Source organism: Aquabacterium fontiphilum, assembly GCF_009909205.1.
Taxonomy (GTDB): Bacteria; Pseudomonadota; Gammaproteobacteria; order Burkholderiales; family Burkholderiaceae_C; genus Aquabacterium; species Aquabacterium fontiphilum.
This window is the reverse complement of record NZ_JAAAPN010000004.1, coordinates 1-113884: the sequence shown is the minus strand read 5'-3', so window position 1 is coordinate 113884 and position 113884 is coordinate 1. Positions and strand designations below refer to the sequence as shown.

Here is a 113884-nt window from a genome sequence, read left to right as displayed (position 1 = left end):
GGCATGGACCCGTTCAGCTTTGCCGACGCGCTGCTGTGCGTGATCGCGCAGCGGCTGGTGCGTCGGCTGTGTACGTCGTGTCGCGTCGAAGAGCCGGCCAGCCCTGAAGCGGTGGAAGACCTGCTGCAGGAGTATCTGCAGGCCTTTCCTAAGGACGGCACTGCCCCGACGCACGACGCGGTGCTGGAAGACTGGGTACGCCGCTTCGGCAAGGAAGGCCAACTCATGCACTACACCAACACCGGCTGCGAACATTGCAGCCACACGGGCTTCAAGGGCCGCGTGGCCATCCATGAGCTGATGGAGGTCGACCGGGAACTGCGCCGCCTGATTCAGACAGGCTCGCGCGCCGACGAGCTGCAAAACGAGGCGATGCGCCATGGCATGCGCACGCTGCGCCAGGACGGCATCGAGAAGGTGCTGGCCGGGTTGACCTGCATGGAAGAGGTGCGCGCGACCAGCAATACCTGACTCAGGCGGAGTGCAGACCGCACGAAACCGGGGTCTGTTGTTCACGTGCCGCACGCAAAGGCCAAAAAAGGTGCAAGATAGTCAACAACGAAGCCGTCAAAGTGGTAGGCGAAAGCGGGTCTAGTCCCGCGATGCCGCAATGACGATTTCCTCGATCTTTGGTGTCAAGGCGATGCAGCAGCGGTCGCGCCGGTTCACCAGGCAGATCCGGCCCCACCCAGCGGCATCCGTGTTCCAGGCGATGGTTCGGAGGTCGGTATGGACGTGATCAGCAACTTCGCAGCCCGTTACGAGCGAACGCGCGAAGAGGAGTACACCCTCGAGGAGTACCTCGAGATCTGCAAACGCGACAAGATGGCCTACGCGACCGCTGCAGAGCGGATGCTGCAGGCCATTGGCGAGCCGCAGATGATCGACACCCGCAATGATCCGCGCCTGTCGCGCATCTTTGCGAACAAGGTCATCAAGATCTACCCGGCCTTCGAAGAGTTCTACGGCATGGAAGACGCCATCGAGCAGGTGGTGAGCTACTTCCGGCATGCCGCACAAGGCCTGGAAGAAAAGAAACAGATTCTGTATCTGCTGGGCCCTGTGGGCGGCGGCAAGTCGTCCATAGCCGAGCGCCTGAAACTGTTGGCCGAGAGGGTGCCGTTCTACGCCATCAAGGGCTCGCCGGTGAACGAGTCTCCGCTGGGCTTGTTCGACCCAGCCGAAGACGGCCCCATCCTCGAGAAGGAATACGGCATTCCCCGCCGTTACCTGCAGCGCATCCTGAGCCCCTGGGCCGTCAAGCGGCTGGAGGAGTTCGGTGGCGACATCCGCCAGTTCAAGGTGGTCAAGCGCTACCCCAGCATCCTCAAGCAGGTGGGCATCGCCAAGACCGAGCCGGGCGACGAGAACAACCAGGACATCAGCTCGCTGGTCGGCAAGGTCGACATCCGCAAGCTCGAAACCTATGCCCAGGACGACCCGGACGCCTACAGCTACTCCGGGGGCCTGTGTCTGGCCAACCAGGGCCTGCTCGAGTTCGTGGAAATGTTCAAGGCGCCCATCAAGGTGCTGCACCCGCTGTTGACGGCCACCCAAGAGGGCAACTTCAAGGGTACCGAGGGTTTCGGTGCCATCCCCTTCGATGGCGTCGTACTGGCCCACTCGAACGAAAGCGAGTGGAAGGCCTTCCGCAACAACAAGAACAATGAGGCCTTCCTCGACCGGATCTACATCGTCAAGGTGCCATACTGCCTGCGCGTCAGCGAAGAGATCAAAATCTACGAAAAGCTGATTCGTACCTCGTCGCTGTCTCAGGCGCCCTGTGCGCCCGGCACGCTCAAGATGATGAGCCAGTTCGCTGTACTGACCCGCTTGAAGGAGCCTGAGAACTCGAGCATCTTCAGCAAGATGCAGGTCTACGATGGCGAGAACCTCAAGGACACCGACCCGAAGGCCAAGTCCATCCAGGAGTACCGCGACTATGCGGGCGTCGACGAGGGCATGAGTGGCATCTCCACGCGCTTTGCGTTCAAGATCATTTCCAAGGTCTTCAACTTCGACAGCACGGAGGTCGCTGCCAACCCGGTGCACCTGATGTATGTGCTGGAGCAACAGATCGAGCGCGAGCAGTTCCCTGCCGAGACCGAGCAAAAGTACATCGCCTACATCAAGGAGATGCTGGCGCCGCGCTATGCCGAGTTCATTGGCAAGGAGATCCAGACCGCGTATCTGGAGAGCTACTCCGAGTACGGCCAGAACATCTTCGACCGTTATGTGACGTACGCCGACTACTGGATCCAGGATCAGGAGTTCCGCGATCCGGATACGGGCGAGATCTTCGACCGCGCGGCGCTGAACGCCGAGCTGGAGAAGATCGAGAAACCGGCCGGCATCGCCAACCCCAAGGACTTCCGCAACGAGATCGTCAATTTCGTGTTGCGGGCCCGGGCCAACAACGGTGGCAAGAACCCGCTGTGGACCAGCTACGAGAAGCTGCGTACGGTGATCGAGAAGAAGATGTTCAGCAACACGGAAGAGCTGTTGCCGGTCATCAGCTTCAACGCCAAGGCCAGCGCGGACGAAGCCAAGAAGCACGAGGATTTCGTCAACCGCATGGTGGAGAAGGGTTACACGCCCAAGCAGGTTCGCCTGCTGTGCGAGTGGTATCTGAGGGTGCGAAAGTCGTCTTGATGGCAGACCCTGCGACGCGACTGACCGGATGAAACGGCGGACAGCAACATGACTCGTCAACACATCATCGACAGACGCCTCGCGGGGAAGAACAAGTCCATCGGCAACCGCGAGCGCTTTCTGCGTCGCTACAAGACGCAGGTGCGCGAGGCCGTGCAGCGCGCGATCAACGGGCGCAGCATCCGCGACATCGAGAAGGGCGAGGACATCGCCATTCCGAAGAAGGACCTGTCGGAACCCACGTTTCGCCACGGCGACGGCGGCACCCGCGAGGTCGTTCACCCCGGCAACACCGAGTACGTGGCGGGCGACCGCATCGAGAAGCCGCAAGGCCAGGGTGGGCAGGGCGGTGGTGGCTCGCAGGCCAGCGACTCTGGCGAGGGTGAAGATGATTTCGTCTTCACATTGAGCAAGGAAGAGTTCATGCAGGTCTTCTTCGAAGACCTCGCTTTGCCCAACCTCGTGCGCACGGCGCTTGCCGAGGTGCCCGAGTGGAAGAGTCACCGGGCAGGCTTCACCAGCGACGGCACGCCCAACAACCTGCACGTGGTGCGCTCGATGCGCGGCGCGCTGGGCCGCCGCATTGCATTGGGGGCCAGCAGCCGCCGTGAAATGCGCGAGCTGGAAGCCCGCCTGGCCGAGCTGCGCACCGCAGAGGACACCGGCGATGCGGCCCTGGTGCGCGAAGGCGCGGCTGAGATCGAGGCCATCGAGGCGCGCCTGCAGCACCTGCGGGGCAAGGTGACCGGCATTCCCTACCTCGATCCGATCGACCTGCGTTATCGCAGCCGCGTCAAGGTGCCGGTGCCGACCACCAAGGCGGTGATGTTCTGCGTGATGGACGTCTCGGGTTCGATGGACGAGCAGCGCAAAGAGCTGTCCAAACGCTTCTTCATCCTGCTCTACCTGTTCCTCACCCGGCATTACGACAAGATCGAGCTGGTCTTCATCCGCCACCACACCCAGGCAGCCGAGGTGACGGAAGACGAGTTCTTCCACGCCACGGAAACGGGCGGCACGGTGGTCTCCAGCGCGCTGGTCTTGCTCGACGAGATCATCCGGGCGCGTTACCCCACCAGCGAGTGGAACCTGTATGTGGCGCAGGCATCCGACGGTGACAACTGGCACCACGATTCGAGCCGTTGCCGCGAGATCCTCGACAACAAGATCCTGCCGCTGGTGCGCTATTTCGCTTACGTGCAGGTGGCGCAGACCGAGCAGAACCTGTGGGACGAGTACATGGCGCTGGCTGACAGCCACAGACACTTCGCGATGCGCAAGGTGCTGGAGGCCTCGCAGATCTATCCGGTGTTCAGGGAGCTGTTCAAGAAGGAAGGAGTGGACGCATGAGTGCGCTGCTTTCACCCACCCACCTGGACAAGCCGCTGCCCGGCCCGTCAGACTGGTCGTTCGAGCTCATCGAGTCCTACCACCATGTGATTCGCACGACGGCCCAGCGCTATGGTCTGGACACCTATCCCAACCAGCTCGAGATCATCACCGCCGAGCAGATGATGGATGCCTACGCCAGCGTGGGCATGCCGGTGAACTACCGGCACTGGTCGTATGGCAAGGAGTTCATCGCCACAGAGAAGAACTACCGCCGCGGCTACATGGGGCTGGCCTACGAGATCGTGATCAACTCCAATCCCTGCATCAGCTACCTGATGGAGGAGAACACCATGGCCATGCAGGCCCTGGTGATCGCGCATGCGGCCTACGGACACAACAGCTTCTTCAAAGGCAATTACCTGTTTCGCATGTGGACGGATGCGGGGTCGATCATCGACTACCTCGTCTACGCCAAGAACTACATCGCGCAGTGCGAAGAGCGCCATGGCATTGACGCGGTCGAGGAGTTTCTCGATTCCTGTCACGCGTTGCAGAACCATGGGGTGGACCGCTATCGACGCCCGGGCAAGCTCTCGCTGAGCAAGGAACTGGCGCGGCGCGAAGAGCGCGAGGCTTATCTGCAGCAGCAGGTCAATGACTTGTGGCGCACGCTGCCGCGGCGGGCGGATCGCCCGGAAGAGGAGGCCGTCAAGCGCTTCCCGGCCGAGCCTCAGGAGAACTTGCTCTACTTCATCGAGAAGAATGCGCCATTGTTGGAGCCCTGGCAGCGCGAGATTGTGCGCATCGTGCGCAAGATCGCCCAGTATTTCTACCCGCAGCGCCAGACGCAGGTGATGAACGAGGGCTGGGCGACCTTCTGGCACTACACACTGCTCAACACGATGTACGACGACGGTTGGTTGACCGACGGCATCATGCTCGAGTGGCTGCAATCGCACACCAATGTGGTCTACCAGCCGCCGGTGGGGCACCGGGCTTACAGCGGGCTCAACCCCTATGCGCTGGGCTTTGCGATGTACACCGACCTCAAGCGCATTTGCGAGGCCCCGACCGACGAAGACCGGGCCTGGTTCCCGGATTTCGCGGGCTCCGCTGTCGGTACGTCAAAAGGGGCGCATGCGTGGCTGAAGACCCTGGATTACGCCATGCGGAATTTCAAAGATGAGAGCTTCATCGGCCAGTTCCTCAGCCCCAAGGTGATGCGCGACTTCCGGCTGTTCGCCATCCGCGACGAAGAAGACGACAGCGAGTACGAGGTCAGTGCCATCCACGACGACAGCGGCTACCGCCGCTTGCGCGAAACGCTGTCCCGTCAGTACGACCTCGGCAGTCGTGAGCCCAATATCCAGGTCTGGAGCGTGAACCTGCGGGGCGACCGCTCGCTGACGCTGCGCCACACCCAGCACAATGGCCGGCCGCTGAACGATGGCACGCGCGAGGTGCTCAAGCACGTGGCGCGACTCTGGGGCTTCCCAGTGCACCTCGAAAGCGTCGATGGCCGCGGCGACGTGCGCCAGCAATGGACGATGGTGCCCGCCTCGATGGAGTGAGGCCTCCGCACCGCTGCACGGTTTCCACCATGCACAACAACGGGGAATAAGCGCCCGCCGGCCCTGCTTATCTCGCTAAAGTCGCGCCCCCAGTGGCGAAGAATGGCAACCAGACCGCCGTTCCTCGCCCACCATGTCCGAAGAAAACAGCCAAGACAAGCAGTTGCCCGCCACCGAGCGGAAACTGCAGAAAGCCCGGGAGGAGGGCAATGTCGTCCGCTCGCGCGATCTCGGCCACTTTCTGGTGGTGCTGGCGGCGACCGGGGTGCTGCTGGGGTTGACGCCCGTCTGGGTGGCCCGGCTCAACGAACAGGTCAGCGCCGGGCTGCGTTTCGACGCCCGCACGGTGGCAGCGCCCGAGATGATGGTCCTGCGCCTGGCCCAGTGGGCGCTCGAAGCGCTGTGGATGGTGGTGCCCTTCGGCCTGCTGATCGCCGTGGCCTCGGTGGCCGCCGGGGTGCTGGCCGGCGGCTGGGTCATGTCCTTCAAATCGCTGGCCCCGAAATTCAGCAAGCTCAACCCCATCAGCGGTATCGGCAATGTCTTTTCGAAGAAGCAGCTGATCGATGCGCTCAAGGGCAGCCTGCTGGCCATCATCCTGGGCAGCGTGGGTGCCCTGGTGCTGTATCAGTCCTGGCCCTCGATGGTGGACCTGCTGGCGCGTCCACTGCCGGCCGCATTCGCCGACCTGGGGCGCACCATCGGCAAGGTGCTGGGCTTGATGCTGCTGGTGATTGCCGCCTTCGCCCTGATCGACTGGCCGCTGCAGAAGTTCCTGTTCGCTCAGCGCATGCGCATGAGTCACCAGGAAGTCAAGGACGAGCTCAAGCAGACCGAAGGCAACATCGAGATGAAGGGCCGCATGAAGCAGAAGATGCGCGAGATGTCGCGCAGGCGAATGCTGGCGGCGGTGCCCAAGGCGGATCTGGTTGTCATGAACCCCACCCATTACGCGGTGGCGTTGCGCTATGACGAGGGCTCGATGGGTGCGCCGCGCGTGGTGGCCAAGGGCGTGGATGTGCTGGCGCTGAAGATCCGCGACGTGGCCAAGGAGCACCGTGTGCCGGTGCTGGAAGCGCCGCCGCTGGCACGTGCGCTCTACGCACACACCGAGCTGGACATGGAGATCCCCGTGGCCCTGTACAGCGCTGTGGCCCAGGTGCTGGCCTACGTGTTCCAGCTGCGCCAGGCCATGACCGGGGCTGCCCCCATGCCCGGCAACATGCCCGACCTGGATGTGCCGGCCGACATGGACCCCCACAACAGCCCGCGCCCCAACGTGACGGAAGAAGGTGACGCATGAACCCCCTGCTGCAACAGCTTCAACGACTGACCGGCGGCAACGTCCGCCAGTTCCAGACTGTGGCCGCCCCGATGGTGGTCATCGTGATCCTGTCGCTGATGGTGCTGCCGCTGCCACCGCTGGTGCTGGACATGTTCTTCACCATCAACATCGCGTTGTCGCTGATGGTGATGATGGTCGCAGCCACCATGCTCAAGCCGCTGGATTTCGCCGCCTTCCCGGCCGTGCTGCTGCTGACCACCTTGCTGCGCCTGTCGCTCAACGTGGCCTCCACCCGTGTGGTGCTGATGGAGGGGCATACCGGCAGCGGCGCGGCCGGCAAGGTGATCGAGGCCTTCGGTCATTTCCTGATCGGCGGCAACTTCGCCGTCGGCCTGATCGTGTTTGCTGTGCTGGTGGTGATCAACTTCGTGGTGATCACCAAGGGTGCAGAGCGGATTGCCGAGGTGAGCGCCCGCTTCACGCTGGACGCCATGCCAGGCAAGCAGATGGCCATCGATGCCGACCTGAGCGCCGGTCTGATCGATGAGAAGGAGGCCAAGCGTCGCCGTCGCGAAGTGGGCGAGGAAGCCGAGTTCCATGGCTCCATGGACGGTGCATCCAAGTTCGTGCGGGGCGATGCCATCGCCGGCATCCTGATCCTGTTCATCAACATCATCGGTGGCATGGTGATTGGCCTGGTGCAGCACAACATGTCGGCTGGCGACGCGGCCGATGCCTATGTGGTGCTGGCCATTGGCGATGCGCTGGTCGCGCAGATTCCGGGCCTGCTGATCTCGGTGGCTGCCGCGGTGGTGGTTTCTCGAGTGGGCAAGGACCAGGACGTCGGTGGCCAGATCAAGGCGCAGATGTTCGAGAACCCCAAGGTCATCGGCACGGTGGCCGGCATCATCGGCTTGCTGGGCGTGATTCCGGGCATGCCGGCGCTGATCTTTCTGCCGGTGGCCGGGGCACTGGGTTATGGCGCCTGGGCGCTGCAGCAAAAGCAGGCGGCCGCCCGCAAGGCGCCCGCGCCGACCGAGCCTCAGGCAGCCGCCCCCAACCCCAATGGCGAAGCCAGCTGGGACGACCTGCAGCCGGTGGACATCCTCGGCCTGGAAGTGGGCTACCGCCTGATCCAGCTCGTCGACAAGGAGCGTGGTGGCGACCTGCTCAACCGCATCAAGGGCGTGCGCCGCAAGTTCGCGCAAGAGGTCGGCTTTCTGCCGCCATCGGTCCACATCAAGGACAACCTGGAGCTGCGCCCCAGCGTCTACCGCATCACGCTGCGTGGCGCCGTGGTGGGCGAGGGCGAGGTGTTCCCCAACATGCTGATGGCCATCAACCCCGGCCATGTGGTCAACCCGATCGCGGGCACGGCCGCGGTCGACCCCGCCTTCGGACTGCCCGCCGTGTGGATCGAAGAACGCCAGCGGGATGCGGCGCAAATGGCGGGCTACACCGTCGTTGATCCCTCGACCGTGGTGGCCACCCATCTTTCACACTTGATGCAACTCCATGCGGCCAAGCTCCTGGGCCGGGTCGAGACCCAGCAACTGGTCGAGCATGTGACGAAACTGGCTCCGAAACTGATCGAAGACGTGATTCCCAAGATGGTCGGCATCGCAACCCTGCAAAAAGTGCTCCAGCTGCTGCTGGAAGAGGGCGTGCACATCCGCGACATGCGCTCGATCATTGAAACCATCGCCGAACAGGCCGCCATCATGCCCAACGTGGTCAACGACCCGGCCGAACTCGGCCGCCGCATCCGCATCGGTCTGGCCCCGGCCATCGTGCAGCAGATCTACGGCCCGGTGCGCGAGCTCGACGTGATTGCCATCGACCCCGACCTGGAGCGCCTGCTGACCCAAGCGCTGACTTCGGCCAACGGCCCCATGCTCGACCCGGGCGTGGCCGACCACCTGACGCGCGAGGCCGCCGAGGCCAGCAACCGTCAGGAGAACCTGGGTCAGCCCGCTTGCCTGCTGGTGCCGGACGTCATCCGGCCGTCGGTGGCCCGCCTGCTCAAGCGCGCCGCGCCGCGTCTGAAGGTGCTGGGCCACAGCGAAATCCCTGAGACCCATTCGATCCGCATCGGTACCCTGATTGGAGGCCACGCATGAACGTCAAACGCTTTACTGGACGGACCAGCCGTGAGGCCATGCAGAAGGTCAAGGCGGCGTTCGGCGACGACGCCGTCGTGCTGTCGACCAAGCCGGCTGCCGAAGGTGGCATCGAGATCCTGGCCATGGCTGGCGACAGTGTCCAGGCCGCCGAGCGCCTGGCCACGGATCACGTCGATGCCGGTCACCACGCAGCGCACGAGGCGACGCCCGCGCGCAAACCTGCTGCCCAGCAGGCGCTGCAAGGCGTCTCCGCCCTCGCGGCGACCGTGCAGGACGATGTCAAGCAACTGGCCATGAGCACGCTGTCCTTTCAGGACTATGTGCGCGAGCGCATGCTGCGTCGCCGTCAGGCCGCGTTGCAGGCCCAGGACCGCACCGAGCCTGCGCTGGCTGCCACGCCGGAGGAGCAACTGCAACAGCGCTTCGCCGCCCCGCAGCCCGCTGCACGGCCGGCCGTGGTGCCTCCCGTGGACCTGGGCGAAGGCCTGGTGCATCCGAATGTGAGCGCCGAGGCGCGCCGTGCGCCGGCCCGTGCTGCGGCCTCGGCCCAGCCTGATCGCGCACAGGCCGAGCGTGTGCAGGCCGAGCGCATGTCGCAGGAGCGTGCATCCCTGGCCGCTTCGGCCCACGCGGATCTGACCTTCGATCAGGTATCGCCCCGTCGCGAGACGCCGCGCGCTGCTGCAGGGCCCGACACCGCCACAGCCGATGCGCTGCGTGCAGCACAGGAAGCCAATGCGGCCATGCTGGGCGAGCTGCGCTCGCTGCGCGCCATGATGAAGGAGCGCTTCGAAACCATGGCTTTCATCGAGAAGCTGGGCCGCACGCCGGCCCAGGCCACGCTCGCGCAGCGTCTGCTCGATGGGGGCTTCTCGGCCGTGCTGATCCGCAAGATGCTCGACGCCATGCCGGCCGAGGTGAGCAGCGGGGCGCACGACGAAGTGAACTGGGCCACCCAGGTGTTGCAGCGCAACCTGAACACGGCCGACCAGGAGCCCGCCATCGAAGACCGCGGCGGTGTCTTTGCCCTGATCGGCTCGACGGGTGTGGGCAAGACCACGACCACGGCCAAGCTGGCAGCCGCCTTTGCGGCCAAGCATGGCGCGGCCAACCTGGGTCTGATCACGCTGGACGCCTACCGGGTGGGCGCGCACGACCAGCTGCGTGCCTATGGTCGCATCCTCGGTGTGCCCGTGCACATGGCCCACGACCGCGCCGCGCTGGAAGACCTGCTCGAGTTGCTGTCGGGCAAGAAGCTGATCCTGATCGACACCGCTGGCATGGCCCAGCGCGACAGCCGCACCAAAGAGCTGCTCGACATGCTGGCTCACCCCAGCATCCGCAAGCTGCTGGTCATCAACTCGGCCACCCAGGGCGATGCGATTGAGGATGTGATGCAGTCCTACCAGGTGTCATCGTGCGCTGGCGTGGTGCTGTCCAAGCTGGACGAGGCCGTGAAGCTGGGGCCGGCGCTGGATGCGTTAATTCGTCACAAATGTAAGGTTTTGGGTGTGGCGAACGGACAGCGGGTGCCGGAAGATTGGCATCGTCTGTCGTCGCATGCACTGGTGCACCGCGCCCTGCGCGCCAGCCTCAACCCGGCCTACCGCCTGGATCTTGATGAGGTGAACCTGGTGTTCTCGATGCCTGCCACGACCGAAGCTGCGCCCGTCCGTCCCGTCTGAGCCGCCCATGACACGCAATACCCGACCTGTCTCAGGCAGTGTCACCGCGCCGCCGGTGGACCAGGCCCATGGCTTGCGGCGGATGTTTGCCAGCCGCGTGCTGCGTTTCGTGCCTGTGGTGGCCAGCGCTGAAGCGCGTTGTGGCGGCCTGGTGCTGGAACGCCTGTGCACGGCTTACGAAACGCTGGGGCTGCACACCTTGGTGGTCGATGCCGGCCCGCAGGCGCGTGCGCCCGGCGAACTGGTCAGCTTCGACGTGGCCGAGGGCATCGAGACCTTGTCCCCTCATGTCAGCTACATGGCCGCACGCGGCCTGCCGCTTCGTTTCGCGGATGCCCGCGGCTCGTGCGGGGCGCTGCTCGATGCGCTGGCCGATGCCTCGCCGCAGAGCGACGTGATCCTGCTGCATGCCTCGGCGAGCGAGCTGGTGCGCCTGTTGGGGCAACGCGGCCGGGGCGCCAACCTGCGCCCCTTGATCTACACGAACGACCTGGCCGAAGGCCTCAAGCAGGCGTACGCGGCCGTGAAGGTGCTGACGCAGCGCGGTGGCTGGTTGGCCTATGACCTGCTGGTGTGTGCGCCCGCAGACAGCCCCCAGGCCGAAGAGGTGGCCGGGCGGCTGGCGCGCTGCGCCGATGATTTTCTGGGCGCGGCCCAGCGCATGGCCTTGCGGCTCGATCCGCGCGAGGCCTCCCGCACCACGCCCGACGACCGTTTCCTGTCTCTGGCCGGCGAGCTGCTGCACGCAGCCCTGCCTCACACCCTGGGTGACTCGGCCTTCGATCACCTGGTATCCCCTGGCGCGGCGCTGCCGTCGCGCGTTGCACCCGTACTCAACTGATGATCACGGAGCCCAGCATGTACACCGCCAAAGGCCGACTCGACATGGATTCGATGCTGCGCCAGTACAGCCCGCTCGTCCGGCGCCTGGCGCATCAGATGATCGCCAAGTTGCCGGCCAACGTCGAGGTGGATGACCTGATCCAGGTCGGCATGATCGGTCTGAGCGACGCGCTCACCCGCTTCGATGCCGGCCAGGGCGTGCAGTTCGAAACCTTTGCCACCCAGCGCATCCGCGGCGCCATGCTCGATGAGCTGCGCGGGGCAGACTGGATGAGCCGCGGCACCCGCAAGCAGCAGCGCGACATCGAAGGCGCCGTCCATCGCCTCGAGCAGCGCCTGGGCCGTGCGCCGCAGGAAAGCGAGATCGCCAAGGAGATGGGCATCAGCCTGACCGAGTATCAGGAGATGCTGGGCAAGGTGCGTGGCACCCAGCTCATCTACCTGGAAGACATGAGTGGCGAAGATGGCGACAATGATTACCTTGATCGTCACGTCACCGATGAGGGCAACGACCCGCTGAGCCTGCTGGAAGACCACCGCATGCGGCATGCGCTGGTGGAGGCGATCAAGAACCTGCCCGAGCGCGAGCAGTACGTCATGAGCATGTACTACGAGCAGGACATGAACCTCAAGGAAATTGCCGCTGTATTGGGCGTGACCGAATCGCGCGTTTGTCAGCTGCACAGCCAGTCCATCGCCCGGCTGCGCGTCAAGCTTCGAGAATGGTGAGCGCGCAAGCGCAAGCCTCCGCGATGGGCACAGCCTTGGAGGCCGTCCATGTGGACATTGTTCAAGCAGCGCAGCGCCGCCCCGGTCGTCGAGGTTGCGCACGCTGAGTCGGTCAGTGACCAGGGCGCGTTTGCCCTGGCGCAAACATTGGCGCGCGATACCAGCGGCCTGGGCAAGGAAGCCGCAGAGCTGCGCGGCACGCTGGAGGACAGCGCCGCGGTGGCAGCCCGACAGGCCGCCACGCTGGGTGAGTTGGTGAATCAGCTCAACGCCATCGTCCAGGCGCAGCAGCAGATTCAGACGGTCACGGTCGGCAGTGTGCACGCCATGCAGGAGGCGCGGCAGACCGTCAACCATGTGGGACAAGAGGTCGGCCAAGTCGTCGATACCCTGCGTCAGGTGGCCGATGCAGCCCAGCAGATCACGCAGGTCGCGCTTCAGACGAGGCTGGTGGCGTTCAATGCCTCGGTCGAGGCCAAGCGCGCAGGGGAAGCGGGCGCGGGTTTCTCGGTTGTGGCTGATGCGGTCAAGGACCTCTCGACCCAGGTCGAGCAGATTTCCAAGACCATCATGAGTACGGTGTCCAGCCTGGATCAACGCGTGCAGTCGCTGGCTGACGAACTGAGCATGTCGCCTTCCGGCTCAGGCGAAGATGGGCGCAAGCGTTTCGCCGAGGCCTTGGTGGGCGTCGAAGAAGGCGTCCAGCGCATCATCGTGGCGGCCGACGAAAGCAGCGCGTTGTCCAATGGCATCAATGCCCAGGTGGCCACCATGGGCGCCGAGACGCAACACACGCGTCAGGCCCTCACCGTGGCCCTGCAACGCAGCGAATCGGTGCTGGGCGTTTCAGAGCGGCTCATGGAAGTGATTGCGACGTCGGGCGTGAAGACGCCGGACACACCCTACATCGAACTGGCTCAAAGCGTGGCCGCCCAACTGGCCCGGGCTCTGGAAGACGCCCTGACACAGCAGCGCATCACCTCTGCGCAGTTGTTCGATGAGCGCTACGTGCCCATCGAGGGTTCAGCGCCGCCTCAACACTCGACGGCCTTCAATGCCCTGACCGACGCCCTGTTTCCCACCATCCAGGAGGCGGCCTTGCAGGCCCTTCCGCAGATCGTGTTCTGCATCGCGGCAGATCGCAATGGCTACATCTCGACGCACAACCGCCAGTACTGTCACCCGCAGCGCCGCGGCGACGTGACTTGGAATACCGCCAATTCGCGCTGGCGGCGCATCTTCAACGACCGCACCGGCCTGGCCTCAGCCCGCAACACGCGTCCATTCCTGCTTCAGACCTACCGGCGCGACATGGGCGGTGGCAACTTCGTGTTGCTGAAAGAGGCCTCAGCGCCGATCGTCGTACAGGGGCGGCACTGGGGCGGGGTGCGGCTGGCGTATCGGTTTTAGGTTCAGGTTTGGAGGGGAGGGCTTTTCGGTCAGGGCGTGACACAGTTCCTCAAGCCGCTGCCTGGGATACCGATAAAGGGGCCATTTGATTCCCTTTGGGGCATGTTGTGATGGCCAAGCCGACCTATCTGTTTGACTTCAACGACCGCATCGTGCTGGCCGGTATCACCGCCTTGTTTGGCGGCGCCCTGGCATATGGTGCGATCTACGACAGCTTTGGCCTGGCCCTGCTGATTGGCGCAGTGATGATCGCGTTGAGCCTGGGGGTGGCGGTGTCATCCAGGGGCGGTACGCTGAGTCAGCTTGGCCTGCCCGTGCTCGGTATGGCGATGACTGCGCTCATGATCCACGTGGCGCGGGGCCATGCAGAGGCGCATTTTGGTGTGTTTGCGTTCCTGGCGATTCTGGTGGTGTATCGGCAGTCGCTGCCCATCCTCACGGGGGCCGCCGCGATTGCGGTGCATCACCTGAGCTTCAACTACTTTCAGGAGTGGGGTTGGGGCCCGATTTGCTTTACCGAGCCCGGCCTGGGGCGCGTCATCGAGCATGCGCTGTATGTGATCGTGGAGGCGGGCATCCTGCTGTTCCTTGCTGCCCGCGCCCGCGCGGAGTTTCTGGCGGGCAAGGAGCTGACCCAGCTGGGTGAGGCCATCACGAGCCAGGAGGGCATGATTGACTTGGCGGCAGCCCATGTGCCGTTGACCAGCAAGGCCGGGCGGAGGTTGGCGGAAGCAGTCCAGCGCATCGAAGCTGCGGTGGAGCAGGTACGTCGGACAGCTGAAAGCGTGCGTCAGGCCAGCGAGGAGATTTCCCGGGACAACCAGGCACTCAACGATCGAACGGTTGATGCATCGGCCAGCATTGCCGAGACAGCCGCGTCAGTCGAACAGATCGCCGCCACCATCCGCACCAGTGCCAGCCACGCACAGCAGGCCAACGAGCTGGCCGGCGCCGCCTCTGGTGTGGCCGAGCAGGGCGGTGCGGCCGTGGGCCGGGTGGTGGACACGATGTCAGGCATCCAGCATTCGAGCCGCAAGATCACCGACATCATCGGCGTCATCGACGGCATCGCCTTCCAGACCAACATCCTCGCGCTGAACGCCGCGGTGGAAGCCGCGCGGGCGGGTGAGCAGGGCAGAGGCTTTGCCGTGGTGGCCAGTGAGGTTCGTTCGTTGGCGCAGCGCAGTGCCGAGGCCGCGAAGGAAATCAAACAGTTGATCACCAGCAGCGTCGAACAGGTCGACGCGGGCAGCGGGTTGGTCGACAGCACCGGCCAGATCATCGGGGACGTCGTCAGCCAGGTGCGCCAGGTGAGTGAACTGATCGAGCAGATCAGCGTGTCCAGCTCGGAGCAGAATCAGGGCATCTCGCAGATCAATGAGGCCATCGCGCGGCTCGATGAAGCCACGCAGCACAACGCGTCGCTGGTGGCTCATACGGCTTCGGCCACAGAGCGCCTGCGTGAGCAGGCCGACGAACTCGTGGCCACGGTGGCGGTGTTCCGCATCGCGTCCGGGCGCTGAGGCGGGAAGGCGATTTTTGGCCTCGCCGAAATAGCTTGCCTGCCCTGCGGGCAGTCGGCTCGGCCTTCAGCCGATCCGACCGAGCAGAAGGTACTCCATGAGTACCTTCTGTACGTGCAAGCGATTCTCCGCCTCGTCCCAGACGACGGATTGGGGGCCGTCGATCACTTCGGCCTCGACCTCTTCGCCGCGGTGGGCGGGCAGGCAGTGCATGAAGAGGGCGTCGGGCTTGGCCACCGCCATCATCTCGCGGTCGACGCACCAGTCGGCAAAGGCCTGGCGGCGGGCTTCGTTCTCGGCTTCGAAGCCCATCGACGTCCAGACGTCGGTGGTCACCAGATCGGCGCCACGGCAGGCGTCCATCGGATCCTTGAAGACCTTGTAGCAGCTGGTGTCGGTGATGCCAGCCACCTGCGGGTCGATCTCGTAGCCACTGGGTGTGCTCACATGCACCGTGAAGCCGAGGATCTCGGCCGCCTGCAGCCAGGTGTTGGCCATGTTGTTGCCATCGCCCACCCACGCCACCACCTTGCCCTGGATCGAGCCACGGTGCTCGATGTAGGTGAAGATGTCGGCCAGGATCTGGCAGGGGTGGTATTCGTTCGTCAGGCCGTTGATGACGGGCACGCGCGAGTTGGCGGCGAACTTGACGATCTTGGCCTGCTCGAAGGTGCGGATCATCACGATGTCGACCATGCGCGAGATCACGCGGGCGCTGTCTTCGATGGGCTCGCTGCGGCCAAGCTGGCTGTCACCCGTGGTCAGGTGCACCACCGAGCCGCCCATCTGGTACATGCCCGCCTCGAAGCTCACGCGTGTGCGCGTGCTGGCCTTCTCGAAGATCATCGCCAGTGTGCGGTCTGACAGCGGCTGGTACTTCTCGTAGTTCTTGAAGCGCTGCTTGATGATGGCCGCGCGCTCGAACAGGTAGGCGTATTCCTGGGCGCGCAGGTCCTTGAACTGCAGGTAATGCTTGATCAGGCTGTTTCCCGGTTTCATGGGCAGGACGCTTTCTGGGGTCACGTGGGACCGGTTCACGCGGGGACGGGCTCGGCCAGGAACTGACGGATCAGCGGCACGAGGATGGCCACCAGCTCGTCGGCCTGGGCCGTCGTGAAGATCAGCGGCGGCAGCAGGCGCACCACCTTGTCGGCCGTCACGCTCAGCAGCAGGCCGGCGTCGAGCGCGCGGTTGAGGATCACGCCGCAGGGGCGATCGAGCTCGATGCCGATCATCAGGCCCTGCCCGCGGATCTCGACCACGCCTGCCTCGCCGGCCAGCTCGCGGCGCAGCGCAGCCATCAGGTGTTCGCCCACGGCGGCGGCGTTGGCCATCAGGCCTTCGGCCTCCATGATCTTCAGCGTTTCAACACCGGCGCGCATGGCCAGCGGGTTGCCGCCGAAGGTGGTGCCATGGTTGCCCGGCTTGAGCACCTCGGCCGCCTTGGGGCCGCAGACCACGGCGCCAATCGGCACGCCCGAGCCCAGCCCCTTGGCCAGCGGCATCACGTCGGGCAGGATGCCCGCCCACTGGTGTGCAAACCACTTGCCCGTGCGGCCGATGCCGCACTGCACTTCGTCGAGCATCAACAGCCAGCCCTGCTCATCGCAGATGCGGCGCACCGCCTGCAGGTATTCAGCCCGAGCCGGGTTGATGCCGCCCTCGCCCTGGATGACCTCAAGGAACACGGCGGTGACGTTGGGCCGGGTGCGAGCGACCTCTTCGATGGCGGCGATGTCATTGAGCGGCACGCGGACAAAGCCCTCGACCAGCGGCTCGAAGCCGGCATGCACTTTGGGGTTGCCGGTGGCTGACAGCGTGGCGATCGAGCGGCCGTGGAAGGCTTTCTCGAACACCACGACCTCGGCCCGGGCAATGCCTTTGTCGTGACCGTACTTGCGCGCGATCTTGAGCGCCGCCTCATTGGCTTCCAGGCCCGAATTGCAGAAAAACACGTTGGTCAGGCCCGAGCGCGCCACCAGCATGCTGGCCAGCTCTTCCTGCAGCGGCACCTGGTAGTAGTTGCAGCAGTGGATCATCTTGCCGACCTGGTCCTGCAAGGCAGCCACGAATGTGGGGTGGGCGTGGCCCAACGTGTTGACGGCGATGCCCGACAGACCGTCCAGGTAACGTCGGCCTTCGGTGTCCCAGACGTGGGCGCCCACACCATGCGACAGGGCGATGGGCAGGCGGCCGTAGGTGGGCATCACATGGGGCATGGTCACGGGGGCAGACATGGCGGGCGTTCCGGGCGCTGAAGGAAAAAGAAAAGGCGCAGCGGGCACTGCGCCATGACACATTCTATGTAAAACCCACGGGCGATTGGCACACGGGTTGCGTCAGAGCCTGAGGTCCGGGACAATCACGCCCTGTCTGCATGGAAACGCCGTCAGTCGACGTGTCCATCACCGGACGCCGCCCCGGGCCACCCGCTCGGGTCGATGTCCGTTCCCCGCGTTCACCGGACACAATCCGGCGTTCGCGCTTGTTCAGCCTGTCAATCGACCCATTGCCAGTCCGTCGGAAGCGCCACCGTGTCGACGTCTCATACCCATGCCCCGTCCAAGCCCCTTTCCGCCTCTCGCGAAATCTTCATTCAGGGCCTGACACGGCAAGGCAGGGTGTTCCGGCCCAGTGACTGGGCTGAGCGGCTGGCCGGCGCGATGTCGTGCTTTCGCCCGGGTGGCGCCGTCGGCGGCCCCGGTGCCCACATCGGTTACTCCCCCTACTGCGTGCCCACCACCATCGACGGCGTCAAATGCGTCGTGGTCAACGAGGCATTGCGCGAGATCGAGCCGCGCGCCTGGGATTTCGTGATGAGCTTTGCCCGCGACAACGAGCTGCAGGTGATCGAGGCTTGTTTGCTGCCGGATGCGCCACGCGCCTGAGCGGCCACCGTGCCGGGCCTGGCCAGGCGGCCCCTGGCGGCTGCAGGCAACAAAAAAGCCCGCTTGAAGCGGGCTTTTTGCTGGGCGTGAGCCGCAAGAATCAGGCCGACAGGGCCTTGATTTTGGCCGACAGGCGGCTCTTGTGGCGGGCAGCCTTGTTCTTGTGGAAGATGCCCTTGTCGGCGATCGAGTCGATCACGCGCTGAGCGGTGCGGAAGGCGTCCGAGGCCTTGGCCTTGTCGCCAGCCTGAACAGCCTTGAGCACGCCCTTGATGGCGGTGCGGAACTTCGAACGCAGTGCCGAGTTGGCGGCGTTGAGCTTGACGTCCTGGCGGGCGCGCTTGCGGCCCGAGGCGATGCGAACAGTCTTCTTGGGTTTGGACGATGCCATGATCTTGTGGGCTCCGCGGATGCCTGGGGCCGCTCGACGTGTCACGCTGACGTGTCACGCTAACGGGACCCAGCTCGCACCGCTACGGCGCCAGTTGGTTGGAAAGCCGAACATTGTAGCCCAAGCGATTCGGCGTGCCAAGGGCCCGTGCGCCGCTTCCTATAATGCGCGCGATGAGTTTGCTGAAATCCGCCTCGGTTGTCTCGCTGCTGACGCTGGCCTCTCGCATCACCGGCCTCGTGCGCGAGCTGCTGGTGGCGGCCGCCTTTGGCGCCAGCGCCACGACCGACGCCTTCCAGGTGGCGTTCCGCATTCCCAATCTGCTGCGCCGGCTCTTTGCCGAAGGCGCCTTCTCGCAAGCGTTTGTTCCGATCCTGGCCGAGACCCGCACGCGCCATGGCGACGCGGCTACCCACAGTCTGGTCAACGCGGTCGGCACGGTATTGGCTGGCGCGCTGCTGGTGGTCTGTGTGCTGGGCGTGGTGGGCGCGCCCGTGCTGGTGTGGGTGATGGCCTCGGGGCTGAAGGACAGCGGTGGATTTGACGCCGCCGTGGTGATGACGCGCTGGATGTTCCCGTACATCGGCTTCATGTCGCTGGTCGCATTGAGCGCGGGCATCCTCAACACCTGGAGCCGCTTTGCCGTGCCGGCAGCCACGCCCGTCCTGCTCAATCTGGCCATGATCGGGGCGGCCGTGCTGCTGGCGCCCTGGCTGGAAGGGCAGGGCATCGAGCCGGTGTATGCGCTCGCGGTCGGCGTGATGGTGGGCGGGATCCTGCAACTGGGTATCCAGGTGCCCGCGCTGCTGAAGATCGGCATGGTGCCCCGCATCGGGCTCACACCCGGCGCGTGGCGCACCGCCTGGCAGCACGACGGCGTTCGCCGGGTGCTGCGCCAGATGGCGCCGGCCGTGCTCGGCGTGTCGGTCGCGCAGCTGTCCATGCTGATCAACACCCAGATTGCCTCGCATCTCGGGGCCGGCTCGGTGTCGTGGCTGACCTATGCCGATCGGCTGATGGAGTTCCCGACCGCGCTGCTCGGCGTGGCGCTCGGCGTGGTGCTGTTGCCGCAGTTGTCGAAGGCGCAGGCCAGCGGCGACGCCCAGCGGTTTTCAGCCTTGCTGGATTGGGGCTTGCGGCTGGTGCTGTTGCTCGCCCTGCCCGCTGCGGTGGCCTTGCTGGTGTTTGCCGAGCCGCTGGTGGCGGTGCTGTATCACTATGGCCGCTTCAGTGCCACCGATGTGCAGCAGACCATGCTGGCCTTGTCGTGCTACGGCGTGGGGCTGATGGGTCTGATCGGCGTGAAGGTGCTGGCGCCCGGCTTTTACGCGGCACAGGACATCCGCACGCCGGTGCGCATCGCGATTGTGGTGCTGGTGCTCACGCAGTGCATGAACGCGGTGTTTGTGCCCTTTCTGCAGCACGCGGCCCTGGCCCTGTCGATCGGACTGGGCTCGCTGATCAACGCCGGTTGGTTGTTGATCGGGCTGCGACGTCGGGGGCAGTACGTGCCGCAGGCCGGCTGGGCCTTGTTCAGTCTGCGCGTCGTGGTGGCCACCGCCGTCCTGGGCGCGGGCCTGTGGGCCGCGACCCACTATCTGGACTGGGTCGCGCTGCGTGAGCAGCCCTGGCTGCGTGTGGGCCTCATGGCCGGCTGCCTGGTGGCGGCCGCGGTGGTGTACTTTGGCACGCTGGCGGCCACCGGCCTGAACCTGCGCCAGGCCATCCGCCGCGCGGGCGTCTGAACCTGCCGTCGGGCGCAGCCCTGGCGCCTCAGGTCTGGCCGCGCACCAGATGCATGGCCTCTTCAACCCGGTCCACCGCGTGGATGGTCAGACCCTCAATGGGCTTTTTGGGCGCGTTGGCCTTGGGGACCACCGCGATGGTGAAGCCCAGCTTGGCGGCTTCCTTGAGTCGGTCCTGGCCCCGCGGGGCGGGGCGCACCTCGCCGGCCAGCCCGACTTCGCCAAAAGCGATGAAGCCCTTGGGCAGCGCCTTGCCGCGCAGGCTGCTCTGGATGGCCAGCAGCACGGCCAGGTCGGCGGCCGGTTCGCTGATGCGCACGCCGCCCACGGCATTGACGAACACATCCTGATCGCCGCACGCCACGCCCGCATGGCGGTGCAGCACCGCCAGCAGCATGGCCAGGCGATCCCGCTCCAGGCCCACGCTCAGGCGGCGCGGGCTGGGCCCACCGGCATCCACCAGCGCCTGGATCTCGACCAGCATGGGGCGCGTGCCTTCCAGCGTTACCAGCACGCACGAACCGGGCACCGGCTCGCTGTGGGTCGACAAGAAGATGGCGCTGGGGTTGCTCACGCCCTTGAGGCCTTTCTCGGTCATGGCGAACACACCGATCTCGTTGACCGCGCCGAAGCGGTTCTTGATGGCGCGGATCAGGCGGAAGCTGCTGTGCGTGTCGCCTTCGAAATACAGCACGGTGTCGACGATGTGCTCGAGCACGCGCGGGCCTGCAATCGCGCCCTCCTTGGTCACATGGCCCACGAGCACCATGGTGCAGCCCGTGGCTTTGGCCACGCGCGTGAGGTGGGCCGCGCATTCGCGCACCTGGGCCACCGAGCCGGGCGCCGAGCTGAGCTGATCCGAAAACAGCGTCTGGATCGAGTCGATCACGCAGAAGGCGGGCTTCTCCGCCTCCAGCGTGGCGATGATGTTCTCGAGTTGGATCTCGGCCTGCACGCGTACCTGCGTGCCCTCCAGCCCCAGCCGGCGTGAGCGCAACGCCACCTGCGCGCCGCTTTCCTCGCCCGTCACGTACAGCACCTTCATCTGGCGTGACAGCGCATCGACCGTCTGCAGCAGCAGCGTGGATTTGCCAATGCCCGGGTCGCCGCCAATCAGCACGACCCCGCCGGCCACGATGCCACCCCCCAGGACCCGGTCCAGCTCTTCCAGCCCGGTGGGCGTGCGGGCGACCTCGGCGGCCTCGATCTCGGACAGCGTGGTCACCGGCTGCGCGGCATTGAGCCCGCGGGCCAGCGCCTGCATGCGGTTCTTTCCGGCGGCGGGGGGTTCGGCCCGCGTTTCTTCCAACGTGTTCCAGGCGCCGCAGTGCGGGCACTTGCCCAGCCATTTCGGGCTGGTGCCGCCGCATTCACTGCAGCTGTAGATCGTCTTGTCCTTGGCCATGCCTGGCATTGTCGGGCATGCCGCGAGGCGCTCAGCCCGAGACTTCGCCGGCCTGGATGGCCTTGAAGCGCCGGTCCAGCTCCTGGCGCAGTTGCCGGCGCAACTTGGCGGCGTTGAAACGGCGGACCTCGTCTGGCGTGGTCGGCGACAGCGCAGGCACCGCCTGCGGCTTGCCCTGATCATCCACCGCCACCATGGTGAAGAAGCAGCTGTTGGCGTGTCGCACGACCTGGGTGCGGATGTTCTCGGCCACCACCTTGATGCCAATCTCCATCGACGAGGTGCCGGTGTAGTTCACCGAGGCCAGGAAGGTGACCAGTTCACCGACATGGATGGGCTGGCGGAAGGTGACCTGGTCGACCGACAGCGTCACCACATAACAGCCCGCATAGCGGCTGGCGCAGGCATAGGCCACCTGGTCGAGCAGCTTGAGGATGGTGCCGCCATGCACATTGCCGGAGAAGTTGGCCATGTCCGGCGTCATCAGCACGGTCATGCGCAGTTGGTGGCGTTGTTCGTCGATGTCCATGGTCTGCAGAATAGGGTGTCAGAAGGGCGCGCCCGAGTGCAGCGCAAGCGCCGTGCCAGCCGCGTCACAGCCCGCCGTCGGCATCGGTCACCGAAAACGGCACGCGAGGCGACACGGCACACATCAGCTCATAACCGATCGTGCCGCTGCGCGTGGCCACTTCCTCGATGAAGAGGTGGCCGCCTCGCCGGCCACGCCCCCACAGAGTGACCTCGCTGCCCACCTCGGCGTCAGGCAGCCCGTCGAGGCTCACGGTAAGCATGTCCATCGACACGCGGCCGGCCAGAGGCGCACGGCGACCGTCGACCAGCACCGGCGTGCCATCGGGCGCATGGCGGGGGTAGCCATCGGCATAACCGCAGGCCACCACGCCGATGCGCATCGCGTGCGGAGCCACGAAGCGGCTGCCGTAGCCCACAGTCTCGCCGGCCTGCACGTGCTGGATGGCAATGAGCCGCGAGCGCAGCGTCATGGCGGGCTTCAGGCCCCAGTGGTCGGCGTCGTGCTGCGGGAAATCAGGCGAGGCACCATACAGCATCACGCCCGGTCGCACCCAGTCGCCTCGCACGGCCGGGTCCTGCGCGTGGCGCAGGGTGGCCGCGCTGTTGCACAGGCTGCGCTCACCTGGCAGGTCGGCGGTGTGCGTCTGGAACACGGCCAGTTGCCGCGCAATGCCAATGTCGCTGTCGGCATCCGAGAAGTGGGTGATCAGCGACACCTCGTCGACCTGGGGGAGGGCGCTGAGCCGCGTCCAGGCCTGACGGAAGGCCGCCGGCGTGAAGCCGAGCCGATTCATGCCGCTGTTCATCTTGAGGAAGACGCGGTGGGGCCACTCGGTCTTGTGGTGGGCGAGCCAGTCGATCTGTGCCTCGCTGTGCACCACGTGCCACAGGTTCAGGCGCGAGCACCATTCCAGGTCGCGGGCGTCGAAGGCCCCTTCCAGCAGGAGGATGGGACCACGCCAGTCGAGCTCCCGCAGCTTGCGGGCTTCCTGTAGATCAAGCAGCGCGAAACCATCGGCGCCGCGCAGTCCGGGGTAAACGCGCTCGACCCCGTGACCGTATGCATTGGCCTTGACCACCGCCCAGATGCGTGCATCGGGCGCCCGCTCGCGCGCGATCTGGAGGTTGTGGCGAAGGGCGTCAAGGTGGACCAGGGCTTCAAGCGGGCGAGGCATGGGCGAGATTGTGCCAGCGCCTCGGGCGCGCCGCCGCCGTGCTATAACCTGCGCCGTTCTCAATCGCCCCGACCAGCGACCGCGCGCCCATGAAAAAAGGCTTTTACACCATCATGTCGGCGCAGTTCTTCAGCTCGCTGGCTGACAACGCGCTGTTCGTGGCCGCTGTGGCCCTGTTGCTCGCACAAGGGGCGCCCGAGTGGCAGCGCGCTGCGCTGGTGCCGATGTTCGCGTTGTTCTACGTGATCCTGGCCCCGTTCGTCGGCGCGTTCGCCGATGCGTTGCCCAAGGGCCGGGTGATGTTCATCTCCAACAGCATCAAGGTGATTGGCTGCCTGCTGATGCTGTTTGGCGGCCACCCGCTGATGGCGTATGCCGTGGTGGGGCTCGGTGCGGCAGCTTACTCGCCAGCCAAGTACGGCATCCTCACCGAGTTGCTGCCGCCGTCACAACTGGTCAAGGCCAACGGGTGGATCGAAGGGCTCACCATTGCGTCGATCATCCTGGGTGTGGTGCTGGGGGGGCAGCTCATGGGGCCGGTCATTGCGCCGCACCTGCAACCCTTGATCGGCACGGTCTGGCCGGAGGGGCTTCCCTCGCCGGCGGAGGCCGCCATCGCGAGCATCATCGTGCTGTATGTGATTGCCGCCGGCTTCAACCTGCGCATCCCGCGCACCGTGGCGCACCACCACGCCATGGTCGTGCATCCGGTGGAGCTGGCCCAGGATTTCGTGCGATGCAATCGCCGCCTGTGGCGCGACAAGCTGGGTCAGATCTCGCTGGCCACCACCACCTTGTTCTGGGGCGTGTCGGGCAACCTGCGCTACATCGTGCTGGCGTGGGCCGCGGTGGCGCTGGGTTATGACACCACCAAGGCCTCGGCCCTGGTGGGGGTGGTGGCCATTGGTACCGCGGTCGGAGCGGTGTGGGCGTCGATGAAGATGCGCCTGGATCGCGCCACCGCCGTCATTCCGCTTGGCGTGGCCATGGGCGTGCTGGTGCTGGGCATGAACCTGTTGCGCGACGTTGCCTATGCGGTGCCTTTCATGATCCTCCTGGGTGGGCTGGGCGGCTTCCTGGTCGTGCCCATGAACGCCTTGCTTCAGCACCGCGGGCACAACCTGATGGGGGCGGGGCGGTCGATCGCAGTACAGAATTTCAACGAACAGGCCTGCATCCTGCTGCTGGGGGCGCTCTACGCTGGCCTGACCACAGCAGGGCTGTCCGCATACGGGGCGATCACGGCTTTCGGTGTGGTCGTGGCGCTGACCATGGTGGCGATCGGTCTGTGGCATCGGCATAACCAGCGTCACCACGCCCAGGAGCTCGACCATCTCCTTGAGATTGCACGCAACGACGCCCACCATGCCGCTTCGTTGCAGTTGCCCGCGACCGCTGCCGATCGAGCAGACGAGCGCTAACACCTCGCAACAGAATCTTTACATCCTGCTGTCGTCGGGCGGCCGTCCAGGGCCGTTGAAGAGGGGAAAGGAGACCGATATGCGAGTCACTTCCCTGATCTCTTCTGCCCGTTCTTCCGCCCGTGTCTGGCTGACTTCTCTTCTGGCGGTGGGCGCCGCGGGCGTGGCCCAGGCATCGGACGTCTACTGGTCGGTCAATGTGGACGTGCCCGTCGAGCGCCATGGCCGCATCGGCACGGTGGTGTCCAACACGCCGGGCGGTGTGCACCGTGGTGGCTATCCGGTGGTGGTCACGCCAGCGCCGGTGATCGTGCATCAGCCGGCGCCTCGCCACGTGCATGCGCCGCGCCACGTGGTGTATGTGCCGGTCGCGGTGCCACCACGCCATGCCCACGGCCGGCCATACTGGGCCGGCAAGCGCCACCACCATGTGCACCACCACCATCATCATTACCGCGATGACGGCTGGCGCCATGACAAGCGCCGCAACGACTGGCGCGACGACCGCGGCGGTCGCCACCACCGTCACTGAGGCGGTCAGCGGCGGCGGGCGCCGCCCAGGATGGAGCCCAGCACGCCGCGAATGATCTCTCGCCCCACCGTCGAGCCGATGGTGCGGGCTGCGGATTTGGCCAATGTTTCCAGCACCGAGTCGCTGCGGCTGGCCGGGGCGCGTGCCGGTTGGGCGCTGCCGCTGCGGCCGCGGCCGCCCAGGGCCTGCTCGGCCTCGTCCAGCATGCTGCCGCCTGGCCGGGCGGGCGCCTGCGTGGTCGCTTGAGCAGCAGCCTGTCGCGACTCGGTGGCTGCCTTCAGGCGTTCGTAGGCCGATTCGCGGTCCAGCGGGGTGTCGTAGACCCCTGCCACGAGGGACTGGCGCAACAGCTTCTGCCGCTGCTCGGCCGTGATCGGCCCGATCTGGCTGCCCGGGGGAAGCACGTACACCCGTTCGGTCACGCCCGGGCGGCCTTTTTCGTCCTGCAGACTGACCAGGGCCTCGCCCACCCCCAGTTCGGTGATGGCCGCGCCCAGATCCAGCGCAGGGTTGGGCCGCATCGTGTCCGCTGCGGCCTTCACGGCTTTCTGATCACGCGGCGAGAAGGCGCGCAGCGCGTGCTGCACCCGGTTGCCCAGCTGGCCCAGCACCGTGTCGGGCACATCCATCGGGTTCTGCGTCACGAAATAGACCCCGACACCCTTGGAACGGACCAGGCGCACGACCAGTTCGATGCGCTCGACCAGTGCCGTTGGGGCGTCCTTGAACAACAGGTGGGCCTCGTCGAAGAAGAACACCAGCTTGGGCTTGTCGAGATCGCCCACCTCGGGCAGCGTCTCGAACAGCTCCGACAGCATCCACAGCAGGAAGGTGGCGTACAGCCGTGGGGCGTTCATCAGCTTGTCGGCGGCCAGGATGTTGATCACCCCTCGGCCATCGACCGTCTGGATGAAGTCCTGGATGTCGAGCATGGGCTCGCCAAAGAACTTGTCGCCGCCTTGCTCTTCGATTTGCAGCAGACCGCGCTGGATGGCGCCCACGCTGGCCGGGCTGATGTTGCCGTACTCGGTGGTGAACGACTTGGCGTTGTCGCCCACATGCTGCAGCATGGCGCGCAGGTCTTTCAGGTCCAGCAGCAGCAGGCCCTGGTCGTCGGCCACACGGAAGACGAGTTGCAACACACCCTGCTGGGTGTCGTTGAGCCCCAGCATGCGCGCCAGCAGCAGCGGGCCCATGTCGGAGACGGTGGCGCGCACCGGGTGGCCCTGTTCGCCGAACACGTCCCACAGCGTCGTGGGGCAGGCCACCGGCTCGGGCGTCGGCAGACCGCGCTCGGCCAGGATGGCGGCCATCTTGCTGCCCACCGTGCCGAGCTGCGAGATGCCGGTCAGGTCGCCCTTGACGTCGGCCATGAACACGGGCACACCCCTTGCCGACAGCTGTTCGGCCAGCGTCTGCAGCGTGATGGTCTTGCCCGTGCCCGTTGCGCCGGTGATCAGGCCGTGCCGATTGGCAAAGCCGGGCAGCAGGTGACACACGGTGTCGCCGTGGCGGGCGAGTGCGATGGGGTCGGCCATGGGGGCGGGCTCCAGTTCGGGGCGCAAGGGTAAAATCGAAGTATCCCTCAGTTTGTCTGGAGCAAGACGCCATGGCCGGTCATTCCAAATGGGCCAACATCCAACACCGTAAAGGCCGCCAGGACGAGAAGCGCGGCAAGATCTGGACGCGGCTCACCCGTGAAATCATCGTGGCTGCCCGTCAGGGCGGCGGCGATGTCGCGATGAACCCGCGCCTGCGCCTGGCCATCGACAAGGCCAAGGCCGCCAACATGCCGGCCGACAACATCAAGCGCAACATCGACAAGGCCACGGGCAACCTTGATGGCGTCACGTACGAGGAAATCCGCTACGAAGGCTACGGCATTGGCGGTGCGGCCATCATCGTCGACTGCATGACGGACAACCGCGTGCGCACGGTGGCCGAGGTGCGCCACGCGTTTTCTAAGCATGGCGGCAACCTGGGCACAGAAGGCTCGGTGGCGTTCCAGTTCAAACACGTGGGCCAGTTTCTGTTTGCGCCCGGCGCCAGCGAGGACAAGGTCATGGAAGTGGCCCTGGAAGCCGGTGCCGAAGACGTGCTGTCGCACGAAGACGGCTCGATCGAAGTGCTCAGTGCACCGGCCGATTTCGAAGCCGTGAAGCACGCGCTGGAAGGCGCTGGCCTGGCGCCCGAGATGGCCGAAGTGACCATGCGTGCCGAGAACACCATCGAACTGACGGGCGACGACGCCGCACGCATGCAGAAGCTGCTGGACGTGCTGGAAGACCTGGACGACGTTCAGGACGTCTTCCACAACGCCGAACTCAACTGATTGTCTTTCCCATGAACATCCTTGTCATCGGTTCGGGCGGCCGCGAGCATGCCCTGGCCTGGAAACTGGCCCAGTCCCCCAAGGCCCAGAAGGTCTATGTGGCGCCGGGCAATGGCGGCACGGCGCGCGATCCGCGCCTGGTCAATGTGCCGATCACCGATGTGAAGGCGCTGGCCGACTTTGCCGAGTCCAACAAGATCGCGCTGACGGTGGTTGGCCCCGAGGCCCCGCTGGCCGCCGGCGTGGTCGATGAGTTCCGCGCTCGCGGTCTGCGCATCTTCGGCCCCACGAAGAAGGCCGCGCAGCTCGAGAGCTCCAAGGCCTTTGCCAAGGACTTCATGAAGCGCCATGGCATTCCCACGGCCTTCTACGAGACCTTCACCGAGGCCGACAAGGCCCACGCCTATGTGGACGCCAAGGGGGCGCCCATCGTGATCAAGGCCGATGGCCTGGCTGCGGGCAAGGGTGTGGTCGTCGCGATGACGCTGCAGGAAGCGCACGAGGCCATCGACTGGATGCTGCTGGACAACAAGCTGGGCGTGCAGCACAACGACGGCGGCGCCCGCATCGTGGTCGAAGAGTTTCTGGCCGGCGAAGAGGCCAGTTTCATTGTGATGTCCGACGGCAAGAACGTGACCGTGCTGGCCACCAGCCAGGATCACAAGCGCCTGCTGGACGCCGATGCCGGCCCCAACACCGGCGGCATGGGCGCTTACTCGCCCGCGCCGGTGGTCACGCCCAATGTGCATGCCAAGGCCATGCAGGAGATCATCCTGCCCACGCTGGATGGCATGGCCAAGGATGGCATCCCCTTCACCGGCTTCCTCTATGCCGGCTTGATGATCGACGCGCAGGGCAATCCCAAGACGCTGGAGTTCAACTGCCGCATGGGCGACCCGGAAACCCAGCCCATCATGATGCGCCTCAAGAGCGACCTGATTGATGTGTTCATGCACGCCACCGATGGCACGCTGGACCAGATCGAGCTGCAATGGGATCGCCGCTTTGCGCTGGGCGTGGTGCTGGCCGCTGGCGGCTACCCGCTCGACCCGAAGAAGGGTGACGTGATCACCGGGCTGCCGGCCGACGCCGAAGACGCCATGGTGTTCCACGCCGGCACCACCATGGGTGACGACGGCCAGGTGCGCACCAGCGGGGGCCGTGTGCTGTGCGTGACGGCACTGGGCGACTCGGCCCGTCTGGCGCAACAGCGCGCCTACGAGTACATGCGCGGCATTGCGTTCGACGGCATGCAGTTCCGCACGGACATCGGCTGGCGCGCCATCAAGGGCCGCTGATACAGGAGCGCAGGATGGACACTCAGGCGGTTCGCAACTACCTGCTCGGTCTTCAAGACCGCATCGTCTCGGCCTTCGAGGCCGAAGACGGCACGCCATTCGTGCGCGACGCGTGGGTGCGCGGGCCGCACGAGCGGCTGCAGGGTGATGGTTGCTCACGCCTGGTGGAGGAGGGCGGCGTGCTGGAGCGTGGCGGCTGCAATTTCTCCCACGTCAAGGGGCCGCAACTGCCCCCGTCGGCCACACAGCATCGGCCCGAGTTGTCGGGCTTGCCGTTTGAGGCCATGGGCGTGTCGCTCGTGTTTCACCCGCGCAACCCGTATGCGCCCACCGTGCACATGAACGTGCGCATGTTGGCCGCGCACAAACCCGACGGCAGCGTGGTGGCCTGGTTCGGCGGCGGCATGGACCTCACGCCCTACTACGGCTTTGAAGAGGATGCTCGGCACTTCCACGCCGCCTGCCGCGATGCGCTCGCGCCCATCGATGCGGCGCTGTACCCACGCTACAAGGCCTGGTGCGACGAGTACTTCTTTCTCAAGCACCGCAACGAGGCCCGCGGTGTGGGGGGCATCTTCTTTGACGATGTGTCCGAGTTGGGTTTCGAAGGGGGCTTCGGCCTGATCCAGTCGGTGGGCGACGCCTTCACCGGCGCCTACCTGCCCATCCTTCAACGCCGTCGCGAGACGCCTTATGGCGACCGCGAGCGCGATTTTCAGGCCTATCGGCGCGGCCGCTACGTCGAGTTCAACCTGGTGTGGGACCGCGGCACGCTCTTCGGCCTGCAATCTGGCGGCCGTACCGAGAGCATCCTGATGTCGATGCCGCCCATCGTGAAGTGGCGCTACGACTGGCATCCCGAGCCCGGCAGCGCCGAGGCCCGCCTGTACTCCGACTTCCTTCCTGCGCGTGACTGGCTCTGACGCCGTGCCGGCTGGCTCCGCTGCGCGGCCGCGCCGCATCGGCATGATGGGGGGCAGCTTCGACCCCGTCCATGTGGCCCATGTGGCGCTGGCCGAGACCGCCTTGCGCCATCTGGCGCTGGACGAAGTGCGCTGGATCCCGGTGGGCCAGGCCTGGCAGAAGGCGCGGCAGCTGGCCCCGGGCGCCGATCGTCTGGCCATGGTACAGGCCGCGATCGCGCACGAGCCACGCTTTGTGCTGGATGACTGCGAGGTGCGCCGTGAGGGGCCGTCTTACACGATCGACACCGTGCGCGCCTTGCAGTCGCGTTGGCCCGAGGCCGAATGGGCCATGATCATCGGGCAGGACCAGTACGCGAACCTGCCCACCTGGCATGGCTGGGAAGAGTTGCTGGACCGTGTGACCCTGGCCGTAGCCTGCCGGGGCGACGCCCAGCCCCAGGCACCGGCCGCCCTCCAGCAGCGCGCCCACCGCGCCGTGCGCCTGCCTTTGCCACCGTATCACGTGTCATCTACCGACATCCGGAGCCGCCTGGCCCAGGGTGTCGCACCCTCCACCCTGGTGCCTGCGCTGGTTCCCGAGCCGGTCGCGCGCTATATTGCCACCCATCAACTCTACGCCGCTGGCGCCCCCCGCTGAATGGACATCCGTAAACTGCAACGTGCCATCGTCGATGGCCTGGAAGACGTCAAGGCCCAGGACATCGCGGTCTTCAACACCGAACACCTGTCGCCGCTCTTCGAGCGCGTGGTCGTGGCAACGGGTAACTCCAACCGGCAGACCAAGGCCCTGGCCGCCAGCGTGCGCGACGCCGTCAAGAAGGCGGGCTTCCAGATCATGCGCACCGAGGGCGAGGACAATGGTGAGTGGATCATCGTCGACTGTGCGGCAGCCGTGGTGCACATCATGCAGCCCGCCATCCGCCAGTACTACCAGCTCGAAGAGATCTGGGGCGAGAAGCCGGTGGCCATCCAGCGCAAGAACACCCGCACCGGTCTGGTGAAGGCCTCCGAGCCGATGGACGAGGCCCCCGAGGCTGAACCCGCGCCCCGCAAGGCGGCTGGCAAGACCACGGCCGCACGCAAGGCAGCGACCACGCAGCCCAAGGCGGCCGCCAAGAAAGTGGCGGCGAAGAAGGCCGTGGCCAAGAAGGCCGCCAGCCGCAACGCTGCTGCAGAGACCCCTGCCAAGCCGGTGGCTGCCAAGAAAGTGGCCGTGAAGAAGGTTGCTGCCAAGAAGGTCGCCGCCAAGAAGGTGGTGGCGAAGACCGCCGGTAGCAAGGCGCCCGCCCGCAAGGTGGCAGCCAAGAAGGCCGTGCAGAAGCTGGTGGTGAACGCGCCGGCCGCCAAGAAGGCGCCGGCACGCAAGGCGGCGCCCAAGCCGGCTGTGAAAACCGCAGCCAAGCCAGCAGCCAAACCCGCCCCAGCGCGTAAGGTGGCGGCAAAGAAGGCCCCGGCTCGCAAGACCGCGCGCTGAGCACAGGCGGGGCGCTGCCTGTGAAGTGCACCGTGCTGACCATCGGCCAGCGCCTGCCAGCCTGGGCGGAAACCGCATGTGAGGACTACCTCAAGCGCTTTCCGCCGGACTGGAAGGTGGAGGTCAAGGCCGTCAAGGCCGAGCCGCGTGAGGGCAAGCCGGTGGCGGCCATCATGCAGGCCGAGGCCGCCCGCATGGAGGCGGCCTTGCCCAAGGGTGTGCGCCGCGTCATCCTGGATGAGCGCGGCAGCCGCCTGACCAGCGTGCAACTCGCCGACCGCACGAGCGCGTGGGAGCACGATGGCCGTGATGTGGCGCTGATCATTGGCGGTGCCGACGGGATCGATCCGGCCTTCAAGCAGACCGCCGACGAGGCCCTCCGCCTGTCGGACATGACGCTGCCCCATGCGCTGGCACGCGTGCTGCTGCTGGAGCAGCTCTACCGGGCCTGGTCGTTGCGGCACAACCATCCCTATCACCGTGCGTGAGGCCTCCTCTTGACCGACCTGCCGCCCTCGCCACGTGAACTGGCCAACCAGACCGGGCAGCCGTGGCTGTACCTGGCCTCTCAAAGCCCGCGTCGCCGCCAGTTGCTGGACCAGCTTGGCGTGCGCCACACCCTGCTGTTGCCCGATGACGGGGAGGACGCCGAGGCCCTGGAGGCCGAGCGTCCGGGCGAATCGCCTGAGGACTACGTTCAGCGCGTGACCATGGCCAAGTGGCATGCCGCGATGAGCCGCCTGCAGCGGCGTCACATGGCCGCCCCTGATGCGTGGCCCATGGGCCCGGTGCTGTGCGCCGACACGACGGTGGCGCTGGACCAGGCCATCCTGGGCAAGCCGCGCGATGCGGCCGAGGCGCAGCAGATGCTGAGCCGATTGTCGGGCCGGGTGCACCGCGTGCTCACGGCGGTGTGCGTGCATGGGCAGCTTCGTTTGAGTCGGTCACAGGTGCACTGGCGCGCGCTGGACGGCGCCGAGATCGCCCGCTACGTCGACAGCGGCGAGCCGTTCGGCAAGGCGGGGGCTTATGCCATCCAGGGCCGCTCCGGTGCCTGGACCGCCCACATCGACGGCAGCTACAGCGGCATCATGGGCCTGCCGCTCTTCGAGACGGCCGAGCTGCTCAAGCCCCTGGGCTGGCAGTTCTGAGCACAGACCGCCGCATGACCATGCCCCGCGATGCCACTGCTTCACCCCTGACGGTCCTGCTGGTGGGCGCATCCGGCCTTGTGGGCCGCCAAGCCTTGCTGCAACTGCTGGCCGATCCGGCCGTGGGCGAGGTGCGGGTGTGGCTGCGACGGCCGCTCACGCCGGCCGGCCTGCTCGGTTCGGCCCAGGTGCCCGGCATGGACAAGCTGCGCATGCTGCAGGTCGACTTCACCCAAATGGCCCAGCACGCCCATACGCTCGAAGGTGTCGATTGGGTGATCTGCACACTGGGCACCACCATCCGGCAGGCGGGTTCGCAAGCTGCGTTCCGGCAGGTCGACCACGATTACCCGCTTGCGCTGGCAAAGCTGGCCCAGTTGGCCGGCGTGCGCGCCTTCGGGCTGGTGAGCGCGGTGGGGGCTGATCCGCGCTCGCGCGTGTTCTACAACCGCGTCAAGGGCGAGCTGGAGACAGCGCTTCGGGGGCTGGGCCTGCCCCACGTCACCGTGGTGCGGCCGTCGCTGCTGGCGGGCGATCGGGCCGAGTTCCGCATGGGCGAGCGCCTGGGGCTGTGTTTCGGCTTTCTGATGCCGCCGGCTTACCGACCCGTTCAGGCCTGGCAGGTGGCAGCTGGGCTCATCCATGGCCTGAAGCAGCACTTGCCTGGCTGGCAGGTGATCGACAACGTGCGCTTGCGAGCCATGCGCTAAATTGCACTCCACCATGCTCCATTCGCAAGACATCCTCATCAACTGGACCCCGCAGGAAACGCGGGTGGCCATCATCGAAAGCGGCGCCGTTCAGGAGCTGCATGTCGAGCGCACGCTCGAGCGCGGGCTCGTGGGCAACATCTACGTGGGCAAGGTGGTGCGCGTGCTGCCGGGCATGCAGTCCGCGTTCATCGACATCGGCCTGGAGCGCGCCGCGTTCCTGCATGTGGCCGACCTGCACCGCGAAGCCATGGGTAGCAAGGGCCATGCTCGCAGCGCCGACACCCAGGTACCCATCGAGAAGCGCGTGCATGAAGGCCTGGCGCTGATGGTGCAGGTCATCAAGGACCCGATCGGCACCAAGGGCGCACGTCTGTCGACGCAGATCAGCGTGGCGGGCCGACAGCTGGTGTTCCTGCCCCAGGATGACCACATCGGCATCTCGCAGAAGATCGGCTCGCCCGAGCTGCGCGACCAGTTGCGCGCGCGCATGATGACCTTGCTGGGCGAGGCCGACAACCGCGAAGGCCGCACCCGCTCGGGCGGCTTCATCCTGCGCACCAATGCCGAAGACGCGACCGATGCCGAACTGGCCGGCGACATCGATTACCTGCGCAAGACCTGGGCGGCCATCCGCGAACAGGGCCTGAAGTCACCCCCTGGCACCTTGCTGTATCAGGAACTGAACCTGGCGCAGCGCGTGTTGCGGGATCTGGTCAACGAACAGGTGCAGACCATCCGCATCGACTCGCTGGCGCAGTACGACACCCTGAAGGCCTTCGGCGAGGTGTACACGCCTTCGGCCGTGGCCCGGCTGGCCCATTACAAGGGCGAGCGCCCCATCTTCGACCTCTACAACGTCGACACCGAGATCCAGCGTGCGCTGGCGCGGCGTGTGGAGCTCAAGTCCGGTGGCTACCTGATCGTGGACCAGACCGAGGCGCTCACCACCATCGACGTCAATACTGGCGGGTATGTGGGTGCGCGCAACTTCGACGACACCATCTACAAGACCAACCTCGAAGCGGCACAGGCCATTGCCCGCCAACTGCGTCTGCGCAACCTGGGCGGCATCATCATCATCGACTTCATCGACATGTTGCGCGAAGACCATCGCGACAACGTGCTGGCCGAGTTGCGCAAGCAGTTGCAGCGCGACCGCACCAAGGTGACGGTCAGCGGCTTCTCCAGCCTCGGCTTGGTCGAGATGACGCGCAAGCGCACGCGCGAGTCGCTGGCGCACATGCTGTGCGAGCCGTGCCCCACTTGCGAAGGCCGCGGTCAGGTGCGCACAGCGCGCACCGTCTGCTACGACATTCTGCGCGAGATCCTGCGCGAGGCCCGCCAGTTCAGCCCGCGCGAGTTCCGGGTGGTGGCCAGCGCCACCGTGGTCGAGATGCTGCTCGATGAAGAAAGCGCCCATCTCGCGGGCTTGAGCGATTTCATTGGCAAGCCCATCTCACTGCAGGCCGAGCCCACCATGTCCCCCGAGCAGTACGACATCGTGCTGCTGTGACGCGACGCTTTACATTGCTTGACCTAATTCCCAAAGGGTTGAGGGCTTCGGGCGGGAACTTCGCGCTTTACAACGGCACAATTCCGACTGTCTGGTTTTGTTTCCAGCCTTTGTCATCCACCATGTCCTTTCGCGTTGATCGTCGCCGTTCCCTGCAACAACTCGGTCTGGGCCTCATGGCCGCAGGCGTGGGTTCGGCCGTGCCGCTCGGTGTGGCGCACGCGCAGTTCCGCGTCGAGATTGCGGGCGTAGGTGCGACGCGCATTCCGGTCGCGGTCGCGCCGTTCCGCGGCGAGGACCGTTCGCCTCAGCCCGTCTCGGCCATCATCCGCGCCAACCTTGAGCGCTCAGGGCTGTTTCGCCTGGTCGATGCCAGCGGCGAGCGTCTGGACGAGGCGGCTCGGCCCGCGCTGGCCGACTGGCGTGCGCGGTCGGTGGATGCGCTGGCTGCCGGGTCGGTGGGCGGCCTGGCCGACGGCCGCTATGACGTGCGCTACCAGTTGTGGGACGTGCTCAAGCAGCAAGGCATGGGCGGGCACAGCCTCGTTGTGCCGGCAGGTGACCTGCGTCTGGCGGCACACCGGATCTCTGACGAGATCTTCGAGAAGCTCACAGGCGAGAAAGGGGTGTTCGCCACGCGCATCGCCTACGTGAGCAAGGTGCGCAATCGCCACACGCTGTTCGTGGCCGATTCGGACGGCGAAGGCGCCCAGGCCGCACTGACCAGCGTGCAGCCCATCATCTCGCCGGCTTGGGCACCGGATGGCCGACAGCTGGCGTACGTCAGTTTCGAGACGGGCAAGGCCAACGTCATCGTGCAGGACGTCTTTTCAGGGCGTCGCCGCGTCGTGGCCGGTTTCCGCGGCACCAACAGCGCGCCGGCGTGGTCGCCGGACGGCCGTCAGCTGGTGGTGACGCTCAGCCGCGACGGCGGCTCTCAGCTCTACCTCATTGGCGCCGACGGCGAAGGCCTGCGCCGGCTCACGCAAAGCAATTCGATCGACACCGAGGCGACGTGGGCCCCGAACGGTGCGAGCATCTACTTCGTCAGCGACCGCGGGGGCGGCCCTCAGATCTACCAGGTGCCCGTGCAGGGCGGCGCGGTGCGGCGCGTGACATTCCAGGGCGGCTACAACATCAGCCCGGCCATCAGCCCGGACGGCCGCTGGATGACGTACATCGGACAGGTTGACGGCGGCGCGTTCCGCGTCCACCTGATGGAGCTGGCCAATGGGCAGGTCAAGGTGCTGACCGATACCCGCGATGACGAGCGCCCCAGCTTCGCACCCAACAGCCGGCTGATCATCTATGCCACGCGAGCCCAGGGCCGCGACGTGCTGATGACCACCACGTTGGACGGCCGCATCAAGGCGCGTCTGGCCACCGCCGCCGCAGATGTGCGAGAGCCCGTATGGGGCCCGTTCATCACCGCGCCGCGTTGATCCTGTTGTTTCCCGTGCCCGGGCGTCGCCCGATTTGTTTTCATTGACCAACCGGAGGCTTACAGCCATGACCATGACCCGTTCGCAATCTGTCCTGTCTTCCCGTTCGCTGGCCCTGGGCGTGCTCGCCGCGGCAGCACTGGCACTGGCCGGCTGCGGATCACGCGTCAAGCTCGACGACAAGGCATCGGGCGCCGCGCCCATCACGTCGGCTGCACCGGGCGAGGGAGCCGGCGCTGGCGGCGTCGCCTCCAGCAATGTGGCCCCCGTGGTGGTCGCCCCGGATGCGAACGACGCCGCGGCCAGCAACATCGCGCGCATTGTCTACTTCGATTTCGACAGCTTCCTGGTGAAGGACGAATTCCGTCCGGTGGTGGAGGCGCATGCCCGTCGCATGAACGCTGCGCGCGACACCCGCATCGTGATCGAAGGCCATACCGACGAGCGTGGCGGGCGCGAATACAACCTGGCGCTCGGCCAACGTCGCGCAGAAGCCGTGCAGCGTTCCCTGACGCTGCTGGGCGTGTCTGCCGAGCGCATCGAAGCGGTCAGCTTCGGGGAAGAGCGCCCCGCCGCGACCGGCAGCGACGAGTCGGCCTGGTCGCAGAACCGTCGCGCCGAGATCAAGGACCGTTGACGCGCTAGAGTGTCACCGTGTCGCTTGCTGGAGCCCTCATGTCCCTGAACCGATCGTTCCCGTCTCGCTGGCCTGTGCTGGCCATTCTCAGCGCTGCGCTGGCGGGCCCGTTGTGCGCCCACGCTGCACTGTTTGGTGACGATGAGGCGCGCCGGGCGATCCTGCAGCTGCGTGAGCAGCGCAGCAAGGACAACGAGGCCCAGCAAGCCCGCATGGAAGAGCTGAGCCGCCAGGTCGACCAGCTCAAGCGCAGCCTGCTCGACATGCACACGCAGATCGAGCAACTGCGGCTGGATCTGGCTCGCCAGCGCGGTCAGGAAGAGGTGCTGCAACGCGAGTTGTCGGAGATGCAGCGCCGCCAGACCGACCTTCAGGGCGCGCTGGATGAGCGTGTGCGCCGGTTGGAGCCACAGCCGGTCACACTTGACGGGCAGACCTTCCAGGTCGAACCCGATGAGAAGCGGGGCTTCGATGAGGCCATCGCGCGCATGCGTGCCAGCGATTTCGCGGCGGCCGCTGTGGCGCTGAACAACCTGCTCAAGCGCTACCCGAACACAGGCTACCGCCACAGCGCCCACTACTGGTTGGGCAACGCTCACTACGGTCTGCGCGACTACAACGCAGCCATTCAGGCGTTCCGACTCGTGGTCGACGGCGCGCCCGAGCACCCGCGGGCGCCGGAAGCATTGCTCTCGGTGGCCAACTGCCAGGTCGAACTGAAGGACACCGCGGGCGCCCGGCGTACGCTGGAGCAGTTGGTCAAGCAGTATCCCCGCAGCGAGGCGGCGCAGGCCGCCCGCGACCGGTTGCTGACGATGGCTGCCCCTGCTGCGCCCGCGAGGGCGGCGGCCAAGGCTCCGGCTCGGCCTGCTGCGGCCAGCAAGGCGCGATGAGCGCCAGCGCCACGGCGCAGGCCGAAGAAGGGCCGGCCCTCTTGGAAGCAGACCGGCAAGCAGACCGCCGTTTCGGCGGTTTGCTGCGTTTGCACGGGCCGCGCGGCTATGCGCGACTGCGCGGGGCACGCGTGGCGGTCGTGGGGGTCGGAGGCGTGGGATCGTGGGCGGTCGAAGCGCTGGCCCGCAGCGGGGTGGCCCGCCTGGTGCTGATCGACCTCGATCAAGTGGCTGAGTCCAACATCAATCGGCAGATCCAGGCACTGGACGCCACCGTGGGCATGGCCAAGGTCGAAGCGCTGCGCCAGCGCATCGCGGGCATCCACCCCGGCTGCGACGTACACCCCATCGAAGACTTTCTCGACGAGGGCAACATCGCCATGCTGCTTCAGGCAGAGTCACTCGATGGCGTGCTCGACTGCTGCGACCAGGTGCGCGCCAAGGCGGCCATGGCTGCCTGGGGGCTGGCCCATGGCCGTCCGGTGGTCAGCGTGGGGGCGGCCGGGGGCAAGCTCTCGCCTCACCATGTGGAGGTGGCTGATCTGGCAGATGTCACGCACGACCCGCTGCTGGCCAGCGTGCGCCAGCGGTGGCGTCAGCGACATGGTGGTGCGCGCAAGGGAGCGATGGGACTGCGTTGCGTCTTTTCACGCGAGCCGGTCAGGGCTTCGCAGGAACAGGCCTGCTCCACCGAAGCGCCACGCCCCGGCATGGCACTGGCGTGCCATGGCTATGGCTCCAGCGTCATGGTGACCGCCACGTTTGGCATGGTGGCTGCTGCGCAACTGACAGACTTGATCCTGGCTTCTTGAAGGCGCTATAATCTAAGGCTTTGCGGCGGGTCGTTAGCTCAGTCGGTAGAGCAGCGGACTTTTAATCCGTTGGTCGCAGGTTCGAATCCTGCACGACCCACCAACAAACGCAAGAAGCGCCAGAAAATGGTGTATGATTGCGGTCTTCGCTGATAGCGAAGCAAACGCAGAAAGCGCAAACAGCGCCGCCTGCACTGAGGGCTCTTAGCTCAGTTGGTAGAGCAGCGGACTCTTAATCCGTTGGTCGTAGGTTCGAATCCTACAGGGCCCACCAAATTTCAAAAGGTCTGCACGCAAGTGCAGGCCTTTTTTGTTTGCCTGAGCGGGCAGCAAATCCCTCATCCCGTGCTTTTGCGCACCGCCGCAGGTCGCTGCAAGCGAACCAGCGTCTCGCGGGTCGGGCTGCGCAGCACGTGTGCCAGCGTGTGCTGGTCCAGTTCGGTGTAGAAGGCCTCGGCGGCCCCGTCCAGCACGCCCTTGAGGCCGCAACTGCCTTGCAAGACACAGGGCGGCTCGCTGCAGTCGATTGGCATGCGCCCTCGCTCGAGCGCCCGCACCACCTGGCCCAAACGGTAGGCGTCTGCCGCCTGGGCCAGCCTCACGCCGCCGCCCTTGCCCCGCACGTTCAGCAGCCAGCCTTGCTGCCCCATGAACTGCACCACCTTGGTCAGATGGTGATGGGCCACGTCAAAGCGGCTGCTGATCTCGGCGATCGTCACCGTGTGGCTCGGCTCGACGGTGCCCAGGTACATCAGCACCCGCAGGCCAAGGTCGGTGAAGCGCGTGAGCTGCATCAGGTGTCAGACGGCGTGAAACACGTTCGCAGGATACGTCAGGCTGTGGCCACGCCACCCGTGCCGAATGCCTCGGCGTGAATGCGCTCGGCCGGGATGCCGCGTGCGCGCAGGGCGCCCATCTGCTCGACCATGAAGGCAGCCGGACCGCAGACATGGCAGTCGGCGTCGTGGGGCAACCAATCCGCGCCGGGTAGCGCCTCTAGGTTCAGCCGACCATACGCATCCGGGACGGGCAGGCCGGCTTGGGGCGCTGCCTGTTCGTGGACGAACCAGGCCTTGGCGTCACGCAGCGCACCCGTGCGCCGGCGCACCTCGTCTGCGAACGCCTGCACGCCCGCGTGGCGGGCCGCATGCAGAAACCGCACGACGCGGTGCGGTGCCGTGGCCTGCAGGTGCGCCAACATGGCCATCATCGGGGTGATGCCCACCCCGGCGCTGATCAGCACCACAGGCGAGGAGCTGGACTCGTCCAGGTAGAAGGCGCCTGCAGGGGGAGAGACCTCCAGACAGTCGCCCTCGTGGAGCCGGTCGTGGAGGTGCTGCGAGACCATGCCTGCCGGGCAGGTCGGGCCCGCTTGCTCGCGCTTGACCGAGATGCGCAGATGGTCCTGCCCGGGCGCGGCAGACAGGCTGTATTGCCGAGGCTGGCGATAGCCAAGCTCCGGCACCACCGCCCGCACGGACACGAACTGGCCGGCTCGGTAAGCAGGCACCGGCCCGCCGTCGGCCGGCACCAGCTCGAACGAGGTGATCTCGCTTCCCTCCGGCTGCTTGTGACGTACGCGGAAGGTGCGCCATCCGGTCCACCCGCCGGGCCGGCTTGCCGCATCGTTGTACAGCGCCTGCTCCATGCCGATGAGCAAGCGGGCCAGTTGGTCGTAGGCGGCGGCCCAGGCCTGCAGCAATGCCGGGGTGGCCGCCTCGCCCATGACCTCACCGATCGACGCCAGCAGATGGCGGCCCACGATGGCGTAGTGCTCCTCGCGGACGCCCAGGCTGACGTGCTTGGACGCGATGTGGCGCAAGGCCGGCGTCAGGGCTTCGGGTGCGTCGATGTGGGTGGCGTAGGCGCCCACTGCCATGGCCAGTGCCTGTTGCTGCGTGCCGCTGCGTTGATGGCCTTGGTTGAATACCTCACGCAACTCGGGGTTGTGGGTGAACATGCGTGCGTAGAAGTGGCGGGTCAGCGCTTCGCCGTGGGTCTGCAGCACCGGGGCGGTGGCCTTGATCTGCGCGCGGGTGGCGGCATCCAGCATGGGGAACTCCTGAGGTGATTTGAAAGATGCATGTTAAATGCATATTTATGGCCTGGTGTGTGCCGGGGCTTTGTGGGGGGCTCTCCGGCCGGTACGTGTCGGGTCAACATCAGGGCGCACCCGCATTGCACGTCGGGCGACTTGGCCGCAAAGCCCGATGGTTGCTGGTTTTTCTTGCGATCGAGATGCGCGACCCGCCTTGAAAACCCTTGCAGCGGATGCACAATAAGGGGCCCGGTTCTGCGGGTGCATCCAGAAATTCATCTTCATGAACAAGACCGACCTCATTCTGCGTTTGGCTGAGCAGCATGAACTGTCCAAGGCCGAAGCCGGCCGCATCCTGGACACGCTGCTGGATACCGTGGTGACCGCGGTGAAGAAGGGCGACGCCGTGACCATTCCCGGTTTCGGCACCTTCAAGCAGCACGCCCGTGCCGCCCGCACCGGCGTGAACCCGTCGACGGGCGAGAAGATCAAGATCGCTGCAGCCAAGCTGCCGAAGTTCTCGCCGGGCGCCACGTTCAAGGCTGCTGTCGACCCCAAAGCTGCAGCCAAGAAGGCCGGTGCCAAGGCTGCGGCCAAGCCCGCCGCCAAGAAGGCTGCCAAGCCCGCTGCCAAGAAGGCCAAGAAGGCCTGATGGCGGCTGTGCAGCGGGGCGTCAGGCCCGCGCTGCCCCGTCGGCATGTCCCGCAAGGGGCATGCCGATTTTTCTTTGGCTCGCTTGTCGACGGCGCTCAGTCACAAGTTTGCCGTGCACGCCCGGTCACGCGGGCGATCGTGGCGACCAGCTCACGGATGTCGAACGGTTTGCTGACGAAGGCGTCCATGCCGGCTTCCGCGCAGCGCTGTTGGTCCTCAGGGCGTGCATTGGCCGTCATGGCGATGACCGGCAGGTTGCGCCATGGCGCGTGCGCGCGGATGCGTCGCACCGCACTCAGACCATCCAGATCCGGCATCTGCAGATCCATCAGCACACAGTCAAACGTCTGAGCGGCCAGCGCGTCCAGCGCGGCCTGGCCCGTGGGCACGATGTGCAGCACGGCGCCCACCTGCTCCAGAACGCTGCGCGCCAGGATCTGGTTGAGTTCGTTGTCTTCGGCAAGCAGCACGCGCAGACCCTGCAGCTGAGCTGCCTCGCCCAGTTGTTCCCATGAGCGTACGTTGGCGCTGGGGGGCTCCACCTCGGCAGGCTTGTCAAAGCAGGCCGTGAACCAGAACGTGCTGCCCTGGCCGGGAGCGCTGTCGACGCCCACTTCGCCGCCCATCAACCCGGCCAGGCGTTTGCAGATGGCCAGGCCCAGCCCGGTGCCGCCGAAGCGCCGCGTGGTGGAGCTGTCGGCCTGCTCGAACGCGTGGAAGAGGCGCCGGCGGGTGTCGTCGTCCATGCCGATGCCGGTGTCCTGTACCCGTACCTCCAGCACCCGCTGGGTGGGCAGGTCTGCCACCATGCGTGCGTGCACCGTGATCTGTCCTTGCTGCGTGAACTTGATGGCGTTGTTGACGTAGTTGAGCAGGATCTGCTCGACGCGCAGCGGATCACCCATCAAAGGGCCCGTGGCATCGGCGTCCAGCAGGAAGCGCAACTCCAGGCCTTTGCCGTGGGCCGCATCGCTGGTCTGCGCCTCCACCGAGCGGCAGACCGCGCCGAGGTCGAACCCCACGCGCTCCAGCTCGAGTTTGCCGGCCTCGATCTTGGACATGTCGAGGATGTCGTTGATCAGGCGTAGCAGCTGTTTGCCGGCCAACTGGATCTTGCCGAGGTAGGCGTCCTGTGCCGGATCGTGGTTGCTCAGCCTTGCCAGCTGGGCGAAGCCGATCACCCCATTGAGCGGTGTGCGGATCTCGTGGCTCATGTTGGCGAGAAATTCGCTCTTGGCCTGGTTGGCTGCCTCGGCGGCAGCCTTGGCACGACTGAGCTCGAAGGTGCGCGCGGCCACCCGTGCTTCCAGTTCGGCCTCGCGCTTGCGGAGCAGCCGCTCGACGACGATCAACCGATCGCGCTCTTCCAGCAGATAGGACTGGCGCACGAAGGCCATGCAGCTGACGATCAGGCTGCCGGCAATGATGCTGACCTGGGCGCTGGCCGGCAGGGCGCTGGAGGTGGTGGCCAGCACGATGCCGCCGGCGGCCAGCAGCACCAGCATCAACGGCAGCAGCCGCAGCAGGCCTTCACAGCGGCGGTCCCAGCGGGCGTCATCCAGCGCGTCGAGCCGATAGTGGCGGATGCCCCAGCCCAGCACGATGGCGGCCACTGAGAAGCCCTGATTGATCCAGCCGCCGATGCGGATGCTGCCATGCAGGAAGTTCAGGTTCCAGGCGCCCCAGCACAGCGTGAGCATCAGGGTGGCGGCGGGCAGCAGCCAGGCCCGCCAGTCGGGCGCGGCCCGCAGCGTGAGGACGAGGATGATGGCCAGACAGGTCGGGGCCATCAGCGCCACGGGGTAGGCGGCCAGCACGGCCATCTGCAGCGGGCTGTGGGTGCCCTGGCTGGGCAGGAAGAGCGCCAGCGAGGCGGCCACAATGGCGCCGACCATGGCCAGCGCATCGAGCCGCGCGGTGCGCCAGGCGGCGGGGCTCAATCGCTGACTGCCCAGCTGCCACAGCCCGACGGCCGCGAGCGGGCCGATGGACACGAAAAAGGCGTCGGCCGGTGAAGGGAAGGGCAGCCAGTCGGTGGCGGCCTGAACGTTCCAGGCCATCTGGCCCATGACCATGCTCAGCATCGCGGCCGCCATCCAGCCCTTGGCGTTGCGCATGCGCGCGTCCGACTCGTCACGCCAGCCCTGCGCAGCCATCAAGGCGCCGGTCAGAAAGCCGAAGGTCCAATGGGCGTTGTCGAACAACAGATCCCACGGTGGCGGGACGAAACGCACCCCTGCCAGGGCCACGGCAGTCAGCAGCAGGCAGGCAACCTGCGCACGGGCAAGGACGGATGACAGCACCCGCCCGTTATACCGCAGCGCGGTCAGTTCTTGGGATTTTCGGACCGGCGTCGTTGCGCCATTTCACGCCCCATGCCTTGAAGGTCCCAGCGGGCGATCCGGGCCTTGGCTTCAGGGTAGATGAGCGATTCTTCAAGTGCGATGTGATCGCGGTAGAGCGCCTGGAAGACGGGAATCGCCTGAGCCATCAGATCGATGTTGAACCAGTTGTAGCCCGCGGCGATGGATTCGAAGTGTGGCGCCAGCTCCAGCCAGTCCTGTTCGATCCATCCGTGATCCTGTTGCAGGCGCAGCATGTGGCGCACCAGTTCGTCGTCGCCGGAGCGGATGATGGCTGGGAAGACATGCTTCTCCTCATCCAGGTGGTGCTCCCTCGCCGGACCCATGAAGAAGTCGAAGATCTCGCGCGCCATCTGCTGGGCCTGTTGATCGTGTCCGGTCTCTTGCAGATGGGCCACGAGATCGTCCATGCGGTGCAGCATGGTCACCACCTGCTGGTGGCATTGATCCAGCACATCGAACGGCTGGAGTGGGCGAGCGGCCAGGGCGGCTTGCGCGGCGGCCGAGGAGGGGGCTTGCTGGGGGAGGACGGCAGACATGGCGGGCTCCTGAATGGGTCGGCATCGTGCGTGATGTCAGACACATTGTGGGAGCCGTCTGCCTGGCGTACTTGCGCCATATCAAGGGATGCCGTTGCGCAGGCGCGCTCAGAGAAAGCGTTCGAGCAGCTTGCGGGATGCCGGGTCGAGAGCCGCCATGTCGGGCACGACGAAGGCCAGTCCATGAGCGCTGGTGACCAGCAGGCGTCCGCCGCCGAGGCGGCGGATGTCGTCTTCACCCTTGAGCACCAGTTCGGTGCGACCCCGGTCGGTGTCTACCGTCCAGGTGCTGGGTGTCGCAAAGGTGGAGACATCCAGTAGCCGAAGGATGAGGGGCATCAGTTCGCGCGCGGTCAGCTCCTCGCTGACGAGGGACCGGTCAGGTTCCGGCAGGTCCGCCAGCCGGCCGAGCCAGGCCAGTTCGTGGCCGTCTGGGCCCACCAGCGAGAGCCCTTCCTCGGGCGCCGACAAGGGGAAGGCGCGCACAGGGGTCACGCCGGCATGGGTCTGGCCATCCGGCGTGGTGAGCACGAGGCGCCCGAAAGCGTCGCGGCTCAGGGACAGCGTGCCGACCTGCGAGGATGGATCGGCTGTGGCCGGAGAGGCGGCGAGGTCAGAGGAGGTCATGCAGCGCATCCTGTTCGGCCTTGCGGGCCTGGGCTTCGTACAGACGCCAGTAGGCGCCCTGGCGGGCCATGAGTTCGTCGTGTGGCCCGACCTCGACGACCTGGCCGCGGTCCATCACGACGAGCCGGTTGGCCTTGCGCAAGGTCGAGAGGCGGTGGGCGATGGCAATCGTGGTGCGGCCCTTGACGAGGTTGTCCAGTGCTTTCTGGATTTCCTTTTCGGTTTCGGTGTCGACGGCCGAGGTGGCTTCGTCGAGGATGAGGATGCGCGGGTTGATCAGCAGCGCCCGCGCGATGCTGATGCGCTGGCGCTCGCCGCCGGACAGGCCCTGGCCGCGTTCGCCGACCAGCGAGTCGTAGCCGTGCGGCAAGCGCAGGATGAACTCGTGTGCATGCGCGGCGCGGGCGGCGGCGATGATCTCGTCTCGGGTGGCATCTGGCTTGCCGTAGGCAATGTTCTCGGCAATCGTGCCAAAGAACAGGAAGGGCTCCTGCAGCACCAGGCCGATGTGGCGTCGGTAGTCGGCCACGCCGATGCGACGGATGTCGACGCCATCGACCTGGATGGCGCCATCGGTGACGTCGTAGAAGCGGCAGATCAGGTTGACCAGCGTGCTCTTGCCCGAGCCAGAGTGGCCGACCAGGCCGATCATCTCGCCGGGCTGGATGTCCAGGCTCAGGTTGCGGATGACGGCGCGGCTGCCGTAGCGAAAGCCGATCTCGTCCATGCGAATGCGGCCCTGCAGCGCGGGCAGCTTCACGGGCTCGGCCGGCTCGGGCACGTTCGAGACGTGATCGAGGATGTCGAACACGCGCTTGGCCCCGGCGGCGGCCTTCTGCGTGACCGAGACGATGCGGCTCATCGAATCGAGCCGGCCGTAGAAGCGCCCGATGTAGGCAATGAAGGCGGTGAGCACCCCCACCGTGATCTCGTTGCCGGCCACCAGCCAGATGCCAAAGGCCCACACCACCAGCAAGCCGATCTCGGTCAGCAAGGACACCGTGGGCGAGAACAGCGACCAGGTCTTGTTGAGGCGGTCGTTGATGGCCAGGTTGACCTGGTTGGCATGACGGAAGCGCCCCGCCTCGCGTCCCTCCTGGGCGAAGGCCTTGACCACGCGGATGCCGGGAATGGTGTCGGCCAGCACATTGGTGACCTCGCCCCAGACGCGGTCGACCTTCTCGAAGCCGGTGCGCAGGCGATCGCGCACCAGGTGGATGAGCCAGGCAATGAAGGGCAGCGGCACCAGCGTGACCAGCGCCAGCCACGGGTTGATCGACACCAGAATGGCGGCCGTCATCGCAATCATCAGCACGTCCGTGGCGAAATCGAGCGCATGCAATGAGAGGAAAACATTGATGCGGTCAGTTTCTGAGCCGATGCGGGTCATCAGGTCGCCGGTGCGCTTGCTGCCGAAGTAGTCCAGCGACAGGCCCATCAGGTGCTCGAACGTGGCGGTGCGCAGGTCGGCGCCGATGCGTTCGGACACCAGCGCCAGCAGGTAGGTGCGCGCCCAGCCCAACGCCCAGGCCACCAGCGCCGAGCCCAGCAGGCCACCGAGCAGCATGGCGACCAAGCCTTTGTCGATGGGCTGGCCGTTCTGGAAGGGGATGAGCACCTCGTCCATCAGCGGCATGGTGAGGTAGGGCGGCACGAGCGTGGCCCCCGTGGCCGCCAGCGTGAGCAGGAAGCCGGCCAACAGCTTGCCCTGATAGGGGCGTGCAAACCGCCACAGGCGCAGCAGCACCCAGGTTGATGGGGGCTTGTCGACCTCGCGGTCGCACACCGGGCAGTCCTCGCTGTCTGGCGGGAGGGCGGCCTTGCACGAGGCGCAGCGCGGGGTGTCGTCGTCCGTCAAGGGCTGGCCGGTGCGCAGGCTGTCGACCTGACGCTCGAAGGCCTCCACCAGGCGCATGACCTCGCTGTGTTGCCGCAGTGTGAAATGCCAGCTTGCCAGACGATGGCTGGCATCAAGCAGGTCGATCCGTCCCACACCGGCGTGGTCGGTGTGGGCCAGACGCAGCTCGGTGTGCAGCGGCCAGCGCTGCCATGCCGCACCTGGATGGGCGCGCGTGCACAAATGCCGGCTGGTCAGCACCAGTTCGGCGCGCGAGAAACAAAGTTGCGGGTCGAGGTCAACCGAAGCGCGGCAGGAAACGTTCTCGTCGGGAGCCAGGGTCGGGTCGGCACTGGCAAGGTCCGTATTGTCCTGATGCCCCGAGGCATCAACGGAGTGGTGATGGTGCATGCAGTGAAGACGTCCGGCGGGTGCTTTTGGTTGACGGCACCGAGCGCGCCGTGCGGCATTGTCCTCCACAGGGGTGTCCACCGGGGCGCATGAGATGAGCAAGAAGAACGACATTGCGCTGTTGCGGGTCAACTACCTGCGCGGCCCCAACATCTGGACGTACCGGCCGGTGCTCGAGGTGTGGCTGGATCTCGGCGAGCTGGAAGACCACCCCTCCAACCTGTTGCCCGGGCTGACCGAACGGCTGACCGCCATGCTGCCCGCCCTGATCGAGCACCACTGCGGCGTGGGCGAGCGGGGCGGCTTCCTCCAGCGACTGCAAGAGGGCACCTGGGCTGGACACATCCTGGAGCACGTGGTCATCGAACTGCTGAACCTCGCGGGCATGCCCACGGGCTTTGGCCAGACCCGCAGCACGACGCGCCGGGGCGTCTACCGCATGGTGTTCCGCGCGCGCGACGAACAGGTGGCGCGTGCGGCCCTGCAGGAAGGCCATGCGCTGCTGATGGCCGCGATCAACGACATGCCATTCGACGTGGCGGCGGCGGTCGAGCGGGTGCGCGAACAGATTGATGACTGCTACCTGGGCCCCTCGACCGCAGCCATCGTGGGCGCGGCGACCGATCGTGGCATCCCGCACATCCGCCTCAACGATGGCAACCTGGTTCAGCTCGGTCATGGCGCGGCGCAACGGCGTATCTGGACGGCCGAGACCGACAAGACCGGCGCCATTGCCGAGAACATCGCCGGCAACAAGGATTTGACCAAAACCTTGTTGAAGGCCTGTGGCGTCCCGGTGCCTGAAGGCGAAGTGGTGAGCAGCCCCGAGGCCGCCTGGGAGGCCGCCCAGGACATTGGCCTGCCGGTGGTGGTCAAGCCGCTGGACGGGAACCACGGACGCGGCGTCTCGCTGGAGTTGACCGAACGCGCCGACATTGAAGCGGCCTACCGCGTGGCTGAGGCCGAAGGCAGTGAGGTCATCGTCGAACGCTTCGTCCCCGGCGACGAACACCGCCTGCTGGTGGTGGGCGGCAAGGTGGTGGCGGCAGCCCGCGGCGAAAGCCTGTGGATTGTGGGCAATGGCCGCGACACCGTTCGCCAGTTGATCAATGACCAGCTCAACAGCGACCCGCGTCGCGGCGAGGCGGAAGAGTTCCCGCTCGAGACCATCGTGCTGGAGCGCGAGCCTGCGATGCGTCTGCTGCTCGAGCGTCAAGGTCTGCACGCCGAGGCCATTCCCGCTGCTCGACAGCGCGTGCTGGTGCAGCGCAATGGCAACGTCGCCATCGACTGCACCGATGACGTCCACCCCGATGTGGCGTACGCGGCCGCGCTGGCCGCCCGTGTCGTCGGTCTGGACATCGCAGGCATCGACCTGGTGGTCGAGGACATTGCCAAGCCGCTGGCGCCGCAGCGTGGCGCGGTGGTCGAGGTCAATGCCGGCCCCGGCCTGCTCATGCACCTCAAGCCGGCTGAAGGCTTGCCTCGCCCGGTGGGCAAGGCCATCGTCGATCACCTGTTCGAGCCGGAAGAAACGGGTCGCGTGCCCATCGTTGGCATCGCGGGATCGGTGGGCACCACCCAGATCGCCCGGCTCGTGGCCTGGCTGTTGCATCTGGAAGGCCGCCACGTGGGCTTGGCCTGTCGCGAGGGGCTGTTTCTCGGCACCCGGCGTGTCGAGTCGGGCAACCGCGCCAACTTCGAGTCCGGGCAGCGGCTGCTGATGAACCGCGATGTCAATGCCCTGGTCATTGAAACGTCGGCGGCCGCCATTCTTGACGACGGCCTTCCGTATGACCGTTGCCAGGTCGGCGTGGTCACTGACCTGCTGGGCGCTGAAGCGCCCGTTGCAGCGGATCTGGCCAGACATGACATCCACGAGCCGCAGCAAATGTTCAAGGTCATGCGCACCCAGGTGGATGTCGTCTTGCCCGAGGGCGTGGCCGTGCTGCACGCCGGGGATCCGCGCCTGCTGGAGATGGCCGAGCTGTCGGATGGCGAAGTGATCCTGTACGAGCAGCAGCATGACCACCCCGCATTGGTGGCGCACCGGGCCAAGGGCGGGCGTACCGTCTCGGTTCAGGGGCATCACGTGCTGCTCACGCACAACGGCTACATGCCGGTGCAATGCGCCGACCTCAATGGGGCGGCGGCGCGGCGCATGACTGCACGGGTGAGCGATCAGCCCCTGCCGGGTGCCAGTGTGCGCGCCCTGCTGGCTGCCGTCTCGGTGGCCTGGGCGCTGGGCGTGTCGCCCGAGCTGATCCAGGCCGGCCTGGAAACCTACGACCCACAGAACAAGGCCTGATCCCCTGAAGGGCACGGGAACCACCATGGACGTATCTCGCATCCGGGCCCTGCGCGGGCCCAACCTCTGGAGCCGTCACACCTCGATCGAGGCGGTCGTGACCTGCGAGCCAGCCGAGTGCCGCATCGACGAGCTTGCGGGCTTCGAGCACCGCGTGCGCGCCCTGCTGCCGGCCATGGGGCCCTTGCATGCCCAGCCGGCTTCAGGCCACCTCAGCGTCGCCCATGTGCTGGAGCGAGTGGCGCTGACCTTGCAGTCTCAGGCGGGCTGCCCTGTCACTTTCAGCCGCACCGCCGCCACGCTGGAGCCCGGTGTGTTCCAGGTCGTGGTCGAGTACACCGAGGAAGCCGTGGGTCGGCGTGCGTTCGAGCATGCACGGGCGCTGGTCGAGGCCGCGCTCAAGGGCGAGACGGTGGATGTGGCGGCCGCGGTGGCGGCCCTGGCCGAGATCGACGAAGACGTGCGCCTGGGCCCCAGCACGGGCTGCATCGTGGATGCGGCCGTCGCGCGCGGCATCCCCGTCCGCCGGCTCACCGACGGCAGCCTGGTGCAGCTGGGCTGGGGCGCCCGCCAGCGTCGCATCTGGGCCGCCGAAGTGGACACCACCAGTGCGGTGTCCGAATCGATCGCGCAGGACAAGGACCTGACCAAACGGCTGCTGGCCGCAGCTGGCGTGCCCGTGCCTTTGGGCCGACCCGTCACCGACCTGGACGACGCGCGCCGAGCCGCCGATGAGATCGGCTGGCCTGTTGTTGTCAAGCCGCGGGATGGCAACCAAGGCAAGGGTGTGACCGTCAACATCACCAGCGACGAGCACCTGACCATCGCGCACCGCGTCGCCGCCGAGTATGGCGAAGTGATGGTCGAGCGCTACCTGCCGGGGCATGACTTCCGGCTGCTCGTGGTGGGCGATCGGCTGGTGGCCGCAGCGCGCCGTGATCCCCCGCATGTGATCGGCGATGGCGTGCACACCGTGCGCGAACTGGTCGACAAGGTCAATGAAGACCCGCGCCGTGGAGAAGGGCACGCCACCTCGCTGACCAAGATCCGCATCGACGAGATCGCGCTGGCGCGGCTGTCGGTCCAGTCGCTCACACCGGACAGCGTGCCCGAAGCCGGGCGCCGCGTCGTGCTGCGCAACAACGCCAACCTGTCGACCGGTGGCACCGCCACCGATGTCACTGACGAGGTGCACCCCGAGGTTGCGGCCCGCGCGGTGGCGGCTGCGCGCACCATCGGGCTGGAGATCTGCGGCGTGGACGTGCTGGCCGAGACCGTGCAGCGCCCGCTGGAAGAGCAAGGCGGCGGCATCGTCGAAGTCAACGCCGCGCCCGGCCTGCGCATGCACCTGTCGCCGTCATACGGCAAGGGTCGCCCGGTGGGCGAGGCGGTGGTGGCCAACCTGTTCAAGCCGGGCGATGACGGGCGCATCCCCGTCATCGCCGTGACCGGCACCAACGGCAAGACCACCACAGCCAGGCTTGCCGCCCACATCCTGGCCACCAGCGGCCTGCGCGTGGGCATGACCAACACCGATGGCGTTTACGTCAATGGCCGCCAGATCGACAGCGGCGATTGCTCCGGGCCGCGCAGCGCGCGCAATGTGCTGATGCATCCGGACGTGGACGCGGCCGTGCTCGAGACGGCCCGCGGCGGCATCCTGCGCGAAGGCCTGGGCTTCGACCGTTGCGGCACCGCGGTGGTCACCAACATCGGCGCGGGCGACCACCTGGGCCTGAACTACATCACCACGGTCGATGACCTGGCGGTGCTCAAGCGCGTCATCGTGATGAACGTGGCGCCTGAAGGGTACGCGGTGCTGAACGCGGCCGACCCGATCGTGGCGGCCATGGCGCCCAAGTGCCCGGGTGGCGTGATCTTCTTTTCGTCTGATCCGCACAACCCGGTTCTGGCGGCGCATCGCGCCCAGGGCAAGCGCAGCATCACGGTGGATGGCGATCACATCGTGGTCAGCGAAGACAGCTGGCGCGAGCGCATCGCCTTGCGTGACGTCCCGTTGACCCGCCGCGGCACGATCGGCTTTCAGGTGGACAACGCCATGGCGGCCATCGGCGCGGCGTGGAGTGCCGGGCTGGACTGGGATGCCATCCGTCGCGGTCTGGCCACCTTCGCCAACGACCAGGACAACGCGCCCGGCCGCTTCAACGTCATGGACTACCGCGGCGCCACCGTGATCGCCGACTACGGCCACAACCCCGACGCCATGCGCGCACTGGTGGCGGCGGTGAACCGCATGCCGGCCCGTCGGCGCAGCGTGGTGATCAGCGGTGCGGGTGACCGCCGTGACGAGGACATCCGCGAGCAGACCGCCGTGCTGGGCGATGCGTTCGACGACTTCATCCTGTATCAGGACGCCTGTCAGCGCGGCCGGGAAGACGGCGAAGTGCTGCGTCTGCTGCGTGAGGGCCTGGCCAAGGCCCAGCGCGCTCAGCATGTCGAAGAGGTCAATGGCGAGTTCAAGGCCATCGACATGGCTCTGGCGCGACTGGAGCCCGGCGACCTCTGCCTGGTGCTGGTGGACCAGGTCGAAGCGGCGCTCGCACACCTGACTGCGCGCTGCCAGCCCGAGGGCTGAAGGGTCAGTAACGCACGCTGTAACGCTGCCCCTGGTAGCGGAACACGGCGGATTTCAGCCGGATCTCTTCAAGCACCAACCCCGGCGCGGGCTGGTCGCCTTCGCGGTAAACGCCGTTGTTGATGATCAGCATGCGGCTGCCCGGGTTGTCCGAGTGCATCGCACCGCCGATGACGAGGGTCGGCAGCGCTCGGCGTTGCGCGTCGCTCAACTGCTCCAGCGGCACGATGGCGTCCTGGCTGGCGGTGCCAGCCGGGTCCACGTGGATGCCTGACCCTGTGGACGCAACGCCTGTGGCCCGGTTGACGGGCGCGGCAGGCGCCGGGGCGGTACTCGCTGCCGGGACAGTGCGTGACAGGGACCCGGGTGCAGGTGCTGGGGCGGGGGCGGGGGGCGGCGGTGGCGCGGCCACTGGCACGTCAGGCGGCATGACCGGTGTGACACGCACGAGCGGCGGGGCAGCAGTCTCGACCTCGGTCTGGGGCGCTGGCGTCGGTGATGGACGGGCCGCGACCGGCGGGGTCACCACGTCAACCGGGGCAGGGGGGGCATTCAGCCACCACAGTGCCAGCGCGACGAGCAGCGCGCCACTGCTGGCGCCGGCCAGCAGCCATGGCAAGCGCGAGCCTGTTTCGCGTGGCGCGGGCGCATCGCTGCCGGTCGGGGCCGGGCCGAGCTGGCTGTGCAGCCCTGGAACGCGCCCCTGTTCGCGCTCGGAATCGGCCTTGCGCAAGGCATCAAGGATGTAGGACATGGCGCTTTCTCATGGGCGTCAAGGGCGGTTGGCTGGCAGCTTGGTCAGCCGCGGCTCGTCGGTGTCGGCCACGCGGTTGAGCATCATCATCGTGCCCGCGCCTGCGACGCCGTCGGGTTGTAGGCCCTGAGACAGCTGGAACGCCTGCACGCGGGCCTGGAGTGCGGCATCAAAGGTCTGACCCGGCGCGGGGGCGGGCTCTTGCGCGTGGCGGGCAAGCTGCGCGGCCAGCCAGTCCACGGCCGGGCCCCGCTGCCCGCGCTCCAGGCGCCCCCGATAGCCCTCGGGCGCCCGCCAGAAGGTGCCGAATTCACCTCGCCACACGGCAGCCAACGTGCCCAGCGTGACGCTGCGCGGCCCGTCGGCCAGCAGCAACTCGGCGCGGTCGGGGCCCAGGCCCAGCAGCACGGCATGCACCGTCTGCCCCTGCGCATTGCGCAGGACCAGCAAGGCAGGGCGGTCGAGCTGCTGCAGCTGTGGCAGGCCGCCGCTGCCCTGGAAACACCACAGCGATTGCGTGCGCACGGCAGTGCAGGGGTCGGCGCCCTCGGCGGTGGCGCCCCACAGGCCGGCCAGGGCGCGCCAGCCATCAGCGGAGCGGGGCCACGCGCCTGTGACCACCTCGGCCGCATCCGCGTTTGGGGGCGCCTTGACTGGCGCAGGCCCGCCGGACGCAGGTGTTGAGGCGGGCGGCGCGGGCGCCCCGGCCGAGGCGGCGCCCGTCACGCCCGTTACCTTGGTCGCGCTTCTTGCAACGCTCTCGCTCTTGGGCGAAGCGGCTGGCCGGTTCATCCACCACCAGCCGGCTACCAGCGCGGCCGAGCCCAGCATCAAGGCGGCGCTGCCGGCCAGCAGCGCACGTGGGGCCCACGCCGGCCAGCGGGGTCCGCTGCCAGACAAGCCGGCGTGCGGCGGCCGCAGATGGGTCTGCCCAGCAAACACCTCATCTGCCGCCTTGTCGACGATGCGGCGGTCGACCGCCGCGCGGCCCTCGGCGTAGGCACCCAACAGTGCCCGGTCGCACAAGAGATTGATGCGGCGTGGCACGCCGTGCGTCCACGCGTGGATGCGGCGCACGGCGTCGTCGGTAAAGAGACGTCCTCGGCGATGTCCGGCCACTGCCAGCCGGTGCTGGATGTACTGTGCCGTCTCGGCTGCGGACAGCGCATCGAGGTGAAAGCGCGCGATCACCCGTTGTGCCACCTGCTCCAGCTCCGGCCGCGCGAGCATGTCGCGCAACTCCGGCTGGCCGATCAGGATGATTTGCAGCAGCTTGCGCTCGCTGGTCTCGAGGTTGGTCAGCAGCCGGAGCTGCTCGATCACCTCGGCTGAGAGGTTCTGCGCCTCGTCGATGATCAGCACATTGTTCTGGCCGACCGCATGCGTGCGCAACAGGTACTCGTTGATGCGGTCAACGAGCGCCTTGATCGAGTGGGCTTCTTCGTCGCTGTCTGGCGGGGGGATGCGGAACTCTTCGCAGACCGTACGCAGCAACTCCAGCGCGCTGAGCTTGGGGTTGAAGATGTAGGCGACATTGCAACGCCGGGGAATCTGCTCCAGAAAGCAGCGGCACACCGTCGTCTTGCCGGCTCCGATGGCGCCTGTGAGCAGCACGAATCCGCCGCCTCCGCCCACGCCATAGAGCAGGTGGGCCAGCGCCTCGCGGTGGCGCTCGCTCATGAACAGGTAGCGCGGATCCGGCGCGATGGAAAACGGCGCCTGCTTCAATCCGAAATGACTCGCGTACATGGCCATCAGGATAACGGCACTCGCAAGCGCTTCAGGGCGAAACGCCGTCGGCGGCGGAGTACATGCGACACCGATCGCGGCCGGCTTCCTTGGCGGCGTACATGGCCAGGTCGGCGTGATGGCACAGCGTGACGTCGTCGCTGCCGTGCTGAGGATAGAGGGCTGCGCCCACACTCACCGTGCATTGAATCGCCCGGTCGGCCAGGCGAACCGGCTCACGCACGCTGCCGCGGATCTTCTCAGCCACGGCCAAGGCCCCCTCGGGGCCGTCGACATTGCGCAGCAGGACGACGAACTCGTCTCCGCCGATGCGGGCCACCGTGTCCGATGCCCGCACACAGCTCACCAGCCGTCCGGCCAGCGTCTGCAGCACGGCGTCGCCCACCGCGTGGCCGTGCACATCGTTGATCGGCTTGAACTGGTCCAGGTCCACGAACATGACGGCGGCGCTATGCCCGTCTCGCGCGGCTGCCCGCAAGGCTTGCTGCAGCCGATCCGAAAACAGCGCGCGGTTGGGCAGCCCTGTGAGTGGGTCATGCTGCGCCATGTGACGCATACGGGCTTCGTTGTCCTGCAGGGCTGCCGTGGCCTCTCGGCTGCGTGCCAGTGCCCGCCGCAGCCGTCGGTTCATCCAGGTGATGTAGGCCACAGTGGCGCCGCCCAGCAGGCTGACCGCAACCAGGCCGAACAGCCAGCTGCGATCGACACGCGGCTGCACGTCATACAGCAGCGGCGCGATTGCCACATCACGAGGCAGCAGCCCCAGGTCCGCATAAGTGTCGGCGATGTGTCGCCAGCGGCCTTCGTTCATGTAGCCCACCTCGACGAGGTCCGGCAGCATCAATGCACGCATCTGCATGACCTGCCGCTGCAGAAAGGCTTCGGGCAAGGCCGGCGCGTACTTCTGGCGGATCCACGCGATCACGTGTTCCGGGTGCGCCATGGCGTAGGCCCACCCCTTGAGCGAGGCTTCGCGGAAGGCCGCGGCGCGCTGCGGATGGGCGCGCAGCTCATCGTCGGTGGTGAAGAGGTTGTCGCCGTAGAAATCGATGCCGGCAGCGCGCGGCGTGTAGGCGTGATAAGGGATGCCCGCGGCCTCCATCAGCAGCGGCTCGTGGGTGGTGTAAGCCGAGATCGCGTCCACTTTGCCGGCCAGCAGCTCCTGATAACTCTGGCTGTGCGGCACCCGCTTGATCCTCGCCGGGGGGATGCCCTCGCGTTGCAGGTAAGCCAGCAACTCGTCCGACAGCGGCTCGAGCATGAGGGTGCGGTCGATCAGATCATGTACCGTGCGCGTCGGTCCGGTCTGGCGCGTGAGGATGACGAGCGGTGAATGCTGGAACACCACAGCCAGGACCACCACGGGCTGGCCGGCTTGCCGGGCCAGCAACAGGCTGCTGGTACCGACACCGTACTGGGCCTGACCGGCCAGCACGCGTTGCACCGGGTCCACGCCCGGGCCGGCTTCCTTGAGCTGCACATCCAGGCCCGCATCCCGGAAGTAGCCCTGCTCCAGGGCGGCGTAATAGCCCGCAAACTGGAACGAATGCGTCCACTTGAGCTGGAGCGTGACCTGATCCAGCCGCGGCCGCGCCCAGCCGGGGGGCATCCACGCCAGCAAGGTCAGCACTGACAGCACCAGCATGACCTGCCGCAGCAGGCCTCGTCGCGCGGGCGTGGGTGGCCTGGGCAGAAGGGGCGGTCGCAGGGGCGGTGAGCGCAAGGCGAGAGGCATTCAGTTCGGAGAGCAGACATCTTACCCAGCGTCATGCCCGCTGTCCGGCACTGTGCAAAAATCGCGCGCGATGGACGCCTTCCTGCCCGAACAGTGCTACGACGTCACCCACATCGTCGACACCAACGTCATTCTCGTGGCCAATGGACGCCACCCCGGCGTGACCTCGGCGTGCGAGGCCGCCTGCCGAGACTGGCTGACACGCATCATGGAAGCGGGACGCATCGCGCTGGATGACGGTTTTGCCCTGTTGGGCGAGTACCAGCACAAGGCCGACGCGCAGCGTGGGCGCGGCGTGGGCGACGCGTTTGTCCGCTGGGCGCTGCGCCATCGCGATGACGATGCGCGCTGCGATCGGATTGCGCTCGCACCGCACCCGGTGCGTGGCTATGCGGCCTTTCCGGAGGACCCCGCCCTGGCGGATTTCGATGTGGCCGATCGCATGTTCGTGGCCTTGGCCCGCAGTCATCCCGAGCGCCCGGACATCCTGCAAGCCGCAGATTCCAAATGGCTGGACTGGGCCCCAGCGCTGGCTCGCCAAGGTGTGCGCGTGCGCTTTCTGTGCGAGGTCGACACACAGCGCTTCCATCAACACAAGTTCGGTCACTGACCGCGCGGCGCCATGCATCCGTTCTTCCGTTTTCCGCACACCCCGCACCTGGCCTGGTTGTCAGCTGGCCAGCCGCGCGACGACAAGGTGCTCTCGCCCGACGAAGCGCAGGCGCTGTTGGCGCATCCGCTCGTGGTGGAAGAAAAGCTGGACGGTGCCAACATGGGCATCTCGTTCTCGGCCGATGCCGTGCTGCACGTGCAGAACCGCGGGCAGTACCTCAACAGACCCTACGGTGGCCAGTTCGCGCGTCTGGACGAGTGGCTGGCCGTGCGCGAGGGCGAGCTGTTCGACGCCTTGGGTGACCAGCTCATCCTGTTTGGGGAGTGGTGTGCCGCGCGACACTCCCTGGATTACGCGAGCCTGCCCGACTGGTTTCTGGCCTTCGATGTGTACGATCGCCAAACGCAGCGCTTCTGGAGCACCCGACGTCGCCACGCGCTGGCGAGCCAGATCGGCTTGCGCGAGGTACCCCGCGTGAGCGACGGCCCGACCAGCCTGCAGACCCTCACGGACTGGGTGGCCGCGCACCGCAGTGCCTACCGCGATGGCCATCTTGAGGGCGTGGTCGTGCGGTGGGAAGACGACGACTGGCTCCTGGGGCGGGCCAAGCTGGTGCGGCCCGATTTTGTTCAAAGCATGGATGACCATTGGCGCAGCCGGGCGATTCAGTGGAACCGTGTCGCCTGGGATGAGCCTTCTGCATGATCCATTGCCATGAGCCGCTCGGACAACATCTGTCTGGACTGTGGCGCGTGTTGCGCCACCTACCGCGTGTCCTTTTACTGGGCCGAGGCCGACGATGCGCCCGGCGGCACCGTGCCGGTCGCGTTGACCCAAGGGTTGACGCCGCTGATGCGGTGCATGCAGGGCACTTCTCAGTCTGCACCCCGTTGTGTGGCGCTGGAGGGTGAGATCGGGCAACGGGTGGGCTGCCGCATTTACGCGCAGCGCCCCAGCCCCTGTCACGCCGTTGAGGCGGGCGACCCGCAGTGCCTCAAGGCACGCGCCCGGCACGGCCTGCCGCCCCTGCCGGCGGGCGTGCGGCCGCAACATGCCGCTTGAGGTGGCTGATTCCTGCGGGGGCGCCGGGGCTCAGGGCTGCGCCAGCCAGGCCCGCGCCAGCCTGACCCACAGTGTGGCGCCCACCGGGATCAGTTGGTCGTTGAAGTCATAGCTGGGGTTGTGCAGCGTGCAGGGGCCCAGACCGTGGCCGCCCTCGCGGTGGGTGCCATCGCCATTGCCGATCACGAAGTAGGCGCCGGGCTTGACCTGCAGGAAGTAGCTGAAATCCTCGGCGCCCATCGTGGCTTCGAAGGCCTGCACGCGGTTGGCGCCCACCGTGTCGACCATGACCTGGCGCGCGAACGCGGTCTCAGCCGGGTGGTTCACCGTCGGTGGGTAATTGCGGTGGAACTCGAAGCTTGCCGTGGCGCCAAACGCCGCTGCGGTGTGCTCGGTCAGCACGCGCATGCGGTGTTCGATCAGGTCCAGCGTGTCGGTCGTGAAGGTGCGCACCGTGCCCTGCATGGTCACCGTGTCGGGGACCACATTGGTCGCCTCGCCCGCCTCGATCATGGTCACCGAGATCACACCCGTCTCGATCGGGCGCATGTTGCGCGTCAGGATGGTCTGGAACGCCTGCACCAGCTGGCAGGCCACGGGCACGGGGTCAACGCCCAGATGCGGCATGGCGCCATGGCAACCCTTGCCCTTGAGCACGATCTTGAACTCGTTGGACGACGCAAAGCACGGGCCGTCCTTGATGGCGAAGGTGCCGGCCGGCATGCCGGGCCAGTTGTGCATGCCGTAGATGGCATCCACGGGGAAGCGCTCGAACAGCCCGTCGCGGATCATCTCGCGCGCGCCGCCACCGCCTTCTTCGGCGGGCTGGAAAACCAGCACCACGCGACCGGCGAAGTCGCGATGGGCGGCCAGATGCTGGGCCGCGGCCAGCAGCATCGCAGTATGGCCATCGTGGCCGCAGGCGTGCATGCGGCCAGGGTGACGGCTGGCGTGTGCGAAGGTGTTGTGCTCGGTCATGGGCAGCGCGTCCATGTCGGCGCGCAGCGCGATCGCCCGGGGGCCGGGGCGCCCTTCGATCACACCCACCACGCCTGTGCGACCCAGGCCGCGATGGACCTCGATGCCCCAGCTGCTCAGCGCCTGCGCCACCAGTTCTGACGTGCGCTCCTCCTGGAAGCACAGCTCCGGATGGGCATGGATGTCGCGGCGCAGCTGGCGGATCGCATCGGCCTGCGCCAGCAGGTCGGGCAAGACGAATTCAGTCGGCAATGCGTCGAGTTGAGCCATGGCCCCATCTTACCCGGCCGGCATGTCCGTGGCACCAGATGGGTTTCGCTGGTACGGCTCTTGCAAAGTCTGCGCCCGCCGGCGCGACGCCGGTTTGAGCAGTACAGGATCGGTTCATGGCAGTGGGTGATGAGGTGATGGCGGCGCTGGGCCTGGTGTGGCTGGTGATGGCGGGCGCCCTGGTGTTCTTCATGCAGGCAGGCTTTGCACTGCTGGAAGCCGGGATGACACGGGCGAAGAACACCGTCAACGTCATCATGAAGAACTACTGCGACATGTGCTTTGGCGCCATCGCCTTCTGGCTGCTGGGCTACGGGCTGATGTTCGGCGCGAACCCGAGCGGCTGGCTGGGCACCTCCGGCTTTGCACTGCACGGGGTGGAGGAGTCGCGCTACGGCAGCCTGTTCTTCCAGATGATGTTTGCCGCCACGGCGGCCACCATCGTGAGCGGTGCGGTGGCCGAGCGGGCGCGCTTTGGCGCCTACATCGTCGGCTCGGTGCTGGTTACGGCATGGATCTACCCGGTCTTTGGTGCCTGGGCCTGGGGCGGGGCGCCCGGTGAAGAGGGTTGGCTGCGCGCCATGGGCTTCATCGACTTTGCTGGCGCCTCGGTGGTCCACGCCGTGGGCGGCTGGACGGCCCTGGCCGCGGTGCTGGTGATCGGGCCGCGCCTGGGGCGCTTTGGGCCTGACGGGCGCAGCCGCCAGATCCTGGGCCACAACCTCACGCTGGTGGCCACCGGCGCCTTTGTGTTGTGGCTGGGCTGGTTCGGCTTCAACGTGGGCAGCGCGCCGGCGGGCTCCACTGGCTTGGGCCGCATAGCGCTGAACACGCACCTTGGTGGTGCGGGGGGCGCCGTGGGCGCCATGCTGGCATTGGCGCTGATGCGCCGCAAGCTGCTGTTGACCAGCACGCTCAATGGCTCGATCGCTGGCTTGGTCAGCGTCACCGCGGGCTGCCACGTGATGGAGCCGGGGCTGGCGCTGCTGGCCGGGCTGATCGGTGGGCTGCTCAGCGTGGCGGCCGCCGCGGCGCTCGAGGCTCGGCGCATCGACGATGTGGTCGGTGCGGTGTCGGTTCACGCCGTAGGGGGCGTCTGGGGCACCCTGGCCGTGGGCTTGTTTCACGCGGGTCGGCCGTTCGATCTTGGGCTGCTGGGCGTGCAGGCGTTGGGTTGCCTGGTCGCGGCGGTGTGGGCGTTCGGGATGGCCTGGGTCGTCTACACCCTGCTCGACCGCGTCATGCCGCTGCGGGCGTCCACGCTGCACGAACAGCGCGGGCTGGATTTCAGCGAGCACCACGAGGTGGGCTACCCCGAGTTCCAGCAAGAGCGCGTGCACCGGGGCAAGCATGATGCGTGAGCACGACCCGATGGTGGTAGCCCTGCGTTGGGCGCTGGCGGCCTACCTGACCCCACAGGATGCCCATGCGGCCGCCTTGCAATGGCAGCCCACGGCCCCGGGTGCGTCGACATTGGCTGGTCTTAGCCGCTACTGTCGTGCGGTGGCGCAGCAGTTCAACCTCCAGGGCCGCGAGGCCGAACTGCATCTGCACATCATTCGCGCCCTGCAGAGCCTGCCGCGGACGGCCCCGGCGCCTGTTCCGCCTGGCTCGTCGCCTGCATCATCGCCCGGCGGGGCGGTCCACGCCGAGTCGCCCCCCGACAGCGTGCCCGGCCGGCCACTGGCGCGCACGGCGTCCGGCCGGCTGGTGCAGGCGGTGGTGGACGCCATGGGCGAGCACGCATGCCTGGCGCTCGGCGCCGAGCTGAGCGCGGCGCAGTGGCGCCAGTCGGTCGCGGCCGGCCTGCGCCAGGCCCGCCTGCGCGGCGACGCGGCCGCCCTGGCCGAGGGCTGGCTGCTGGGGCGCTGGGCTGTGCTGCCCGGCGTGTGGCCGGCGCGCGGCGACGGCACCCGGTTGATCAATGCCGCCTACGTGGCCCTGGCGGGCTGGCTCGGCCCGGTGCAGGCCGACGCCTGCCTCAGCCGCATCGTCAGGGACTGCGAACAGGGGGGTGACACCGAGCTTCGCGCGGTCAGAAGCTATTTATAGTTCGATCCGTTCTCGATCAACGATTCACGATTTCATTTCCCGAGGAGACCGTCATGAGCGACGTGAAGTTCCAGCAATCGCACACCCTCGGCCTGCCCAAGGCCCGCGAACTCGCCAAGCAGTGGGCTGAAGGCCCCGCCCAGAAGATGGGCCTGAGCTGCAAGCACACCGAAGGCGCAGAAGAAGACACCATCAACTTCGAGCGCATGGGCGTCAACGGCACCATGAAGGTCACTGGCACCAGCTTCGACATCAACATCAAGCTGGGCATGATGATGGCGGCCTTCAAGCCCATGATCGAGGCCGAGATCTCGAAGAACTTCGGCCGCATGATCGAAAAGGCATCGGGCCAGGCCTGATGCGTGGCGGCGCAAGCCGCCTGCCTGCGAGGGACATGCCTCCGGTCGTAGAATCGACGCCCTCATGTCCGTCGCCATTTCCTTTCAGCACGTCACCAAGGCCTTCGCCAGCGGTGGCCGCACCGTGCAGGCGCTGCAAGGCGTCACCTTCGACATCCGCGAAGGCGAATTCTTCGGCCTGCTCGGGCCCAACGGCGCGGGCAAGACCACGCTGATCAGCATTCTGGCCGGCCTCAGCCGCGCCAGCAGCGGCACGGTCTCGGTGCTCGGCCACGATGTGGTGGCCGACTACGCCGAGACCAGGCGGCGCTTGGGCGTCGTGCCGCAAGAGCTGGTCTTCGACCCGTTTTTTTCAGTGCGCGAAACGCTGCGCATTCAGAGCGCGTACTTCGGCCTGCGCCGCAACGACGACTGGATCGACGAGTTGCTGGCCCAGCTCGGCCTGAGCGACAAGGCCGACGCCAACATGCGCCAGCTCTCGGGCGGCATGAAGCGCCGCGTGCTGGTGGCACAGGCGCTGGTGCACCGCCCGCCCGTCATCGTGCTGGATGAGCCTACCGCCGGCGTTGACGTGGAGCTGCGCCAGACCTTGTGGCAGTTCATCGCCCGGCTCAACCGGCAAGGCCACACGGTGCTGCTCACGACCCATTACCTGGAAGAGGCCGAGGCGCTGTGCCACCGCATCGGCATGCTCAAGCAGGGCCAACTTGTGGCGCTGGACCGTACCTCGGCGCTGCTGGCGGGCACCGCCTCGACCATGCTGCGCTTCAAGACCGACGATGCCTTGCCACCGGCACTGGCGGCCCAGGCCCGTGTGACCGGGCGCATCGTGCAGTTGCCGGCGCATGACGCCGCCGAGGTCGAGCAGGTGCTGGCCCACCTGCGGCAGGCGGGCTGCCGGGTGGAAGACCTCGAGATGGGCCGCGCCGACCTGGAGGACGTCTTCGTGGCCATCATGCAGGGACGCGCCGTCCAGGCGGCCGACGCCGCGCGCGAGGTGTGCGCATGAGCGTGTTCGCCTCCCTGCAGGGCGCCCGCCCGCTGTTCATGAAAGAGGTGCTGCGTTTCTGGAAGGTGAGCTTTCAGACCGTGGCGGCGCCCGTGCTCACGGCCGTGCTCTATCTGCTGATCTTCGGCCACGTGCTTGAAGACCACGTCGAGGCCTTTCCGGGCGTGAGCTACACGCGCTTTCTCATCCCCGGGCTGGTGATGATGAGCCTGCTGCAGAACGCGTTCGCCAACAGCTCCTCGTCGCTGATCCAGAGCAAGATCACCGGCAACCTGGTCTTCGTGTTGCTGACGCCGCTGTCCCACCGCGCCTGGTATCTGGCCTATGTGGGCGCCTCGCTGCTGCGCGGGCTGGTCGTGGCCCTGGGCGTGTTGCTGGTCACCGTGTGGTTTGCGCCGCCGGGGCTGGCTGAGCCGGGCTGGGCGCTGTGCTTTGCGGTGCTGGGCGGCACATTGTTGGGTTCGCTGGGGCTGATTGCGGGGCTGTGGGCCGACAAGTTCGACCAGATGGCGGCCTTCCAGAACTTCATCATCATGCCCATGACCTTTCTGTCGGGCGTGTTCTACTCGGTGCATTCGCTGCCGGCGTTCTGGCAGGGCCTGTCTCACCTGAACCCGTTCTTCTACCTGATCGATGGTTTCCGCCGAGGCTTCTTCGGCGTCAGCGATGTCAGCCCCTGGTTGAGCCTGGGCGTGGTGGCGCTGGCCACGGTGCTGGTTGCGGCGCTGGCCTTGCATCTGCTGAAATCCGGCTACAAGCTGCGCCACTGATTCCGTTTCTTCTCATCGCTTTGCACACCATGGCCAACCCCACACCTGAGCTCGTCCAGCAGTACATCGCCGCCGGCTTGCCCTGCGCGCACCTGCATGTCGAAGGCGATGGACAGCACTTCTTCGCCACCATCGTGTCGGCCGAGTTCGAAGGTAAGACCCGCATCGCGCGCCACCAGCGCGTCTACCAGGCCCTGGGCGATAGAATGCGCGCTGAGATCCATGCGCTGTCGATGAAGACGCTGACGCCCGCCGAATGGTCGGCCCAGCAAGCCGGCTGACGGCGCCGGATCGCCGCTTTTTCACCCTCTGCCCTTTCAGGAAGGCGCGACCCCGCTGCGGCGGCGGCTTCGCGCCCTTTGTGTTTCATGGACAAACTGCTCATCCGCGGCGGTCGGCGCCTGCAAGGCGAAGTGACCATCTCCGGCGCCAAGAACGCGGCCCTGCCGGACCTGTGCGCCACCCTGCTCAGCCCCGAGCCGGTCACGCTCGCCAACGTGCCCCAGCTCAAGGACGTGGCCACCACGCTCAAGCTGCTGGCCAACATGGGTGTGCAGGCCGAAGCCCACGCGGACGACCCGTCGACCATCACGCTCGATGCCACGCGGGTGCACAACCCCGAGGCGCCGTATGAGCTGGTCAAGACCATGCGCGCCTCCATCCTGGTGCTGGGCCCGCTGCTGGCCCGCTTCGGCCGCGCGCGCGTGTCGCTGCCGGGCGGTTGCGCCATCGGGTCGCGTCCGGTTGACCAGCACATCAAGGGCCTGCAGGCCATGGGCGCGCAGATCACGGTCGAGCACGGCTACATCGAGGCCGTGGTGCCCGGTGGCGCAGATGGCCAACCGGGCCGTCTCAAGGGCGCCCGCATCACCACCGACATGGTCACCGTCACGGGCACCGAAAACCTGATGATGGCCGCCACGCTGGCCGAGGGCGAGACCATTCTGGAGAACGCTGCGCAAGAGCCCGAGATCGTCGATCTGGCCAACTTGCTGATCGCCATGGGCGCACGCATCGAAGGGCAGGGCACCCACCGCATCCGCATCCAGGGCGTGGACCGCCTGCACGGCCTGACACCGGCCCAGGCCCACCAGATCATTCCTGACCGCATCGAAACCGGCACCTTTCTGTGCGCCGTTGGGGCAGCGGGCGGCGAGGTCACCCTGCGTCGCACCGATGCCGACCAGCTTGAAGCCGTCATCGAGAAGCTGCGCGAAGCCGGTGTGCAGATCGAGGTGGGCGAGGGCTGGATTCGTGTCGCCAGCAGCGGTCGTCCCAAAGCCGTGGGTTTTCGCACCAAGGAGCACCCGGGCTTCCCCACCGACATGCAGGCCCAGTTCATGGCGCTCAACGCGATCGCCGAAGGCACAGCGGCCATCCACGAGACCATCTTCGAAAACCGCTTCATGCACGTCAATGAGCTGATCCGCCTGGGCGCGAAGATCGAGGTGGACGGCCACAGCGCCATCGTCACCGGTGTGCCGCGCCTGTCGGGCGCCACCGTGATGGCCACCGACCTGCGGGCTTCGGCCAGCCTGGTGATCGCCGGCTTGGTGGCCGAGGGCGAAACCCTGGTCGACCGCATCTACCACCTCGACCGAGGCTACGACCGCATGGAAGCCAAGCTGCGCGCGATTGGCGCCGACATCGAGCGTGTCAAGGAAGGTGCCTGAGCATGATCACCCTTGCCCTGTCCAAAGGCCGCATTTTTGAAGAGACCCTGCCGCTGCTGGCTGCCGCCGGCATCCAGGTGCTGGAAGACCCCGAGAAGTCGCGCAAGCTGATCCTGCCCACCAACCGCGATGACGTGCGCGTGGTGCTGGTGCGCGCCACCGACGTGCCCACCTATGTGCAGCATGGCGGCGCCGACATCGGCGTGGCCGGCAAGGACATCCTGATCGAGCACGCCGGCAGCCAGGAAGGCAGCGACGGTCTGTATCAGCCGCTTGATCTGAACATTGCCAAGTGCCGCATGAGCGTGGCCGTGCGCGCCGATTTCGACTACCACGGTGCCGTCAAGCAGGGCGCCCGGATCCGCGTGGCCACCAAGTACACCAGCATCGCGCGCGAGCACTTCGCCAACAAGGGTGTGCATGTGGACCTGATCAAGCTGTATGGCTCGATGGAGCTGGCGCCGCTGACCGGCCTGGCCGATGCCATCGTCGACCTGGTGTCCACCGGCAACACGCTCAAGGCCAACAAGCTGGTCGAGGTCGAGGAGATCATGCAGATCAGCTCACGGCTGGTGGTCAACCAGGCGTCGCTCAAGCTCAAGCGCGACGCCATTCGCACGCTGATCCAGGCCTTCGAATCGGCCATCCCGGCCTGACGTCAACCGATCCACGCCGATGCCGCACCGAGACCTATCGGCGTCATCGGCACAACCCATCGCCCGCCTGCCCCGCATCCACGCGATTTCTGCGATCCTTTGGTCATGACCGTCCAGATCCGACACCTCGCCACGACCCAGCCTGACTTCGATGCCGCCTTCCAGCAGGTGCTGCACTGGTCGGCTGAAACCGACACGGCCATCGAAGACCGCGTGGGCGCCATCCTGGCTGACGTGCGCCTGCGGGGCGACGCCGCCGTGCTGGAATACACGGCCCGCTTTGACCACCTGCCGGCCGAGACCATGGCGGCGCTCGAGCTGGGTCAGGCTGAGCTCAAAGCAGCGTTCGACAGCCTGCCGGCGGCCCAGCGCGAGGCGCTCGAATCGGCCGCCCGCCGGGTGCGCAGCTACCACGAGCGCCAGAAGCAGGCCTGCGGCCTGAGCTGGTCATACCGCGACGAAGACGGCACCCTGCTGGGCCAGAAGGTCACGCCGCTGGACCGCGTGGGCATCTATGTGCCCGGGGGCAAGGCCGCCTATCCCTCGTCGGTGTTGATGAACGCCATTCCCGCACATGTGGCTGGTGTGGAAGAGATCATCATGGTGGTGCCCACCCCCAAGGGTGAGAAGAATCCTCTGGTGCTGGCCGCGGCCTACGTCGCGGGCGTCAGCCGTGCCTTCACCATTGGCGGCGCCCAGGCCGTGGCCGCGCTGGCTTATGGCACGGCGACCGTGCCCAAGGTCGACAAGATCACCGGTCCCGGCAATGCCTACGTGGCCAGCGCCAAAAAGCACGTGTTCGGGACAGTGGGCATCGACATGATCGCGGGCCCCAGCGAAATCCTCGTGCTGGCCGACGGCTCCACGCCGCCCGACTGGGTGGCCATGGACCTGTTCAGCCAGGCCGAGCACGACGAACTGGCTCAGAGCATCCTGCTGTGTCCCGACGCCGCCTACATCGCCCAGGTGCAGGCCGAGATCGACCGCCTGCTGCCCACCATGCCGCGCGCCGACATCATCCGCGCCTCGCTCGAAGGGCGGGGCGCCTTGATCCTCACGCGCAGCATGGAAGAGGCCTGCGAGATCAGCAACCGCATCGCGCCCGAGCACCTCGAAGTCAGCAGCCATGAGCCGCATCGCTGGGAGCCGCTGCTCAAGCATGCCGGCGCCATCTTCCTGGGCGCCTACACCAGCGAAAGCCTGGGCGACTACTGCGCCGGACCCAACCACGTGCTGCCGACCTCGGGCACGGCCCGTTTCAGTTCGCCGCTGGGGGTGTACGACTTCCAGAAGCGCTCCAGCCTGATCGAGGTCAGCGAAGCCGGCGCCCAGGTGCTGGGCAAGACCGCAGCCGTGCTGGCCTATGGCGAAGGCCTGCAGGCCCACGCGCAGGCCGCCGAGTTCCGTCTGAAGGACCGCGCCAAGCCATGAGCCTGCATCACACCCCCACAGCGAGCCTGCTCGACGTGTTCCGCGCCGATGTGCGCGCCATGCACGCCTATGTGGTGCAGGACGCGGCCGGCTACATCAAGCTCGACGCGATGGAAAACCCTTTTGCCCTGCCGCCCGAGCTGCAGGCCAAGCTGGGTGAGCGCCTGGGCCGGGTCGCATTGAACCGCTATCCCGGCACCCGCGTCAACGACCTGCATGCCGCGCTGCGCGCCTACGCCCAGGTGCCCGCCGATTTCGGCCTGGTGCTGGGCAATGGCTCTGACGAACTGATCTCGCTGTTGTCAGTCGCCTGCGCCCGGCCGGGCGCGGTGGCCCTGGCGCCGCTGCCGGGTTTCGTCATGTACGAGGCCTTTGCGAAGCAGACGGGCATGGGCTTCGTCGGCGTGCCGCTCACGCCTGACTTCGAGCTGGACGGGCCCGCCATGCTGGCCGCCATCCATGCGCACAAGCCGGCGCTGACCTATCTGGCCTATCCCAACAACCCCACGGCCAACCTGTGGGACGATGCAGTCATCGAGCAGATCATCGAGGCCGTGGCCGACAACGCCCGCGCCGGCCATCCAGGTCTGGTCATCATCGACGAGGCCTATCAGCCCTTTGCCAGCAAGAGCTACCACGACCGCCTCACGCGCCATCCGCACGTGCTGTTGATGCGCACGTTGTCGAAGTTCGGGCTGGCCGGCGTGCGGCTGGGCTACATGATGGGCCGCGCCGAGTTGATCGACCAAGTCGAGAAGGTGCGCCCGCCGTACAACGTCAGCGTGCTCAACATCGAGGCGGCCCTGTTCGCGCTGGAGCACGCCGAGGCCTTCGCCAGCCAGGCCGAGCAGATCAAATCCGAACGCGAGCGGCTGCTGGCTGCGCTGGCGACCATGCCCGGCGCGCGCGCCTACCCCAGCCAGGCCAACATGATCCTGGTGCGCGTGAATGACGCCGCCGCAGTGTTCTCCGCACTCAAAACGGGTGGCATCCTCATCAAAAACGTCTCAGGTTTGCATCAATTGCTGGCAAACTGTGTGCGTTTGACCGTTGGAACGCCCTCGGAGAACGATGCACTCATCGCCGCGTTGACCGATATCCTGCGCGAACCCTTGATTCAACCCGCTTCATGACTGCTCCAGAACAGGCCGCTGCCGCCGGCTGCGCCGACCGCGTGGCCGAGGTCACCCGGCACACCGCCGAAACCCAGATCACCGTGCGCATCAACCTCGATGGCACGGGCCAGGCCAAGCTGCACACCGGCATCGGGTTCTTCGATCACATGCTGGACCAGATCGCCCGCCACGGGCTGATCGACCTCGACATCCATGCCGTGGGTGACCTGCACATCGACGGCCACCACACGGTCGAAGACGTCGGCATCACCCTGGGCCAGGCCTTTGCCAAGGCCGTGGGCGACAAAAAGGGCATCCGCCGCTACGGCCATGCCTACGTGCCGCTGGACGAGGCGCTGTCGCGCGTGGTGGTCGATTTCTCTGGCCGGCCCGGGCTGACCATGCACGTGCCTTTCACGTCGGGCAGCATCGGCGGCTTTGACACACAGCTGACGTTCGAGTTCTTCCAGGGCTTCGTCAACCACGCTGGCGTGACGCTGCACATCGACAACCTGCGCGGTGTGAATGCCCACCACCAGTGCGAAACCGTGTTCAAGGCCTTTGCCCGTGCACTGCGTGCGGCGCTTGAGCGCGATCCGCGCATGGCCGGTGTGATTCCCTCGACCAAGGGTTCGCTGTGAGCCAGGCTGCGACGGTGGCCGTGGTGGACTACGGCATGGGCAACCTGCGCTCGGTGTCGCAGGCGGTCGAGCATGTCGCGCGCGACCTGAACACCCGTGTGGTCGTCACCAACGACCCGGCCCAGGTGCGCGCCGCCAGCCGCGTCGTGTTGCCCGGGCAGGGCGCCATGCGCGATTGCATGCGCGAGCTGCGCGAGGCCCATGGCGGCGAGTTGCTCGGCGCCGTGTTGGAGGCCGCCGCCAACAAACCGCTGATGGGCGTGTGCGTGGGCATGCAGATGCTGCTCGATCACTCTGAAGAGCAGGACACACCCGGTCTGGGCCTCATCCGCGGCAAGGTGATGCGCTTCCGGCTGGATGGCCAGCGTCAGGCCGATGGCAGCCGCTACAAGGTGCCGCAGATGGGCTGGAACACGGTGCGCCAGGCCCGCCACGACGGCGTGTGGGATGGCCAGCCACACCCCGTCTGGGGCGCCATTCCCGATGACAGCTATTTCTACTTCGTTCACAGCTACCATGCGGTTGTGGACAATGCCCAACACAGCGCAGGCGAAACCGAGTACGGTGTCCGCTTTACCTGTGTGGTAGCGAGGGATAACATCTTCGCGACCCAGTTTCACCCCGAGAAAAGCGCCGAACACGGGTTGGCGCTGTACCGGAACTTTCTCTTGTGGCGGCCTTGACGTGTGGCAGCCGCCCAGATCGTTGACCCTTTTCTTTTCTTCACACCCGCACCACAGCCATGCTGCTGATTCCTGCGATTGACCTGAAAGACGGCAAATGCGTGCGCCTCAAGCAGGGCGACATGAACGACTCCACCACCTTTGGTGAAGATCCCGCAGCCATGGCCCGGCGGTGGCTGGATGCCGGCGCCCGCCGCCTGCATCTGGTCGACCTCAACGGCGCCTTTGCCGGCAAGCCGGTGAACGAGGCCGCCATCAAGGCGATCATCAAGGAGGTGGGCGACGAGATTCCCGTCCAGTTGGGCGGCGGCATCCGCGACCTCGACACCATCGAGCGCTACCTGGATGACGGCCTGAGCTACGTGATCATCGGGACGGCGGCCGTGAAGAACCCCGGCTTCCTCAAGGACGCCTGCAGTGCGTTTGGCGGCCACATCATCGTGGGACTGGACGCCAAGGACGGCAAGGTGGCGACCGATGGCTGGAGCAAGCTCTCGGGCCATGAGGTGATCGATCTGGCCAAGAAGTTCGAAGACTACGGCGTCGAAGGCATCATCTACACCGACATTGGCCGCGATGGCATGCTGACCGGTATCAACATTGATGCCACGGTGAAGCTGGCCCAGGCCCTGACGATTCCGGTGATCGCCTCGGGCGGCCTGTCCGACATCAAGAACATCGAAGCTCTGTGCGCGGTGGAAGACGAAGGCGTGGAGGGCGTGATCTGCGGCCGCGCCATCTACACCGGTGACCTCGATTTCGCGGCCGCCCAGAAGCGCGCTGACGAACTCAACGGTCAGGGCTGACCGTGCTGGCCAAACGCATCATTCCCTGCCTGGACGTGACAGGTGGGCGGGTTGTCAAGGGCGTGAACTTCGTCGAGTTGCGCGACGCCGGTGACCCGGTCGAGATCGCCGCACGCTACAACGAGCAGGGCGCCGACGAGCTCACCTTTCTGGACATCACCGCGACCAGCGACGGCCGCGACCTGATCCTGCACATCATTGAGGCTGTGGCCTCGCAGGTCTTCATTCCGCTGACGGTGGGTGGCGGCGTGCGCACGGTCGACGATGTGCGGCGCCTGCTCAACGCGGGGGCGGACAAGGTCAGCTTCAACTCGGCTGCGATTGCCAACCCGCAGGTGATCCGTGACGCATCCGACAAGTACGGCTCGCAATGCATCGTCGTGGCCATCGACGCCAAGAAGCGTCAGGGCGAGGATGTGGCCGCGCGCGGCGAGGGCTGGGACGTCTACAGCCATGGCGGGCGCAAGAACGTCGGCCTGGATGCCGTGGCCTGGGCGAAGCAGATGGCTGAGTTCGGCGCTGGCGAAATCCTGCTGACCAGCATGGACCGCGACGGCACCAAATCGGGCTTCGACCTGGCGCTGACCCGTGCCGTCAGCGACGCCGTGGGCGTGCCCGTGATCGCCTCGGGTGGTGTGGGCAACCTGGATCACCTTGCCGATGGCGTGCAGCAAGGCGGCGCCGACGCGGTGCTGGCAGCCAGCATCTTCCACTACGGCGAGTACACCGTGGGCCAGGCCAAAGCGCTGATGGCCCAGCGCGGCATCCCCGTTCGACGCTGAGCGCGCCGCACGACCCGTCTGCGGCGTTGCGCCTCAGGCGGGGTTGTCAATGTCGATGAACTGGTGCGTGATGCCGAAGTGCGCCGCGAGATGGTCACCGACCGCCTGCACCCCGTAACGCTCGCTCGCATGGTGGCCGCACGCGAGAAAGGCCACGCCTGTCTCTCGGGCGTAGTGGGTCTGAGGCTCCGAGATCTCGCCGGTGAGAAACGCGTCGGCACCCGCGGCGATGGCGGCTTCGAAGTAGCCTTGCGCGCCACCGCTGCACCAGGCCACCTGCCGCAGCGGGCGCCCGTCTCCCGGCACCACCACGGGCGATCGCCCGAGTTCGGCCTGTACCCGATCAGCCAGCAAGGCGACGTCCATGCCATGCGGGGTCGCGCCGATGAAACCCAGGTCCTGGTCGCCGAAGCGCCGCTCGGCCGTCAGGCCCAGGCGCAGCCCCCACTGGGCGTTGTTGCCCAGTTCGGCGTGCGCGTCCAGGGGCAGGTGGTAGGCCAGCAGGTTGACGTCATGGGCCAGCAGACGGGACAGGCGCTGCCGCATCCATCCCGTGACCCGGCCGTCCTGCCCTTTCCAGAACAGGCCATGGTGAACGAGGATGGCGTCGGCTTCTTCTGCCAGAGCGGCCTCGATCAACGACAGGCTGGCCGTGACGCCGGTGACGATCTTGCGGATCGCCGGCTTGCCCTCAACTTGCAGACCATTCGGACCATAATCCCGGAAGCGATCCGCCTCCAGCAGCGACTGCAGGTGGTTCACCAATCCATCCCGATCGATCATGGCAGGCCCTTTCCGGCTTGTGAGGTTCATGCGTTCCACCTGGCTGATTTTCGCTCAGACCGTCACCGTTGCAGTGGCCCTCCTGTTCGTGGTGGCCACCTTCCGGCCCCAATGGATCCAGGCGTGGACACCGCGCAATCTGTTGCCGACGCCCTCGGTGACGGTGGCGCCGTCATTGCCGGCCCCGTCGGCGGTGGCGGGGTCCGGTGCGATGATGAGCTTTCGAGAAGCTGCGCTGCGTGCTTCGCCGGCCGTGGTCAGCATCGTGACCAGCAGCGCCCCTTCGCGCAACCCGCGCTCCGCCGATCCCTGGTTCCGCTACTTCTTTGGCGACCGTGGCAATCAGCCGCAGTCCGGCATGGGCTCGGGTGTCATCGTGTCGCCCGAGGGCTACATCCTGACCAATAACCACGTGGTCGACCGCATGGACGACATCGAGGTCATTCTGACGGACGGGCGCAAGGCCTCGGCCAAGGTCATCGGCACCGACCCGGACACCGACCTGGCGGTGCTCAAGGTCGAACTGCTGCGCTTGCCGGCCATCGTGTTCGGCGACTCCGATACCGTGCAGGTGGGCGATGCGGTCCTGGCCATCGGCAACCCTTTCGGCGTCGGCCAGACAGTCACGTCGGGCATCATCAGCGCCCTGGGCCGCAACCAGCTCGGCATCAACACCTTCGAGAATTTCATCCAGACTGATGCGGCCATCAATCCAGGCAACTCGGGCGGTGCGCTGGTCGATGCCCAGGGCAACCTGATCGGCATCAACACGGCGATCTATTCTCGTTCGGGCGGCAACATGGGCATCGGCTTTGCCATTCCGGTGTCCACCGCCCGTCAGGTGCTGGAAAGCCTGATTCGCGAAGGCACGGTCACCCGGGGGTGGATTGGCGTGGAGCCGCGCGACCTGACGCCCGAGATGGCCGAAACCTTCAACCTGCCTTTGCGCGATGGTGTGCTGATCACGGGTGTGCTGCACAACGGGCCCGCCGCCACGGGGGGCATTCGCCCCGGCGATGTGGTGATTCAGGTGGGCAGCCAACCCGTGGCCAATACCGCGCAGTTGCTCAACGCTGTGGCGGCGCTGAAGCCGGGTGAGCGCGCGCCTGTGCGCATTCTGCGGGGCTCAGAGGAACGTGTCGTGAGCGTCGTCGTCGGCAAGCGGCCCAGACAGCAGGTTCAGGCCCCGCCGGCCCGCGACGAATTCGAAGAAGAGTGAGCGGGCGACCCGCTCACCCGCCAGCCGAAGTCGATTCGGGCTGATCGTCTGGCGCGCGGGTGTGCTTGACAAAGGCCTGTGCCGCCCAGATGCCCACCTCATACAAGAGGCACATCGGGATGGCCAGCGCCAGTTGAGAGACGACGTCCGGCGGCGTGACGATGGCGGCAATCACGAAAGCCACCACGATGAAGTAGCTGCGGAAGGCCTTGAGCTTGTCCACCGTGACCATGCCCATGCGCACGAGGATCACCAGGGCCACTGGCACCTCGAAAGCAGCGCCGAAGGCCAGGAACATGTTGAGCACGAAGCTCAGGTAGGCCTCGATGTCCGGCGCCGCCGTGATGCTCTTGGGCGCGAACTCCTGGATGAAGGTGAACACCTTGCCAAAGACGAAGAAATAGCAGAACGCCACGCCCAGGTAGAACAGCAGCGTGCTGGAGACGATCAACGGGGCCACGAGCCGCTTTTCGTGGCCGTACAGGCCGGGCGCCACGAACGCCCAGATCTGATAGAGCACAGCGGGCAGGGCCAACATGAAGGCCGCCAGCATGGTCACCTTGATGGGCACCATGAAGGGCGAGATGGGGTTGGTGGCGATCAGCGTCGTGCCCTGCGGCAGATGCTGCACAAGCGGCATGGCCAGCAGGTCGTACAGGCCGGAGGGCGAGGGGTAGATGGCCAGCGCGATGAAGGCCACGGCCATGGCCGCAAAGGCCTTGATCAGGCGGTCTCGCAACTCGATGAGGTGCGAGACAAAAGGTTGTTCGCTGCCCTCGAGCTCGTCGGATGGTGATTTGGGGTCGCTCACAGCGTGGTTGGCTTAACGGGGGCCGAGGGTACGCCCAGGCGGGCGGAAGCGGGCCACGCGGGCCGCGCCGGACTGCACATGGCGGCGCACGCCATGACGTTGCTTGTACCAAAGTGGGGTGGCACCGCGCTTGAGCCGCCAGTTCTTGCGCACCGGCGGAGCTGGGTGGTGATACGTATGGGTGAGGTCGTTGTAGAAGCTGCCGTGGTCGTCCGCGCGACTGCCTGCGCCCAGTTCATCGACGCTGGTCTGCAGCGTCTCGCGCGCTTCGTCGAGGCTGCCTTGCACGGAGCGGCCAAAGTTGGTCGCGGCTTCCTCCACCCCCGTCTTCATCTTGCGCAGCTCTTCCAGCTCGATCGAGCGGTTGACCTCGCTCTGGACCTGCGCCACGTAGCGCTGCGCCTTGCCGACCAGCACACCGACGGTGCGGGCGACTTTGGGCAGCCGCTCAGGACCCAGCACGACCAGGGCAACTGCCCCGATCAGCATCAGCTTGTCGAAACCGAAATCAATCATGCAGCAGCCTCACGAGCCGGCAGGGCGCGTGCGCGCATCACGACTTGGTCTTGGTTTCGACGTCGATGGTCTGCGAGTGGCTGTTGCCCGATTGGCCAACCTGCTGCGCTGGCGCATTGTCGGCCGCCGGGGCGCCGTCCTTGACGCCATCCTTGAAGCCCTTGACGGCCGCGCCCAGGTCGGTGCCGATGTTCTTGAGCTTCTTGGTGCCGAAAACCAGCACGACGATGAGCAGCACGATGACCCAGTGCCAAATGCTGAACGTTCCCATGATCACACTCCAGTCAGAGCCGCCAGGCGGCCACACACACAATCTACCGCCACGTTCCTGTCCTGGCGAACACCCCTGTGGCAGGTGGGGGCGCCGCCGCGCAAGTCAAGCCTTAACCGGCCGGACGTCGCGCGAATTCTTCCAGCCCGGACAGGCCTTCACGCCGGGCGAGTTCGCCGACCACGTCCTGCGGCCCGAGGCCCAGATGGGCCATGGCCACCATGCTGTGAAACCACAGATCTGCCAGTTCGCCGACGAGGGCCTGACGAGCGGCATCCGAGGGGGCCATGTCGTACGCCTTGGCCGCCACCACCACCTCGGTGGCTTCCTCGCCCACCTTCTTCAGGATGGTGTCGGTACCCTTGTGAAACAGCTTGGCGACGTAACTCTGCTCGGGGTTGCCGCCTCTGCGCGACGCAATGACCTCGGCCAGGCGCGCTAGCACATCGCTCGTGGCTTGGGGGGTGGGATTCATTTGTAAATCTGCTCGGGGTTTTTCAGAACCGGATCAACCGGCTCCCATGCCCCATTGTGGTACTTGTAGAAGAAACAACTGTGACGGCCCGTGTGGCAGGCGATCCCAGGTTCATGGCCCAACTGGGTCACGCGCAGCAACACCACATCGTTGTCGCAGTCCAGTCGGATCTGATGCACCTTCTGGATGTGGCCGGACTCTTCGCCCTTGTGCCACAGACGCTGGCGCGAGCGACTCCAGTACACGGCTTCGCCGCGTTCGGCCGTGAGGGCGAGCGCCTCACGGTTCATCCAGGCAAACATCAGGACGTCGCCCGTGTGGTCTTCCTGCGCGATCACGGGGACCAGACCATTTTCGTCCCATCGCACCTCATCCAGCCAGTTCATGTCAGACAGTGTAGCAATCGAGGGGCCAAAGTACCGGCGCGGCGTCTGCCAACGCATCCGGGGCGACAATATGCCACCCTTCAATGACAGGTCGCCTCGACGGGCGGCCTTGGCGGTACACATGGCTTCGCCCGTTGCTCCTCTGGTGTTCACCATGGGCGATCCCTGCGGGATCGGTCCTGAAATCATCGCCCGCTGGTGGCAGTACGACGGCCGTGGCGCCGTCGTGTCCGGCTGCCCGGCGGTGATGCAGCGCGCTGTAGCCGAGTTGCCGCAGGGGGGGCGCCCCAATGTGGTGCGAGTGGACGGGTGGGACGCGGTGGATCGCCTGCCACCCGGCTCCCTGCCGGTCTGGTCGCCGCCCGGCCTTCCCGATGACCTGTTGGCCTTGCCTCGGGGTGCGGTGGCGCGTGAGGCGGGCCAGGCCGCAGCGGCCAGCGTGCGCCATGCTGTGACCCTGTGCCGCACAGGGGTTGCCGCCGGCATGGTGACCGCGCCACTGCACAAGGAGGCACTCGCGCTGGCCGGGGAGCCCTATCCCGGTCATACGGAACTGCTCCAGGCCGAAGGGGTGCCGCCCGGGAGCGCGCCGCTGGATGTGCGGATGATGCTGGCCAATGAGCAGCTCAAGACCGTGCTGGTCACGGTTCACCGGTCGCTGCGTTCTGCCATTGAGGCGGTCACGGTGGACGCGGTGCTGTCCACGCTGCGCATCACGCACGCCAGCGCCCCGATGTGGTGCGGGCGTGTCCCTCGCATCGCGGTGGCCGGGCTCAACCCCCATGCCGGCGAGGGCGGGCTGTTTGGTGACGAGGAGATCCGCATCATCGCGCCGGCCATCGCCGCTGCGCGTGGTGAAGGCATCGACGCCCATGGCCCGTTTGCGCCTGACACCGTTTTCATGCGGGCGCGCCATGCGCCGCCGGCCCATCCGGGCGAGTTCGATGTGGTGGTGGCGATGTACCACGACCAGGGCTTGATCCCAGTGAAGTACCTGGGGCTGGACGGCGGGGTCAATGTCACGCTGGGGTTGCCGTTCGTGCGCACAAGCCCTGACCACGGCACGGCGTTCGACCTCGTGGGCACGGGGCGGGCTGATCCGGCCAGCTTTGCGGCGGCTGTGGCCATGGCGCGTCAATTCGTGGCCGTCAGGTCGGTGGCTGTCGGCGCGGCCGACGCAAGCTGACAGCCCGCATCAGGCTGCGCTGCGTGTGCGCGGCCCCGGTTGCAGCGCCGCCAGTTGGCGGCGGGCCCGCACGGTGGCACGCTCGATCAGCTCGGCCTGCTCGAACGCGCGGAAGCGTCCTGTGTCGCACATCTTGGCCAGCGTGCGCGCGGTCAACGAGATGGTTTGCTTGTGCAGGTGGCCGTGCGTGAAGATGAAGAATGTGCGGCCTTCGCTTACCCAGGTGAGCCGAACCTTCTTCCATTGGCCCTGCATCATCATCTGATAAGCCGTGCCCTTCTGAATGTGGTGAACCAGCTGCAGCCCCTGGGACGGCGGCGGCGGGGTATCCAGATCAATGTCGAGCTCGACCAGCGCCGGGTCATGATCCGGGGGCTCGCACAGATTGATGTCCAGCACTGCTTCGTCGGTTACCGCGGCTTCCGGCACAAAGCCGGCTTGGGCCATCTCCTCGCTGGTCAGCGTGGGCACCACCGTCAGGGCGGGCGCCGCGCCGGGATCGTGCATGGCGGCAGGCAGTGGATCGTTGGCAGCCTCCTCGCGCGACGGGATGGCGATCTGTTCAACCTTGGTCAGTTGGTGCTCGAGCAGCCGCTGCGTCAGTTCGTGTGACGGCGTGGCCTTGAGACACTCGGCGTGGGCTGGCAACAGCTGTGAGAAGAAGGCCTGTTTGGCCTCTTCGGGCCACTGAATCAGCGCCAACCCTTCGTTGAGGTCGCGCATCAGTCGGGGCAGCTTGAGCAGAAACTCCTTGCGCAGCTGTGGATGGCCCTTGGGCTGCACGCTCAGGGCCAACTCCCGTCCGGCCTCCTTCATGCGTGACGCCAATGCCGACTGGGCACCATCACGCGACGCAGCCATCACCTGCACCTGGCTCCAGATCTGCGTCAGGAACGCGCGCAGAAACTCGGGCAACTCGACGCCGGAGAGTTCGCGCTGCAGAAGCTGCATGTAGCGCTGGTGCACCCGCAGGTCGGCCTCCTTGCCCCGCAGCAGCGTGGTGACATCGTCGTGCTCCGCACCGTCTTGTCGCTGGAGTTCCTCGATGAACGCTTCGAGTTCGGCCAGCTTCGTTTCATACAGTTCCATGCGGTCGAAGTCGCCTTCGACCACATCGTTGACCAGCAGCGTCACGCGATGGACACACTCCTGGCCGGCGCCGCTATCGAGTTCGTCGAACGCCGCCGACAGCGAGGCGATGCGGTTCACGAAGCGGCGCACCGGGTGGCGGCGCGAACTGAAGAAGCGGGTGTCGCTCAGCGCCACCCGAAGCACCGGCATCTGCAGGCGCGCGATCTGTCGTGCCATTTGTGGCGCGACCTTCGGGTCGGACAGCACCTGGTCGAACAGGGCGGCCACGATGTCGATGATCATCTGATCCAGTGGCGCGCCGCCCCGGGCCTGGATCAGTTCGTCGCGGTGAGCGCGGATCACGTTGGGCGCCATCAAGGGCCCGGCAAAACCGGCCGCCACGGCGTCCGTCCCACTGAGCCCCGTAAGCGTAGCGCCCGCCGAGGCGCCGCCCGCCATGGCTGCGTGAACTTGGACCGGAGGCAGGGCCTGGGCAGCGATGCGTCGCAGCAGATCCTGAAAATCGGCACTGGTGGCGGCGTCGGTCAGTCCGCCCGCAACGGCCGCCGCAGCGTCGCCGCCAGCCGGTGCGGCGTTCCAACTGCCCAGCGCGGGTGCTGGCACGCCGAACATGTCACTGAGCACCCTCGCCGCGCGCTGTCCGGCTTCGCTTGCCGCCAACAGTCCTGCCTGCGCGCTCGTCGTGGCGAAGGCCTGAGGCTGCGTCACGCCCGACAGGCCGCCTGGCGAGGTGGGGGCCGACAAGGTACCGCTTACGGAACTGGTGCTGCTGGCAGAGCGCCGCACGGCAGGCGCAGCCGGGGTCAAACCGAGTCGTCGCCAGTCGGCCACGATATCGGCATAGGCGGTTGCCAGGGCCTCGGGCAGCAGCCTGCTCAGCACACCGAGCAGAGCCTGGAGCGCCTCTTGGTCCACCCCCTCCTGTGCAAACGTGTCCAGCAGGGCCTGCGTCACCGCCTGGGGGCGAATCGGGTGAGGTTGGTGTTCACTGTGGGCGGTCAGCGCTCCGAATTGGGCGTGCAGCACCGACAGGCTGCCCTCACAGGCGGTTGCCACCGATTGCGCCAGGCGGTCGGCCACCACGGTGCGTTCGACTTCTGCGTGGTCGACCAGGCTCAGGCTCGACCAGTCCGGCTGGCTGCTTTCGCTCAAAGGGCCCGCTTCGCTGGCGCGCGCCCATTTGTCGATCTGCTGGCGCAATTGATGAACCGCGCCAGCCTGCAATACCCCTCGCCGGCCCTGCAGAAAGCGCTCTGCATCGATGAGGGCTTGCCGCTGCCCGCTGTTCGTGCTGGCTGCTGCCAGGTTCGGGAGCTGCACCAGCACCCGATCAAGCACATCCGTGAGGCCGCGCTGGAGGTGATCCAGGGCGGCCTGCAAGGCGGCGTCGAGTCGGCGGTCAGTCACAGTCGGCGATCCAGCTCGTTCAAGGCATGAAACAGGCTCCCACAGTGTCGGGCATGGGAGCCCCCTTTGATCGTTGGATATCGGCCGGACTGGCGCCGGCTTTCGTTACTTTTTCAAACTGTCACGAATCTCACGCAGCAACACGATGTCTTCGGGCGTCGCCGCGGGGGCAGGAGCCGGTGCGGGTGCCTCCCGCTTGAGCCGGTTGATCTGGCGGATCATCAGGAAAATGATGAAGGCCAGGATCAGAAAGTTCAATGCCACCGTCAGGAAGTTCCCGTAGGCGAACACGGCGCCCAGCTTCTTGGCCTCGACCAGCGGCAGGGTCGGGTCCTGGCCGGACAGCGCAATGTAGTAGCTGGAAAAATCCAGTCCTCCGACGGCCTTGCCGACCACGGGCATGATCAGGTCGTTGACCACCGAGTCGACGATCTTGCCGAAAGCGCCGCCGATGATCACGCCCACGGCAAGATCCACCACATTGCCTTTGACGGCAAACTCTTTGAATTCACTGAAAAAACCCATGTCTGCCTCCAAGGCTGTCTGATGCCTTGCTCACTTTAGGCGCTGCCCGATCCAGCGGACATCGGGTTGCAGCGAGAGACCCGGGAGCGGGGGAGGGAAGGTGTTGTGAAAATGTCGCAGCCACGCTCCGCCCATCGTCGGCACGGTGCGGCGCAGAATCTGGCGGCAAGGGGGTGAACGTCCGATACAATAGCCGGTTGACCCCATTCAATGTCATCGTCCCTCCAGTCCTTAAGGATTCCCATGAGCAACCAGCCAGTGGACCCAAGCCGTCGGACCTGGGTGACCATGGCCTGCGCCGCCGGTGGCGTGGGCGGCGTGGCCACCGCCATCCCCTTCGTGTCGACCTTCCAACCCTCTGAGCGTGCTCGCGCCGCAGGTGCCCCCGTCGAGGTGGACATCAGCGCCCTGAAGCCCGGCGAGATGGTGACGGTCGAGTGGCGCGGCAAGCCCGTGTGGATCATGCGCCGCACGGAAGAGCAACTCGCCGCGCTGGCCAAGCTTGACGGCCAGTTGGCCGACCCCCAGTCGGAGCTCAAGCCCGAAGAGACGCCAGAGTACGCGCGCAACACGCACCGTTCCATCAAGCCCGAGGTGCTGGTGACGGTCGGCATCTGTACCCACCTGGGTTGCTCGCCGACGGCCAAGTTCCAGTCGGGGCCGCAGCCCTCGCTGCCCGATGACTGGCAAGGCGGCTTCCTGTGCCCCTGCCACGGTTCGACCTTCGATCTCGCTGGCCGCGTCTTCAAGAACAAGCCGGCACCGACCAACCTCGAAGTGCCGCCCCACATGTACCTGTCCGACACCAAGCTGCTGATTGGTGAAGACAAGAAGGCCTGACAGGAGACCCCACGATGGCTGAAATGAAGCAAGCCCCCGCTGGCGCCTCGGCCGGCGAGAAGTTCATGACCTGGGTGGACAACCGGTTTCCGGCCACCAAGCTCTGGAACGAGCACGTCGGCGAGTACTACGCGCCCAAGAACTTCAACTTCTGGTACTTCTTTGGCTCGCTGGCCCTGCTGGTGCTGGTGATCCAGATCGTGACCGGCATCTTCCTGGTCATGCACTACAAGCCGGACGCCAATCTGGCGTTCGCCTCGGTCGAGTACATCATGCGCGATGTGCCCTGGGGCTGGCTGATCCGCTACATGCACTCCACCGGTGCCTCGGCCTTCTTCGTCGTGGTCTACCTGCATATGTTCCGCGGCCTGCTGTACGGTTCGTACCGTACACCGCGTGAACTGGTCTGGATCTTCGGCTGCCTGATCTTCCTGTGCCTGATGGCCGAAGCCTTCATGGGCTACCTGCTGCCCTGGGGTCAGATGTCGTTCTGGGGCGCCCAGGTGATCATCAACCTGTTCGCTGCGATCCCCTTCGTCGGTCCGGATCTGGCCCTGCTGATCCGCGGCGACTTCGTCGTGGGCGACGCCACCCTGAACCGGTTCTTCTCGCTGCACGTGATCGCCGTGCCGCTGGTCCTGCTGGGCCTCGTGGTGGCGCACATCATCGCGTTGCACGAAGTCGGATCGAACAACCCCGACGGCATCGAGATCAAGGCCAAGAAGGACGAGAAGGGCCGCCCGCTGGATGGCATCCCCTTCCATCCGTACTACACCGTGCATGACATCATGGGTGTGGCCGGCTTCCTGATCGTGTTCACGGCTGTGGTGTTCTTCGCGCCCGAGTTCGGTGGCTACTTCCTCGAGTACAACAACTTCATTCCGGCTGACCCGTACAAGACGCCGCCGCACATTGCGCCCGTCTGGTACTTCACGCCGTTCTACTCGATGCTGCGCGCCACGACGGATCAGTTCGTCAATGTCCTGTGTGTGCTGATCGCCCTGGGTGCGGTGTTGAACCTCGTCAAGGGAGCGGGCACTGGCAAGAGCAAGATCACCGGCTTGGTGATCGCAGCAGTGGTCATCGTCCTGCTCAAGACCTTCGAAGCCAAGTTCTGGGGTGTGGCGGTGATGGGCGGTGCCGTGGTGATCCTGGCTGGTCTGCCCTGGTTCGACAAGAGCCCGGTCAAGTCCATCCGTTATCGTCCGAACTGGCACAAGCTCGTCTACGCCGTGTTCGTCGTGAACTTCATCGTTCTCGGCTATCTGGGTGTGCAGCCGCCATCGCCCACGGGTGAGTTGGTGTCCCAAGTCGGCACGCTGGTCTACTTCGGCTTCTTTGTGCTGATGCCCTGGTGGAGCCAGCTGGGTACCTTCAAGCCCGTGCCTGACCGCGTGACCTTCAAGCCCCACTGATCGCAGGAACCGCAGACATGAAAAAAATCATTGCCTCCCTGCTGGCTGCGTTCGCCCTGGTCGCCGGCGCCCATGCCGCTGGCGGCCCTGGCATCGCGCTGGACAAGTTCCCCAAGGACCGCCTCACCGATCTGGCGGCGTTGCAGAACGGCGCCAAGCTGTTCGTCAACTACTGCTTGAACTGTCACTCGGCCGCTTTCATGCGCTACAACCGGCTGCGTGACATCGGTCTGACCGAGCAGCAGATCAAGGACAACCTGCTGTTTGCGACCGATAAGGTGGGTGAGACCATGAAAGTCGCCCTGCATGACCGCGATGCCAAGGAATGGTTCGGCGCCACGCCGCCGGACCTGACTCTGGTGGCGCGCTCGCGCTCCAGCCACAGCGGTACAGGTGCGGACTATCTCTACACCTATCTGCGCACGTTCTACCGCGACGACACCCGTCCGACCGGCTGGAACAACCTGGTCTTTCCTAGCGTTGGCATGCCCCACGTGATGTGGGAACTGCAAGGCCAGCGCGCAGCGAAGTTCGCCGAGGTGCAGGATCCGCACGCGCCCGGCAAGGTCATCCAGGAGTTTCAGGGCTTCGAGCAACTGACCCCGGGTACCATGTCGCCGCAGGAGTTTGACAACGCGATGGCCGATCTGGTGGCCTATCTGCAGTGGATGGCCGAGCCTGTGGCGCAGCAACGTGTGCGCATTGGTGTGGGCGTGCTGATCTTCCTGGCGTTCTTCATGTTCATTGCGTGGCGCCTGAACGCCGTGTTCTGGAAAGACGTGAAGTGACCCTTCTCATGCCGCCGGTTCGCCGGCGGCCATGAGCCGGCGCAGTGATCCCGATTCCGGTCACTGCGCTTCGTTGTTTTGTGGCCCTGGCCGCACCGAGACCCCTCTAGAGAAAAGGATTCCACCGCCATGATGGTGCTTTATTCCGGAACGACCTGTCCGTACTCCCATCGCTGCCGTTTTGTCCTGTTCGAAAAGGGCATGGATTTCGAGATCCGCGACGTGGACATCTACGCCAAGCCGGAAGACATCGCGTTGATGAACCCGTACAACGAGGTGCCCATCCTGGTCGAACGCGACCTGATCCTGTACGAGTCGCACATCATCAACGAGTACATCGATGAGCGCTTCCCGCACCCACAGCTCATGCCGGGTGATCCGGTGGCCCGTGCGCGTGTCCGCCTGTTCCTGCTCAACTTCGAGAAGGAACTGTTTGCCCATGTGAACGTGCTGGAAGGGCGCATTGGCATGAAGGCCAATGACAAGCAGCTCGAGAAGGCCCGGTCTCAGATCCGCGATCGCCTGACCCAGTTGGCGCCGATCTTCCTGAAGAACAAGTACATGCTGGGCGATGATTTCTCGATGCTGGACGTCGCGATCGCCCCGCTGCTGTGGCGTCTGGACTATTACGGCATCGAGCTGTCGAAGAACGCGCTGCCGCTGTTGAAGTATGCTGAGCGCATCTTCTCGCGTCCCGCCTACATCGAGGCTCTCACGCCATCTGAAAAGGTGATGCGCAAGTGAGCCCGCTGCGGCGCCCATGAGCATGTCTTCTTCCGATACCGATTCGACCTCGCAAGGCACGTCCACCCGACCGTACCTGATCCGCGCCCTGCATGACTGGTGCACGGACAACGGCTTCACGCCGTACCTGGCGGTCTATGTGGACCGCTCGGTGCAGGTGCCCATGGAGTACGTCAAGAACAACGAGATCGTGCTGAATGTGAGCTTCGAGGCAACCAGCCAGCTCCAGTTGGGCAACGAGTTCATCGAGTTCAAGGCGCGCTTTGGCGGCACCGCACGCGAGATCATCGTGCCGGTGGACCACGTGATCGCGATTTACGCGCGCGAGAACGGCCAAGGCATGGCGTTCCCGGTTCCGAACAGCCTGGCCAGCGACCTGGACGCGCCCGAAGACGATGTGCAGGGGCAAGAGCCTGCATTTGCATCGCGCGAGGGCGAGGCTTCGGACCGCTCGCCTTTGCGGCTGGCTGCGGCCAAGCCAGAGGATGCGGCAGCCGGGTCAGGCGACCCGGAGGGCGGGCAGGAGCCGCCCCCAGCGGGTGGCGGGCGCCCCACATTGCGTCGGATCAAGTAAGCCGCGGTGTACACTGCGTGCGTCGCCGGCTTAGCTCAGTTGGTAGAGCAACCGCCTTGTAAGCGGTAGGTCGTCAGTTCGAATCCGACAGCCGGCACCATTCTTCGCACCCACGCCTTGCGTGGGTGTTGTCGTTTCGGGGCTGTTCGGATTCGGCGGCAGGCGCGGCCGCCGTCCGGAAATGCCAATGTGTGCGCCTCGCACCGTGAACGAGTGCTGCGCTGTGCGTTCGACGCAGGTCTGGCGCGAGCTTGGCGCCTTCCAAATCCCTGCCGGCAGTGGGACAATTCAGGCCTTCTTCCCACAAGGTCTGGTGCCTCGCTGCGCACAGGCCGGAGATCGACGCATGAATCGACGCAGTGTGTTGCTCGGAGGTGCAGCAACGCTGGCCTGCATGTCCCTGTCAGCCTGCCACTCCCCGGACGAGCCTCTGCGCGTGGCGCTCAACGACTGGATCGGCTACTCACCACTTGTTCTGGCACAAGAGCTCGGACATGTGGACGAGGCGACGGTCCGGCTCGTCGAGCAGCCGTCCAATACGGCCAGCATGATGGCGTTGGCCAACCGTGAACTGAGCGTGGCGGCGCTCACGCTGGACGAGTTCCTGCTCGCGCGCGAAGGCGGCCTCGATGTCCGCGCCGTGATGGTGTTCAACGAATCTCACGGCGCCGACGTGGTGATGGCTCACCCCGCCATCGCCGAGTTGCGCGCGCTCAAAGGCAAACGCATCGGTGTGGAGTCATCGGCGGTGGGGGCGTTGATGCTGGCCCGACTGCTCGAGCGTGCGCAACTCGAACCGTCCGAGCTGGACCAGGTCACGCTGACGGCCGATCAGCACGTCAAAGCGTACGCGGCCGGACAGGTCGATGCGGTCATCACGTTCGAGCCCATGGCGTCTCAGCTGCGGGCGCAGGGCGCCAAGGTGCTGCTGGACAGCAGCCACTTCCCCGGCCTGATCGTGGATGTCCTGGTGGCTCATGCCGAGCTGCCAGCGCGTCAGCATGCGCACCTCAGGCGCTTGCTGGCCGGCCATTTCGCGGCAGTCTCGCATCTGAGGCGTGACCCGGTGGACGCGGCAAGACGACTCGCCCCGCACCAGCAGCTGACGCCCGATGAGGTCCGCCAAGCGTTTTCGGGGATTCATCTGCTCGACCTGAACGACAACCGACAGTGGCTTTCAGGGCCGCAGCCCCGGCTGATCGACAGCGTGCGCTCGGTGGCCACCATCATGCAGTCCTCCAGGCTGCTCGGGCGTCTGCCCGCGCTGGATGGCCTGTGCGATGCGTCTTTCCTGCCGGAGGGCAATGCGTGACACAGCCGTCGTTGCGCGTGTTGCTGCCGGTGGCCCTGGCGTGCATTCTGCTCGGCGTCAGCGCGCTGTCATTCACGCTGAGCCTGGGCGAGCGCCAGAAGGACCTGTCTGCGTCGGCGCGTGCGCAGATGCTCACCGATGCCGCTCGCCTGGTCCGCCTGGCCGACGACCCTCAGGGCCTGGGTTCCACGCTTCTTCGTGCAGAGATTGCGCAGATCGCTGGCCGTCCGGAGGTTGATCGGGTACTCGTCATCGATCCTGATGGCCTGGTGCTGGCCGGCAGCCGCTCCGCCTGGCAAGGTCGTTCGGTGGCGGATCTGGCGCCAGCGCTGGACAGCGGTCGTTTAGGCAGGGCTGTCCAGGGACGTCTCCCGGACTGGCAGGTCCGTCCGGGTGGCGACGCCATGGATGCATTGCAATCGTTCGGCATGCCGTCGCAGCCCGGCGAGTTACGCAGTTTCCGGCGCGGGCTGGTCTACGTGGCTTATGACCTGCGCAAGCAGCGAGCGGAGGCCACGCGCGCGGAGCTCTTGTCTCGCCTCCCGGATGCAATCGGGTTGCTGGCCGTCTTTCTGTTGATGGGCTGGTGGATCGGGCGGCAGGTTTCACGCCCTCTGGCGCAGCTGGATGCCGCTGCCGATCGGCTGCGGCAGGGCGATTGGGCGGTTCACATCCCGCAGGGAGGCGCCCGCGAGATCCGTCAGTTGGCGCAGGGCCTGGACGCCCTTCGACAGGAGCTGGCTGCGACCTGGCGAGCCGTCCCGGACCTGATGTTCGAGCTCGATGAGCATGGCCGGTACCTGCGTGTGGTTGCATCCCGATCCGATCTTGTCGTGCGCGATCCGATGGAGTTGATTGGTCGCTTGGTGAGCGATGTGCTGCCACCGTCGGCTGCGGCCGTGGTGCATCTCGCATTGTCCGATGCGGCGCGGCAGGGTGCGGTGTGGGGGCGTGAACTGGCCCTTGATGTGCCCGCCGGTCAGCGCTGGTTCGAGATATCGGTGGCGCGCAAGTCGGTGCTGGGGCAACGTGCGCCCACATTCTTGCTGATCTCACGTGACATCACCGATCGCAAACACGCGGAGGCCACGTTGCGAGAAGTCAACGAGGTGCTGGAGCAGCGCGTCGAGGCACGAACAGCCGAACTGCTGGCTGCGAAGAACGATGCCGAGCGTGCCAACCGGGCCAAGAGTGAGTTCCTCTCAAGGATGAGCCACGAACTGCGCACGCCGCTGAACGCCATTCTGGGCTTCGGTCAGCTGCTGGAGCTCTCTGTGCAGGATCCGAAACAATGTGGCCAGGTACGACACATCCTGGGCGCGGGGCGGCACCTGCTGGATCTGATCAACGAGATTCTTGATCTGGCTCGTGTCGAGTCCGGCCAGATGACGGTGAGCATGTCGCCTGTGGGCGTGTCGGCGCTGGTGCAGGAATGCCTGGAACTGGTGCGACCGCTGGCGGACGCGCATGGCGTGCGCCTGGTGTGCGACAGGCTGGACGATGAGGTCCATGTGATGGCCGATCACACGCGGCTGCGGCAGGTACTGATCAATCTGCTGTCCAATGGGGTGAAATACAACCGCCATGGTGGAACGCTCGGGCTGACATGGCAGAGCGAGGGCGACGAGGTGGTGATCCGTGTGAGCGATACCGGGGAGGGGCTACCGCCAGAGGCCCTGTCGCGCCTGTTCGTGCCGTTTGAGCGCCTGGATGCCGACGCGCGCCAGATCGAGGGCACAGGCATCGGTCTGGCCCTGAGCAAGCATCTGGTAACGCTGATGGGTGGCCGCATTGGCGCTCACAGCGAGCCCGGGCAGGGCAGCGTGTTCTGGGTGGCGCTTGCTTGCTGTCAGCCCACCGCGGCGCCGCAGCCCCTCAGTTCGCAAGCAGCTTGTTGAGCGCGCTGACGTCTTCGGCGCTCAGGCTGCCGCTGGCCTGACGCAGTCGTACGCTGCCCACGATGACGTCATAGCGGGCCTTGTACAGATCCTTCTGCGTGCTTGTCAGCTGAGTCTGTGCGTCCAGCACATCCTTGTTGATCCGCACGCCCACCCGGTAGCCGAGTTGCGTGGCCTCCAGCGCGAGCCGGGCCGACGATTCGGCTGCCTCATATGCCTTGACTTGCGCCAGGCCGGACTGCACGGCCAGGAAGGCCTGCCGGACGCTCAGCGCCGTGCCACGGCGCGCTTGGTCAAGCTCCTGGCGCGACCGCTCGACCAGCGCCAGCGCTTCGCGGACTTGGTTCTGAATGGCGCCACCCGCATACAGCGACATGTTCATCTCGACTCCGATCGACGCGCTCGTGCCGTCACCGCCGGAGGTGCGTGCTGTCAGAGCGTTCGAATCAACATCGGCGCGTGTCACGTTGCCCACGAGGTCGACGGTCGGACGGTGGCCGGCCCGCACGCGCGTCACTTCGAGCTCGGCCACGCGCAAGCCGGTTTCCGCTTTGCGCACGAGCGGTGCGGTCTGTGTGCGTTGCACCCACTCTTCCATGTCGCCCACGGCCAGTGCGTCGAGCGCGGAAGGATTGGCCAGCGGATCAGGCGAGACCTGCGATTTGCCGACCAGCTGGTCCAGCGCCAATTGCTTGACACGCAAGTCGTTGGCTGCAGCCAGCTCCTGGGCGGTGGCCAGATCGAAACGGGCCTGAGCCTCGCGCGTGTCGGTGATGGTGGCGTTGCCCACCTCGAAGCTGCGCTTGGCGGCGGCGAGCTGTTCGTCCAGGGCCTTCTTGTTGGCCTGCGTGGTCTGCAGCACGTCGCGAGCGGCCAGCACATCGAAGTAGGCCTGGGTCAGCCGCACGATGAGATCCTGCTCGGCAGTCTGCAGGTCGGCCTGGGCCACCACCAACGATTGCTCGGCCTGGTCCACCTGGGCCTGATTGCCGGCGTTGTACAGCGGCTGGCGGGCCACCACGCCGACCCGCTTGTTGGTGGATATGGCGTCTGAGGACGACACCGTCGGCGGGAACGGCGGAACGTCGGAGTCGTACTTGCTGCGGTTGATGCTGGCCTGCAGCGCCACCGACGGCCGCTGCAGGGCCTTGGCCTGTTCCGCCTTGTAGCGCGCCGCTTCGGCCTGGGCCTGTGCGGCAAGAAAGCCCGCGTCGTGGGCGCGCGCGGCCTGGTACAGGCTCAGCAGATCCTCGGCGTGGGCGGCTCCCGACCCCAAGCCCGACAGCACGGCGCTGGCGGCCAGCGCCAGGGCACACCGTCGCAGGCCCCGTGGGCGGAGTGCGGCGACACGGGAGGGGGGCGTGAACAGCATAAAGTACCTCGGTAAGCGGTGGGGAGCGGTGGCGGAGCGGACTGCCTGCCGCTGATCAGAATGTGAAGCGGCTCGGCTCGGCGAAGCCGGGCAGGCGTGGCGCCAGCGTGTCGAAGCGTTCCTCTCGACGGATCTGGCCCGCGCCGACGCGCGTGAACAGGGTCGCGCGCATCATGGGCTCGTGCCCGACGATGGCCAGCAGGCGACCGCCATCGCGCAGTTGCTCAAACAGCACGGCCGGGACATCGGCCACCGAGCCGTTGAGGAGGATGGCGTCGAACGGCCCTTGCGCGGGCAGGCCAGCGTGGCCGTCGCCCTCGACCACCTCGGCATTGTTGACGGCTGCGGTGCGCAGGTTCGCGCGGGCCTGGGCGGCCAGCACGGGGTCGGCTTCGAGCGCAATGACCCGCTGGGCCTTGTGTGCCAGCAGCGCAGTCACAAAGCCGGTTGCGGCGCCGATCTGCAGCACGGTATCACGCTTGCTGAGTTGCAGGTCCTGGACCATGCGCGCTTCCACCCGGGGCGCCAGCAGGGCGCGCCCTTGACCCAGCGGGATCTCGAGGTCCATGAAAGCCAGCGCCTGTTGCGCTTGCGGCACAAAGTCCTCACGTCGGATGACCGACAGAAGGCTGAGCACCGAGCCATCGAGCACCTCCCAGGGGCGGATCTGCTGCTCGATCATGTTGAAGCGGGCTTGTTCGACGTTCATGCGGGGCATCCTACGGGAGACGATAAAGGAATTGAAGCCAGATAAACCTGGAATTCTAAGAAGAGCGGGGGTGTGATGGCGTCACGATCAGGCCGCCGAGCAGCAAATCGATCTGTGTCGTCATGAATTGCTCAGGATCCAGCGGCACCGGATTGCGGGCGCAGACGGCCGTGCACTGTCGGTACAGCACCACGAATTGCGCGGGCGCGATCAGCGCGTGCACCACCGACGACACGTCTACATGGCGGAACTCGCCTCGCGCCACGCCACGCTCCACCACGCGTGACAGCAAGGCATGGCAGGGGGCGACCACCTCGTCGAGGTAGAACTGCGCAAGATCTGGAAAGGCGCGTGCCTCGCTGAGAATCAGCAACAGCAGGCCCGATGCCTTTGATGCGCCAATGCGGGCCCACCAGGTGCGGGCCAGATGGTGCAGCAAGGCTGGCGTGGCCCCTTCAAATCCGTCTGCGATCTCGCCGCCCTCGACGATGACCTGGGCAAGGTAGTGCCGCACGACGGCCTTGAACAGCGCATCCTTGCCTGGGTAGTAGAGATAGAGCGTGCCTTTGGACACCCCCGCACGTCGGGCCACATCTTCGGCACGCGTGGCCGCCAGGCCTTTCTCGACGAAGAGGTCCAGAGCGGCGTCCAGCAGTTCCTGCGGGCGTTCGTCCTTGCGCCGACGGCGAAGTGGCGGCGTCACGCCAGGGTCGGTTGGCGACGGGTGCGTGGAAGCGGCGGCGCCGCAGAGCGTGGGCTGCGTCAAGACAGAACTGCAAACTGACCAGTGGGTCAGTAATGTAGCGGCGCGCCCGCCCGTGGGTCAATCCGTGGGCAAGATGCCGCGGCGGTCTGGCGCGCCGTGCTCCAGGCGTAAGCTGGCAGCATGCAGGCCTTCCACAGCGACCGTTTCGAGCCCGAGCTGCCGGCGGGCCACCGCTTTCCGATGCAGAAGTACCGCTTGCTGCGCGAGCGGGTGGCCGCCACGCTGCCCGAGGTGGTGCTCCGCGAAGCGCCCGGGGCGGCGCTGGCCGATCTGCTGCGCGTACACACGTCCAGCTATGTCGAGGCCGTGCGAACCGGCAGCCTCAGTCCGGCCGCGCAGCGCGAGATCGGCTTTCCGTGGTCGCCCATGTGGGTCGAACGGTCGTTGCGCTCGGTGGGTGCCACCGTGGCGGCCTGGGAGGCTGCATGCGTGGACGGCGTTGCCGTCAACCTTGCGGGCGGCACCCACCACGCCAGCGCCGATGCGGGGGGCGGCTTTTGCGTGTTCAACGATGTGGCGGTGGCGGTGCGCCGCGCCCAGTCGCGTGGCGAAGGCCGGCGCTTTGCGGTGGTTGATCTGGATGTCCACCAGGGCAATGGCACCGCCGCCATCTTCGCAGGCGATGCCGATGTGGTGACCGTGTCGCTGCACGGCGAGCGCAACTTTCCTTTCCGCAAGGTGGCCAGCGCCCTCGATATCGGCCTGCCCGACCAGTGCGACGATGCCACCTACCTGGCCGCCCTTGATGATGCCTTGCAACGGCTGGTCGCGTGGCACGAGCGGCAGCCGTTCGACGGGGTCTTCTACCTTGCCGGCGCGGATGTGCACCAGGGCGATCGTCTCGGCCGCCTGGCGATCACCGATGCGGGCGTTCAGGCGCGTGACGAGCGCGTGCTGATGCTGGCCGAACGCTGGCGCTGCCCGTTGGTGATGTGCATGGCGGGGGGCTACGGCACAGACCTGACCGCCATGGTGGCCGTACAGGCCCAGACGGTCGGCGCGGCGCTCGCCTCGTGGCGGCGGCGACACGGCGCGGCTGCTTCATGAATAATGCGACGCATGAGCAGACCGCAACCCCAGGACCGGGCGGCCTACGCCCACTTCAGCACCATCACCACCCGCTGGATGGACAACGATGTGTATGGCCACGTCAACAACGTGACGTACTACAGCTACTTCGACACGGCGGTCAACCGCTACCTGATCGAGGCAGGCGTGCTCGATATCCACGCCGGGCCGGTGATCGGGCTCGTCATCGAGACCCACTGCAACTATTTCGCGCCGCTGGCCTTCCCGCGCAACGTCGAGGCGGGGATCCGCGTGGCTCACATTGGCAAGAGCAGCGTGCGCTATGAGATCGGGCTGTTCGAGGCGGGCGAGTCGCAGACGGCGGCCTGTGGCCATTTTGTGCACGTGTATGTCGACCGCGAGACACGTCGCCCGGTGGCCTTGCCCGATGACTTCCTGGCTGCCTTGCAGCGCCTGCAGCCCGCCAACCCGACCTGAGACGCCATGTCAGACCACCCCGCCTCCTGCCCGCGTGAGCCCGATGCCGTGACGCCGGAAGGCGTGGCGGCGGTGGATCACGCCATCACTTCGCGGCGATCGATGCGCCGCTTCCTGCCCACGCCGGTGACGCGCGCTGAGATCGAGGCCATTTTGCAGGTGGCCTCCCGTGCGCCTTCGGGCACCAATACCCAGCCGTGGCAGGTGCATGTGCTCACGGGTGCCAGCCGCCAGGCGCTGGTCGACAAGGTGCTGGCTGCGGCCATGGACAGCGACGCCAGCCGTCGTTACACCGAGCAGTATGACTACTACCCCGCGCAGTGGGTCTCGCCTTTCATTGATCGGCGGCGCAAGGTGGGTTGGGATCTCTATGGTCTGCTGGGCATCGCCAAGGGCGACAAGCTCGCCATGCAGATGCAGCAGGCTCGCAACTTCATGTTCTTCGATGCGCCCGTCGGGCTGATCTTCACGATCAACCGCATCATGGGCCGCGGCAGCCTGCTGGATTACGGCATGTTCCTGCAAAGCATCATGGTGGCGGCGCGCGCCCGCGGGCTGGACACCTGCCCTCAGGCGGCGTGGAATCACTTCCATGCGGTCATCCTGCCGCATTTGGGGCTGGATCCCGAGCAGCACATGATGGTCTGCGGCATGGCCTTGGGTCACGCGGATCCGTCGGCCGTCGAAAACACGCTGCTGACCGAGCGCGAACCGATCGCGTCGTTTGCACGCTTTCTGGACTAGACATCGCGTGTAGTCAGTTCCGGATTTAGGGTCATCCCTAGTCCGGTATCAGGGGTAAATCCTGCCTCACGGTCTATGATGGATTGATCGATCTGGTCTTATCTGTTTCCAGATTCGACGGTCGATGTCCCTGTGTACCTTTGGAGGTGGATCCATGAGCCTGATGGGCCAGATGATGCAGATGCCGTTGATGATTTCCTCGCTGCTCACGCACGCAGCGCGGCACAACGGTGACATTGAGATCGTGTCCAAGCGTGTCGAAGGCGACATGCATCGCACGACCTGGGCCGAAGTCGAGTCGCGTTCGCGCAAGCTCGCGCAGGCGCTGGCCCGCCTGGGGCTGCAGACCGGCGACCGCGTCGGTACGCTGGCCTGGAATGGCTACCGTCACCTCGAGATCTATTACGGCGTCTCGGGTTCGGGCCTGGTGTGCCACACGATCAACCCCCGCCTGTTCCCGCAACAGGTCGCGTGGATCGTCAACGACGCGCAAGACAAGGTCATCTTCGTCGACCTGAACATCTTCCCGCTGGTCGAGAAGCTGGCCCCCATGCTGCCCACGGTCAAGCACGTCGTGCTGATGTGCGGCCGCGAGAGCATGCCCCGCGAAACCGCACTGACCAACCTGCACTGCTACGAAGACCTGCTGGCGGCCGAAGACGGCCAATACAGCTGGCCCACCTTTGACGAGAACGCTGCAGCGAGCATTTGCTACACCTCGGGCACGACTGGCAACCCCAAGGGTGCGGTCTACTCGCATCGCTCGACCGTGTTGCATGCGATGGCTGCGGCCCTGCCCGATGCCATGTGCCTGAAGGCCACCGACGTGGTGTTGCCCGTGGTGCCGATGTTCCACGTCAATGCCTGGGGTATTCCGTACGCGGCCGCACTGGTGGGCTGCAAGCTGGTCATGCCCGGCCATCACTTGGATGGAGCCTCGCTGTACAACCTGTTCGAGGAAGAGAAGGTCACGATGTCGGCCGGCGTGCCGACCATCTGGTTGGGCCTGCTCAACCACGTCAAGGCCAACAACCTCAAGTTCAGCACCTTCAAGACCACGATCATCGGCGGCTCGGCCTGCCCGCCCGCGATGATCCGCACCTTCGAGAACGACTACAACGTCGAGGTGATCCACGCCTGGGGCATGACCGAGCTGTCGCCCATTGGCACGCTGGGTCGACTGAAGTCCAAGCACGCCGATCTGCCGACCGAAGCCAAGCAGAAGATCCTGGAAAAGCAGGGCAAGTCGGTGTTCGGCATCGACATGCGCATCGTCGACGGCGATGGCCATGTGTTGCCCTGGGACGGCAAGGCTGCAGGCGACCTGGAGGTGCGGGGCCACTGGGTGGTCAACGGGTACTTCAATGTCGACAAGTCGCCGCTGCACGACGGATGGTTCCCCACGGGGGACGTGGCCACCATCGACGCCGACGGCTACATGCAGATCACCGATCGCTCCAAGGATGTGATCAAGTCCGGCGGCGAATGGATCAGCTCCATCGACCTTGAGAACGTGCTGATGGCGCACCCTGCCGTGCACGAAGCCGCCGCCATCGCCTGCTTCCATCCCAAGTGGGACGAGCGTCCGCTGATGGTGGTCGTCAAGAAGCCGGGCGCCGAGGTCAGCAAGGAAGAGCTGATCGCCTTCTACGACGGCAAGATCCCGAAGTGGCAGACGCCGGACGACGTCGTCTTTGTGGATGAAATCCCACACACCGCGACCGGCAAGATCTCGAAGTTGCAACTGCGTGAGCGCTTCAAGGACCACAAGTTGCCCACTGCCTGATGTTTCAAAACGCGCCCCGATCACGGGGCGTTTTTGTTTGTTTCGGGGCAGAGCCCCTGCGTGTTTGTGCGTGCATGTGCGCGTTTGTGTTTCGCCTTTCTGGCGCAGCGCGATGCGGGCTGCCGCCGACTTGTGCAAGTCGTGCACAAGTTAGGGGTCAACCCCAAAGGACTCCCGTGTTTGAGGGGGGTAAATTGCGTAAGTCACTGCTGACAACTGAGGAGATAGCAATGGGATTCCGAGTACGCGCATTGAGTGTGTTGGTGGCAGCATCGCTGTCAGCGGGTGCGGCCATGGCCCAGAAGGGCGAGACCGTGAAGATCGCCTGGATCGATCCGCTGTCAGGCCTGATGGCCAGCGTGGGCCAGAACCAGGTCAAGAGCTTCCAGTTCGTGGCCGAGCGGCTCAATGCCAACAACCCGGCCGGCGTGAAGTTCGAAATCGTCACCATCGACAACAAGCTCAGCCCGGCTGAAACGCTGAACGCACTGCGCTCGGCCATCGACCAGGGCGTGCGCTATGTGGTGCAGGGTCTCGGCTCTGGCGCTGCGCTGGCCCTGGTGGACGGCATCAACAAGCACAATGCCCGCAACCCCGGCAAGGAAGTTGTCTTCCTGAACTACGCTGCGGTTGACCCCGACCTGACCAACAGCAAGTGCAGCTTCTGGCACTTCCGGCTGGACGCCGACACCTCCATGAAGATGGAGGCGATGACCACCTTCATCAAAGACCAGCCCAACGTCAAGAAGGTCTACCTGATCAACCAGAACTACGCCCACGGCCAGCAGGTTTCCAAGTTCGCCAAGAACATGCTGCAGCGCAAGCGGCCTGACGTCCAGGTGGTGGGCGATGACCTCCACCCGCTGGCCCAGGTGCGCGACTTCGCGCCCTATGTGGCCAAGATCAAGGCTTCCGGTGCAGACACGGTGATCACCGGCAACTGGGGCTCGGATCTGGCCTTGCTGGTGAAGGCGGCCAACGATGCGGGTCTGCAGGCCAACTTCTACACCTACTACGCCAACTTCGGTGGCACGCCCACGGCGCTGGGCAAGGCGGCAGACGGCCGTGTGTTCCAGGTGGGCTACGGTCACTACAACATGGGCGGCATCTATGGTCAGCTCGTGGGCGACTTCAAGAAGCGCTTCAATGATGATTACTACTCGGCTGCGACTTACCACGCGCTGGTGATGCTGTCCGAAGGCATGGCCCGCGCCAAGACGACCGATCCGGTCAAGGTGGCGCAAGCGATGTCTGGTCTGAAGTTCAAGAGCTTCAACGGCGACGTGGAGATGCGCAAGACCGACCACCAGCTTCAGCAGCCGCTGTACATCGCACGCTGGCAGCCGGTCGATGCCAAGAACGCCTACAACGTCGAAGGCACTGGCATGACTTTCGCACCCGTGAAGGCCTTCGATGCGTACGTGTCCAGCACGCCCACGTCGTGCCAGATGCAGCGTCCCTGACCTGATGTTGCCAGAGGCCTTCGGGCCTCTTTCACTGTCCCCGTGCCGCCTGTGCGCGGCATGCGGGGCGCCACGTGCTTGCGGGCGCCGCGCACGTCGCCGTCCGTGCGGTGCCACCGGCGCGCGACTCCGCGCGACCTCGGCCTGGGTCACGAGCCCCGGTCGAGCCACGATGCTCTGACATGGAAACCTTCATCGTCTTCTTCCTCAACGGCATCAGCTACGGGCTGCTGCTGTTCATGCTGAGTTCCGGGCTGACCCTGATCTTCAGCATGATGGGCGTGCTGAATTTCGCGCACGCATCCTTCTACATGGTCGGCGCGTACTTCGCCTACGCCATTTCGGCCAAGATCGGCTTCTTCCCGGCGCTGTTCATCGTGCCGCTGCTGGTGGGGCTGCTGGGTGCCGCATTCGAGCGCTTCAGTTTGCGCAAGGTGCACCACTTCGGCCACGTGCCCGAGCTGCTGGTCACCTTCGGCCTGGCTTACGTCATCGAGCAGCTGGTTCGCCTCACATGGGGGCCGTCAACGGTCGATTACCGCATCCCCGAGGCGCTGAGCGGCACGTTGTTTACCGTGGTCAATCTGGGCGGCGACAGCCTGCAGTTCCTCGCTGGCGCGCGGGATCCCGTCCTGTGCGCGGCCGACACGGGCAACACCTGTACGCAATTCCCTGTCTACCGCGCCTTCATGGCGGTGGTGGCCCTGTTCATGCTCACCAGCCTGTGGCTGCTGCTGACCCGCACCCGCGTGGGCCTGATCATCCAGGCCGCGCTGACCCATCCCGACATGGCCCAGGCCCTGGGCCACAACGTGCCACGCGTGATGATGGGCGTGTTCGGTGGCGGTTGCGCACTGGCCGGCCTGGCCGGCGTCATCGGCGGCAATGCCTTCATCACCGAGCCGAGCATGGCCGCGTCCCTCGGGGCCATCATCTTCGTGGTGGTGGTCGTCGGTGGCATGGGCTCGCTGGCCGGCGCCTTCCTGGCCTCCATCCTGATCGGGCTGATGCAGACCTTCGCCGTCATCGCCGATGTGTCGCTGGCCACTCTGTTCCAGTCTCTGGGCAGCCCCGTGTCGTTTGAACACTGGGCCTACCCGCTGTTGAAGATCACCATTTCCGAAATGGCGCCCATCCTGCCGTATCTGCTGTTGGTGTTGATGCTGATCCTGCGTCCGAAGGGACTGCTGGGTACCCGCGAGGAGTGACACCATGGCCAACAATGTTTATTCCTTCAAGCCGGTCAACGTCGGCCGCTGGGTGCTGTGGTCGCTCTTCGCGCTGGTGCTGCTCGTCTCGCCGTTGATCTTCAACAGCGGCACATCGCTGACGATGCTCTCCAAGATGGGCATTGGCATCATCATCTGCCTGTCCTACAACATCCTGCTCGGGCAGGGCGGCATGCTGAGCTTTGGTCACGCCGTGTACTCGGGGCTGGGCGCCTTTGCGGCGGTCCACGCGCTGGTGCGGGTGGGTGACGGTGTGTGGAACATCCCCGTCAGCCTGATCCCGATGGTCGGCGGCGTGGCAGGTCTCATCGTGGCGGCGGTCTTCGGATCGGTCACCACGAAGAAGTCGGGCACCACGTTCGCGATGATCACGCTGGGCATCGGCGCGATGGTCTTTTCGATGTCCTTGATGCTGCCGGAGTTCTTCGGTGGAGAGGGCGGCATCTCGGCCGACCGCATGGTCGGTGACCCTGTCTGGGGCATCACCTTCGGCCCGCAGACCCAGGTCTACTACCTGATCGCGATCTACTGCTTCATCTGCACGGCCTTGATGTTCGCCTTCACGCAGACCCCGCTGGGCCGCATGCTCAACGCAGTGCGCGACAACCCGGAGCGCGTCGAGTTCATCGGCTATGACACCCAGCGCGTGCGCTACATCGCCTTCATGATTGCCGGCTTCTTTGCCGGCATCGGTGGCGGCCTGCATGCGATCAACGACGAAATCGTGACGGCCGAGGTGGTCGGCGCCGAGTACTCGGGCATGTACCTGCTGTTCACCTTCCTGGGCGGCGCGCTGTTCTTCTTCGGGCCCATCATCGGCGCGGTGCTGATGGTGTTTGCCACCGTGCTGCTGCATGAGTTGACCAACGCCTGGATGCTGTATCTCGGCATCATCTTCCTGATCATGGTGATGTACGCCCCCGGAGGCATTTCCAGCCTGATCATGATGAACCTGCGGGTGGCGGCATTCGGCCTGTTGCGGCGGCTGTGGGTGGCGTATCTGGCGCTGTTCGGCACGGCCATCCCGCTGCTGATGGGCATCACGGTGATGATCGAGATGGTCTACCACCTGCAGATGAACGTTGGCATGGGCCCCGAGATGACCTTCCTCGGCGTGACCCTGCATGTGGACGCCATCGATGCCTGGGTGGGGGCCATCTTCCTGACGCTTACCGGCGCGGCGCTCTTCGAGCTGGCCCGTCGCGAGTTCGTTCGCCAATGGAGCGACGTGCAGGAAGAGATCGAAGCCGAGCTGCTGCGCCGGCAAATGCATTGAGAGGCACCACCATGACCCAGACTACGTCTTCGGCGGGCCTCGCGCTGGAACTGCGCGACGTTCGCAAATCCTTCGGCAAGACCGAGATCATCCGGGGCGCCAGCCTGGCCGTGAAGCAGGGTGAGCGCGTGGCGCTGATCGGCCCCAACGGCGCGGGCAAGTCCACGCTGTTCAACCTGATCAGCGGACGCATGCCCGTCAGCAGCGGCGAAATCCTGCTCAACGGCGAGGCCATCCATGGCAAGAAGCCGTATGACATCAATCGCCGCGGCCTGGCCCGCAGCTTTCAGGTGTCCAACCTGTTCCCGCGCCTGAGCGTGTTCGAGAACATCCGTTGCGCCGTGCTGTGGTCTATGGGCCAGCGCTACACCTTCTGGCGCTTCCTCACCGACCTCACTGCGGTCAACCAGCGTGCCGAAGAGGTGCTGGACATGATCCGCCTGCGCCGCAAGCGCGACACCAGCGTCTCATTGCTCACCTATGCCGAGCAGCGCGCGCTCGAGGTTGGCGTGACGATTGCCGGCGGGGGCAATGTGATCCTGCTGGATGAGCCGACCGCGGGCATGAGCAAGTCCGAGACGGCCAACTTCGTGCGCATGATCCGCGAGGTCACCGAAGGCAAGACCCTGCTGACCGTCGAGCACGACATGGGCGTTGTGTTCGGTCTGGCTGACCGCATTGCGGTGCTGGTCTACGGCGAGGTGATTGCCTTCGACACGCCAGAGAACGTGCGCGCCAACGAGCGCGTCAAGGAAGCCTACCTCGGCTCCGTGCTGGCAGAAAGCCAGGCGGCCGAAGCCGGAGTGTGACGATGCTGAACATCCAGAACCTGCACGCCTTCTACGGCAAGAGCCACATCCTCCATGGCGTCAATATGGAGGTCCGTCCTGGCGAGATCGTCAGTCTGCTGGGCCGCAATGGCTCGGGCCGCTCCACCCTGATCAAGACCGTGATGGGCCTGGTCGAGGGCACCGGCTCGGTCACCTGGAACGGAGCGGAACTGCTCGGCCACAAGACCTACGACATTGCCCGTCACGGCATCGGCTATGTGCCGGAAAGCCGCGATGTGTTCCCCAAGCTGACCGTGGAGCAGAACCTGCTGCTCGGCCAGCAGTCCGGGCGCAAGAAGGGCCGTTGGTCGCTCGACGACATGTACCAGCTGTTTCCACGCCTGAAGGAGCGCCAGCACACCGAGGCGGGCGTGATGTCGGGCGGCGAGCAGCAGATGCTCACGCTGTGCCGCACGCTGATGGGCGACCCCGATCTGATCATGATCGATGAGCCGACCGAAGGCCTCGCGCCCAAGATCGTGGAGCTCGTCGGCCAGTACCTCAAGGAGCTGCAAAAGCGTGGCCTGGGGGTCTTGCTGGTGGAGCAAAAGCTGACCATTGCACTCGACATCTCGCAGCGCTGCTACGTGATGGGCCATGGCGAAATGGTCTTCCACGGCACGCCCGACGAACTGCGCGCCGACCAGTACGTGCGGCGTGAATGGCTCGAAGTCTGAGCCCACACCGCTGAGTTGCCTGCTGCCGCCGATCGTGCGGCAGCGTCGTTTCGGGGGCCGTCTGGCAGCGCTGGGCGGTCTGTGTCAGAATCATGCGCAATTCGTACAAGATTTCTTGTCAGAATTGCCTGAGTTGCTGAGCGGACGCCGCCGGCCATCCTTCGCGGTGTGGGTCGGGGTCCGTGCGTGTTGATCTTTCACTCGACCTCACCATGAGCGCTTCCTACCAAGTTCACGACGGCGTGGCCGTCATCTCGCTGGACAACCCCCCTGTCAACGGCCTCGGTCAGAGTACCCGAGCCGGCATCGTCGACGGCATTCAGAAAGCCCAGGCCGATGCCGCCGTGCAGGCCGTGGTGGTCATCGGCTCCGGCAAGGTCTTCTGTGGCGGCGCCGACATCCGCGAGTTCGGCAGCCCCAAGGCGTTTGCCGAGCCCAACCTCCATGTCACCATCGAAGCGGTCGAGCGCTGTAGCAAGCCAGTGGTCGCAGCCATCCACGGCGTGGCCATGGGCGGCGGGCTGGAACTTGCGCTGGGTTGCCACTACCGCGTGGTCGTCAAGGGCACGCAAATCGCGCTGCCTGAGGTCAACATCGGCATCGTGCCGGGCGCAGGCGGCACGCAGCGCCTGCCGCGCGTGCTGGGCGTCGACACCGCCTTGCAGATGATCACCACGGGTGCCTCGGTGATGTCCGAGAAGCTCGCAGCCGCCCCGGGGCAGAAGCTGTTCGACAAGCTGGTCGAGGGAGACCTGCTGCCCGCCGCCATCGCCTTTGCCAAGGAGATGGCCGGCGTGCGCCCCTTGCCTTCGGTGCGCGACCTCAAGGTGGCCGCACCGGCTGATGCCGAGGCCTTTGCCAAGGCCCGTGCCGAGCTGGCCAAGAGCCGCAAGAACCTGATTGCCCCGCAGCGCTGCGTGGATTGCGTCGAAGCCGCCACCAAGATGGACCTGGACGCTGGCATCAAGTTCGAGCGCGAGGTCTTCGAAGGCCTGGTGACCGGAGACCAGGCCCGCGCTTTGCGCCACGCCTTCTTCGGCGAGCGCGCTGCCAGCAAGATCCCAGATGTGCCCGCGGACACCCCGCTGCGCGACATCAAGCAGGTGGCCGTGATCGGCGCTGGCACCATGGGCGGCGGCATCACCATGTGCTTCCTGAACGCCGGTGTGCCCGTCACCCTGCTGGAAATGAAGCAAGAGGCCATCGACCGCGGCGTGGGCACCATCCGCAAGAACTACGAGGCGCAGGTCGCCAAGGGCAAGCTGGCGCAGGACAAGTACGAGCAGCGCATGGCCCTGCTCAAGACCACCCTGAGCTACGACGACATCGCCCAGGCCGACATGGTCATCGAGGCCGTGTTCGAAGACATGGGTGTGAAGTCGCAGGTGTTTGCCAAGCTCGACGAGGTGATGAAGCCCGGCGCCATCCTTGCTTCGAACACGTCGACGCTGGACGTGGACAAGATCGCCGAGGTCACCAAGCGCCCCGCCGATGTCGTGGGCCTGCACTTCTTCAGCCCCGCCAACGTGATGCGCCTGCTCGAAGTGGTACGCAGCAAGCACACCGCCAAGGACGTCATGGCCACCGTGATGGCCGTGGCCAAGAAGATCAAGAAGGTCGCCGTGGTCTCGGGCGTGTGCGACGGCTTCATCGGCAACCGCATGTTCGAGCAGTACGTGCGCCAGAGCTTCTTCCTGCTTGAAGAGGGGGCCACTGTGCAGCAGGTCGACAAGGCCGCGGAGGCCTTCGGCTTCGCAATGGGTCCGTTCCGCGTGGGTGATCTGGCCGGCAACGACATCGGCTATGCGATCCGCAAACGCCGCAAGATCGAGAAGCCCGATGTCATCTACAGCCCCGTGGGCGATGCTGTCTGCGAACTCGGCCGCTTCGGGCAGAAGGTGGGCAAGGGCTGGTATGACTACGAGGCCGGCAAGCGCGAGCCCATCCCCTCTGCCGAGGTGCAGGCCTGCATTGACAAGGTGCGTGCCGACAAGGGCGTCACGCCCCGCCAGATCAGCGACGAAGAGATCGTCCAGCGCCTGGTGCTGGCCATGGTCAATGAAGGCGCCTTCATTCTGGAAGAAGGCATCGCCTCGAAGGCGTCCGACATCGACATGGTCTACCTGACCGGCTACGGCTTCCCCGTCTACCGTGGCGGCCCCATGCTGTATGCCGACATGCTGGGCCTGCCCAAGGTGGTCGAACTGATGAAGGGCTTCGCCGCCAACCCGCAGGGCGACAGCGCCTTCTGGACGCCGGCGCCGCTGCTGGCCAAACTGGCCGCCGAGGGCAAGGCCTTCAACGGCTGATCCATCGGCCCGCCGTTCGTCCCAGAGGTCTGCATCGCCCTGCCGCATGCAGACCTTTTTTGTGTTGACCCATCCCGTTCTGCCTCATGACCCACCGCGCCACTGTTGACTTCCTGCTGCACGACTGGCTGAAAGCCGAGACCCTGTGCCAGCGCGAGCGCCACGCCGAGCACAGCCGCGAGACCTTCGACGCCGTGCTCGACCTCAGCGAGAAGATCGCCAACGAGCAGTTCGCCCCCATCAACCGCCTGACCGACGAGCACGAGCCCACCTTCGATGGCGTCACCGTGACGCTGCCCAAGGAAACGCCCGTGGCCCTGGCCGCCTTCAACGAGGCGGGCCTGATGGCCGCCAGCAAGGACGCCGAACTCGGCGGCATGCAGCTGCCCACGGTGGTCGAGATCGCCTCGATGAGCTTCTTCTACAAGGCCAGCGTCTCGCTCGCCGCGTACCCGATGCTCACGCGCGGCAACGCCAACACCATCCTGGCCCATGGCACGCCGAAGCAGATCGAGGTGTTTGCCAAGGGCGGCTTCGAGGGCCGAACCTTCGGCACCATGTGCCTGAGCGAGCCGCAGGCCGGCTCCAGCCTGTCGGACATCGCCACGCGCGCCGTGCCCGATGTCAAGGGCGATGGCACGGGCGTGGACTGGACCGAAGACCCGCTGGGCAAGCGCTACCGCCTCAAGGGCAACAAGATGTGGATCTCGGGCGGCGAGCACGAGATGGGCGAGAACATCGTTCACCTGGTGCTGGCCAAGATCCCGGGCCCCGATGGCAAGCCGGTGCCCGGCGTCAAGGGCATCTCGCTGTTCATCGTGCCGCGCAAGCTCGTCAAGGCCGACGGCTCGATTACGTCTCAGCGCAACGACGTGGCCCTGGCCGGTCTCAACCACAAGTGCGGCTACCGCGGCACCGTCAACACCCTGCTGAACTTCGGCGAAGGCAAGTTCCCCGTCAACGGCGAGGCCGGCGCGGTGGGCTACCTGATCGGCAAGGAAGGCGAGGGCCTCAAGTGCATGTTCACGCTCATGAACGAGGCCCGCATCAGCGTGGGCCTGGGCGCGACCATGCTCGGCTACGCCGGCTACGAGTACTCGCTGCAGTACGCGAAAGACCGCCCGCAGGGACGTCACATGGGCGCGGGCGGCAAGGACCACAGCGCGCCGCAGGTGCCCATCATCGGCCACACCGACGTCAAGCGCATGCTGATGATGCAAAAGGCCATCGCCGAAGGCGGCCTGGCCCTGGGCCTGCTGTGTGCGCAGCTGGTCGATGACCAGCACACCGGCAGCGGGGAAGAGGCCGAGAAGGCTGGCCTGCTGCTGGAGCTGCTCACCCCGATCGCCAAGAGCTGGCCCAGCGAGTGGGCGCAAGAGGCCAACTCGCTGGCCATCCAGATCCTGGGCGGCTACGGCTACACGCGCGACTACCCGGTCGAACAGCACTGGCGCGACAACCGCCTCAACATGATCCACGAAGGCACGCACGGCATTCAGGGCCTGGACCTGCTGGGCCGCAAGGTGGTGATGAACGGCGGCAAGGCCCTGAGCGTGCTGGCCGAGCGCATCAGCGAAACCATCCAGAAGGCGGGCCATGTGGAGGGCCTGGCTGGCCACGCCAACGCGCTGGCGCAAGCGCTGCAGAAGGTGGGCGCCGCCACGAAGGCTGCCTGGTCCACCGGCGTGCCCGAAGAAGCCCTGGCCAACGCCACGCCCTACCTGCAGGCCTTCGGCCACACCGTGCTGGCCTGGATCTGGCTGGAGCTGGGCCTGGCCGCCAAGGCCGCCCAACAAGCCGGTCAATGGGATGCCTCGCCGCTGGGCCCGGGCTTCCTCAAAGGCAAGCTGGCTGCCACCGACTACTTCTTTGCCTACGAGCTGCCCAAGATCGACGCCTGGCTGGGCGTGGTCTCGCGCCGCGACCTGACCTGCGCGCAAGCCCAGGCCGACTGGTTCTGAAGAGGATCACCATGCTGCGACACATCGTCATGTGGACCCTCAAAGACCCGGCCGACGCGCCCAAGGTCAAGGCCTTGCTGGACAGCTGCAAGGGACTCGTTGCGGGCATGCACGAGTTTGACGTGGGCATCAAGGCCGAAGGCCTGGAGGCCAACTGCGACGTGGTTCTCGTATCGACTTTCGAGGACGCCGCCGCGCTGGCCGCCTACGTGCCGCACCCGCACCACCAGGGCGTGGTCGCGCAGATCCGCCAGATGGCGGCCACGCGCCACGTGCTCGATTACCTCGTTTGAACGCCAGGAAGGCCTGACGCCATGACCGCTCCCCGCATCGTCCAACAACTCTTCGACCTCACCGGCAAGACGGCCCTGATCACCGGCGGCTCGCGCGGCCTGGGCCTGCAGATGGCCCACGCGCTGGGTGAGGCTGGTGCCAAGGTTGTCATCAGCTCGCGCAAGGCGGCTGACCTGGAGCAGGCCGTGATGTCCCTGCAGGACGCAGGCATCGACGCGCGCTGGATCGCCGCGGATGCGGGCAAGCCGGAAGACATCCAGCGCCTGGCCGATGAAACCCTCGAGCGCGTGGGCGACGTGGACATCCTCGTCAACAACGCTGGCGCCACGTGGGGCGCCCCAGCCGCCGAGTACCCGCTCGAAGCCTGGGACAAGGTGATGAACCTCAACGTGCGGGGCTACTTCCTGCTCTCCCAAGCCATCGCCAAAGCCAGCATGATCCCGCGCAAGCAGGGCCGCATCATCAACGTGGCCTCCATCGCCGGCCTGGGCGGCAACCACCCGTTCATGCAGACGATTGCCTACAACACCAGCAAGGGCGCGGTGGTGAACTTCACCCGCGCACTGGCCTGCGAGTGGGGGCACCTGGGCATCCGCGTCAATGCGATTGCGCCGGGTTTCTTCCCCAGCAAGATGACGGCAGGCACGCTGGCCGCCGTGGGCGAAGAACGACTGGCGAGCGCCGCCCCCTTGCAGCGCCTGGGCGACGACGAAGACCTCAAGGGCATCACGCTGTTGTTTGCGTCCGATGCCGGCAAGCACATCACCGGCCAGATTCTGGCGGTGGATGGCGGTGTCAGTGCCGTCATTGGCGGCTGAGCGGGCTGCGCACCACCATGAGCATCCCGTTTTCCATCCGCATTCCCTTCATCGAGCAGATCGGCTGCGAACTGCAGCGCTACGACAGCGGCCATGCCGAGATCACGCTCACCGTCGATGAGGCGCACACCAACTCGTTTGGCGTGGCCCATGGCGGACTCATCATGACCATGCTCGACGTCTCCATGGCCCATGCGGCGCGCAGCCTGCGCCGCAACGAGCGCGGCGAAGAGCCCGGACTGGTCACCATCGAGATGAGCACGCGCTTCATGCGCCCGGGGCTGGGCCGTATCCGCGCACTCGGCGAGGTCATGCACGCCACCGCTTCCCTGGCCTTCTGCGAGGGCCGGGTGCTCGACGAAGCGGGCAAGGTGTGTGCCCATGCCACCGCCACGTTCAAATTCCTGCGCGCCTTGCCGGTCACGGGCAAGCAGGTGCATGCTTCCACCTACAGCGCCCAGACTGCCTTGCGCGGCGCGGGCTCCGATTGACGGCCGCGCCGTCGTGTTTCCTGTTCCTCTTGCAGAAGGTCGCCTCTCATGAGCCTCATCAACCGACAGATCCACCTGGTGTCGCGCCCGCAAGGCGAAGCCACCGTTGACAACTTCCAGCTGGTCGAATTACCTGTTCCAGCCCTTGAGTCGCTGGCCGAGGGGCAAGTGGTCGTGCGCCACCATTTCCTCTCGCTCGACCCGTACATGCGCGGGCGCATGAACGACAGCCGCAGCTATGCCGACCCGCAGCCGCTTCATGCCGTCATGCTCGGTGGCACCGTGGGCGAGGTGCTCCACAGCAAGCACCCGAAGTTCGCCCCGGGTGATGCGGTGCTTGGCATGGGGGGCTGGCAGGAGTACAGCGTGGTGGATGCCAACCAGCGTGGCGCGCTCCACAAGCTCGACACCACCCACATCCCCATGTCAGCCTACCTCGGTGCGGTCGGCATGCCCGGCGTGACCGCCTGGTACGGGCTGGTCAAGATCATCGCGCCCAAGGCCGGTGAGACCGTGGTCGTGAGCGCGGCCAGCGGGGCCGTGGGCGGTGTGGTCGGACAGCTCGCCAAGGTGCGCGGCTGTCGCGTGGTCGGCATCGCAGGCGGTGCTGATAAATGCCGTTACGTGGTCGACGAGTTGGGCTTTGACGCCTGCGTTGACTACAAGGCCCACACCGATCCGAAATCGCTGTATCAGGCGCTGAAGGCCGTCACGCCGCAGGGCGTGGATGGCTACTTCGAAAACGTCGGCGGCGCCATCCTCGACGCCGTGATGTTGCGCATGAATGCCTTCAGCCGCATGGCCATGTGCGGGATGATCGCCGGCTACGACGGCCAGCCCACGCCGATGAGCAACCCGGCGCTCATCCTCATCAACCGCATGAAGGTCGAGGGCTTTATCGTGAGCGAGCACCCCGAGGTCTGGGCTGATGCCACCCAGGAATTGGGTACCCTTGTGGCCACAGGACGCCTGAAGTTCAAAGAAAGTGTGGCGCAAGGCATTGCGACCGCACCCGAGGCTTTCCTGGGTTTGCTCAAGGGCAAGAACTTTGGCAAGCAACTCGTCAAACTGATCTGAGATTCTCTGGAACCCCCCGCCATGTCCCATCTCACCCTTCAACCCGGCGTGACCACTGTCGTGATCACCGGCGCCGGCAGCGGCTTCGGCCTGGAGTTGGCCCGTCTCGGCGCCAAGAAAGGCCTCAACCTCGTCCTCACCGATGTGCAGCAAGACGCGCTGGATGACGTCGTGCAGGAACTGCGCGGCGTGCGCGCCAAAGTGGCTGCCGTGCGCGGCGATGTGTCACGCCCTGAAGACGTCAAGGCGCTGGCCGATCTCTGCCTTGAGCGCTTTGGTGTGCCGCACGTTGTCATCAACAACGCGGGCGTGGCCCACGGCGGACTGATCTGGGAACACTCACTGCGCGACTGGCAATGGGTGCTCGGCGTCAACCTCCATGGCGTCATCCACGGCATTCACACCTTCACGCCGTTGATGCTGGAGGCCGCACGCAAGGATCCGTCCTGGCAGGGCCACATCGTCAACGTCGCCTCCATGGCCGGCCTGCTCAATTCGCCCAACATGGGCGCCTACAACGTGAGCAAGCACGCCGTCGTCAGCCTGTCCGAGACGCTCTATCAGGATCTCGCGCTGGTCACCGATCAGGTCCATGCCTCGGTGCTCTGCCCATACTTCGTGCCCACCGGTATCCACCAGTCGCACCGTAACCGTCCGTCCGAGTTGCGTAGCGAAGGCAAGCCCACACCCAGCCAGATGATCGCCCAGGCCATGAGCACCAAGGCCGTCACGTCGGGCAAGGTCACGGCAGCCGAAACCGCCGCGCTGGTCTACGACGCGATCGAGAAGGGGCAGTTCTACATCTACACCCATCCTCAGGCGCTGGGCATGGTCCAGACCCGCCTGGAGGATGTGATGCAGGGTCGCAACCCGACCGATCCGTTCGCCGGCAAGCCGGAGATCGGCGAGCAACTGCGTCAATCACTGCGCCAGGCGATCAAGGGTTGATTGCTGGCCGTTCGGGTGTTCGGGGCGCTCGGGTCGCGCGGGTCGTATGACATGCGGCCCGGGCTCGCGGCCAGAGCCGCCCATGCGGCGACTCACCGCGCGTCGAGTTCGCGGTGGCGCGACAGCACGACACCGCGCGGGCTGAAGCGCTTGAACAGTTGCTCCACGCAGTACACCGAGCGATGTTGCCCGCCCGTGCAGCCAAGCGCCACGGTCACATAACTGCGCTGATCGCCTTCCAGCGTGGGCAGCCAGCGCAGCAGGAAGGCCTCGATCTGTGCGATCAATTCGGCTGATTCCGGCTGCGCCGCCAGATAGTCAATGACCGGCTGGTCGCGACCCGTCAGGGGCTTGAGCTCCTTCAGGTAGAAGGGGTTGGGCAGCATGCGCACGTCGAACACGAAATCCGCGTCCATGGGCACCCCGTGCTTGAACGCGAAGGATTCGAACACCAGCGTGAGCGGTGCCGGCGCCGCCTGCACGATGTTGCGCACCCAGGTCCGCAGTTGGGCCGGGCGCAGGAGCGTCGTGTCGATCACGGTCGAGCGGTCGCGCAGCGGCCCCAGCAACTCGCGCTCTCGCTCGATGGTCTCGATCAGGGCTTGTTCTGCGAGCTCGATCCGGTCGATGTGCTCGCCGCCGTCGGGCGTGGTCGATCGTTCGCTTCCGAGGTTGGCTTGACGCTGTGTCAGCTGCGACAGCGGGTGAGGGCGGCGGGTTTCCGAAAAGCGCCGCACCAGCGCATCCGTGCTCGCGTCCAGAAACACTGCCCGCACCTGATGGCCTTCCGCCTGGAGTGCCGTCAACTGCGGCAGCAGATCGGGCAGCGAATCCACACTGCGCACATCCACCGAGACGGCAATCCGGCGACGCAGTTCGGGCGCGCGCCGCACCTCCAGATCCACCATGCTGCGCAGCAACTCGGGCGGCAGGTTGTCCACACAGAAGTAGCCTGCGTCCTCCAGTGCATTGAGCGCCACCGACTTGCCTGAGCCCGAAATGCCGCTGAGCAGCACCAGATCCAGCGCGGTCATGCGGGCTCCTTGCGCCGGCGGGCCGGGCGGGTCGCGGGTGTGCCATTGGTGGAGGCAACCGAGCGGCTCGCATCCCGCTGCGCAGCCTCCAACATGGCCTGCGCGTGCGCCAGCCCGGTCTCGCCTTGCTCGCCCCCCAGCATGCGGGCGATCTCCGCCGTACGTTCGCCCGCTTCGACAGGGCGCGCTGCGCTCAACGTCTGACCGCCGCGCAGCGCCTTGCTGATTACGAGATGCTGGTCAGCACAGGCAGCGACCTGCGCCAGATGCGTCACGGCCAGCACCTGCAGATGCTGACCCAGGCGCTGCATCAGGCGCCCGACCGTGTCGCCTACTTGCCCGCCTACACCCGCATCGATCTCGTCAAAGATCAGCGTGCCAGCCGTGGCGGCGCTCCCCGCGTCGCCACCTGCATCGGCCGGGGCGCCGTCATCCGCAGCCTGGCCCACGGTGGTCACTGCAATGGCCAGCGCCAGCCGTGAGAGCTCGCCCCCAGAGGCGACCTTGGCCAGTGGGCGCGGCGTGCTGCCTGCATGGCCAGCCACCCGCAGCTCCACTGCCTCCAGTCCCCAGGCTTGCGGTTCGTCTTGCGGCAGGAGGGCCACCTCGAAGCGCCCGCCCGCCATACCCAGATCCTGCATGACAGCCGTGACCGACCGGGACAAGACCGGTGCGGCAGCACGACGCCGCGCCGACACGGCTTCAGCGGCGTTGCGCCAAGCTGCATGCGCGGCATCGGCTTCCGCAGCCAGGCTGTCCAGGTCCGTGGCCGCATCCAGCGCGGCCAGCTCCTGCTGCCAGCCTGCCAGCAGCGCGGGCAACTCGGCCGGCTGCCGCCGGTGCCGGCGCGCCTGGCTCATCCAGCCGCTCAGCCGATCATCCAGCTCGGCCAGACGTTGCGGATCCAGCTCCGTGTGGTTCAGTGCGGCGTTCAGGCTGCGGCCCGCGTCCTGCAGCATGGCGCGCGTGTCCTGCAATACGGCCAGCCCATCGGCCAGGCTGGGCATCAGGTGCGCCACCTCTTGCAGGGCATGGATGGCTTCGCTCACCCGGTGCTCTGCGCTGTCTTCTGCCTCGGAAACGGCCGACAGGGCCGCCTCCGCCGCATCCAGAATGGCCTGTCCGTGGCTCAAGCGCGCATGTTCTTCGTTGAGCGTGTCCCACTCGCCTGCCGTCGGGTTCAGCTTGCTCAGCTCGGCAATCTGCCACTGCAGCCGCTCGCGCTCGCGCGCCAGGTCTGCTTGACGACTGCGGGCCTCGTCCAGGCGGGCCAGCGCCTGCTTGCGCACCCGCCAAGCCTGTGACAGCGCCGCGCTGTCTGCGCCCGCCTGTTCATCTAGCAAAGCTCGCACCGCATCGGGGCGCGTCAGGCTCTGCCACGCGTGCTGGCCATGGATGTCAACCAACTGCTCGCCCAACTCGCGCAACTGGGTCAGGGTGGCGGGGCGGCCATTCACCCAGGCCCGGCTGCGGCCTTGCAGGTCTACCACCCGGCGCAACAGCAGGCTGCCGCTGTCGTCGTCCCCGCTGTCAAAGCCGGCCTCATCCAGCCAAGCGCGCAGGCCGGCAGCAGCTCCGCCAATGGGCAAGCCGAACTCGGCCGTCACATCGGCCCGCTCCCCGCCCTCACGCACCACCGACGCATCGGCGCGGTTGCCGAGAGCCAACTGCAGGGCATCGATCAGGATGGACTTGCCCGCACCGGTCTCACCGGTCAGTACCGTGAAGCCGCCATGCAGCTCCACCTCCAGCTCATCCACGATCACGACATCGCGCAACACCAGGCGGCGCAGCGTGGTCATCAGCTCACTCCTTCGTTCCAGCGCAGCTTGCGGCGCAGGGTGGCGTAGTAGTTCCAGCCCTGCGGGTGCAGGAAGGTCACCTTGTGCTGCGAGCGCCGCACCGTGACCCGGTCCCCGTGCAACAAGCTAGCCAGGGACTGCATATCGAAGTTCATGCTCGCATCACGGCCGGCCACGATCTCGATCGTGATGGTGCCCGTGTCGGCCACCACGATCGGCCGGTTCGACAACGTGTGGGAAGCGATCGGCACCACGACCCATCCAGCCAGCGTCGGGTGCAGGATGGGACCGCCAGCCGAAAGCGCGTACGCCGTCGAGCCTGTCGGCGACGACACGATCAGGCCGTCTGCGCGGTAGTTGGCCACGAACTGGCCGTCAACCTCCGCGCGAAGCTCCACCATGCTGGCCGTCGCCCCGCGGCTCACCACCACTTCATTGATCGCGTGGCCTTCGTAAATGGTCTCGAAGCCGCCACCCTTGAGCGGCCGCATCACCGCGCCCTCCAGCATGGCGCGCTGCTCCCGCTCGAATTGCCCTGCCAGAATCTGGGGCAGGGCGGTGGGGACATCCTTGAGCTGGATGTCCGTGATGAATCCCAAGCGCCCCTGATTGATGCCGATCAGGGGCACGTCGTAAGGGGCCAGCTCCCGTGCGATGGCCAGCATCGTGCCATCGCCGCCGACCACCACCGCGACATCGCACTGCTGCCCGATCTCCTTGATCGACAGCGCGGGGTACTCGCTCATGCCCGTGGCCAGTGCCGTTTCGCTCTCCAGCGAAACATCCAGCCCCGACCGCGCCAGCAAATGCGCCACGTCCTCCAGCACCGGGCGGATGCCCCGAGCGTGGTACTTGCCCACCAGGGCGGCGTGCGTGAAGCGGCAGGTTGGCAGCGTCGGCATGCGCACGATTACACCACAGCGCTTCCTTCGTTTTCGGACGGCGCCATCCCCCCTGAGGGGCCAGTTGTGACAGCGCCTTGCGGCGCTCCTGCGCTGCCCTAGAATGGACGTCGCCATGCTGGATGACCGCGCCAAGCTTCTTTTGAAAACGCTCGTCGAGCGCTACATTGCCGAGGGCCAACCTGTCGGCTCCCGCACCCTGTCGCGTGCCTCCGGGCTCGATCTGTCGGCTGCCACCATCCGCAACGTCATGGCAGACCTGGAGGAGTTGGGCCTCATTGCCAGCCCACACACCTCCGCCGGGCGCGTGCCTACTCCCAAGGGCTACCGCTTGTTCGTCGACACCATGTTGACGGCCCGGCCGCTCAGTCTGGACGAGTTGGCCGCCACAGGGCGCGAGCCGCTCATGCCGGATCAGCCCCGCCGCGTCATCACCAATGCTGCGCAGATGCTGTCCAGCCTGTCGCATTTCGTGGGTGTCGTCACGGCGCCGCGCAAACCGACGGTCTTTCGTCACATCGAGTTTCTGAGGCTGGGTGAGCGCCGCATCCTTGTCATCCTGGTGGCGCCCGATGGCGACGTGCAGAACCGGGTCGTCATCACCGCCCACGACCACAGCCAGGCTGAGCTTGTCGAGGCCTCGAATATGCTCAACACGCACTATTCAGGCCTCTCGATCGAGGCCATGCGCGAGCGGCTCAAGAGCGAGGTGGACCAATTGCGGGGCGACATCGCCAGTCTCATGCAGGCAGCGGTCCAGGCAGGGGGCGAAGTGGCGGCAGAGAGCACCGAGCAGATCATCGTCTCCGGTGAGCGCAACCTGCTGACGGTTCAGGATTTCTCCAACGACCTCACCTCGCTGCGGCGGATGTTCGAACTCTTCGAACAAAAGACCCAACTGATGCGCCTGCTCGACACCTCCAGTCAAGCTGAGGGCGTGCAGATCTACATCGGTGGCGAAAGCCAGGTCGTGCCCTTTGAAGAGCTTTCCGTCGTATCGGCCCCCTATCAGATCAACGGTCAGATCGTTGGCACCCTGGGCGTCATCGGTCCCACCCGCATGGCCTACGACCGCATGATCGAGATCGTCGACATCACCTCCCGCCTCGTCTCCAACGCGCTGAGCCAGAACTGATGCCCATGTCGCTGCCCCGCCGCCTGATGGCCGCATTTGTCGGCACCTCAGGCGTTGCGGTTGCCGCGCTGGTGCTGGCCGTGCGCCACCATGATCGCCCCTTGCCTGTGCCTGAGGCGCACCCGGCGCGCCATGTGACTCTGCCTGCAGCTTCGCCGCCTGCCGATTTGTCGTATTCGACGATGCTGACATCTCAGTCAGCCGGCGCGCCAGAAGGGGTGCTGGTCGGCGGCGGTCGCTGGAGCGCCACGCGGCGTCCCGTCCAATTCGCCGTGCTGGTGCGTCATCCCAAGGGCAACCTGTTGTTCGATACCGGCCTGGGCTGCCAGCACGCCGAGCAGTTCGCTGACAACAACTGGTTGCACCGTCAGCTGTTCGCCTACACCATGCACGCGGCCGTCAAGACTCAACTTGAAGCCCAAGGCATGGCCGATCTGCCTATCAAGGCCATCATTCCTTCGCACATGCATTGGGACCACATCGGAGGCCTGCCGGATTTCCCCGCCACGCCGGTGTGGGCGCCGCCTGCCGAGCGACAGCAAGCCGAGGCCGGCGCGCCGCCAGCTTTCCTGCGCAGTCAGTTCAATGGGGTCACACAGTGGCAGGACCTGCGTTTCGAGCACGGCCCCGTGCTAGGGTTCGACCGCAGTCAGGACGTCTTCGGCGACGGCAGCGTGATCCTGTTGCCGATGCCGGGTCATACCGCCGGTCAGGTGGGCATGCTGCTCAGCCTGCCGTCGGGCAAGCGCTTGTTGTTCACGGCCGATACGACCTGGACACTCCAGGGCATCGAGGTGCCTGCAGACCGCTCCTGGCTGCTCCGCCGGGCAGTCGACCTCGATCACGATGAGGGCGCCAACCAGCGCGCCATCGTGCACCTGCACCTTCTGGCTCGTCGCTTCCCCCAGATTCAGATGGTGCCTGCCCACGATGAGCAGGTCTTCGCAACACTGCCGCGTTTCCCGGCCTTCGCCAACTGACTTGCACTGCCGTGGTCTGTTGCCCGTCCGCAGCAGGGCGCTGCCACAGATGATGGCGCTTCCCGCGAAGCGCCCTCGGCCCACCCTACAATGGCGCCGCCAGACAGGGGGCCGTTAGCTCAGTCGGTTAGAGCAGAGGACTCATAATCCTTTGGTCGTTGGTTCAAGTCCAACACGGCCTACCAGGCGCCCATGCGTAGCTGCTGTCGCTTTTTTGCAGTGCGGCGTGACCGCTGCCCCGCATCTGCGCTACACTTGCGTCCCTCGCAGTCGACGAGGTCGCGACCGGCAAGCGCCGGCCCGGCATTCGACTCCTGTTGCGATCAAGTAATGCGAAACAAAAAATTTCGAGCTGCTTGACAAGACAGTGAAAGGCGGGTGATAATCTCGCTTCTGTGCTGATGACGAATCAGCTTGTTCTTTAAAAATTAACAGCCGATAAGCGTGGGTGTTTGGGTCGGAGAGCGGCTCAAATACTCACGGAAGATAGATGGAAATTCACTTGAGTGAAGATCTGTCGATTCCGTTGAAGAGTTTTAAACAGAGATTGAACTGAAGAGTTTGATCCTGGCTCAGATTGAACGCTGGCG

General features: G+C 66.0%; 105 protein-coding genes, 4 tRNA genes and 1 pseudogene (1 of these 110 cut by a window edge). 79 read left to right on the top strand and 31 right to left on the bottom strand.

Annotated elements, in window-relative coordinates; translation table 11 throughout:
* The 11 genes from GTZ97_RS05975 to GTZ97_RS05925 form a co-directional block, all read left to right on the top strand.
* On the top strand, positions 1 to 471 hold the 3' end of the coding sequence (locus GTZ97_RS05975) for a GspE/PulE family protein (RefSeq protein ID WP_161649668.1). It extends 2094 nt beyond the left edge of the window; only the last 471 of its 2565 coding nucleotides appear in the window; the start codon falls outside the window, past its left edge; its stop codon occupies positions 469 to 471.
* A 258-nt stretch (positions 472 to 729) separates the two neighbouring features.
* Complete coding sequence (locus tag GTZ97_RS05970) at positions 730 to 2652, top strand: PrkA family serine protein kinase (protein WP_161649667.1); 1923 nt, start codon at positions 730 to 732, stop codon at positions 2650 to 2652.
* 48 nt (positions 2653 to 2700) lie between these two features.
* Complete coding sequence (locus GTZ97_RS05965) at positions 2701 to 4002, top strand: YeaH/YhbH family protein (RefSeq protein WP_161649666.1); 1302 nt, start codon at positions 2701 to 2703, stop codon at positions 4000 to 4002.
* Complete coding sequence (locus GTZ97_RS05960) at positions 3999 to 5555, top strand: SpoVR family protein (protein WP_161649665.1); 1557 nt, start codon at positions 3999 to 4001, stop codon at positions 5553 to 5555. The genes GTZ97_RS05965 and GTZ97_RS05960 overlap by 4 nt, the downstream gene beginning before the upstream one ends.
* A 133-nt stretch (positions 5556 to 5688) precedes the next feature.
* Entirely contained in the window at positions 5689 to 6858 is a 1170-nt protein-coding gene (gene flhB, locus GTZ97_RS05955; protein WP_161649664.1) for a flagellar biosynthesis protein FlhB, read from the top strand.
* Entirely contained in the window at positions 6855 to 8960 is a 2106-nt protein-coding gene (flhA, locus tag GTZ97_RS05950) for a flagellar biosynthesis protein FlhA (RefSeq protein ID WP_161649663.1), read from the top strand. The genes flhB and flhA overlap by 4 nt, the downstream gene beginning before the upstream one ends.
* Entirely contained in the window at positions 8957 to 10648 is a 1692-nt protein-coding gene (gene flhF, locus GTZ97_RS05945) for a flagellar biosynthesis GTPase FlhF (protein ID WP_161649662.1), read from the top strand. The genes flhA and flhF overlap by 4 nt, the downstream gene beginning before the upstream one ends.
* Before the next feature lie 7 nt (positions 10649 to 10655).
* Complete coding sequence (locus tag GTZ97_RS05940; protein WP_161649661.1) at positions 10656 to 11489, top strand: flagellar biosynthesis protein; 834 nt, start codon at positions 10656 to 10658, stop codon at positions 11487 to 11489.
* Between the two features lie 17 nt (positions 11490 to 11506).
* Entirely contained in the window at positions 11507 to 12220 is a 714-nt protein-coding gene (locus tag GTZ97_RS05935; RefSeq protein WP_161649660.1) for an RNA polymerase sigma factor FliA, read from the top strand.
* 48 nt (positions 12221 to 12268) lie between these two features.
* Positions 12269 to 13630: a methyl-accepting chemotaxis protein gene (locus tag GTZ97_RS05930; RefSeq protein WP_161649659.1), complete on the top strand. Its 1362-nt coding sequence runs from the start codon at positions 12269 to 12271 to the stop codon at positions 13628 to 13630.
* Between the two features lie 110 nt (positions 13631 to 13740).
* Positions 13741 to 15153 carry a methyl-accepting chemotaxis protein gene (locus tag GTZ97_RS05925; RefSeq protein ID WP_161649658.1) on the top strand — a complete coding sequence of 471 codons (1413 nt, stop codon included), beginning with the start codon at positions 13741 to 13743 and terminating at the stop codon, positions 15151 to 15153.
* Between the two features lie 66 nt (positions 15154 to 15219).
* Here GTZ97_RS05925 and argF read toward each other — a convergent pair whose 3' ends face one another.
* Both argF and GTZ97_RS05915 read right to left on the bottom strand, forming a co-directional pair.
* Complete coding sequence (gene argF / locus GTZ97_RS05920; RefSeq protein ID WP_161649657.1) at positions 15220 to 16152, bottom strand: ornithine carbamoyltransferase; 933 nt, start codon at positions 16150 to 16152, stop codon at positions 15220 to 15222.
* Positions 16153 to 16187: 35 nt separating this feature from the next.
* Positions 16188 to 17390 carry an aspartate aminotransferase family protein gene (locus GTZ97_RS05915; RefSeq protein ID WP_161649656.1) on the bottom strand — a complete coding sequence of 401 codons (1203 nt, stop codon included), beginning with the start codon at positions 17388 to 17390 and terminating at the stop codon, positions 16188 to 16190.
* Between the two features lie 297 nt (positions 17391 to 17687).
* Between GTZ97_RS05915 and GTZ97_RS16665 the strand changes: the two genes are divergently transcribed.
* Positions 17688 to 18041, top strand: coding sequence for a DUF3579 domain-containing protein (locus GTZ97_RS16665; RefSeq protein WP_330863557.1), 354 nt, complete (start codon positions 17688 to 17690; stop codon positions 18039 to 18041).
* Positions 18042 to 18141: 100 nt separating this feature from the next.
* Here the strand turns inward: GTZ97_RS16665 and rpsT are convergent, their stop codons facing one another.
* The gene (gene rpsT / locus GTZ97_RS05905; RefSeq protein ID WP_161649654.1) at positions 18142 to 18432 is read right to left on the bottom strand and encodes a 30S ribosomal protein S20; all 291 of its coding nucleotides are present in this window, start codon (positions 18430 to 18432) and stop codon (positions 18142 to 18144) included.
* Positions 18433 to 18605: 173 nt separating this feature from the next.
* On the opposite strand from rpsT, the gene murJ reads away from it, so the two are divergent.
* A complete protein-coding gene (gene murJ / locus GTZ97_RS05900) occupies positions 18606 to 20177 on the top strand; it encodes a murein biosynthesis integral membrane protein MurJ (protein WP_161649653.1) in 1572 nt (523 codons plus the stop codon).
* A 28-nt stretch (positions 20178 to 20205) separates the two neighbouring features.
* On the opposite strand, the gene radA is transcribed toward murJ, so the two are convergent.
* From radA to alr, 3 genes are all read right to left on the bottom strand, one after another.
* Complete coding sequence (radA, locus tag GTZ97_RS05895) at positions 20206 to 21582, bottom strand: DNA repair protein RadA (RefSeq protein WP_161649652.1); 1377 nt, start codon at positions 21580 to 21582, stop codon at positions 20206 to 20208.
* A gap of 31 nt (positions 21583 to 21613) precedes the next feature.
* Positions 21614 to 22105, bottom strand: a complete 492-nt coding sequence (locus GTZ97_RS05890) for an acyl-CoA thioesterase (RefSeq protein ID WP_161649834.1) — start codon at positions 22103 to 22105, stop codon at positions 21614 to 21616.
* 70 nt (positions 22106 to 22175) lie between these two features.
* Entirely contained in the window at positions 22176 to 23288 is a 1113-nt protein-coding gene (alr, locus tag GTZ97_RS05885) for an alanine racemase (protein WP_161649651.1), read from the bottom strand.
* An 89-nt stretch (positions 23289 to 23377) separates the two neighbouring features.
* Here alr and lplT point away from each other — a divergent pair, with 89 nt between their 5' ends.
* Positions 23378 to 24709, top strand: a complete 1332-nt coding sequence (lplT, locus tag GTZ97_RS05880) for a lysophospholipid transporter LplT (RefSeq protein ID WP_161649650.1) — start codon at positions 23378 to 23380, stop codon at positions 24707 to 24709.
* Between the two features lie 79 nt (positions 24710 to 24788).
* Positions 24789 to 25241 carry a hypothetical protein gene (locus GTZ97_RS05875; protein WP_161649649.1) on the top strand — a complete coding sequence of 151 codons (453 nt, stop codon included), beginning with the start codon at positions 24789 to 24791 and terminating at the stop codon, positions 25239 to 25241.
* Between the two features lie 5 nt (positions 25242 to 25246).
* Here GTZ97_RS05875 and GTZ97_RS05870 read toward each other — a convergent pair whose 3' ends face one another.
* Positions 25247 to 26779, bottom strand: a complete 1533-nt coding sequence (locus GTZ97_RS05870; protein WP_161649648.1) for a helicase HerA-like domain-containing protein — start codon at positions 26777 to 26779, stop codon at positions 25247 to 25249.
* Between the two features lie 71 nt (positions 26780 to 26850).
* Here GTZ97_RS05870 and GTZ97_RS05865 point away from each other — a divergent pair, with 71 nt between their 5' ends.
* The 15 genes from GTZ97_RS05865 (at position 26851) to GTZ97_RS05795 (ending at position 38706) form a co-directional block, all read left to right on the top strand.
* Complete coding sequence (locus tag GTZ97_RS05865) at positions 26851 to 27573, top strand: YebC/PmpR family DNA-binding transcriptional regulator (protein ID WP_161649647.1); 723 nt, start codon at positions 26851 to 26853, stop codon at positions 27571 to 27573.
* A gap of 11 nt (positions 27574 to 27584) precedes the next feature.
* Positions 27585 to 28871, top strand: a complete 1287-nt coding sequence (gene purD / locus GTZ97_RS05860; RefSeq protein WP_161649646.1) for a phosphoribosylamine--glycine ligase — start codon at positions 27585 to 27587, stop codon at positions 28869 to 28871.
* 14 nt (positions 28872 to 28885) lie between these two features.
* Positions 28886 to 29794 (top strand): oxygen-dependent coproporphyrinogen oxidase, encoded by a 909-nt coding sequence (hemF, locus tag GTZ97_RS05855; protein ID WP_161649645.1) that lies wholly within the window; start codon positions 28886 to 28888, stop codon positions 29792 to 29794.
* Positions 29781 to 30434 carry a nicotinate (nicotinamide) nucleotide adenylyltransferase gene (gene nadD, locus GTZ97_RS05850; protein WP_330863555.1) on the top strand — a complete coding sequence of 218 codons (654 nt, stop codon included), beginning with the start codon at positions 29781 to 29783 and terminating at the stop codon, positions 30432 to 30434. Before hemF ends, nadD begins: the two co-directional genes overlap by 14 nt.
* A complete protein-coding gene (rsfS, locus tag GTZ97_RS05845) occupies positions 30435 to 31271 on the top strand; it encodes a ribosome silencing factor (RefSeq protein ID WP_161649644.1) in 837 nt (278 codons plus the stop codon).
* A gap of 20 nt (positions 31272 to 31291) precedes the next feature.
* Entirely contained in the window at positions 31292 to 31759 is a 468-nt protein-coding gene (gene rlmH, locus GTZ97_RS05840; RefSeq protein ID WP_161649643.1) for a 23S rRNA (pseudouridine(1915)-N(3))-methyltransferase RlmH, read from the top strand.
* Between the two features lie 9 nt (positions 31760 to 31768).
* A complete protein-coding gene (locus tag GTZ97_RS05835) occupies positions 31769 to 32422 on the top strand; it encodes a Maf family protein (RefSeq protein WP_236651046.1) in 654 nt (217 codons plus the stop codon).
* Between the two features lie 14 nt (positions 32423 to 32436).
* Positions 32437 to 33132, top strand: a complete 696-nt coding sequence (locus tag GTZ97_RS05830; protein ID WP_236651045.1) for an NAD(P)H-binding protein — start codon at positions 32437 to 32439, stop codon at positions 33130 to 33132.
* 13 nt (positions 33133 to 33145) lie between these two features.
* Entirely contained in the window at positions 33146 to 34648 is a 1503-nt protein-coding gene (gene rng / locus GTZ97_RS05825; RefSeq protein WP_161649642.1) for a ribonuclease G, read from the top strand.
* Between the two features lie 122 nt (positions 34649 to 34770).
* Positions 34771 to 36090, top strand: coding sequence for a Tol-Pal system beta propeller repeat protein TolB (gene tolB, locus GTZ97_RS05820; RefSeq protein ID WP_161649641.1), 1320 nt, complete (start codon positions 34771 to 34773; stop codon positions 36088 to 36090).
* A gap of 67 nt (positions 36091 to 36157) precedes the next feature.
* Positions 36158 to 36727: a peptidoglycan-associated lipoprotein Pal gene (pal, locus tag GTZ97_RS05815; RefSeq protein ID WP_236651044.1), complete on the top strand. Its 570-nt coding sequence runs from the start codon at positions 36158 to 36160 to the stop codon at positions 36725 to 36727.
* A 38-nt stretch (positions 36728 to 36765) separates the two neighbouring features.
* On the top strand, positions 36766 to 37620 hold the full coding sequence (gene ybgF / locus GTZ97_RS05810; RefSeq protein WP_161649640.1) for a tol-pal system protein YbgF: 855 nt from the start codon (positions 36766 to 36768) through the stop codon (positions 37618 to 37620).
* Positions 37617 to 38432, top strand: a complete 816-nt coding sequence (locus GTZ97_RS05805) for a tRNA threonylcarbamoyladenosine dehydratase (RefSeq protein WP_161649639.1) — start codon at positions 37617 to 37619, stop codon at positions 38430 to 38432. The genes ybgF and GTZ97_RS05805 overlap by 4 nt, the downstream gene beginning before the upstream one ends.
* Before the next feature lie 27 nt (positions 38433 to 38459).
* Positions 38460 to 38535, top strand: a tRNA-Lys gene (locus GTZ97_RS05800).
* Positions 38536 to 38630: 95 nt separating this feature from the next.
* Positions 38631 to 38706: transfer RNA gene (locus GTZ97_RS05795), tRNA-Lys, on the top strand.
* Positions 38707 to 38770: 64 nt separating this feature from the next.
* Here GTZ97_RS05795 and GTZ97_RS05790 read toward each other — a convergent pair.
* Both GTZ97_RS05790 and hmpA read right to left on the bottom strand, forming a co-directional pair.
* A complete protein-coding gene (locus GTZ97_RS05790) occupies positions 38771 to 39226 on the bottom strand; it encodes an Rrf2 family transcriptional regulator (protein WP_161649638.1) in 456 nt (151 codons plus the stop codon).
* Between the two features lie 38 nt (positions 39227 to 39264).
* Positions 39265 to 40500: pseudogene (hmpA, locus tag GTZ97_RS05785) on the bottom strand (NO-inducible flavohemoprotein); the annotation flags it as partial.
* Positions 40501 to 40753: 253 nt separating this feature from the next.
* On the opposite strand from hmpA, the gene GTZ97_RS05780 reads away from it, so the two are divergent.
* A complete protein-coding gene (locus GTZ97_RS05780) occupies positions 40754 to 41122 on the top strand; it encodes an HU family DNA-binding protein (RefSeq protein ID WP_161649636.1) in 369 nt (122 codons plus the stop codon).
* Between the two features lie 97 nt (positions 41123 to 41219).
* Here the strand turns inward: GTZ97_RS05780 and GTZ97_RS05775 are convergent, their stop codons facing one another.
* The 4 genes from GTZ97_RS05775 to GTZ97_RS05760 all read right to left on the bottom strand — a co-directional run bounded on the left by GTZ97_RS05775 (position 41220) and on the right by GTZ97_RS05760 (position 46901).
* A complete protein-coding gene (locus GTZ97_RS05775; RefSeq protein WP_161649635.1) occupies positions 41220 to 43427 on the bottom strand; it encodes an ATP-binding protein in 2208 nt (735 codons plus the stop codon).
* Positions 43428 to 43450: 23 nt separating this feature from the next.
* Positions 43451 to 44026 (bottom strand): hemerythrin domain-containing protein, encoded by a 576-nt coding sequence (locus GTZ97_RS05770; protein ID WP_161649634.1) that lies wholly within the window; start codon positions 44024 to 44026, stop codon positions 43451 to 43453.
* Positions 44027 to 44134: 108 nt separating this feature from the next.
* Positions 44135 to 44653: a cyanophycin metabolism-associated DUF1854 family protein gene (locus tag GTZ97_RS05765; protein WP_161649633.1), complete on the bottom strand. Its 519-nt coding sequence runs from the start codon at positions 44651 to 44653 to the stop codon at positions 44135 to 44137.
* Positions 44640 to 46901, bottom strand: coding sequence for a cyanophycin metabolism-associated ABC transporter (locus GTZ97_RS05760; protein WP_161649632.1), 2262 nt, complete (start codon positions 46899 to 46901; stop codon positions 44640 to 44642). Before GTZ97_RS05760 ends, GTZ97_RS05765 begins: the two co-directional genes overlap by 14 nt.
* A 94-nt stretch (positions 46902 to 46995) precedes the next feature.
* Between GTZ97_RS05760 and GTZ97_RS05755 the strand changes: the two genes are divergently transcribed.
* Together GTZ97_RS05755 and cphA are read left to right on the top strand one after the other, a co-directional pair.
* Positions 46996 to 49209 (top strand): cyanophycin synthetase, encoded by a 2214-nt coding sequence (locus GTZ97_RS05755; RefSeq protein ID WP_161649631.1) that lies wholly within the window; start codon positions 46996 to 46998, stop codon positions 49207 to 49209.
* Positions 49210 to 49234: 25 nt separating this feature from the next.
* Positions 49235 to 51805: a cyanophycin synthetase gene (cphA, locus tag GTZ97_RS05750; RefSeq protein ID WP_161649630.1), complete on the top strand. Its 2571-nt coding sequence runs from the start codon at positions 49235 to 49237 to the stop codon at positions 51803 to 51805.
* Between the two features lie 4 nt (positions 51806 to 51809).
* Here the strand turns inward: cphA and GTZ97_RS05745 are convergent, their stop codons facing one another.
* The 3 genes from GTZ97_RS05745 to GTZ97_RS05735 are packed head-to-tail and all read right to left on the bottom strand — an operon-like array spanning position 51810 to position 55953.
* Positions 51810 to 52559: a general secretion pathway protein GspB gene (locus tag GTZ97_RS05745; protein ID WP_161649629.1), complete on the bottom strand. Its 750-nt coding sequence runs from the start codon at positions 52557 to 52559 to the stop codon at positions 51810 to 51812.
* Between the two features lie 18 nt (positions 52560 to 52577).
* On the bottom strand, positions 52578 to 54308 hold the full coding sequence (locus GTZ97_RS05740; protein ID WP_161649628.1) for an ExeA family protein: 1731 nt from the start codon (positions 54306 to 54308) through the stop codon (positions 52578 to 52580).
* Between the two features lie 31 nt (positions 54309 to 54339).
* Positions 54340 to 55953: a GGDEF domain-containing protein gene (locus tag GTZ97_RS05735; protein WP_236651043.1), complete on the bottom strand. Its 1614-nt coding sequence runs from the start codon at positions 55951 to 55953 to the stop codon at positions 54340 to 54342.
* Between the two features lie 160 nt (positions 55954 to 56113).
* Between GTZ97_RS05735 and GTZ97_RS05730 the strand changes: the two genes are divergently transcribed.
* Genes GTZ97_RS05730 through GTZ97_RS05720 form a run of 3 tightly spaced genes read left to right on the top strand, consistent with a single transcriptional unit; the run spans position 56114 to position 57718 of the window.
* Positions 56114 to 56653 carry a hypothetical protein gene (locus GTZ97_RS05730; protein WP_161649627.1) on the top strand — a complete coding sequence of 180 codons (540 nt, stop codon included), beginning with the start codon at positions 56114 to 56116 and terminating at the stop codon, positions 56651 to 56653.
* Positions 56654 to 56665: 12 nt separating this feature from the next.
* On the top strand, positions 56666 to 57361 hold the full coding sequence (locus GTZ97_RS05725) for an RNA ligase family protein (RefSeq protein WP_161649626.1): 696 nt from the start codon (positions 56666 to 56668) through the stop codon (positions 57359 to 57361).
* Between the two features lie 9 nt (positions 57362 to 57370).
* Positions 57371 to 57718 carry a YkgJ family cysteine cluster protein gene (locus tag GTZ97_RS05720; protein WP_161649625.1) on the top strand — a complete coding sequence of 116 codons (348 nt, stop codon included), beginning with the start codon at positions 57371 to 57373 and terminating at the stop codon, positions 57716 to 57718.
* 30 nt (positions 57719 to 57748) lie between these two features.
* Here the strand turns inward: GTZ97_RS05720 and GTZ97_RS05715 are convergent, their stop codons facing one another.
* Positions 57749 to 58966, bottom strand: coding sequence for a M20 aminoacylase family protein (locus GTZ97_RS05715; RefSeq protein ID WP_161649624.1), 1218 nt, complete (start codon positions 58964 to 58966; stop codon positions 57749 to 57751).
* Positions 58967 to 59082: 116 nt separating this feature from the next.
* On the opposite strand from GTZ97_RS05715, the gene GTZ97_RS05710 reads away from it, so the two are divergent.
* From GTZ97_RS05710 to hisF, 14 genes are all read left to right on the top strand, one after another.
* Positions 59083 to 60327 carry an ammonium transporter gene (locus GTZ97_RS05710; protein ID WP_161649623.1) on the top strand — a complete coding sequence of 415 codons (1245 nt, stop codon included), beginning with the start codon at positions 59083 to 59085 and terminating at the stop codon, positions 60325 to 60327.
* Positions 60317 to 61018, top strand: coding sequence for a hypothetical protein (locus GTZ97_RS05705; protein WP_161649622.1), 702 nt, complete (start codon positions 60317 to 60319; stop codon positions 61016 to 61018). Before GTZ97_RS05710 ends, GTZ97_RS05705 begins: the two co-directional genes overlap by 11 nt.
* Before the next feature lie 53 nt (positions 61019 to 61071).
* Positions 61072 to 61377, top strand: coding sequence for a polyhydroxyalkanoic acid system family protein (locus GTZ97_RS05700; RefSeq protein ID WP_161649621.1), 306 nt, complete (start codon positions 61072 to 61074; stop codon positions 61375 to 61377).
* A 64-nt stretch (positions 61378 to 61441) separates the two neighbouring features.
* Complete coding sequence (locus GTZ97_RS05695; RefSeq protein ID WP_161649620.1) at positions 61442 to 62386, top strand: ABC transporter ATP-binding protein; 945 nt, start codon at positions 61442 to 61444, stop codon at positions 62384 to 62386.
* Positions 62383 to 63156, top strand: a complete 774-nt coding sequence (locus GTZ97_RS05690) for an ABC transporter permease (RefSeq protein ID WP_201748179.1) — start codon at positions 62383 to 62385, stop codon at positions 63154 to 63156. The genes GTZ97_RS05695 and GTZ97_RS05690 overlap by 4 nt, the downstream gene beginning before the upstream one ends.
* Before the next feature lie 29 nt (positions 63157 to 63185).
* Complete coding sequence (locus tag GTZ97_RS05685) at positions 63186 to 63437, top strand: BolA family protein (protein ID WP_161649619.1); 252 nt, start codon at positions 63186 to 63188, stop codon at positions 63435 to 63437.
* An 87-nt stretch (positions 63438 to 63524) separates the two neighbouring features.
* A complete protein-coding gene (gene murA / locus GTZ97_RS05680) occupies positions 63525 to 64829 on the top strand; it encodes a UDP-N-acetylglucosamine 1-carboxyvinyltransferase (RefSeq protein WP_161649618.1) in 1305 nt (434 codons plus the stop codon).
* A gap of 2 nt (positions 64830 to 64831) precedes the next feature.
* Positions 64832 to 65485 carry an ATP phosphoribosyltransferase gene (hisG, locus tag GTZ97_RS05675; protein WP_161649617.1) on the top strand — a complete coding sequence of 218 codons (654 nt, stop codon included), beginning with the start codon at positions 64832 to 64834 and terminating at the stop codon, positions 65483 to 65485.
* 105 nt (positions 65486 to 65590) lie between these two features.
* On the top strand, positions 65591 to 66916 hold the full coding sequence (gene hisD / locus GTZ97_RS05670) for a histidinol dehydrogenase (RefSeq protein WP_161649616.1): 1326 nt from the start codon (positions 65591 to 65593) through the stop codon (positions 66914 to 66916).
* Positions 66913 to 68049 carry a histidinol-phosphate transaminase gene (hisC, locus tag GTZ97_RS05665; RefSeq protein ID WP_161649615.1) on the top strand — a complete coding sequence of 379 codons (1137 nt, stop codon included), beginning with the start codon at positions 66913 to 66915 and terminating at the stop codon, positions 68047 to 68049. Before hisD ends, hisC begins: the two co-directional genes overlap by 4 nt.
* Positions 68046 to 68672, top strand: a complete 627-nt coding sequence (hisB, locus tag GTZ97_RS05660) for an imidazoleglycerol-phosphate dehydratase HisB (RefSeq protein ID WP_161649614.1) — start codon at positions 68046 to 68048, stop codon at positions 68670 to 68672. The genes hisC and hisB overlap by 4 nt, the downstream gene beginning before the upstream one ends.
* The gene (gene hisH / locus GTZ97_RS05655) at positions 68669 to 69355 is read left to right on the top strand and encodes an imidazole glycerol phosphate synthase subunit HisH (protein ID WP_330863554.1); all 687 of its coding nucleotides are present in this window, start codon (positions 68669 to 68671) and stop codon (positions 69353 to 69355) included. The genes hisB and hisH overlap by 4 nt, the downstream gene beginning before the upstream one ends.
* A 59-nt stretch (positions 69356 to 69414) precedes the next feature.
* On the top strand, positions 69415 to 70161 hold the full coding sequence (gene hisA, locus GTZ97_RS05650; RefSeq protein WP_161649613.1) for a 1-(5-phosphoribosyl)-5-[(5-phosphoribosylamino)methylideneamino]imidazole-4-carboxamide isomerase: 747 nt from the start codon (positions 69415 to 69417) through the stop codon (positions 70159 to 70161).
* A 2-nt stretch (positions 70162 to 70163) separates the two neighbouring features.
* Entirely contained in the window at positions 70164 to 70943 is a 780-nt protein-coding gene (hisF, locus tag GTZ97_RS05645) for an imidazole glycerol phosphate synthase subunit HisF (protein ID WP_161649612.1), read from the top strand.
* A 33-nt stretch (positions 70944 to 70976) separates the two neighbouring features.
* Here the strand turns inward: hisF and GTZ97_RS05640 are convergent, their stop codons facing one another.
* Positions 70977 to 71726: a Nif3-like dinuclear metal center hexameric protein gene (locus tag GTZ97_RS05640; protein WP_161649611.1), complete on the bottom strand. Its 750-nt coding sequence runs from the start codon at positions 71724 to 71726 to the stop codon at positions 70977 to 70979.
* A gap of 28 nt (positions 71727 to 71754) precedes the next feature.
* Between GTZ97_RS05640 and GTZ97_RS05635 the strand changes: the two genes are divergently transcribed.
* Complete coding sequence (locus GTZ97_RS05635) at positions 71755 to 72945, top strand: S1C family serine protease (protein WP_161649610.1); 1191 nt, start codon at positions 71755 to 71757, stop codon at positions 72943 to 72945.
* Positions 72946 to 72958: 13 nt separating this feature from the next.
* On the opposite strand, the gene tatC is transcribed toward GTZ97_RS05635, so the two are convergent.
* The 5 genes from tatC to hisI all read right to left on the bottom strand — a co-directional run bounded on the left by tatC (position 72959) and on the right by hisI (position 75404).
* Complete coding sequence (gene tatC / locus GTZ97_RS05630; protein WP_161649609.1) at positions 72959 to 73756, bottom strand: twin-arginine translocase subunit TatC; 798 nt, start codon at positions 73754 to 73756, stop codon at positions 72959 to 72961.
* Between the two features lie 12 nt (positions 73757 to 73768).
* Complete coding sequence (tatB, locus tag GTZ97_RS05625; RefSeq protein WP_161649608.1) at positions 73769 to 74272, bottom strand: Sec-independent protein translocase protein TatB; 504 nt, start codon at positions 74270 to 74272, stop codon at positions 73769 to 73771.
* A gap of 37 nt (positions 74273 to 74309) precedes the next feature.
* Positions 74310 to 74543, bottom strand: a complete 234-nt coding sequence (gene tatA / locus GTZ97_RS05620; protein WP_161649607.1) for a Sec-independent protein translocase subunit TatA — start codon at positions 74541 to 74543, stop codon at positions 74310 to 74312.
* Between the two features lie 112 nt (positions 74544 to 74655).
* Positions 74656 to 75018: a phosphoribosyl-ATP diphosphatase gene (locus GTZ97_RS05615; protein ID WP_161649606.1), complete on the bottom strand. Its 363-nt coding sequence runs from the start codon at positions 75016 to 75018 to the stop codon at positions 74656 to 74658.
* Positions 75015 to 75404 carry a phosphoribosyl-AMP cyclohydrolase gene (gene hisI, locus GTZ97_RS05610; RefSeq protein WP_161649605.1) on the bottom strand — a complete coding sequence of 130 codons (390 nt, stop codon included), beginning with the start codon at positions 75402 to 75404 and terminating at the stop codon, positions 75015 to 75017. Before hisI ends, GTZ97_RS05615 begins: the two co-directional genes overlap by 4 nt.
* Positions 75405 to 75525: 121 nt before the next feature.
* On the opposite strand from hisI, the gene pdxA reads away from it, so the two are divergent.
* Positions 75526 to 76590 (top strand): 4-hydroxythreonine-4-phosphate dehydrogenase PdxA, encoded by a 1065-nt coding sequence (gene pdxA / locus GTZ97_RS05605; RefSeq protein ID WP_236651042.1) that lies wholly within the window; start codon positions 75526 to 75528, stop codon positions 76588 to 76590.
* Between the two features lie 9 nt (positions 76591 to 76599).
* Here the strand turns inward: pdxA and GTZ97_RS05600 are convergent, their stop codons facing one another.
* Both GTZ97_RS05600 and mscL read right to left on the bottom strand, forming a co-directional pair.
* Positions 76600 to 79089 carry a DUF1631 family protein gene (locus tag GTZ97_RS05600; protein WP_161649604.1) on the bottom strand — a complete coding sequence of 830 codons (2490 nt, stop codon included), beginning with the start codon at positions 79087 to 79089 and terminating at the stop codon, positions 76600 to 76602.
* Positions 79090 to 79194: 105 nt separating this feature from the next.
* The gene (gene mscL / locus GTZ97_RS05595) at positions 79195 to 79614 is read right to left on the bottom strand and encodes a large conductance mechanosensitive channel protein MscL (RefSeq protein WP_161649603.1); all 420 of its coding nucleotides are present in this window, start codon (positions 79612 to 79614) and stop codon (positions 79195 to 79197) included.
* Positions 79615 to 79857: 243 nt separating this feature from the next.
* Between mscL and petA the strand changes: the two genes are divergently transcribed.
* The 8 genes from petA to GTZ97_RS05555 all read left to right on the top strand — a co-directional run bounded on the left by petA (position 79858) and on the right by GTZ97_RS05555 (position 87185).
* The gene (petA, locus tag GTZ97_RS05590; RefSeq protein ID WP_161649602.1) at positions 79858 to 80454 is read left to right on the top strand and encodes a ubiquinol-cytochrome c reductase iron-sulfur subunit; all 597 of its coding nucleotides are present in this window, start codon (positions 79858 to 79860) and stop codon (positions 80452 to 80454) included.
* A gap of 14 nt (positions 80455 to 80468) precedes the next feature.
* Positions 80469 to 81869: a cytochrome b gene (locus GTZ97_RS05585; RefSeq protein WP_161649601.1), complete on the top strand. Its 1401-nt coding sequence runs from the start codon at positions 80469 to 80471 to the stop codon at positions 81867 to 81869.
* Between the two features lie 17 nt (positions 81870 to 81886).
* Positions 81887 to 82657 (top strand): cytochrome c1, encoded by a 771-nt coding sequence (locus GTZ97_RS05580; protein ID WP_161649600.1) that lies wholly within the window; start codon positions 81887 to 81889, stop codon positions 82655 to 82657.
* 129 nt (positions 82658 to 82786) lie between these two features.
* Positions 82787 to 83401, top strand: coding sequence for a glutathione S-transferase N-terminal domain-containing protein (locus GTZ97_RS05575; RefSeq protein WP_161649599.1), 615 nt, complete (start codon positions 82787 to 82789; stop codon positions 83399 to 83401).
* 22 nt (positions 83402 to 83423) lie between these two features.
* Complete coding sequence (locus GTZ97_RS05570; protein WP_161649598.1) at positions 83424 to 83975, top strand: ClpXP protease specificity-enhancing factor; 552 nt, start codon at positions 83424 to 83426, stop codon at positions 83973 to 83975.
* 24 nt (positions 83976 to 83999) lie between these two features.
* Positions 84000 to 84075 (top strand) — tRNA-Thr (locus tag GTZ97_RS05565).
* Between the two features lie 246 nt (positions 84076 to 84321).
* Positions 84322 to 85287, top strand: coding sequence for an ABC transporter substrate-binding protein (locus GTZ97_RS05560; RefSeq protein ID WP_161649597.1), 966 nt, complete (start codon positions 84322 to 84324; stop codon positions 85285 to 85287).
* On the top strand, positions 85284 to 87185 hold the full coding sequence (locus tag GTZ97_RS05555) for a sensor histidine kinase (protein WP_161649596.1): 1902 nt from the start codon (positions 85284 to 85286) through the stop codon (positions 87183 to 87185). The genes GTZ97_RS05560 and GTZ97_RS05555 overlap by 4 nt, the downstream gene beginning before the upstream one ends.
* Here the strand turns inward: GTZ97_RS05555 and GTZ97_RS05550 are convergent.
* From GTZ97_RS05550 to GTZ97_RS05540, 3 genes are read right to left on the bottom strand one after another with little or no spacing between them, the layout of a single operon-like run.
* Positions 87163 to 88557 (bottom strand): TolC family outer membrane protein, encoded by a 1395-nt coding sequence (locus GTZ97_RS05550; RefSeq protein ID WP_161649595.1) that lies wholly within the window; start codon positions 88555 to 88557, stop codon positions 87163 to 87165. The two genes, GTZ97_RS05555 and GTZ97_RS05550, sit on opposite strands and share 23 nt — an antisense overlap.
* Positions 88558 to 88612: 55 nt before the next feature.
* Positions 88613 to 89266: a protein-L-isoaspartate O-methyltransferase family protein gene (locus tag GTZ97_RS05545; RefSeq protein WP_161649594.1), complete on the bottom strand. Its 654-nt coding sequence runs from the start codon at positions 89264 to 89266 to the stop codon at positions 88613 to 88615.
* 55 nt (positions 89267 to 89321) lie between these two features.
* A complete protein-coding gene (locus GTZ97_RS05540; protein ID WP_161649593.1) occupies positions 89322 to 89969 on the bottom strand; it encodes a TetR/AcrR family transcriptional regulator in 648 nt (215 codons plus the stop codon).
* Between the two features lie 183 nt (positions 89970 to 90152).
* Here GTZ97_RS05540 and GTZ97_RS05535 point away from each other — a divergent pair, with 183 nt between their 5' ends.
* The 16 genes from GTZ97_RS05535 to GTZ97_RS05460 all read left to right on the top strand — a co-directional run bounded on the left by GTZ97_RS05535 (position 90153) and on the right by GTZ97_RS05460 (position 107441).
* The gene (locus GTZ97_RS05535) at positions 90153 to 91079 is read left to right on the top strand and encodes a histone deacetylase family protein (RefSeq protein WP_161649592.1); all 927 of its coding nucleotides are present in this window, start codon (positions 90153 to 90155) and stop codon (positions 91077 to 91079) included.
* Between the two features lie 12 nt (positions 91080 to 91091).
* Positions 91092 to 91538 carry an acyl-CoA thioesterase gene (locus GTZ97_RS05530; protein WP_161649591.1) on the top strand — a complete coding sequence of 149 codons (447 nt, stop codon included), beginning with the start codon at positions 91092 to 91094 and terminating at the stop codon, positions 91536 to 91538.
* A 6-nt stretch (positions 91539 to 91544) separates the two neighbouring features.
* Complete coding sequence (locus tag GTZ97_RS05525) at positions 91545 to 92282, top strand: nitroreductase (RefSeq protein ID WP_161649590.1); 738 nt, start codon at positions 91545 to 91547, stop codon at positions 92280 to 92282.
* A 154-nt stretch (positions 92283 to 92436) separates the two neighbouring features.
* Positions 92437 to 94068 (top strand): 3-(methylthio)propionyl-CoA ligase, encoded by a 1632-nt coding sequence (locus tag GTZ97_RS05520; protein WP_161649589.1) that lies wholly within the window; start codon positions 92437 to 92439, stop codon positions 94066 to 94068.
* Between the two features lie 230 nt (positions 94069 to 94298).
* Positions 94299 to 95531: a branched-chain amino acid ABC transporter substrate-binding protein gene (locus GTZ97_RS05515; protein WP_161649588.1), complete on the top strand. Its 1233-nt coding sequence runs from the start codon at positions 94299 to 94301 to the stop codon at positions 95529 to 95531.
* Between the two features lie 182 nt (positions 95532 to 95713).
* Positions 95714 to 96739: a branched-chain amino acid ABC transporter permease gene (locus GTZ97_RS05510; protein ID WP_161649587.1), complete on the top strand. Its 1026-nt coding sequence runs from the start codon at positions 95714 to 95716 to the stop codon at positions 96737 to 96739.
* 4 nt (positions 96740 to 96743) lie between these two features.
* The gene (locus tag GTZ97_RS05505; RefSeq protein WP_161649586.1) at positions 96744 to 98036 is read left to right on the top strand and encodes a branched-chain amino acid ABC transporter permease; all 1293 of its coding nucleotides are present in this window, start codon (positions 96744 to 96746) and stop codon (positions 98034 to 98036) included.
* Between the two features lie 11 nt (positions 98037 to 98047).
* The gene (locus tag GTZ97_RS05500) at positions 98048 to 98845 is read left to right on the top strand and encodes an ABC transporter ATP-binding protein (protein ID WP_161649585.1); all 798 of its coding nucleotides are present in this window, start codon (positions 98048 to 98050) and stop codon (positions 98843 to 98845) included.
* A gap of 2 nt (positions 98846 to 98847) precedes the next feature.
* Positions 98848 to 99543 (top strand): ABC transporter ATP-binding protein, encoded by a 696-nt coding sequence (locus GTZ97_RS05495; RefSeq protein ID WP_161649584.1) that lies wholly within the window; start codon positions 98848 to 98850, stop codon positions 99541 to 99543.
* Between the two features lie 212 nt (positions 99544 to 99755).
* The gene (locus GTZ97_RS05490; RefSeq protein ID WP_161649583.1) at positions 99756 to 101852 is read left to right on the top strand and encodes a 3-hydroxyacyl-CoA dehydrogenase NAD-binding domain-containing protein; all 2097 of its coding nucleotides are present in this window, start codon (positions 99756 to 99758) and stop codon (positions 101850 to 101852) included.
* Positions 101853 to 101938: 86 nt separating this feature from the next.
* A complete protein-coding gene (locus GTZ97_RS05485) occupies positions 101939 to 103813 on the top strand; it encodes an acyl-CoA dehydrogenase (protein WP_161649582.1) in 1875 nt (624 codons plus the stop codon).
* An 11-nt stretch (positions 103814 to 103824) separates the two neighbouring features.
* A complete protein-coding gene (locus GTZ97_RS05480; protein WP_161649581.1) occupies positions 103825 to 104106 on the top strand; it encodes a Dabb family protein in 282 nt (93 codons plus the stop codon).
* Between the two features lie 21 nt (positions 104107 to 104127).
* A complete protein-coding gene (locus GTZ97_RS05475) occupies positions 104128 to 104925 on the top strand; it encodes an SDR family oxidoreductase (RefSeq protein WP_161649580.1) in 798 nt (265 codons plus the stop codon).
* Positions 104926 to 104942: 17 nt separating this feature from the next.
* A complete protein-coding gene (locus GTZ97_RS05470; RefSeq protein WP_161649579.1) occupies positions 104943 to 105416 on the top strand; it encodes a PaaI family thioesterase in 474 nt (157 codons plus the stop codon).
* 48 nt (positions 105417 to 105464) lie between these two features.
* The gene (locus GTZ97_RS05465) at positions 105465 to 106493 is read left to right on the top strand and encodes an NADP-dependent oxidoreductase (RefSeq protein ID WP_161649578.1); all 1029 of its coding nucleotides are present in this window, start codon (positions 105465 to 105467) and stop codon (positions 106491 to 106493) included.
* Between the two features lie 21 nt (positions 106494 to 106514).
* Entirely contained in the window at positions 106515 to 107441 is a 927-nt protein-coding gene (locus GTZ97_RS05460) for an SDR family oxidoreductase (protein ID WP_161649577.1), read from the top strand.
* A gap of 92 nt (positions 107442 to 107533) precedes the next feature.
* On the opposite strand, the gene rapZ is transcribed toward GTZ97_RS05460, so the two are convergent.
* Genes rapZ through GTZ97_RS05445 form a run of 3 tightly spaced genes read right to left on the bottom strand, consistent with a single transcriptional unit; the run spans position 107534 to position 111179 of the window.
* Positions 107534 to 108475, bottom strand: a complete 942-nt coding sequence (gene rapZ / locus GTZ97_RS05455) for an RNase adapter RapZ (protein ID WP_161649576.1) — start codon at positions 108473 to 108475, stop codon at positions 107534 to 107536.
* Complete coding sequence (gene recN / locus GTZ97_RS05450) at positions 108472 to 110277, bottom strand: DNA repair protein RecN (RefSeq protein ID WP_161649575.1); 1806 nt, start codon at positions 110275 to 110277, stop codon at positions 108472 to 108474. The genes rapZ and recN overlap by 4 nt, the downstream gene beginning before the upstream one ends.
* Positions 110277 to 111179 carry an NAD kinase gene (locus GTZ97_RS05445; RefSeq protein WP_161649574.1) on the bottom strand — a complete coding sequence of 301 codons (903 nt, stop codon included), beginning with the start codon at positions 111177 to 111179 and terminating at the stop codon, positions 110277 to 110279. Before GTZ97_RS05445 ends, recN begins: the two co-directional genes overlap by 1 nt.
* 115 nt (positions 111180 to 111294) lie before the next feature.
* On the opposite strand from GTZ97_RS05445, the gene hrcA reads away from it, so the two are divergent.
* The 3 genes from hrcA (at position 111295) to GTZ97_RS05430 (ending at position 113479) form a co-directional block, all read left to right on the top strand.
* Positions 111295 to 112314, top strand: coding sequence for a heat-inducible transcriptional repressor HrcA (gene hrcA / locus GTZ97_RS05440; RefSeq protein ID WP_161649573.1), 1020 nt, complete (start codon positions 111295 to 111297; stop codon positions 112312 to 112314).
* Between the two features lie 5 nt (positions 112315 to 112319).
* The gene (locus GTZ97_RS05435; protein WP_161649572.1) at positions 112320 to 113294 is read left to right on the top strand and encodes an MBL fold metallo-hydrolase; all 975 of its coding nucleotides are present in this window, start codon (positions 112320 to 112322) and stop codon (positions 113292 to 113294) included.
* A 108-nt stretch (positions 113295 to 113402) separates the two neighbouring features.
* A tRNA-Ile gene (locus GTZ97_RS05430) sits at positions 113403 to 113479 on the top strand.
* Positions 113480 to 113884 lie beyond the last annotated feature (405 nt).

Coding starts and splice junctions, on each gene's coding strand:
- hisG (WP_161649617.1), top strand. CDS start 64,832: ATGATCACCCTTGCCCTGTCCAAAGGCCGCATTTTTGAAGAGACCCTG.
- GTZ97_RS05755 (WP_161649631.1), top strand. CDS start 46,996: ATGAGCAAGAAGAACGACATTGCGCTGTTGCGGGTCAACTACCTGCGC.
- GTZ97_RS05535 (WP_161649592.1), top strand. CDS start 90,153: ATGCAGGCCTTCCACAGCGACCGTTTCGAGCCCGAGCTGCCGGCGGGC.
- GTZ97_RS05740 (WP_161649628.1), bottom strand. CDS start 54,308: ATGTACGCGAGTCATTTCGGATTGAAGCAGGCGCCGTTTTCCATCGCG.
- GTZ97_RS05525 (WP_161649590.1), top strand. CDS start 91,545: ATGTCAGACCACCCCGCCTCCTGCCCGCGTGAGCCCGATGCCGTGACG.
- GTZ97_RS05640 (WP_161649611.1), bottom strand. CDS start 71,726: ATGATCGATCGGGATGGATTGGTGAACCACCTGCAGTCGCTGCTGGAG.
- GTZ97_RS05805 (WP_161649639.1), top strand. CDS start 37,617: ATGAGCGCCAGCGCCACGGCGCAGGCCGAAGAAGGGCCGGCCCTCTTG.
- rapZ (WP_161649576.1), bottom strand. CDS start 108,475: ATGACCGCGCTGGATCTGGTGCTGCTCAGCGGCATTTCGGGCTCAGGC.
- GTZ97_RS05615 (WP_161649606.1), bottom strand. CDS start 75,018: ATGAATCCCACCCCCCAAGCCACGAGCGATGTGCTAGCGCGCCTGGCC.
- flhB (WP_161649664.1), top strand. CDS start 5,689: ATGTCCGAAGAAAACAGCCAAGACAAGCAGTTGCCCGCCACCGAGCGG.
- GTZ97_RS05465 (WP_161649578.1), top strand. CDS start 105,465: ATGAGCCTCATCAACCGACAGATCCACCTGGTGTCGCGCCCGCAAGGC.
- GTZ97_RS05545 (WP_161649594.1), bottom strand. CDS start 89,266: ATGAACGTCGAACAAGCCCGCTTCAACATGATCGAGCAGCAGATCCGC.
- GTZ97_RS05760 (WP_161649632.1), bottom strand. CDS start 46,901: ATGCACCATCACCACTCCGTTGATGCCTCGGGGCATCAGGACAATACG.
- ybgF (WP_161649640.1), top strand. CDS start 36,766: ATGTCCCTGAACCGATCGTTCCCGTCTCGCTGGCCTGTGCTGGCCATT.
- GTZ97_RS05745 (WP_161649629.1), bottom strand. CDS start 52,559: ATGTCCTACATCCTTGATGCCTTGCGCAAGGCCGATTCCGAGCGCGAA.
- lplT (WP_161649650.1), top strand. CDS start 23,378: ATGAAAAAAGGCTTTTACACCATCATGTCGGCGCAGTTCTTCAGCTCG.
- GTZ97_RS05685 (WP_161649619.1), top strand. CDS start 63,186: ATGGCCAACCCCACACCTGAGCTCGTCCAGCAGTACATCGCCGCCGGC.
- hisD (WP_161649616.1), top strand. CDS start 65,591: ATGACCGTCCAGATCCGACACCTCGCCACGACCCAGCCTGACTTCGAT.
- GTZ97_RS05735 (WP_236651043.1), bottom strand. CDS start 55,953: ATGCTGGTGCTGTCAGTGCTGACCTTGCTGGCGTGGATGCCCCCCGGC.
- GTZ97_RS05490 (WP_161649583.1), top strand. CDS start 99,756: ATGAGCGCTTCCTACCAAGTTCACGACGGCGTGGCCGTCATCTCGCTG.
- hisB (WP_161649614.1), top strand. CDS start 68,046: ATGACTGCTCCAGAACAGGCCGCTGCCGCCGGCTGCGCCGACCGCGTG.
- GTZ97_RS05720 (WP_161649625.1), top strand. CDS start 57,371: ATGAGCCGCTCGGACAACATCTGTCTGGACTGTGGCGCGTGTTGCGCC.
- GTZ97_RS05480 (WP_161649581.1), top strand. CDS start 103,825: ATGCTGCGACACATCGTCATGTGGACCCTCAAAGACCCGGCCGACGCG.
- GTZ97_RS05700 (WP_161649621.1), top strand. CDS start 61,072: ATGAGCGACGTGAAGTTCCAGCAATCGCACACCCTCGGCCTGCCCAAG.
- GTZ97_RS05960 (WP_161649665.1), top strand. CDS start 3,999: ATGAGTGCGCTGCTTTCACCCACCCACCTGGACAAGCCGCTGCCCGGC.
- GTZ97_RS05515 (WP_161649588.1), top strand. CDS start 94,299: ATGGGATTCCGAGTACGCGCATTGAGTGTGTTGGTGGCAGCATCGCTG.
- GTZ97_RS05925 (WP_161649658.1), top strand. CDS start 13,741: ATGGCCAAGCCGACCTATCTGTTTGACTTCAACGACCGCATCGTGCTG.
- GTZ97_RS05870 (WP_161649648.1), bottom strand. CDS start 26,779: ATGGCCGACCCCATCGCACTCGCCCGCCACGGCGACACCGTGTGTCAC.
- GTZ97_RS05570 (WP_161649598.1), top strand. CDS start 83,424: ATGTCTTCTTCCGATACCGATTCGACCTCGCAAGGCACGTCCACCCGA.
- tatB (WP_161649608.1), bottom strand. CDS start 74,272: ATGATTGATTTCGGTTTCGACAAGCTGATGCTGATCGGGGCAGTTGCC.
- GTZ97_RS05830 (WP_236651045.1), top strand. CDS start 32,437: ATGACCATGCCCCGCGATGCCACTGCTTCACCCCTGACGGTCCTGCTG.
- GTZ97_RS05695 (WP_161649620.1), top strand. CDS start 61,442: ATGTCCGTCGCCATTTCCTTTCAGCACGTCACCAAGGCCTTCGCCAGC.
- GTZ97_RS05475 (WP_161649580.1), top strand. CDS start 104,128: ATGACCGCTCCCCGCATCGTCCAACAACTCTTCGACCTCACCGGCAAG.
- GTZ97_RS05470 (WP_161649579.1), top strand. CDS start 104,943: ATGAGCATCCCGTTTTCCATCCGCATTCCCTTCATCGAGCAGATCGGC.
- GTZ97_RS05585 (WP_161649601.1), top strand. CDS start 80,469: ATGGCTGAAATGAAGCAAGCCCCCGCTGGCGCCTCGGCCGGCGAGAAG.
- flhA (WP_161649663.1), top strand. CDS start 6,855: ATGAACCCCCTGCTGCAACAGCTTCAACGACTGACCGGCGGCAACGTC.
- rsfS (WP_161649644.1), top strand. CDS start 30,435: ATGGACATCCGTAAACTGCAACGTGCCATCGTCGATGGCCTGGAAGAC.
- GTZ97_RS05770 (WP_161649634.1), bottom strand. CDS start 44,026: ATGTCTGCCGTCCTCCCCCAGCAAGCCCCCTCCTCGGCCGCCGCGCAA.
- GTZ97_RS05715 (WP_161649624.1), bottom strand. CDS start 58,966: ATGGCTCAACTCGACGCATTGCCGACTGAATTCGTCTTGCCCGACCTG.
- GTZ97_RS05635 (WP_161649610.1), top strand. CDS start 71,755: ATGCGTTCCACCTGGCTGATTTTCGCTCAGACCGTCACCGTTGCAGTG.
- rpsT (WP_161649654.1), bottom strand. CDS start 18,432: ATGGCATCGTCCAAACCCAAGAAGACTGTTCGCATCGCCTCGGGCCGC.
- GTZ97_RS05505 (WP_161649586.1), top strand. CDS start 96,744: ATGGCCAACAATGTTTATTCCTTCAAGCCGGTCAACGTCGGCCGCTGG.
- GTZ97_RS05865 (WP_161649647.1), top strand. CDS start 26,851: ATGGCCGGTCATTCCAAATGGGCCAACATCCAACACCGTAAAGGCCGC.
- GTZ97_RS05435 (WP_161649572.1), top strand. CDS start 112,320: ATGTCGCTGCCCCGCCGCCTGATGGCCGCATTTGTCGGCACCTCAGGC.
- GTZ97_RS05445 (WP_161649574.1), bottom strand. CDS start 111,179: ATGCCGACGCTGCCAACCTGCCGCTTCACGCACGCCGCCCTGGTGGGC.
- GTZ97_RS05730 (WP_161649627.1), top strand. CDS start 56,114: ATGGACGCCTTCCTGCCCGAACAGTGCTACGACGTCACCCACATCGTC.
- GTZ97_RS05495 (WP_161649584.1), top strand. CDS start 98,848: ATGCTGAACATCCAGAACCTGCACGCCTTCTACGGCAAGAGCCACATC.
- tatA (WP_161649607.1), bottom strand. CDS start 74,543: ATGGGAACGTTCAGCATTTGGCACTGGGTCATCGTGCTGCTCATCGTC.
- tolB (WP_161649641.1), top strand. CDS start 34,771: ATGTCCTTTCGCGTTGATCGTCGCCGTTCCCTGCAACAACTCGGTCTG.
- GTZ97_RS05765 (WP_161649633.1), bottom strand. CDS start 44,653: ATGACCTCCTCTGACCTCGCCGCCTCTCCGGCCACAGCCGATCCATCC.
- hemF (WP_161649645.1), top strand. CDS start 28,886: ATGGACACTCAGGCGGTTCGCAACTACCTGCTCGGTCTTCAAGACCGC.
- purD (WP_161649646.1), top strand. CDS start 27,585: ATGAACATCCTTGTCATCGGTTCGGGCGGCCGCGAGCATGCCCTGGCC.
- GTZ97_RS05510 (WP_161649587.1), top strand. CDS start 95,714: ATGGAAACCTTCATCGTCTTCTTCCTCAACGGCATCAGCTACGGGCTG.
- GTZ97_RS05500 (WP_161649585.1), top strand. CDS start 98,048: ATGACCCAGACTACGTCTTCGGCGGGCCTCGCGCTGGAACTGCGCGAC.
- GTZ97_RS05560 (WP_161649597.1), top strand. CDS start 84,322: ATGAATCGACGCAGTGTGTTGCTCGGAGGTGCAGCAACGCTGGCCTGC.
- radA (WP_161649652.1), bottom strand. CDS start 21,582: ATGGCCAAGGACAAGACGATCTACAGCTGCAGTGAATGCGGCGGCACC.
- GTZ97_RS05705 (WP_161649622.1), top strand. CDS start 60,317: ATGATGCGTGAGCACGACCCGATGGTGGTAGCCCTGCGTTGGGCGCTG.
- GTZ97_RS05530 (WP_161649591.1), top strand. CDS start 91,092: ATGAGCAGACCGCAACCCCAGGACCGGGCGGCCTACGCCCACTTCAGC.
- GTZ97_RS05915 (WP_161649656.1), bottom strand. CDS start 17,390: ATGTCTGCCCCCGTGACCATGCCCCATGTGATGCCCACCTACGGCCGC.
- hisC (WP_161649615.1), top strand. CDS start 66,913: ATGAGCCTGCATCACACCCCCACAGCGAGCCTGCTCGACGTGTTCCGC.
- GTZ97_RS05930 (WP_161649659.1), top strand. CDS start 12,269: ATGTGGACATTGTTCAAGCAGCGCAGCGCCGCCCCGGTCGTCGAGGTT.
- pal (WP_236651044.1), top strand. CDS start 36,158: ATGACCATGACCCGTTCGCAATCTGTCCTGTCTTCCCGTTCGCTGGCC.
- GTZ97_RS05690 (WP_201748179.1), top strand. CDS start 62,383: ATGAGCGTGTTCGCCTCCCTGCAGGGCGCCCGCCCGCTGTTCATGAAA.
- GTZ97_RS05485 (WP_161649582.1), top strand. CDS start 101,939: ATGACCCACCGCGCCACTGTTGACTTCCTGCTGCACGACTGGCTGAAA.
- GTZ97_RS05790 (WP_161649638.1), bottom strand. CDS start 39,226: ATGCAGCTCACGCGCTTCACCGACCTTGGCCTGCGGGTGCTGATGTAC.
- argF (WP_161649657.1), bottom strand. CDS start 16,152: ATGAAACCGGGAAACAGCCTGATCAAGCATTACCTGCAGTTCAAGGAC.
- mscL (WP_161649603.1), bottom strand. CDS start 79,614: ATGGGTTTTTTCAGTGAATTCAAAGAGTTTGCCGTCAAAGGCAATGTG.
- hisI (WP_161649605.1), bottom strand. CDS start 75,404: ATGAACTGGCTGGATGAGGTGCGATGGGACGAAAATGGTCTGGTCCCC.
- GTZ97_RS05710 (WP_161649623.1), top strand. CDS start 59,083: ATGGCAGTGGGTGATGAGGTGATGGCGGCGCTGGGCCTGGTGTGGCTG.
- recN (WP_161649575.1), bottom strand. CDS start 110,277: ATGACCACGCTGCGCCGCCTGGTGTTGCGCGATGTCGTGATCGTGGAT.
- rng (WP_161649642.1), top strand. CDS start 33,146: ATGCTCCATTCGCAAGACATCCTCATCAACTGGACCCCGCAGGAAACG.
- murJ (WP_161649653.1), top strand. CDS start 18,606: ATGAGTTTGCTGAAATCCGCCTCGGTTGTCTCGCTGCTGACGCTGGCC.
- GTZ97_RS05520 (WP_161649589.1), top strand. CDS start 92,437: ATGAGCCTGATGGGCCAGATGATGCAGATGCCGTTGATGATTTCCTCG.
- GTZ97_RS05780 (WP_161649636.1), top strand. CDS start 40,754: ATGAACAAGACCGACCTCATTCTGCGTTTGGCTGAGCAGCATGAACTG.
- GTZ97_RS05725 (WP_161649626.1), top strand. CDS start 56,666: ATGCATCCGTTCTTCCGTTTTCCGCACACCCCGCACCTGGCCTGGTTG.
- alr (WP_161649651.1), bottom strand. CDS start 23,288: ATGCCTCGCCCGCTTGAAGCCCTGGTCCACCTTGACGCCCTTCGCCAC.
- GTZ97_RS05935 (WP_161649660.1), top strand. CDS start 11,507: ATGTACACCGCCAAAGGCCGACTCGACATGGATTCGATGCTGCGCCAG.
- hrcA (WP_161649573.1), top strand. CDS start 111,295: ATGCTGGATGACCGCGCCAAGCTTCTTTTGAAAACGCTCGTCGAGCGC.
- hisA (WP_161649613.1), top strand. CDS start 69,415: ATGCTGCTGATTCCTGCGATTGACCTGAAAGACGGCAAATGCGTGCGC.
- GTZ97_RS05580 (WP_161649600.1), top strand. CDS start 81,887: ATGAAAAAAATCATTGCCTCCCTGCTGGCTGCGTTCGCCCTGGTCGCC.
- pdxA (WP_236651042.1), top strand. CDS start 75,526: ATGGCTTCGCCCGTTGCTCCTCTGGTGTTCACCATGGGCGATCCCTGC.
- GTZ97_RS05965 (WP_161649666.1), top strand. CDS start 2,701: ATGACTCGTCAACACATCATCGACAGACGCCTCGCGGGGAAGAACAAG.
- GTZ97_RS05550 (WP_161649595.1), bottom strand. CDS start 88,557: ATGCTGTTCACGCCCCCCTCCCGTGTCGCCGCACTCCGCCCACGGGGC.
- murA (WP_161649618.1), top strand. CDS start 63,525: ATGGACAAACTGCTCATCCGCGGCGGTCGGCGCCTGCAAGGCGAAGTG.
- GTZ97_RS05940 (WP_161649661.1), top strand. CDS start 10,656: ATGACACGCAATACCCGACCTGTCTCAGGCAGTGTCACCGCGCCGCCG.
- petA (WP_161649602.1), top strand. CDS start 79,858: ATGAGCAACCAGCCAGTGGACCCAAGCCGTCGGACCTGGGTGACCATG.
- GTZ97_RS05460 (WP_161649577.1), top strand. CDS start 106,515: ATGTCCCATCTCACCCTTCAACCCGGCGTGACCACTGTCGTGATCACC.
- GTZ97_RS05970 (WP_161649667.1), top strand. CDS start 730: ATGGACGTGATCAGCAACTTCGCAGCCCGTTACGAGCGAACGCGCGAA.
- GTZ97_RS05875 (WP_161649649.1), top strand. CDS start 24,789: ATGCGAGTCACTTCCCTGATCTCTTCTGCCCGTTCTTCCGCCCGTGTC.
- flhF (WP_161649662.1), top strand. CDS start 8,957: ATGAACGTCAAACGCTTTACTGGACGGACCAGCCGTGAGGCCATGCAG.
- cphA (WP_161649630.1), top strand. CDS start 49,235: ATGGACGTATCTCGCATCCGGGCCCTGCGCGGGCCCAACCTCTGGAGC.
- GTZ97_RS05575 (WP_161649599.1), top strand. CDS start 82,787: ATGATGGTGCTTTATTCCGGAACGACCTGTCCGTACTCCCATCGCTGC.